This window comes from Kushneria phyllosphaerae, assembly GCF_900312995.1.
In the GTDB taxonomy this organism is placed as follows: Bacteria; Pseudomonadota; Gammaproteobacteria; order Pseudomonadales; family Halomonadaceae; genus Kushneria; species Kushneria phyllosphaerae.
Map to the genome: position 1 here is coordinate 114,550 of NZ_ONZI01000004.1, position 112,793 is coordinate 227,342.

The 112,793-nt window shown below is 57.1% G+C and carries 115 protein-coding genes and 1 tRNA gene (2 of these 116 only partly in view); 51 read left to right on the forward strand and 65 right to left on the reverse strand.

Features of this window, described 5'->3' with window-relative positions:
* Window positions 1-1,746, reverse strand: partial view of an extracellular solute-binding protein gene (locus KSP9073_RS13625; protein ID WP_108843527.1) — the 5' portion only. Its footprint begins 102 nt before the window's first position; the window shows 1,746 of its 1,848 coding nt (coding positions 1-1,746); the start codon lies at window positions 1,744-1,746; its stop codon lies beyond the left edge, outside the window.
* A 15-nt stretch (window positions 1,747-1,761) separates the two neighbouring features.
* Window positions 1,762-2,529 (reverse strand): hydroxyacylglutathione hydrolase, encoded by a 768-nt coding sequence (gloB, locus tag KSP9073_RS13630; protein WP_108843528.1) that lies wholly within the window; start codon window positions 2,527-2,529, stop codon window positions 1,762-1,764.
* Window positions 2,530-2,659: 130 nt separating this feature from the next.
* Here gloB and KSP9073_RS13635 point away from each other — a divergent pair, with 130 nt between their 5' ends.
* From KSP9073_RS13635 to nudC, 4 genes are all read left to right on the forward strand, one after another.
* Window positions 2,660-3,526, forward strand: a complete 867-nt coding sequence (locus tag KSP9073_RS13635) for a methyltransferase domain-containing protein (RefSeq protein WP_108843529.1) — start codon at window positions 2,660-2,662, stop codon at window positions 3,524-3,526.
* Between the two features lie 61 nt (window positions 3,527-3,587).
* On the forward strand, window positions 3,588-4,043 hold the full coding sequence (gene rnhA, locus KSP9073_RS13640) for a ribonuclease HI (RefSeq protein WP_108843964.1): 456 nt from the start codon (window positions 3,588-3,590) through the stop codon (window positions 4,041-4,043).
* On the forward strand, window positions 4,040-4,774 hold the full coding sequence (dnaQ, locus tag KSP9073_RS13645; protein ID WP_108843530.1) for a DNA polymerase III subunit epsilon: 735 nt from the start codon (window positions 4,040-4,042) through the stop codon (window positions 4,772-4,774). The genes rnhA and dnaQ overlap by 4 nt, the downstream gene beginning before the upstream one ends.
* Window position 4,775: 1 nt before the next feature.
* Window positions 4,776-5,552, forward strand: coding sequence for an NAD(+) diphosphatase (gene nudC / locus KSP9073_RS13650; protein WP_108843531.1), 777 nt, complete (start codon window positions 4,776-4,778; stop codon window positions 5,550-5,552).
* A 25-nt stretch (window positions 5,553-5,577) separates the two neighbouring features.
* Here the strand turns inward: nudC and KSP9073_RS13655 are convergent, their stop codons facing one another.
* A complete protein-coding gene (locus tag KSP9073_RS13655) occupies window positions 5,578-5,904 on the reverse strand; it encodes an SCP2 sterol-binding domain-containing protein (RefSeq protein ID WP_108843965.1) in 327 nt (108 codons plus the stop codon).
* Window positions 5,905-6,038: 134 nt separating this feature from the next.
* On the opposite strand from KSP9073_RS13655, the gene sohB reads away from it, so the two are divergent.
* Window positions 6,039-7,088 (forward strand): protease SohB, encoded by a 1,050-nt coding sequence (sohB, locus tag KSP9073_RS13660; protein WP_108843966.1) that lies wholly within the window; start codon window positions 6,039-6,041, stop codon window positions 7,086-7,088.
* A gap of 87 nt (window positions 7,089-7,175) precedes the next feature.
* Here sohB and KSP9073_RS13665 read toward each other — a convergent pair whose 3' ends face one another.
* A complete protein-coding gene (locus tag KSP9073_RS13665; protein WP_227876013.1) occupies window positions 7,176-7,448 on the reverse strand; it encodes an ArsR/SmtB family transcription factor in 273 nt (90 codons plus the stop codon).
* 260 nt (window positions 7,449-7,708) lie between these two features.
* On the opposite strand from KSP9073_RS13665, the gene KSP9073_RS13670 reads away from it, so the two are divergent.
* Together KSP9073_RS13670 and KSP9073_RS13675 are read left to right on the forward strand one after the other, a co-directional pair.
* Entirely contained in the window at window positions 7,709-8,389 is a 681-nt protein-coding gene (locus tag KSP9073_RS13670) for a 7-cyano-7-deazaguanine/7-aminomethyl-7-deazaguanine transporter (protein WP_108843532.1), read from the forward strand.
* 61 nt (window positions 8,390-8,450) lie between these two features.
* Entirely contained in the window at window positions 8,451-9,248 is a 798-nt protein-coding gene (locus tag KSP9073_RS13675) for an alpha/beta fold hydrolase (protein ID WP_108843533.1), read from the forward strand.
* Between the two features lie 29 nt (window positions 9,249-9,277).
* Here the strand turns inward: KSP9073_RS13675 and KSP9073_RS13680 are convergent, their stop codons facing one another.
* From KSP9073_RS13680 to KSP9073_RS13700, 5 genes are all read right to left on the reverse strand, one after another.
* Window positions 9,278-10,696: a 3'-5' exonuclease family protein gene (locus KSP9073_RS13680; RefSeq protein WP_108843534.1), complete on the reverse strand. Its 1,419-nt coding sequence runs from the start codon at window positions 10,694-10,696 to the stop codon at window positions 9,278-9,280.
* 139 nt (window positions 10,697-10,835) lie between these two features.
* A complete protein-coding gene (gene mntR / locus KSP9073_RS13685) occupies window positions 10,836-11,288 on the reverse strand; it encodes a manganese-binding transcriptional regulator MntR (protein WP_108843535.1) in 453 nt (150 codons plus the stop codon).
* Between the two features lie 266 nt (window positions 11,289-11,554).
* On the reverse strand, window positions 11,555-12,568 hold the full coding sequence (locus KSP9073_RS13690; RefSeq protein ID WP_108843536.1) for an ABC transporter substrate-binding protein: 1,014 nt from the start codon (window positions 12,566-12,568) through the stop codon (window positions 11,555-11,557).
* Entirely contained in the window at window positions 12,565-13,356 is a 792-nt protein-coding gene (locus KSP9073_RS13695; RefSeq protein WP_108843537.1) for an ABC transporter permease, read from the reverse strand. The genes KSP9073_RS13690 and KSP9073_RS13695 overlap by 4 nt, the downstream gene beginning before the upstream one ends.
* The gene (locus tag KSP9073_RS13700) at window positions 13,353-14,117 is read right to left on the reverse strand and encodes an ABC transporter ATP-binding protein (RefSeq protein ID WP_108843538.1); all 765 of its coding nucleotides are present in this window, start codon (window positions 14,115-14,117) and stop codon (window positions 13,353-13,355) included. Before KSP9073_RS13700 ends, KSP9073_RS13695 begins: the two co-directional genes overlap by 4 nt.
* A 321-nt stretch (window positions 14,118-14,438) precedes the next feature.
* Here KSP9073_RS13700 and KSP9073_RS13705 point away from each other — a divergent pair, with 321 nt between their 5' ends.
* Both KSP9073_RS13705 and KSP9073_RS13710 read left to right on the forward strand, forming a co-directional pair.
* Window positions 14,439-15,287 (forward strand): hypothetical protein, encoded by an 849-nt coding sequence (locus tag KSP9073_RS13705; RefSeq protein ID WP_108843539.1) that lies wholly within the window; start codon window positions 14,439-14,441, stop codon window positions 15,285-15,287.
* A gap of 126 nt (window positions 15,288-15,413) precedes the next feature.
* A complete protein-coding gene (locus KSP9073_RS13710) occupies window positions 15,414-17,123 on the forward strand; it encodes a potassium/proton antiporter (RefSeq protein WP_108843540.1) in 1,710 nt (569 codons plus the stop codon).
* Window positions 17,124-17,196: 73 nt separating this feature from the next.
* Here the strand turns inward: KSP9073_RS13710 and KSP9073_RS13715 are convergent, their stop codons facing one another.
* The 3 genes from KSP9073_RS13715 to KSP9073_RS13725 form a co-directional block, all read right to left on the reverse strand.
* On the reverse strand, window positions 17,197-17,436 hold the full coding sequence (locus KSP9073_RS13715; protein ID WP_108843541.1) for a hypothetical protein: 240 nt from the start codon (window positions 17,434-17,436) through the stop codon (window positions 17,197-17,199).
* Window positions 17,437-17,554: 118 nt separating this feature from the next.
* The gene (locus KSP9073_RS13720; RefSeq protein WP_133241031.1) at window positions 17,555-17,824 is read right to left on the reverse strand and encodes a hypothetical protein; all 270 of its coding nucleotides are present in this window, start codon (window positions 17,822-17,824) and stop codon (window positions 17,555-17,557) included.
* 197 nt (window positions 17,825-18,021) lie between these two features.
* A tRNA-Ser gene (locus tag KSP9073_RS13725) sits at window positions 18,022-18,111 on the reverse strand.
* A gap of 147 nt (window positions 18,112-18,258) precedes the next feature.
* On the opposite strand from KSP9073_RS13725, the gene KSP9073_RS13730 reads away from it, so the two are divergent.
* The 6 genes from KSP9073_RS13730 (at window position 18,259) to KSP9073_RS13755 (ending at window position 21,118) form a co-directional block, all read left to right on the forward strand.
* Window positions 18,259-18,924: a Bax inhibitor-1/YccA family protein gene (locus tag KSP9073_RS13730; protein ID WP_108843543.1), complete on the forward strand. Its 666-nt coding sequence runs from the start codon at window positions 18,259-18,261 to the stop codon at window positions 18,922-18,924.
* Between the two features lie 104 nt (window positions 18,925-19,028).
* Window positions 19,029-19,421 carry a sulfurtransferase complex subunit TusD gene (tusD, locus tag KSP9073_RS13735; protein ID WP_108843544.1) on the forward strand — a complete coding sequence of 131 codons (393 nt, stop codon included), beginning with the start codon at window positions 19,029-19,031 and terminating at the stop codon, window positions 19,419-19,421.
* A gap of 30 nt (window positions 19,422-19,451) precedes the next feature.
* Window positions 19,452-19,805 carry a sulfurtransferase complex subunit TusC gene (gene tusC, locus KSP9073_RS13740; RefSeq protein ID WP_108843545.1) on the forward strand — a complete coding sequence of 118 codons (354 nt, stop codon included), beginning with the start codon at window positions 19,452-19,454 and terminating at the stop codon, window positions 19,803-19,805.
* Between the two features lie 31 nt (window positions 19,806-19,836).
* Window positions 19,837-20,121 carry a sulfurtransferase complex subunit TusB gene (tusB, locus tag KSP9073_RS13745; protein ID WP_108843546.1) on the forward strand — a complete coding sequence of 95 codons (285 nt, stop codon included), beginning with the start codon at window positions 19,837-19,839 and terminating at the stop codon, window positions 20,119-20,121.
* A gap of 64 nt (window positions 20,122-20,185) precedes the next feature.
* Window positions 20,186-20,536: a TusE/DsrC/DsvC family sulfur relay protein gene (locus KSP9073_RS13750; RefSeq protein ID WP_108843547.1), complete on the forward strand. Its 351-nt coding sequence runs from the start codon at window positions 20,186-20,188 to the stop codon at window positions 20,534-20,536.
* A gap of 9 nt (window positions 20,537-20,545) precedes the next feature.
* On the forward strand, window positions 20,546-21,118 hold the full coding sequence (locus KSP9073_RS13755) for an acyl carrier protein phosphodiesterase (protein WP_108843548.1): 573 nt from the start codon (window positions 20,546-20,548) through the stop codon (window positions 21,116-21,118).
* Here KSP9073_RS13755 and KSP9073_RS13760 read toward each other — a convergent pair.
* The 7 genes from KSP9073_RS13760 to wrbA form a co-directional block, all read right to left on the reverse strand.
* Window positions 21,104-22,303: a molybdopterin molybdotransferase MoeA gene (locus KSP9073_RS13760; RefSeq protein WP_108843549.1), complete on the reverse strand. Its 1,200-nt coding sequence runs from the start codon at window positions 22,301-22,303 to the stop codon at window positions 21,104-21,106. The genes KSP9073_RS13755 and KSP9073_RS13760 overlap by 15 nt on opposite strands.
* Window positions 22,296-22,817, reverse strand: a complete 522-nt coding sequence (moaB, locus tag KSP9073_RS13765; protein ID WP_108843550.1) for a molybdenum cofactor biosynthesis protein B — start codon at window positions 22,815-22,817, stop codon at window positions 22,296-22,298. Before moaB ends, KSP9073_RS13760 begins: the two co-directional genes overlap by 8 nt.
* Complete coding sequence (locus KSP9073_RS13770; protein ID WP_108843551.1) at window positions 22,814-23,134, reverse strand: DUF1244 domain-containing protein; 321 nt, start codon at window positions 23,132-23,134, stop codon at window positions 22,814-22,816. Before KSP9073_RS13770 ends, moaB begins: the two co-directional genes overlap by 4 nt.
* Before the next feature lie 108 nt (window positions 23,135-23,242).
* Window positions 23,243-23,878: a helix-turn-helix domain-containing protein gene (locus KSP9073_RS13775; protein ID WP_207771479.1), complete on the reverse strand. Its 636-nt coding sequence runs from the start codon at window positions 23,876-23,878 to the stop codon at window positions 23,243-23,245.
* 40 nt (window positions 23,879-23,918) lie between these two features.
* Entirely contained in the window at window positions 23,919-24,563 is a 645-nt protein-coding gene (gene pdxH, locus KSP9073_RS13780) for a pyridoxamine 5'-phosphate oxidase (protein WP_108843552.1), read from the reverse strand.
* A gap of 86 nt (window positions 24,564-24,649) precedes the next feature.
* The gene (locus KSP9073_RS13785) at window positions 24,650-25,060 is read right to left on the reverse strand and encodes a DUF2069 domain-containing protein (RefSeq protein ID WP_108843553.1); all 411 of its coding nucleotides are present in this window, start codon (window positions 25,058-25,060) and stop codon (window positions 24,650-24,652) included.
* A gap of 2 nt (window positions 25,061-25,062) precedes the next feature.
* Window positions 25,063-25,674, reverse strand: coding sequence for an NAD(P)H:quinone oxidoreductase (gene wrbA, locus KSP9073_RS13790; protein WP_108843554.1), 612 nt, complete (start codon window positions 25,672-25,674; stop codon window positions 25,063-25,065).
* Between the two features lie 172 nt (window positions 25,675-25,846).
* Here wrbA and KSP9073_RS13795 point away from each other — a divergent pair, with 172 nt between their 5' ends.
* Both KSP9073_RS13795 and smrA read left to right on the forward strand, forming a co-directional pair.
* A complete protein-coding gene (locus tag KSP9073_RS13795; RefSeq protein WP_133241032.1) occupies window positions 25,847-27,091 on the forward strand; it encodes a YihY family inner membrane protein in 1,245 nt (414 codons plus the stop codon).
* Between the two features lie 139 nt (window positions 27,092-27,230).
* On the forward strand, window positions 27,231-27,830 hold the full coding sequence (gene smrA / locus KSP9073_RS13800) for a DNA endonuclease SmrA (protein ID WP_108843556.1): 600 nt from the start codon (window positions 27,231-27,233) through the stop codon (window positions 27,828-27,830).
* A gap of 106 nt (window positions 27,831-27,936) precedes the next feature.
* Here smrA and metH read toward each other — a convergent pair whose 3' ends face one another.
* A complete protein-coding gene (gene metH / locus KSP9073_RS13805; protein ID WP_108843557.1) occupies window positions 27,937-31,644 on the reverse strand; it encodes a methionine synthase in 3,708 nt (1,235 codons plus the stop codon).
* A 263-nt stretch (window positions 31,645-31,907) separates the two neighbouring features.
* Between metH and nfuA the strand changes: the two genes are divergently transcribed.
* Window positions 31,908-32,495: a Fe-S biogenesis protein NfuA gene (gene nfuA, locus KSP9073_RS13810; RefSeq protein ID WP_108843558.1), complete on the forward strand. Its 588-nt coding sequence runs from the start codon at window positions 31,908-31,910 to the stop codon at window positions 32,493-32,495.
* Between the two features lie 115 nt (window positions 32,496-32,610).
* Here the strand turns inward: nfuA and KSP9073_RS13815 are convergent, their stop codons facing one another.
* A complete protein-coding gene (locus KSP9073_RS13815; RefSeq protein WP_108843559.1) occupies window positions 32,611-33,576 on the reverse strand; it encodes a DNA-binding protein in 966 nt (321 codons plus the stop codon).
* A 239-nt stretch (window positions 33,577-33,815) separates the two neighbouring features.
* Between KSP9073_RS13815 and KSP9073_RS13820 the strand changes: the two genes are divergently transcribed.
* Genes KSP9073_RS13820 through KSP9073_RS13830 form a run of 3 tightly spaced genes read left to right on the forward strand, consistent with a single transcriptional unit; the run spans window position 33,816 to window position 35,886 of the window.
* A complete protein-coding gene (locus KSP9073_RS13820) occupies window positions 33,816-34,991 on the forward strand; it encodes a tyrosine-type recombinase/integrase (protein ID WP_108843560.1) in 1,176 nt (391 codons plus the stop codon).
* A 37-nt stretch (window positions 34,992-35,028) separates the two neighbouring features.
* On the forward strand, window positions 35,029-35,439 hold the full coding sequence (locus KSP9073_RS13825; protein ID WP_108843561.1) for a SufE family protein: 411 nt from the start codon (window positions 35,029-35,031) through the stop codon (window positions 35,437-35,439).
* 48 nt (window positions 35,440-35,487) lie between these two features.
* On the forward strand, window positions 35,488-35,886 hold the full coding sequence (locus KSP9073_RS13830; protein WP_108843562.1) for a DUF2628 domain-containing protein: 399 nt from the start codon (window positions 35,488-35,490) through the stop codon (window positions 35,884-35,886).
* Here KSP9073_RS13830 and yidD read toward each other — a convergent pair.
* The 4 genes from yidD to KSP9073_RS13850 all read right to left on the reverse strand — a co-directional run bounded on the left by yidD (window position 35,877) and on the right by KSP9073_RS13850 (window position 38,574).
* On the reverse strand, window positions 35,877-36,239 hold the full coding sequence (gene yidD / locus KSP9073_RS13835) for a membrane protein insertion efficiency factor YidD (RefSeq protein ID WP_108843563.1): 363 nt from the start codon (window positions 36,237-36,239) through the stop codon (window positions 35,877-35,879). The genes KSP9073_RS13830 and yidD overlap by 10 nt on opposite strands.
* The gene (hisI, locus tag KSP9073_RS13840) at window positions 36,226-36,675 is read right to left on the reverse strand and encodes a phosphoribosyl-AMP cyclohydrolase (RefSeq protein WP_108843564.1); all 450 of its coding nucleotides are present in this window, start codon (window positions 36,673-36,675) and stop codon (window positions 36,226-36,228) included. The genes yidD and hisI overlap by 14 nt, the downstream gene beginning before the upstream one ends.
* A gap of 53 nt (window positions 36,676-36,728) precedes the next feature.
* Entirely contained in the window at window positions 36,729-38,063 is a 1,335-nt protein-coding gene (locus KSP9073_RS13845) for a dihydroorotase (protein ID WP_108843565.1), read from the reverse strand.
* Between the two features lie 67 nt (window positions 38,064-38,130).
* A complete protein-coding gene (locus KSP9073_RS13850; RefSeq protein ID WP_108843566.1) occupies window positions 38,131-38,574 on the reverse strand; it encodes a Fur family transcriptional regulator in 444 nt (147 codons plus the stop codon).
* A 266-nt stretch (window positions 38,575-38,840) separates the two neighbouring features.
* On the opposite strand from KSP9073_RS13850, the gene KSP9073_RS13855 reads away from it, so the two are divergent.
* The gene (locus KSP9073_RS13855; RefSeq protein WP_165814263.1) at window positions 38,841-39,329 is read left to right on the forward strand and encodes a DUF1161 domain-containing protein; all 489 of its coding nucleotides are present in this window, start codon (window positions 38,841-38,843) and stop codon (window positions 39,327-39,329) included.
* 113 nt (window positions 39,330-39,442) lie between these two features.
* Here the strand turns inward: KSP9073_RS13855 and KSP9073_RS13860 are convergent, their stop codons facing one another.
* From KSP9073_RS13860 to gorA, 4 genes are all read right to left on the reverse strand, one after another.
* Window positions 39,443-39,838 carry an ectoine synthase gene (locus KSP9073_RS13860; protein WP_108843568.1) on the reverse strand — a complete coding sequence of 132 codons (396 nt, stop codon included), beginning with the start codon at window positions 39,836-39,838 and terminating at the stop codon, window positions 39,443-39,445.
* A gap of 87 nt (window positions 39,839-39,925) precedes the next feature.
* Window positions 39,926-41,188 carry a diaminobutyrate--2-oxoglutarate transaminase gene (gene ectB / locus KSP9073_RS13865; protein ID WP_108843569.1) on the reverse strand — a complete coding sequence of 421 codons (1,263 nt, stop codon included), beginning with the start codon at window positions 41,186-41,188 and terminating at the stop codon, window positions 39,926-39,928.
* A gap of 54 nt (window positions 41,189-41,242) precedes the next feature.
* Entirely contained in the window at window positions 41,243-41,755 is a 513-nt protein-coding gene (gene ectA / locus KSP9073_RS13870; RefSeq protein ID WP_439330965.1) for a diaminobutyrate acetyltransferase, read from the reverse strand.
* Window positions 41,756-42,052: 297 nt separating this feature from the next.
* Window positions 42,053-43,414 carry a glutathione-disulfide reductase gene (gene gorA, locus KSP9073_RS13875; protein WP_108843571.1) on the reverse strand — a complete coding sequence of 454 codons (1,362 nt, stop codon included), beginning with the start codon at window positions 43,412-43,414 and terminating at the stop codon, window positions 42,053-42,055.
* Window positions 43,415-43,575: 161 nt separating this feature from the next.
* On the opposite strand from gorA, the gene can reads away from it, so the two are divergent.
* The gene (gene can / locus KSP9073_RS13880; protein WP_108843572.1) at window positions 43,576-44,220 is read left to right on the forward strand and encodes a carbonate dehydratase; all 645 of its coding nucleotides are present in this window, start codon (window positions 43,576-43,578) and stop codon (window positions 44,218-44,220) included.
* 123 nt (window positions 44,221-44,343) lie between these two features.
* A complete protein-coding gene (locus tag KSP9073_RS13885) occupies window positions 44,344-45,381 on the forward strand; it encodes a hydrolase (protein WP_108843573.1) in 1,038 nt (345 codons plus the stop codon).
* A gap of 28 nt (window positions 45,382-45,409) precedes the next feature.
* Here the strand turns inward: KSP9073_RS13885 and msrA are convergent, their stop codons facing one another.
* The 4 genes from msrA to KSP9073_RS13905 all read right to left on the reverse strand — a co-directional run bounded on the left by msrA (window position 45,410) and on the right by KSP9073_RS13905 (window position 52,807).
* The gene (gene msrA, locus KSP9073_RS13890) at window positions 45,410-46,042 is read right to left on the reverse strand and encodes a peptide-methionine (S)-S-oxide reductase MsrA (RefSeq protein WP_108843574.1); all 633 of its coding nucleotides are present in this window, start codon (window positions 46,040-46,042) and stop codon (window positions 45,410-45,412) included.
* A gap of 126 nt (window positions 46,043-46,168) precedes the next feature.
* Complete coding sequence (gene tamB, locus KSP9073_RS13895; RefSeq protein WP_108843575.1) at window positions 46,169-50,263, reverse strand: autotransporter assembly complex protein TamB; 4,095 nt, start codon at window positions 50,261-50,263, stop codon at window positions 46,169-46,171.
* A complete protein-coding gene (gene tamA, locus KSP9073_RS13900) occupies window positions 50,263-52,137 on the reverse strand; it encodes an autotransporter assembly complex protein TamA (protein ID WP_243409265.1) in 1,875 nt (624 codons plus the stop codon). The genes tamB and tamA overlap by 1 nt, the downstream gene beginning before the upstream one ends.
* 64 nt (window positions 52,138-52,201) lie before the next feature.
* Window positions 52,202-52,807: a hypothetical protein gene (locus KSP9073_RS13905; protein WP_108843576.1), complete on the reverse strand. Its 606-nt coding sequence runs from the start codon at window positions 52,805-52,807 to the stop codon at window positions 52,202-52,204.
* Between the two features lie 300 nt (window positions 52,808-53,107).
* Between KSP9073_RS13905 and KSP9073_RS13910 the strand changes: the two genes are divergently transcribed.
* On the forward strand, window positions 53,108-53,728 hold the full coding sequence (locus KSP9073_RS13910) for a superoxide dismutase (RefSeq protein WP_108843577.1): 621 nt from the start codon (window positions 53,108-53,110) through the stop codon (window positions 53,726-53,728).
* A gap of 82 nt (window positions 53,729-53,810) precedes the next feature.
* On the opposite strand, the gene KSP9073_RS13915 is transcribed toward KSP9073_RS13910, so the two are convergent.
* Together KSP9073_RS13915 and galU are read right to left on the reverse strand one after the other, a co-directional pair.
* Window positions 53,811-55,121 carry a nucleotide sugar dehydrogenase gene (locus KSP9073_RS13915; protein ID WP_108843578.1) on the reverse strand — a complete coding sequence of 437 codons (1,311 nt, stop codon included), beginning with the start codon at window positions 55,119-55,121 and terminating at the stop codon, window positions 53,811-53,813.
* Window positions 55,122-55,123: 2 nt separating this feature from the next.
* Complete coding sequence (galU, locus tag KSP9073_RS13920; protein ID WP_108843579.1) at window positions 55,124-56,014, reverse strand: UTP--glucose-1-phosphate uridylyltransferase GalU; 891 nt, start codon at window positions 56,012-56,014, stop codon at window positions 55,124-55,126.
* Between the two features lie 668 nt (window positions 56,015-56,682).
* Here galU and ubiG point away from each other — a divergent pair.
* Window positions 56,683-57,402, forward strand: coding sequence for a bifunctional 2-polyprenyl-6-hydroxyphenol methylase/3-demethylubiquinol 3-O-methyltransferase UbiG (gene ubiG / locus KSP9073_RS13925; RefSeq protein ID WP_108843580.1), 720 nt, complete (start codon window positions 56,683-56,685; stop codon window positions 57,400-57,402).
* On the forward strand, window positions 57,399-58,091 hold the full coding sequence (locus tag KSP9073_RS13930) for an HAD family hydrolase (RefSeq protein ID WP_108843581.1): 693 nt from the start codon (window positions 57,399-57,401) through the stop codon (window positions 58,089-58,091). Before ubiG ends, KSP9073_RS13930 begins: the two co-directional genes overlap by 4 nt.
* 74 nt (window positions 58,092-58,165) lie before the next feature.
* Here KSP9073_RS13930 and ybgF read toward each other — a convergent pair whose 3' ends face one another.
* The 13 genes from ybgF to KSP9073_RS13995 all read right to left on the reverse strand — a co-directional run bounded on the left by ybgF (window position 58,166) and on the right by KSP9073_RS13995 (window position 69,070).
* Window positions 58,166-58,936, reverse strand: a complete 771-nt coding sequence (gene ybgF, locus KSP9073_RS13935; protein WP_108843582.1) for a tol-pal system protein YbgF — start codon at window positions 58,934-58,936, stop codon at window positions 58,166-58,168.
* A gap of 14 nt (window positions 58,937-58,950) precedes the next feature.
* A complete protein-coding gene (gene pal, locus KSP9073_RS13940; RefSeq protein ID WP_108843969.1) occupies window positions 58,951-59,469 on the reverse strand; it encodes a peptidoglycan-associated lipoprotein Pal in 519 nt (172 codons plus the stop codon).
* Window positions 59,470-59,517: 48 nt separating this feature from the next.
* Window positions 59,518-60,813 carry a Tol-Pal system beta propeller repeat protein TolB gene (tolB, locus tag KSP9073_RS13945; protein WP_108843583.1) on the reverse strand — a complete coding sequence of 432 codons (1,296 nt, stop codon included), beginning with the start codon at window positions 60,811-60,813 and terminating at the stop codon, window positions 59,518-59,520.
* A 106-nt stretch (window positions 60,814-60,919) separates the two neighbouring features.
* On the reverse strand, window positions 60,920-62,164 hold the full coding sequence (tolA, locus tag KSP9073_RS13950) for a cell envelope integrity protein TolA (RefSeq protein WP_108843584.1): 1,245 nt from the start codon (window positions 62,162-62,164) through the stop codon (window positions 60,920-60,922).
* A gap of 9 nt (window positions 62,165-62,173) precedes the next feature.
* Entirely contained in the window at window positions 62,174-62,611 is a 438-nt protein-coding gene (gene tolR / locus KSP9073_RS13955) for a protein TolR (RefSeq protein WP_108843585.1), read from the reverse strand.
* A 10-nt stretch (window positions 62,612-62,621) separates the two neighbouring features.
* On the reverse strand, window positions 62,622-63,308 hold the full coding sequence (gene tolQ, locus KSP9073_RS13960) for a protein TolQ (RefSeq protein ID WP_108843586.1): 687 nt from the start codon (window positions 63,306-63,308) through the stop codon (window positions 62,622-62,624).
* An 11-nt stretch (window positions 63,309-63,319) separates the two neighbouring features.
* Entirely contained in the window at window positions 63,320-63,724 is a 405-nt protein-coding gene (gene ybgC, locus KSP9073_RS13965; RefSeq protein ID WP_108843587.1) for a tol-pal system-associated acyl-CoA thioesterase, read from the reverse strand.
* A 5-nt stretch (window positions 63,725-63,729) separates the two neighbouring features.
* Window positions 63,730-64,776, reverse strand: coding sequence for a Holliday junction branch migration DNA helicase RuvB (ruvB, locus tag KSP9073_RS13970; RefSeq protein WP_108843588.1), 1,047 nt, complete (start codon window positions 64,774-64,776; stop codon window positions 63,730-63,732).
* A complete protein-coding gene (ruvA, locus tag KSP9073_RS13975; RefSeq protein ID WP_108843589.1) occupies window positions 64,773-65,411 on the reverse strand; it encodes a Holliday junction branch migration protein RuvA in 639 nt (212 codons plus the stop codon). Before ruvA ends, ruvB begins: the two co-directional genes overlap by 4 nt.
* Before the next feature lie 77 nt (window positions 65,412-65,488).
* The gene (gene ruvC / locus KSP9073_RS13980) at window positions 65,489-66,025 is read right to left on the reverse strand and encodes a crossover junction endodeoxyribonuclease RuvC (protein ID WP_108843590.1); all 537 of its coding nucleotides are present in this window, start codon (window positions 66,023-66,025) and stop codon (window positions 65,489-65,491) included.
* Window positions 66,026-66,053: 28 nt separating this feature from the next.
* Entirely contained in the window at window positions 66,054-66,812 is a 759-nt protein-coding gene (locus KSP9073_RS13985; protein WP_108843591.1) for a YebC/PmpR family DNA-binding transcriptional regulator, read from the reverse strand.
* Window positions 66,813-66,950: 138 nt separating this feature from the next.
* Window positions 66,951-68,729, reverse strand: a complete 1,779-nt coding sequence (gene aspS / locus KSP9073_RS13990; protein WP_108843592.1) for an aspartate--tRNA ligase — start codon at window positions 68,727-68,729, stop codon at window positions 66,951-66,953.
* A 98-nt stretch (window positions 68,730-68,827) separates the two neighbouring features.
* Window positions 68,828-69,070, reverse strand: coding sequence for an FmdB family zinc ribbon protein (locus KSP9073_RS13995; protein WP_108843593.1), 243 nt, complete (start codon window positions 69,068-69,070; stop codon window positions 68,828-68,830).
* Between the two features lie 200 nt (window positions 69,071-69,270).
* On the opposite strand from KSP9073_RS13995, the gene KSP9073_RS14000 reads away from it, so the two are divergent.
* The 5 genes from KSP9073_RS14000 (at window position 69,271) to KSP9073_RS14020 (ending at window position 74,371) form a co-directional block, all read left to right on the forward strand.
* Window positions 69,271-70,209 carry a D-2-hydroxyacid dehydrogenase gene (locus tag KSP9073_RS14000; RefSeq protein WP_108843594.1) on the forward strand — a complete coding sequence of 313 codons (939 nt, stop codon included), beginning with the start codon at window positions 69,271-69,273 and terminating at the stop codon, window positions 70,207-70,209.
* A 185-nt stretch (window positions 70,210-70,394) separates the two neighbouring features.
* The gene (locus KSP9073_RS14005; protein WP_108843595.1) at window positions 70,395-70,994 is read left to right on the forward strand and encodes a phosphatase PAP2 family protein; all 600 of its coding nucleotides are present in this window, start codon (window positions 70,395-70,397) and stop codon (window positions 70,992-70,994) included.
* Window positions 70,995-71,187: 193 nt separating this feature from the next.
* Window positions 71,188-72,144: a nucleoside hydrolase gene (locus KSP9073_RS14010; RefSeq protein WP_108843596.1), complete on the forward strand. Its 957-nt coding sequence runs from the start codon at window positions 71,188-71,190 to the stop codon at window positions 72,142-72,144.
* 27 nt (window positions 72,145-72,171) lie between these two features.
* Window positions 72,172-72,939 carry a trehalose-phosphatase gene (otsB, locus tag KSP9073_RS14015; protein WP_133241033.1) on the forward strand — a complete coding sequence of 256 codons (768 nt, stop codon included), beginning with the start codon at window positions 72,172-72,174 and terminating at the stop codon, window positions 72,937-72,939.
* Window positions 72,940-72,967: 28 nt separating this feature from the next.
* Window positions 72,968-74,371 (forward strand): alpha,alpha-trehalose-phosphate synthase (UDP-forming), encoded by a 1,404-nt coding sequence (locus tag KSP9073_RS14020; RefSeq protein WP_108843598.1) that lies wholly within the window; start codon window positions 72,968-72,970, stop codon window positions 74,369-74,371.
* Window positions 74,372-74,467: 96 nt separating this feature from the next.
* Here the strand turns inward: KSP9073_RS14020 and yccX are convergent, their stop codons facing one another.
* Both yccX and KSP9073_RS14030 read right to left on the reverse strand, forming a co-directional pair.
* Window positions 74,468-74,734 carry an acylphosphatase gene (gene yccX / locus KSP9073_RS14025; RefSeq protein ID WP_108843599.1) on the reverse strand — a complete coding sequence of 89 codons (267 nt, stop codon included), beginning with the start codon at window positions 74,732-74,734 and terminating at the stop codon, window positions 74,468-74,470.
* A gap of 65 nt (window positions 74,735-74,799) precedes the next feature.
* Window positions 74,800-75,717: a LysR substrate-binding domain-containing protein gene (locus KSP9073_RS14030; RefSeq protein ID WP_108843600.1), complete on the reverse strand. Its 918-nt coding sequence runs from the start codon at window positions 75,715-75,717 to the stop codon at window positions 74,800-74,802.
* Window positions 75,718-75,853: 136 nt separating this feature from the next.
* On the opposite strand from KSP9073_RS14030, the gene KSP9073_RS14035 reads away from it, so the two are divergent.
* Window positions 75,854-77,104, forward strand: coding sequence for a dicarboxylate/amino acid:cation symporter (locus KSP9073_RS14035; RefSeq protein WP_207771480.1), 1,251 nt, complete (start codon window positions 75,854-75,856; stop codon window positions 77,102-77,104).
* A 44-nt stretch (window positions 77,105-77,148) separates the two neighbouring features.
* On the opposite strand, the gene cls is transcribed toward KSP9073_RS14035, so the two are convergent.
* The 5 genes from cls to KSP9073_RS14060 all read right to left on the reverse strand — a co-directional run bounded on the left by cls (window position 77,149) and on the right by KSP9073_RS14060 (window position 82,545).
* Entirely contained in the window at window positions 77,149-78,570 is a 1,422-nt protein-coding gene (gene cls, locus KSP9073_RS14040) for a cardiolipin synthase (RefSeq protein WP_108843602.1), read from the reverse strand.
* Window positions 78,571-78,671: 101 nt separating this feature from the next.
* Window positions 78,672-79,493: an endonuclease VIII gene (gene nei / locus KSP9073_RS14045; protein ID WP_108843970.1), complete on the reverse strand. Its 822-nt coding sequence runs from the start codon at window positions 79,491-79,493 to the stop codon at window positions 78,672-78,674.
* Window positions 79,494-79,578: 85 nt separating this feature from the next.
* Complete coding sequence (gene uvrB, locus KSP9073_RS14050) at window positions 79,579-81,609, reverse strand: excinuclease ABC subunit UvrB (protein ID WP_108843603.1); 2,031 nt, start codon at window positions 81,607-81,609, stop codon at window positions 79,579-79,581.
* 264 nt (window positions 81,610-81,873) lie between these two features.
* Window positions 81,874-82,287 (reverse strand): OsmC family protein, encoded by a 414-nt coding sequence (locus tag KSP9073_RS14055; protein ID WP_108843604.1) that lies wholly within the window; start codon window positions 82,285-82,287, stop codon window positions 81,874-81,876.
* A 66-nt stretch (window positions 82,288-82,353) separates the two neighbouring features.
* A complete protein-coding gene (locus tag KSP9073_RS14060) occupies window positions 82,354-82,545 on the reverse strand; it encodes a heavy-metal-associated domain-containing protein (protein WP_108843605.1) in 192 nt (63 codons plus the stop codon).
* A 151-nt stretch (window positions 82,546-82,696) separates the two neighbouring features.
* Here KSP9073_RS14060 and ygfZ point away from each other — a divergent pair, with 151 nt between their 5' ends.
* Window positions 82,697-83,743 (forward strand): CAF17-like 4Fe-4S cluster assembly/insertion protein YgfZ, encoded by a 1,047-nt coding sequence (gene ygfZ / locus KSP9073_RS14065; protein WP_165814264.1) that lies wholly within the window; start codon window positions 82,697-82,699, stop codon window positions 83,741-83,743.
* Window positions 83,744-83,851: 108 nt separating this feature from the next.
* Here ygfZ and mscL read toward each other — a convergent pair whose 3' ends face one another.
* From mscL to KSP9073_RS14080, 3 genes are all read right to left on the reverse strand, one after another.
* Window positions 83,852-84,364: a large conductance mechanosensitive channel protein MscL gene (mscL, locus tag KSP9073_RS14070; protein ID WP_108843607.1), complete on the reverse strand. Its 513-nt coding sequence runs from the start codon at window positions 84,362-84,364 to the stop codon at window positions 83,852-83,854.
* A gap of 121 nt (window positions 84,365-84,485) precedes the next feature.
* Window positions 84,486-86,072: a peptide chain release factor 3 gene (locus KSP9073_RS14075; protein ID WP_108843608.1), complete on the reverse strand. Its 1,587-nt coding sequence runs from the start codon at window positions 86,070-86,072 to the stop codon at window positions 84,486-84,488.
* Between the two features lie 214 nt (window positions 86,073-86,286).
* Window positions 86,287-86,517, reverse strand: a complete 231-nt coding sequence (locus KSP9073_RS14080; RefSeq protein WP_133241034.1) for a hypothetical protein — start codon at window positions 86,515-86,517, stop codon at window positions 86,287-86,289.
* A gap of 198 nt (window positions 86,518-86,715) precedes the next feature.
* On the opposite strand from KSP9073_RS14080, the gene KSP9073_RS14085 reads away from it, so the two are divergent.
* The 13 genes from KSP9073_RS14085 (at window position 86,716) to KSP9073_RS14145 (ending at window position 100,579) form a co-directional block, all read left to right on the forward strand.
* A complete protein-coding gene (locus KSP9073_RS14085) occupies window positions 86,716-88,014 on the forward strand; it encodes an ATP-binding protein (RefSeq protein ID WP_108843610.1) in 1,299 nt (432 codons plus the stop codon).
* A gap of 6 nt (window positions 88,015-88,020) precedes the next feature.
* Window positions 88,021-88,557, forward strand: coding sequence for a response regulator transcription factor (locus tag KSP9073_RS14090; RefSeq protein ID WP_086898919.1), 537 nt, complete (start codon window positions 88,021-88,023; stop codon window positions 88,555-88,557).
* 53 nt (window positions 88,558-88,610) lie between these two features.
* Window positions 88,611-89,426 (forward strand): inositol monophosphatase family protein, encoded by an 816-nt coding sequence (locus KSP9073_RS14095; RefSeq protein WP_108843611.1) that lies wholly within the window; start codon window positions 88,611-88,613, stop codon window positions 89,424-89,426.
* A gap of 95 nt (window positions 89,427-89,521) precedes the next feature.
* Window positions 89,522-91,336: a monovalent cation:proton antiporter-2 (CPA2) family protein gene (locus KSP9073_RS14100; RefSeq protein ID WP_108843612.1), complete on the forward strand. Its 1,815-nt coding sequence runs from the start codon at window positions 89,522-89,524 to the stop codon at window positions 91,334-91,336.
* Between the two features lie 78 nt (window positions 91,337-91,414).
* Window positions 91,415-92,257, forward strand: coding sequence for a fructosamine kinase family protein (locus KSP9073_RS14105; protein ID WP_108843613.1), 843 nt, complete (start codon window positions 91,415-91,417; stop codon window positions 92,255-92,257).
* 381 nt (window positions 92,258-92,638) lie between these two features.
* Window positions 92,639-93,517, forward strand: a complete 879-nt coding sequence (yihG, locus tag KSP9073_RS14110; protein ID WP_108843614.1) for a 1-acylglycerol-3-phosphate O-acyltransferase, YihG family — start codon at window positions 92,639-92,641, stop codon at window positions 93,515-93,517.
* A complete protein-coding gene (locus tag KSP9073_RS14115; protein ID WP_243409256.1) occupies window positions 93,499-94,347 on the forward strand; it encodes a LysM peptidoglycan-binding domain-containing protein in 849 nt (282 codons plus the stop codon). Before yihG ends, KSP9073_RS14115 begins: the two co-directional genes overlap by 19 nt.
* A gap of 119 nt (window positions 94,348-94,466) precedes the next feature.
* Window positions 94,467-95,591, forward strand: a complete 1,125-nt coding sequence (locus KSP9073_RS14120; protein WP_341476565.1) for a glycosyltransferase family 4 protein — start codon at window positions 94,467-94,469, stop codon at window positions 95,589-95,591.
* On the forward strand, window positions 95,581-96,150 hold the full coding sequence (locus KSP9073_RS14125; RefSeq protein WP_108843617.1) for a phosphatase PAP2 family protein: 570 nt from the start codon (window positions 95,581-95,583) through the stop codon (window positions 96,148-96,150). Before KSP9073_RS14120 ends, KSP9073_RS14125 begins: the two co-directional genes overlap by 11 nt.
* A gap of 277 nt (window positions 96,151-96,427) precedes the next feature.
* Window positions 96,428-97,447, forward strand: coding sequence for a TRAP transporter substrate-binding protein (locus KSP9073_RS14130; RefSeq protein ID WP_108843618.1), 1,020 nt, complete (start codon window positions 96,428-96,430; stop codon window positions 97,445-97,447).
* A 55-nt stretch (window positions 97,448-97,502) separates the two neighbouring features.
* Entirely contained in the window at window positions 97,503-98,561 is a 1,059-nt protein-coding gene (locus tag KSP9073_RS14135; protein ID WP_108843619.1) for a TRAP transporter substrate-binding protein, read from the forward strand.
* Window positions 98,562-98,648: 87 nt separating this feature from the next.
* A complete protein-coding gene (locus KSP9073_RS14140; protein ID WP_108843620.1) occupies window positions 98,649-99,281 on the forward strand; it encodes a TRAP transporter small permease subunit in 633 nt (210 codons plus the stop codon).
* A complete protein-coding gene (locus KSP9073_RS14145; RefSeq protein WP_108843621.1) occupies window positions 99,278-100,579 on the forward strand; it encodes a TRAP transporter large permease in 1,302 nt (433 codons plus the stop codon). Before KSP9073_RS14140 ends, KSP9073_RS14145 begins: the two co-directional genes overlap by 4 nt.
* Window positions 100,580-100,700: 121 nt before the next feature.
* Here the strand turns inward: KSP9073_RS14145 and gcvT are convergent, their stop codons facing one another.
* Together gcvT and KSP9073_RS14155 are read right to left on the reverse strand one after the other, a co-directional pair.
* Window positions 100,701-101,816, reverse strand: a complete 1,116-nt coding sequence (gene gcvT / locus KSP9073_RS14150; protein WP_108843622.1) for a glycine cleavage system aminomethyltransferase GcvT — start codon at window positions 101,814-101,816, stop codon at window positions 100,701-100,703.
* A gap of 81 nt (window positions 101,817-101,897) precedes the next feature.
* Complete coding sequence (locus KSP9073_RS14155) at window positions 101,898-103,268, reverse strand: alanine/glycine:cation symporter family protein (protein ID WP_108843623.1); 1,371 nt, start codon at window positions 103,266-103,268, stop codon at window positions 101,898-101,900.
* Window positions 103,269-103,601: 333 nt separating this feature from the next.
* Here KSP9073_RS14155 and gcvH point away from each other — a divergent pair, with 333 nt between their 5' ends.
* Together gcvH and gcvP are read left to right on the forward strand one after the other, a co-directional pair.
* The gene (gene gcvH, locus KSP9073_RS14160) at window positions 103,602-104,000 is read left to right on the forward strand and encodes a glycine cleavage system protein GcvH (protein WP_108843624.1); all 399 of its coding nucleotides are present in this window, start codon (window positions 103,602-103,604) and stop codon (window positions 103,998-104,000) included.
* Window positions 104,001-104,129: 129 nt separating this feature from the next.
* Window positions 104,130-107,021 carry an aminomethyl-transferring glycine dehydrogenase gene (gene gcvP / locus KSP9073_RS14165; RefSeq protein ID WP_108843625.1) on the forward strand — a complete coding sequence of 964 codons (2,892 nt, stop codon included), beginning with the start codon at window positions 104,130-104,132 and terminating at the stop codon, window positions 107,019-107,021.
* Between the two features lie 101 nt (window positions 107,022-107,122).
* Here gcvP and KSP9073_RS14170 read toward each other — a convergent pair whose 3' ends face one another.
* Entirely contained in the window at window positions 107,123-108,070 is a 948-nt protein-coding gene (locus KSP9073_RS14170; RefSeq protein ID WP_108843626.1) for a LysR family transcriptional regulator, read from the reverse strand.
* A gap of 196 nt (window positions 108,071-108,266) precedes the next feature.
* Between KSP9073_RS14170 and KSP9073_RS14175 the strand changes: the two genes are divergently transcribed.
* A complete protein-coding gene (locus KSP9073_RS14175; RefSeq protein ID WP_133241035.1) occupies window positions 108,267-108,551 on the forward strand; it encodes a YfcL family protein in 285 nt (94 codons plus the stop codon).
* A 61-nt stretch (window positions 108,552-108,612) separates the two neighbouring features.
* On the forward strand, window positions 108,613-109,986 hold the full coding sequence (ppnN, locus tag KSP9073_RS14180; protein ID WP_108843628.1) for a nucleotide 5'-monophosphate nucleosidase PpnN: 1,374 nt from the start codon (window positions 108,613-108,615) through the stop codon (window positions 109,984-109,986).
* A 24-nt stretch (window positions 109,987-110,010) separates the two neighbouring features.
* Here ppnN and KSP9073_RS14185 read toward each other — a convergent pair whose 3' ends face one another.
* From KSP9073_RS14185 to pheT, 4 genes are all read right to left on the reverse strand, one after another.
* Window positions 110,011-110,388 carry a hypothetical protein gene (locus KSP9073_RS14185; RefSeq protein WP_108843629.1) on the reverse strand — a complete coding sequence of 126 codons (378 nt, stop codon included), beginning with the start codon at window positions 110,386-110,388 and terminating at the stop codon, window positions 110,011-110,013.
* Complete coding sequence (locus tag KSP9073_RS14190; protein WP_108843630.1) at window positions 110,385-110,837, reverse strand: flavodoxin domain-containing protein; 453 nt, start codon at window positions 110,835-110,837, stop codon at window positions 110,385-110,387. The genes KSP9073_RS14185 and KSP9073_RS14190 overlap by 4 nt, the downstream gene beginning before the upstream one ends.
* A gap of 149 nt (window positions 110,838-110,986) precedes the next feature.
* A complete protein-coding gene (locus KSP9073_RS14195) occupies window positions 110,987-111,283 on the reverse strand; it encodes an integration host factor subunit alpha (RefSeq protein WP_086622906.1) in 297 nt (98 codons plus the stop codon).
* A 54-nt stretch (window positions 111,284-111,337) separates the two neighbouring features.
* On the reverse strand, window positions 111,338-112,793 hold the 3' portion of the coding sequence (gene pheT, locus KSP9073_RS14200; protein WP_108843631.1) for a phenylalanine--tRNA ligase subunit beta. It continues 929 nt past the right edge of the window; the window shows 1,456 of its 2,385 coding nt (coding positions 930-2,385); the start codon falls outside the window, past its right edge; its stop codon occupies window positions 111,338-111,340.

A 112,793-nucleotide genomic window follows, 5' to 3' on the forward strand; every position in this document is an offset into this window, starting at 1 on the left:
TTTCCAGTAGGCCAGGCGTGTGACCGGCGAATGGTACTGGGGGATGACGTAAAATTCCCAGCGCAGGACACGATCCAGAGCCGCTGCAGCAGCCTCCAGATCCCTGCGTGAATCGGCTCGAATGATGTGATTGACCAGATCATCGATGACCGGGCTTTTCAAACCAATCAGATTGCGACTCTGGGGCTGGTCGGCATACTCACTTCCCCAGTACTCGCGCTGCTCGTTGCCGGGGTTGTTGCTCTGGGCAATGACAGCCGTCGTCATGTCAAAATCGAATTGACGCATTCGTACCAGATACTGACTTGAATCCACGGTGCGAAGGTTGACCTCCACGCCCAGGCGCGCAAGGTTACGCACCATCGGCAGCGCCATGCGCTCGAGCCTGGCGTCACTCAGTAGCAGCTCAAAGCGCAATGGCCGTCCGGTATCCCGATTGATCATCCGGTTGTCCTTTACCTCATATCCGGCTTCATTGAGAAGCGCCAGTGCCTTTTTGAGTCTGGGGCGCAGTGTTTCTGGCGACTCAATGGGCAGGGGAGAATCAAACACCTCGCCGGGCAGCTGGTCGCGCCAGGGCGACAGAAGAGCACGCTCGGCAGCGCCCGGCACTCCCGTGGCCTCCATCGATGAGTGATCGAAAAATCCACGGGTACGGGCATAAAGACCGTAAAACAGATTGCGATTGAGCCAGTCGAAATCAAACGCCAGCCCCAGTGCCTGGCGAACACGCCGATCCTTGAAGATCTCCCGACGCTGGTTCATCACAAAGCCCTGCATGGGTGCGGGATTGTGGTCCTCGATTTCGACACGCTTGATCAGACCCTGGCGCGCAGCCGGGAAGCCATAGCCGGTGACCCAGTGACGTGCGGTGGTCTCGATACGAAAATCAACCCGGCCGGCTCGAAAAGCGGTCAGGGCAACGCCGGGGTCACGGTAGTAATCAAAGATCAGACGATCAATGTTATATCGCCCCTTGTTGACCGGCAGGTCCTTGCCCCAATAGTGATCGTCACGCTGGTAGACAATGCGCTGACCGGGTTGAGTGGAGGCAATGCGATAAGGGCCGGAGCCCATCAGGGGATCAAGCGTGGGCCGTGTAATATCGCGACTCTGAAGGTCTTTTGCCGACAGTACTGGCATCTGCCCAACAATCAGCGGCAGCTCACGCGAATTATGTTCGCCAAATTCAAAGCGCACGGTACGCGGGGAAAGTCTTTTGACCCCGATGACATCGGCATAGTAGGCCCGATACATGGGCGAGCCCATGGTCTTCAGGGTCTCGAAGGTAGTGACAACATCGTCGGCCGTCACCGGGCTGCCATCATGAAAGTGGGCCCGGGTGTCCAGATCGATTTCCATCCAGCGCCGGTCCGGGTCCAGCCGAATTCCCGCTGCCAGCAGCCCGTAAAGGGAAAAGGGCTCTCCGGGGCTTTCCACCATCAGGGTATCAAAGGGCAGTCCTCCCATCGAAGTGAGCCCGTCGGCAGGGTTGCCACGCACGATAAAGGGATTGAGTGAGTCAAAGCTTCCCGGTGCCGAACGCACCATGTCACCGCCTTTGGGGGCATGTGCATTGACCCAGGGAAAGTGGTCAAAGCCGTCAGGAAGTGCCGGAGTGTCATAGAGCGAGAGGCCATGCACGGTGGGCACATCGCTGACCGGGGCTGCCTGAACCCCGCCAGCGGGCAGCGCCATCATGAGCACTACCCACAGCACGACATACTCTCGAATCATGCGTGCCATGTCATAAAGGCGCCTTCAAAACCGATCTTTCCAGGCACGCAGGGTGGCGAAGGTGGCCAGCGCATCATGGCTCTCTCCCTGCTCGGATACCCCACGCTGTACACTTTCAAGATGCGCCCGCATAAAGGGGTTGATGAGGCGCTCACGGCCGATGGTACTGGGCAGGGTGGGGCGGTCCAGCGCTCGCGCCTTTTGACACTCGTCGAGCAGGGCATCGCGAGCGCTATTGTCCGGCTCGGCGGCCTGAGCAAATTTCAGGTTGGACAGCGTATATTCATGTGCACCAAAGACCAGCGTGTCATCATCAAGCTCGGCAAAGCGGGTCAGTGCCTGATGCATCTGCTCGGGGGTGCCTTCGAAAAGACGGCCGCAGCCACCACAAAACAGGGTATCGGCACAAAAGAGCAGCGACGGTGTACCGCTGGAAAGAAACGCGATGTGATCCAGTGTGTGGCCGGGCGTGGCCATGACCTCAAAGTGGCGTCCCATCAGTCGAAAGCGATCACCTTCTCCGACAGTGTCATCGATGCCGCCAATATCGGGGTTGTCCGGGCCGATGACGTGCGGGGCGTAGCGCTTTTTAAGCTCGGCAAGCCCGCCGGTATGGTCCTTGTGATGATGGGTGATCAGGATGGCGTCAAGGCGTGCGCCCGTGCGCTCCAGATAGTCGACGACCGGCTGTGCTTCGCCCGGATCGACAACGACAACGCTGCCCGAGTTGTCCTGTTCCATCACCCAGATGTAATTATCCTGGAACGCCGGCAGTGGTTTGACGGTCAACATGACAATCCTTGATGAAGTAGGTTGAAAAAAGGGTATAAGGTGCCCGATATGGCGAGCGTGTCGGGTAACCGTCAGCCTCGATAACCGGGGTGGTCATTTAATGCGATAACCATGCGATCAGGGGCTTTGCATGTCAAATCACCACGCAGATCAGGCAACGTTCAGTGAACAGTTTCTTGCCGGACAGCGTTACTGGCAGACCTCCCATGGCAGGCGACAGTGGCAGGCCGAAAAACAGTGCCTGCATCAACTGCTGGCACGATCCGGCGTGCAGCATGCGCTCGAGCTGGGTGTGGCGCCGCCTCTGCTGGCCCACGACAGTATTCGCCACCGCATTGGGTGGGCACCACAGCGCGATCTGGCCGAACACCCATCGACACTCATCTGCCGCCCGGAAGCCCTGCCGCTGGCCGATGAGTCACTGGAGCTGGTGCTTGTTCATCATCTGCTGGAAGTGGCCCCTCAGCCTACCCATGTGCTGCGTGAAGCTGCACGGGTTACCAGCGACAGCGGTCGCCTGATTTTAATCGGCTGGCATCCGCTGGGTATCGCAGGACCTGCACGACTCAAGCGATGCAACGAGCGCTTTTATCAGCGTAGCCGTTGGCTGAAGCCGGGACGACTGCGCGACTGGTTGAGGTTTATCGATTTCAATATCGAGCGTATCGATTACTGCGGCTTTGTGCCCTTTGAAAATACGCCGGACTGGCTGCTGATGGAGCGCTGGGGACGGCGCCATAATCTCCCTCTTGGCCGGGCATGGGTCATCAGTGCCAAACGCCAGATGTGTCGCATGATCCCACTTAAAAAGCGCTTTGACCCCGCTGCCATGCTCGGCAGCAAGGTGTCTGCGCTGGCCTGCAGGCGCTCTGAGTCACCAGAGCCGCTTTATACTGTCTTGCCGTCTGTAACGCCTGAAAAACCACTCCCCAATCCCGCCGGTCATGTTCACCACGAAAAATGCAGCTCGGCAGCCTCCCCGGGTGTCATGGCATAATAGCGTCCTGATACCGGATACCATGAGGCGCGCAGTGAGTGATGACGCAGTGAGTGATGACATGTGTCCCCATGTCATTATCCATACTGATGGTGGGTGCCGGGGCAATCCCGGCCTGGGCGGATGGGGTGCGGTGCTGCGCAGCGGCCCTCACGAAAAATGCCTGAAGGGCAGCGAGGCGCATACGACCAACAATCGCATGGAACTGATGGCTGCCATCTCCGCCCTGCGGGCATTGACCCGCCCCTGTCGCATTGAGCTCTGGACCGATTCGCAATACGTGCGTCAGGGCATTACCCAGTGGATCTATAACTGGATCAAAAAGGACTGGAAGACAGCTTCAAAAGCACCGGTCAAGAATGCCGAACTCTGGAAGATGCTGTTGGAAGAGTCTCGTCGACATGATATCCAATGGCACTGGCTCAAGGGCCATGCCGGCCATGAAGGCAACGAACTGGCCGACCAGCTGGCGAATGCTGCCATGGATGAACTTAAAACCCGCGAGAAAACGTCATGAGACAGATCGTTCTTGATACGGAAACCACGGGCATCGAGGTCAGGGACGGGCATCGCCTGATTGAAATCGGGGGCGTCGAGGTCATTAACCGCCGCCTGACCGGGCGACACTATCATCAGTACGTCAATCCCGAACGTCCCATCGACCCGGAAGCCATTGAAGTACATGGCATTACCGATGCTCGTGTGGCCAATGAGCCTTTATTTGCAGACATTGCCCACGAGTTCTGGGCGTTTGTTCAGGGCGCTGAACTGGTGATCCATAACGCCCCCTTTGACGTTGGCTTCATCGATCACGAATTTGCCATGGTCAACCGGGCGCGCGGCAATGATGCGCTGGGCCCGCTGGCGTCAAAATGCAGCATCCTCGACACCCTGAAGATGGCCCGTGACCGTCATCCGGGGCAGCGCAATAGTCTGGATGCCCTGTGCAAGCGCTACGATATCGATAATGGTCATCGTGAGCTGCACGGCGCCCTGTTGGACTCCGAAATACTGGCCGACGTCTATCTGGCCATGACCGGGGGGCAGACCGCACTGACGCTGGGTGCCGAACGTGACACCGACAGTAATAACAGCGGCCACACGGGATTTTCCATTCGCCGGCTGGCAGCCGACCGTGCGCCGTTGCGAGTGATTACCGCCAGTGACGAGGAAGTGCAGGCACACCAGCAAAAGCTGGCCAAACTGCGTGAAAAGGGTATCTGTCTCTGGGACAAACTGGGGGGTTGAGGTGCTGACACGCGATATTCGAACGCTTGGCAACTGCCACGAAGGCTATCTGATTCGTATCGGAGAGCATGGCATTGCCGACAATGGACAGGGCGGAGTCCTGCAGCCTCGCGCTCGCTGGCCTGACGGCGCCATTGCCATCGGGTACTGGCACGAGGTGCCGGTGGCCGTATTGTCGGAGCCCGGTGATGAGCATTGGCTGCCGGCACGTCACTGGCTGGGCGCGCTGCCCGAACAGTCCTTTGGGCTTCTATCCACAGCGCTCCAGATTGTGCGCTGGTCACAGGATCATCGATTCTGCGGACGCTGCGGTACCCGCATGCGGCGTCGCTCCGGCGAGTTCATGATGGCGTGTCCCACCTGCAGCTTTCGAAGCTACCCCAGAATATCGCCGTGCATTATTACACTGGTAACCTGGCGTGATCAGCTGCTGCTGGCACGCAGCCCACGTTTCCCCACGGGACGCTTTAGCACGCTGGCCGGATTTATCGAGCCGGGAGAATCAGCAGAAGAGGCCGTACGCCGCGAGGTTTTTGAAGAGGTCGGTGTCAGAGTAGGGCGGGTCAGCTACTTCAAAAGCCAGTCATGGCCGATGCCGCACTCTTTCATGATGGGGTTTTACGCCGAAGCCGCCAGCCGTGAACTCCATATCGACGGGATCGAGATCGAGGCAGCTGACTGGTTTACCGCCGATCAGTTACCGGGATTGCCACCATCCTATTCCATCTCGAGTGCCCTGATCGAAAACTTCCTTAGAGGGAGTGCGGTCCGGGAGTAGACCATCAGGGCATGGGAGTACTGGCTCAAGCGTCGTTGCGACGTCGAAAAAGGCGCGTCAGGCGAGAGGCCAGCATGATGTCGCCACGTGCGCGTACCTTGCCGGACATGACGGCCTGCATGCCGCTGAGCTCCTTGTTGATCAGTCGCTCAAAGGTACGAGTGTCTGTCATCAGCGTGACGGAAGGGGCGTCATGATTCCCTTCCTGAACATTTAACGTTCCGTCATTGATGACAACAAAGTAGCGGGGCCCTTCATCCAGCTCGAGCTGCAGGGTCTCGTGAACACCCGCTGCTGCTTCTGCGTCAAAGCGTTCGTGAAGTTTTGCAATAAGTGGTGCGGTATCGACCATCTTCATATCCGGTTGATGATTAAAAAATACATGATAGCCATTTCATGGCTCGCGATGTCTGGTCTTCAGCACATTCAGACGTCATGTGCGATGATGGCGCGCATTCTATCCGTTATACCCGGGAGGTGAAAAACGTGGGCGAATGGTTATCCAGCTACGCGCTGTTTCTGGCACAGAGTGTCACGGTCGTCGCGGCCATTGCCGTGATACTGATGCTTGTGGTTCGAGCGCGTGGCCAGCGCCAGGAACGCGGCGCCAGACTTCATGTGCGTAACCGCGGAGAATATTTTCGGCGCCATCGCGAAACACTTGAGGATGCCACCCTTAAAGAAGGTGCGCGCGAGCGTAACATCAAGGCTCGATTGAAGGCGCGCAAGGCAGAACAAAAAACAGCCAAAAAACATGAACAGGCTGATGAGCGTCGCAATAACCTCTGGGTACTGGATTTTGACGGAGACCTTCGCGCCTCGCGTGTACCGGCCTTTACAGAAGAAATTACCAGTATCCTCATGACGGCAAGCTCTGGAGACGAAGTGCTGGTGCGCCTGCAGTCCGGCGGGGGACTGGTTCATGCCTATGGTCTGGCCAGCGCTCAGCTGGACCGCCTGCGCGAGGCCGGCCTCAAACTCACGGTCAGCGTTGACAAGGTGGCCGCCAGCGGCGGTTACATGATGGCCTGCTGCGCCGATCATTTAATTGCCGCGCCCTTTGCCGTGATCGGATCGATTGGCGTCGTCGCTCAGATTCCCAATCTGCATCGCCTGCTCAAGAAAAACGATGTCGACGTCGAAATTCTGACTGCCGGACGTCACAAGCGTACGCTCACGATGCTGGGCGAAAATACCGAAGAAGGACGTCAGAAGTTTCTGGACGATCTGGAAAAGACCCATGATCTATTCAAGTCGTGGGTGGCAAGCCGGCGCAAGGCACTGGATATCGAGCAGGTCAGCGAAGGAGATATCTGGTACGGCCAGCAGGCCATTGATCTGGGATTGATCGATGAGGTCAATACCAGCGAGGCATGGCTGCAGGCACGCAGCGATCAGTGGCAGATTCTGGAAGTCGGTCTCAAGCCGCAGCGCTCGATGCTGGAGCGGCTTGGAAAGGGCGCCGAAGGGGCAATTGAGCGTGGCGTCGACCGAGCCATCGATCGCGTGGTGCGGTTGCGCTGGGAAAAACAGTAGCGCCTTTTGAAAGATTAGCGTCTTTTGAAAGACAAGCGGCCTGCCCATGTCAGGGGGCAGGCCGCTTACTCAAACCACGTACCAGAATCAGGACCGATCAAGTCCTGCCAGCGTATCGATGACTGCCTCGGCGTGCTTGCCACGCAGGGAGTAATAGATCGTCTGGGAAGCACGGCGTGTGTTAACGAGCTCCTCACGGCGCAGGACAGCCAGATGCTGTGACAGGGCCGACTGGCTCAGGTCCAGTTTGCTGTTCAGTTCCGAAACGGACATTTCACCTTCCCTGAGAAGACAGAGAATGCGCAGTCGGTTTTCGTTGGCCATGGCCTTGAGCAGCGGTGCAGAATCGAGAATGACCATTTCGCACCCCGCTGTCGCGATCGGTGCAGTGGCACATACACTCATTTTTAACTCCTTGTGAAAAAAAACGCTCTGCATGTTGGTGCGCTATTGTCCAAATATTGTGTCTGGCAACCTTCGGCGTCCCAACAGTGCAGTACCGTGTGCCATGGCATCGATGAATCGATTAACTCGCTCATCAAACAGCCTCTGGATTAGCGCTCACGGTTAGATGATTTTATACCTTTCTGGTTCACATAAATCGATTAAAAAACCCGACAATGCTCATATTTGACTATGCCAAAATGCGTATTGCGCTTTTTGTGCTCTGCATTTTTCATATTCTGGTGATTGCAGCCAGTAACTATCTTGTTCAACTGCCCATCACGCTTGCGGGCTTTCATACGACCTGGGGCGCTTTCAGCTTCCCCTTTTTGTTTCTCGCCACTGATCTTACCGTTCGTCTCATGGGTCGGCGTGCGGCAAGACGTCTCATCTCCCGAGTCATGCTGCCGGCACTGGTGGTTTCCTATCTGATTTCCGTACTGTTTCAACAGGGGCAGTGGCGAGGTCTGGAGTCCCTCTGGTCCTTTAATATTTTTGTCGGCCGTATCGCGCTGGCAAGCTTTATGGCCTATGTCCTGGGCCAGGCACTGGATATCCTGGTGTTTGATCAGCTGCGACGAATGTCGCCCTGGTGGCTGGCCCCGGTAGGTTCCACTATTCTCGGCAATCTGCTGGATACCTTTATCTTCTTTTTCGTGGCGTTCTGGCATAGCCCTGACCCCTTCATGGCCGAGCACTGGATTGAAATAGCACTGGTCGACTATGGTGTGAAACTCACCATCAGCCTGCTGTTGTTTCTTCCCCTCTACGCCATGCTGTTGATCTGGCTACAGCGTTGCCTGCTTCGACTTTCCGGCGTGGAAACGCAGTCATCTGATGGCAGGGAACACCGGTGATGCAGGTTCAAAAGCGATCAGAGCATCATGGCATTGACAGGAACAGGGTGACGGAGACTTCATGAGTATCGAGCTTCACTACGCGGATTCGGGTGTACCGGAACAGGCAGGGACCTTGCCACTCGTGGTTTTGCACGGCCTTTTCGGCAGCGCCGACAACTGGCGCTCTCATATCAGGCACTGGCGTCAAACGCGACGTGTCGTGGCCGTGGACCTTCGCAACCATGGCCGCTCGGGCCATACGTCCGGCATGCGCTATGAGGACATGGCAGCCGATGTGCTCAGCGTCATGGATCAGCTGGATATCCAGCAGTGTGACCTGCTGGGACACTCCATGGGGGGCAAGGTGGCCATGACCATGGCCAGATGTCACCCGCAGCGCGTTGCCCGCCTGATCGTGGCCGACATTGCCCCCATCGCCTATGAGCACGGCCATGACGATATCTTTCGTGCCCATCGCCTGGTCGAGGATGCCCTGCCGGAATCGCGCAAGGAGGCGGATGAGGCCATGGCAGAGGCCATCGACAACCGCACCACAAGGCAGTTTCTGGCCACCAATCTGATGCGCGACGACCAGGGGATTCTGGGCTGGCGTGTCGGACTCGATTTTATCGAAGAAGGGTACGGCGACATCGTGGCGCCACCGGGAGGAGAGGCTCCCTATACAGGACCGGCGCTGGTGCTGCGCGGTGAACATTCCGACTACGTCACGGACGATGCGCTGCCCGTGATTGCCGATATCATGCCGGCCTCCAAAGTCGATACCATCAAGGGCGCCGGCCACTGGCTCCATGCCGAACAGCCCGAGGCCTTTATTCGGGCCATTGATGCCTTTTTGAATACTGACCGGAGCAGGTAACACGGCTCGCTCATTATCCCGCCTGGTCCTTACTTTTCGAGCGGGATAATGCTTATGCCCTCATGTTCGTTGACAAGAAAGCGCGTCAGGATCTTGTAGGTATCGGCATCAAAGGCAATGTCCTGCGCAGCCGGCGCCGCATTCAGATCTTCCACACTGCCGAGATAGCACCAGTGGTCCACCAGGTGGTAAACCACCTCCTGATCACTGGCCATTTCTCTGAAGGCCACGCGGCCCTCCCAGGGCCAGTGTCTGATACGCAGGCTTTCAAGCGCCTCGCGAGCGCGCAGGGTATGCGATTCCAGACTTTCCTGATCGCAGCAGGCGCCGGCACAGCGTCCGATCTGATAGGCAAAGCAGCGCCCCTTGCCTCGCTCCAGCCCCATGACGCGCGGGCATAGACGCTGCTGTTCCACGATGCTTGTCAGCGCCTGAGTGGCCTCTCTTCGCGACCGAAACATGCCGTAGCGTGTGCCTGACACATCCTCGTGCAGCGTTTTTTGTCCGGCCAGTTGCGGCGCCTGCGCGTCCGTTGGCCAGTACCAGGTATGAAGCCCGGCGCTGCGGCGTAGCCGGCGGTTATAAATGGGGGAGAGCTGTTTGATCAGACGTGCCTCAAGCAGCTGCGCTCCAAGATCGCCCGCGGTTTCATGCCATTCAAGATGACGCGTCTGCTGACAGATTTTCATCTCACGATCGTTACGGTGATCGTTATTGAAATGGCTCAGCACTCTGGAGCGCAGATTGATGCTCTTGCCCACATAAAGGGGCAGCTGATTATGCCCATAAAAAAGATAGACGCCGGGCCGGGAGGGGATCTCATCAAGAAGCCCGGGGTCAAGCTGCGCGGGAAGACTGCGCCGACGCTCCTGATCAAGTACCCGAGTCTCGATCTGCTCGGTACAGTGATGCCTGGACCAATACTGCCAGATGGAAAACAGTGTCATGGTATCCCCCATCGCCCTATGGCGTGGCAAATGCGGCTCAAGCTGATAGCGCGTCAAAAGAGCGTCCAGACCGTGATGGTGCGAGCTCTTGTCCAGCGCTCGCGACAGCTTGAGCGTACAGACGACGCGTCGTCGGAACTCGCGCCCCATCCGCCGAAACTCGTTACGCAAAAAGCTGTAATCAAAGCGAGCGTTATGGGCAACGAGCCAGCCGTCTCCCAGCCACTGTTCGAATCTGTCGGCGATATCCTCAAATACCGGCGCGCCCGCCACCAGCGCATTGTCGATACCGGTCAGCGTGGCAATGCGCTCGGGGATATCAATGTCCGGATCCACCAGCGACTCGAAGCGATCAACAATCCGACCATCCAATACACGAAGGGCTGCAATTTCGGTAATACGGTCCCTGGTAGCGCGCGTGCCGGTGGTTTCAAGATCAATAAAGATCAGCGGCGTATCCGCCAGTGGCGGGTGCGTCTGCCCGCCTGGATGAGACGACATGACCGGAGTCTCCCGACGCCTGTAGCGTCGTGCTGGAACACAAAAAAATGAACACGCCTGCAGACAAGCCATGACGGCCGCAGGCGAAGCACTTCATTCAGGATAGGTAGTGAAACGTCAGGATGGGAAACGAGAGGTGTTAACGGCTGGTCACGCGAGAAATCGAATCAGGCACCAGGTGTGGATTATCGGCCAGAAAGCGATGCATGGCGGCGACGGTTTCATCGCTGCAGTGATGCTCAATACCTTCGGAATCGGCACGTGCAATGCTTTCGGGCACTCCAAGTGCCAAAAGCGCCTGCAACACGACACTGTGGCGTGCCGCCACCTTATGGGCCAGCTCTTCTCCCTGCTCGGTCAAAAAGATACCCCGGTAGGGACGCGCATTGACCAGCCCGTCACGCTTGAGCCGCGTGACGACCTTGGAGACGGCCGCCGGGCTGACACCGAAACGGTCAGCAAGATCACTGGCACGCGCTTCCCCCAGATGACGATGCAGATGCGCGATTTCCTCCACATAGTCCTCTACCAGTTCACGCTGGTGATCCTGGCGCACGCGCTCAAAATGTTCGTGGTGGGACGTTGATGGCATGACTCTCTCTTGATCGATCGCCGAAACGGAAATAAAAGTAACACATAAAAGTTGACTATTATAATAAGGATTGTAAACAACGCCGTATTCAACAACCTCTGTCCAAAGCTGCCCCTGGACCTTTATTTCAAAGGCCCGTGACCCTTTTTATGTACTCGAGTTTTACCCTGCTTTTCGCTCAGACTTTTGCCGTCATGTCTGTGCTCTTCCGACACTTTCATGAGTGCCTTCAAGAGTAATTTCATAAGGAAATGAAAACACTTCCCTCACTCGCCGGCTGCATTGACGTCTTCGGCCAGACGGTCGACAGGTACCCGCTTTTTAATCACGCCGCGATCCAGCAGAAAGCTTTCAAAATCCCGATAGCGGGCCGTATCAAGCGCTGCCGGGCGCAGTGAAAAGCGGGCAATGCTGGCCTCCCATGCCTTGTGATTGACCTCATTGTCCAGCGATGAATCGTAGGCCTTGAACAGTGTCCAGCTCTGCTCGGGATGGTTTACGATCCACATCGTGGCCTGCTCAATGGCTTTCATGAAGCGCGAGACCAGCGGGCGTTTTTCATCAAGTGTTTCGGTATTGGCCAAAAAGATCAGCTCATCATAGATGGGCACGCCCTGCTCCTCGATAAAGAAGGCGCGGCCTTCGACGCCTTCCTGCGCCAGCTGGGCCGGTTCAAAATTGCGAAAGGCGCCTGTTACCGCATCGACCTGGCGGCTCAAAAGGGCAGGGGTGAGGGCAAAGTTGACGTTGACGGGCTCGATATCACTCATGGCAAGGCCTGAATGATTCAGCATCGCTTCCAGCAGCACCTCTTCAACGCCACCCACCGAGTAGCCCACTCGCTTGCCCTTGAGATCACTGAATCGATGAATATCGCTGTCGGCGCGCACCATCACGACGCTCAGCGGTGTACCAATCAACGTGCCAACCCGTTTTACCGGCAGCCCCTCATCCACCTGGAGATGAAGCTGGGGTTGATAGCTCAGGGCTAGATCCTCCCGACCGGCGGCCACCAGCTTGGGCGGCGCCGTTGGGTCGGCGGGTGTATCGATGGTGACCTTTAGACCGAGATCGCGAAAAAACCCCTTTTGCTGGGCAATGATGATCGGCCCGTGGCTTGGATTGACATACCAGTCCAGCATCAGGCGCAAGGATGCCTCGGGGGGCGAGGACAGAGGCGCGGGCGCATTTTTGTCAGCACGCTCGTCGGCCCGGACAGTCCCGCTCAGCAAAACGGCGACAAGGGCTGTCCAACACAGTCGATCCAGCATTTTTTTCATGTTATTTCTCCATTGATAAGCGCGTGCCTGCCGGTACGGTCCGGCTGCCAGGGCATGGCCAGACGGCACAAACGGTCGACCGTAAAATAAAGTGTGATAGTGATTGCCAGCAGCACGATCAGGGCAGCAAACATGAGATCGGTCTGCATGCGGCCGTTGGCCTGCAGCATGAGATATCCAAGACCGGCGCTGGAGCCAACCCATTCGCCGATAATGGCGCCGATGGGGGCAGCCGTGGCGGCCATGCGAAGTCCCGAGGCCAGCGACGGCAAGGCCGCCGGCAGTCGGACATAAAAAAGCTGACGATGAGCACTGCCGCCCATGGTGGTCGCCAGATCAAGCCAGCCGGGCTGTGTCTGGCGCAGGCCGTCGTAACAGGTCGAGGCAATCGGGAAATAGATGATCAAGGTCGCCATGACGACTTTTGATCCCGGGCCGTAGCCGAACCAGAGGACCAGCAGCGGGGCAATGGCAAATACCGGAATCGCCTGAGTCAAAAGCAGCAACGGCAGCACGGTCGAGCGCAGAAAGGCCCAGCGCGACAGCGTCAGTGCCGTGACAGTGCCCAGAAGGGTTCCGCACAGAAAGCCGGCCACGATTTCACCAAGTGTGATCAGCGCGTGATGCCATAAAAGCCCGGACTGTGCGACCAGGGTTTGCATGACGCTCAAGGGCGCCGGCAGCATATAGCGCGGCACACCGCACAGGATGACCAGCTGCCAGAGCCCTGTCAGCACGGCAGAGGCCAGAATCAGGCGCAGCAGGGCCGGACAGGGAAATCGTGTCATGACGTCTGTTCCGTCAGGGCGTTTAAAAGCTCGCCGTGATGGTGACTCATGGCAGGCGTCGCAGGATTACGCGGCGGGTTGCCCTCGGGCGGCAGAACACGCTCGACACGCGCTGGGCTACCTCGCATGACCAGCAGTTGATCCCCCAGCCGCAGCGCTTCGAGGGGATCATGCGTCACCATCAACACAATACGATCCGACAGCAGCTCACAGGCCTGAGCGTGAATATCCAGACGAGTTATCGCATCCAGCGCGGCGAAAGGCTCATCCATTAACACCAGCGTTGCCTGTTCGAAAAGTGTCCGTGCCAGCGCCACGCGTGCACGCTCTCCGCCGGAAAGCGTTTGCGGATAGCGCCGTGCAGCACGACCCAGCCCGACCCGTTCGAGAAGCGCCATGGCACGATCAACATCCTGCGGCTCACCGCGCATGACCGCCCCCAGCTGAACGTTATCAATCACACGTCGCCAGGGAAGCAGAAGATCCTGCTGCCCCATCCAGGCAATACGCTGCTTGAAAGGGCGGTCGGAGTTATCGACCAGGGTCAGGTGTGCATTACTTGAGACGTCAAGCCCTGCCATCATGCGCAGCAGAGAACTCTTGCCACAGCCGCTTTTCCCCAGCAAACAGCTCCAGCTGGATGCGGGAAGTGACAGGGATATATCGTCGAAAAGCACTCGAGCATCGAAGGCCAAGCGTGCGTTGAGCACCCGAAGCCCATCAGGCACGAGAGAATCGGAAGGTGGAGCTGATGGTCGCATGAAAGCCCTGTTGAAAGGGCGAAGGGCACGGCTTGCGTGATTCGAAATCCCTCCGCCGGCATGAACCGGATCAGGTAATGGGCGCTTTTTGAACGCCTTGCGGGTTGTGGCTGGCCACTCTCAGCATCGATGTGTCTCGATACACCCCGTTCGAACACCGCCGAGTCTAGCGCCCCATGTCCGTGGCTACCATGATTTCGTACCTGACAACGCCATTATTTCTGCAATCCACATAAAGGACTTTTTTATAAGGGCGTTATTTGCATACTAAAGGGAAGCATGCCGTTTCCGGTGCATTTCATTAAAAAGGACCGCCTCTGCATGACACCACCGAGTGAACTAACCGAGCGACTCTCCTTTTTTCTGGGGCGCCAGCTTATTGCCCAGCCGCTGGACTGGGAGGATGCCTCCAACTGGCGCTGGAAGAGCGAGGCGCTGTCGCCGGAGATGATTCGCATGGCGCGCACCAGCATCAACGACCCGTTCTGGCATGGTCTGTGGGCGCTGTTCGGATTCGATCGCTGGCAACATGCCGAACACCTGACACGCCTGGCCGGTAATCTGCCCGCGCATTTGCCCATGTTGCCGCTGCCCATGACATGGCTGGGCGAGCTCCAGGGCGCCCCGGTCTGGAGTCTGCCCAGGCGCGCCGGGCGTACTACCACCATGGATACCTCGTTCACCTCAAGGCTTGGGGAACAGATTGGACGTCTTCATGGGGTGCCGGTATCGGGCTGGGGGCACCCGCTGGCAACCGTATGGCCCCTGTCTGCCTGGCCACAAAAGACAAAACGCTATCTTGATCAGTATGTGCCGCCAGAGGTACTTCGCGATCTACCCGCTCGGATTCCTGTCCCGGATGCCGCGGTATGGTGTCTGCCGGATTTGCGCGATGACCAGTTCATCCAGGGGGCTACCGACTGGTGCTGGAGCGACTGGGAAGCACTGGTGTGGGCGCCTCGCGAGTTTGACTGGGCACTGATCGAGCTTTTGATTACCGACCCTGATCAGCAGCGTCATTTTCTGGATCGCTACTGGCAGTTCTGCGAAGTCATCGACCTCAGGGCGCATCGATTGGTCTGCCGGGCCATTCTATGGCGATTCAACTGCTTTGGGCCCTGTCCATGGGCACGGATACGCGATGCTTCCCGCTGGCTGGACTATCAGTAAAGCCACCCTCAGTGAATCCACCCTTGATATGGAATGTTTGATCATGGCCATTCAGGGGCGTGGATGATAAAGGGCAGCGTTCATGGCACACTACGGCTTATTACAAGAGGTTATTAAAGAAACGCCGTGATCGACTTTAACAGCATATTCCTGATTGGCGGATTACTGGTGGCCATGAGCATTCTGGCCAGCCGGGTATCCGCACGTATTGGCCTGCCGCTGCTTCCCCTGTTTCTTGGCATCGGTATGCTGGCCGGCGTTGACGGCCTGGGGCTGATCAATTTCAGCGACTACAACCTGGCCTACCTGATTGGCCAGCTGGCACTGGCCATGATCCTTCTGGACGGCGGCCTTCGAACCCGCATGAAAACATTCAGGGTGGGCCTGCGACCGGCCCTGTCGCTGGCCACCCTGGGCGTTTTTCTGACCAGCGGCCTGACCGGGCTGTTTGCCATGTGGGTATTCGATCTCAGCGTGTTTCAGGGGCTGTTGGTCGGCGCCATCGTCGGCTCCACGGATGCTGCGGCCGTATTTTCAATGCTCAGCGGGCAGGGGATTCGTCTTAACGAACGCGTCGGGGCAACGCTTGAGATCGAGTCGGGAACCAATGACCCGATGGCCATCTTTCTGACCCTGATTCTGTCGCAGACGCTGGCAGGCTCCATCGACAGTATCTCCGGTACGCTTTTGATGTTCGTCGAACAGTTCGGCATTGGCACTGTGGCCGGCATTGCCAGCGGCTGGCTGCTGGGTCGCCTGCTGCGCTGGCTGGATCTGGCGCCGGGGCTTTATTCGCTTCTGGCAGCGGCCATGGGCTTTAGCGTTTTTGCGTTGACCAACATGCTGGGCGGCAGCGGTTTTCTGGCCATCTATCTGGCCGGGGTCATGATTGGCAATATCCGCGGCAAGCATCTCGAGTTCATCCTGCCGGTGCATGATGGTCTGGCGTGGCTGAGTCAGATCGGGCTTTTTCTGACGCTGGGACTGCTGGTGACACCCAGTGAAATGGTCGACTATGCCTGGTCCAGCGTCATGGTGGCCGTGGTGCTGATCTTTGTGGCACGCCCCTTGTCGGTACTGCTGAGCCTCAAGCCCTTTTTCGGCTTTCGCTGGCGAGAGCTGGCCTTTATCTCCTGGGTAGGTCTGCGCGGGGGCGTGCCGATCGTTCTGGCCATTTTTCCGGTCATCGCTGGTGTTGAAAATGCCTCGCTCTACTTCAACGTGGCCTTCTTCGTGGTGCTGATCTCGCTCGTACTACAGGGCACTACAATCGGCCATATGGCCCGCTGGCTCAAGGTCGAAATTCCTGCCGAAACCGCGCCGGCTCGACGCCGATTGCTGGGCGTGCTACCTGAAGATGACTATGAAATGTTCGTCTACAAGGTGGACAGCAAGCGCGTTGAAAATACCCCGCTGAGGATGCTGCGCTTTCCTTCCGGTGCTGTGGTGGCTGCCGTTTTTCGTGAGCACGTCATGATTCATCCTACCGGCAGCACGCGATTGCAGTCCGGAGATGTGGCCTGTGTGATTGCCCGAACTCACGACCTCAATGCCATCAATCATCTGTTCAATGGCGATGCAGAGCTCAAGCGCGAGCGCGATTTCTTCGGCGCCTTTGCCCTGTCAGGGGAGGCCTCAATGGGCGATGTGGCCGATGCCTATGGACTGACCCTGTCACGCTGGGAGCGTGAAGAAACGCTGGGCGCCTTTATTGCGCGTCGCGTAGGGGGCTACCCGGTTGTGGGCGATGATATCGACTGGCATGGCATTCACTGGGTCGTGCAGGATGTGGAAGGTAACAATGTGACCCGAGTGGGCCTGAGGCTACATGGCTAGTTCAGTGCCCGGTCAGTGTGCGAACACCAAAGCGCCCGCTATTCAGCGGGCGCTTTGGTATCGAAATGGCCAATCAGTTCATGACGCGCCACTTGTTGTTCTTTTGCGAGGTCGGCGGCAACGGCTCATCATCATGATCGAGCTGAATGCGCGTCGACTCATCCAGTAAATCGCCCTGAGGCGTACATTCCTGAAACTCACCTGCATGGCCCGGACGATCACCGACATCAAAGATACCGGGCGGGTTATCGCCCTGATGTTCGCCTTCCCGATCCATGTTGCCCTTGGTAAAACCGCGTCCGCTGTTGGCCATTGGAGCTTCTCCCTGTCATTTGATGTCACTGGAATGAGACTAGGCAAGGCAGCATTACTGTGCAACCAACAGCGCAACGTCACAGAGTCTCAAGGATGGAAGAGCAAATAACGAAACATCAGCGCCTGCCAGCCTCTCTGGTACTGTTTAACTGTCGAAACGCGTGCACCGCACTGTCACTGATGCCCTGCTGGCGATAACAGGCTTCAATGTTGATAAAGACTTCCAGCATGTCCTGATCAAGGTAGAGTTCGTCCACCTTGTCGCCGCCCTGCCAAAGTTCCAGACAGGTGGCACCCGAGTCACAGGGCTGCTGAACGACTTCGCTCGGAAAATGCTCACGGGCAGTATCAAAAGCTCTTTGCAAACGCACAGGTGTCAAAGCCATGGCCTCGGTATGCAGGGGGATGGTTTGACAGTAAGGGCAGATGGCTGGATTGTAAATTTCCAATTCATGAAAATTAATGCCTGAAGCTTGCAGGACCTGGTACCGAAGCGTCAGATGACAGGTATTCGCCGGCCCATAGACAACCCTCTGAAACGGAAAAAGCCTGCCAATCGATGATTGGCAGGCTTTTCAAATAATGGCGGAGGGACAGGGATTCGAACCCTGGAAGGGCATTAACCCTTGCCGGTTTTCAAGACCGGTGCATTCAACCGCTCTGCCATCCCTCCGGCTTACGGCGATGCATCTTAACAGCCTGTCAGCAAAGGTCAAGGAGCTTAATTCAATCAAAAGGATCATGACTTGCACAGACGGCATTTGAAGCTCATTCTTGGTTAAAATTGCACCATAATCAGACACAAGGCAGGGAGTGATCCATGGTCGATAGAACCTATGGGGTCTCGCAGACCGGGACCAGAAGCGTTGAGTCACACAAGGTATTGCGCAATACCTATATGCTGCTTGCCATGACACTGCTGTTCTCGGCCGTCACCGCCGGGATCGCAATGTCGATGGGCATCCAGCGCATGAATATTTTTGTCTTTTTCATTGGTGCCTATGGACTGATGTTTCTGGTTCACAAGACCGCCAATTCGGCAGCGGGGCTGCTGGCGACCTTCGCGTTTACAGGCTTTATGGGCTTTACCCTTGGGCCGATTCTCAGCGCCTACCTGACGATGTCCAACGGCCCACAGCTGATCATGACGGCGCTGGGCATGACGGCAGTGACCTTTGCAGGACTGTCGGCCGTAGCGCTGATCACCCGCAAGGACTTCAGCTTTTTGAGCAACTTCATTATGGCCGGCGCCATCGTGCTCGTTCTGGCCATGGTCGTGGCGATGATTTTCAACATCTCCGGTCTGGCACTGGCGGTTTCGGCAGGCTTTGTGCTTTTCGCCTCGGCCGTGATTCTGTTTGAAACCAGTCAGGTAATCCATGGCGGGCAGGACAACTACATCCTGGCCACCATCAGCCTCTATGTCGCCATCTACAACCTGTTCATCAGCCTGCTGTCGATTCTGGGTTTGACCTCCAGCGACTGAACCAGCGCAACACCATGATCTGTTAACATGGAACCCTGCCTTCGGGCGGGGTTTTTTGGTTCCACAAGGCTTGTTTCAGGAGATTTGTCTTGGTCTCTCAAGGATTGACCTATGCCCTGATGGTGCAGGGATCGCCCTACAGCCAACAGGCATCTCACAGTGCTCTGCGGTTTGCCGAGGCGCTACCGGCGCAGGGGCATCGTGTGGCAGCGGTCTTTTTCTATCACGATGGCGTTTATAATGCCGCCAGCATGATGACCCCGCCGCGGGATGAGCCTCATCTTCTCGAGCGCTGGCGAGCACTTTATCAGACCCAGCAGTGCGAGCTTCTGGTCTGCGTGGCATCAGCCGTGCGCCGTGGCCTGCTGGATGAAGGCGAAGCGCGCCGTCATGGGCATTCACACCCAACGCTTGAGGCGCCCTTTGAAATGACGGGACTGGGGCAGCTCATGCAGGCGGCACTCCATCACGACCGTTTGATTACCTTTGCGCCTTGAGACAGACATTACGGACAGGGCAGTAACATCATGGATTCAAAAAGCATACTGGTGATCGTGCGCCATCCACCGCATGGCTCAAGCTGGGTACGCGAAGGGCTTGAAACGGCCCTGGTTGGCGCCGCACTGGGGCAGCCGCCAACCCTTCTTTTCAGCGGAGATGGTGTTCTGGCGCTGCTGGCCCATCAGCAGCGAGGCGCACTGGGTCAAAAGGGCAGTGCCGCCATGCTTGAAGGACTGTCGCTTTATGACATCGAGCCACTCTGGTATGACCAGCGCTCGCTTGAAGACCGCGGTCTGGCCGTCGACCAGTTGATGTCAGGATGTCAGCAGGCCTGTATTGCTGACATGATTGCCAAACACGACGTGGTCATGAGTTTTTAATACGCCATTTTCTTTATTGACGAGTGTCCCCATGAGCACGCTTCATCTGATCAACCGCTCTCCCTTTAGCACCAACATCCTGCAGGAGCTTGCTGCCGGTGTATCGCAGGACGATCATGTGCTGCTGGTCGAGGATGGCGTCTACGCAGCATCGGGTACGCTACTGCACGCCCTGCCCGAAGGCATTGAGCTCTGGGCACTCGAGGAAGACTGTGTGTCGCGCGGGGTCACATCCTCCGACACCTCAAAAATGGTCGACATGGCGGGCTTTGTCGCCTTGACCGCCACTACGCATCGCACCGTCAGCTGGTTTTGACCCTCGGGTCAGCTTCGCTTTTTTATCGCCATCATCTCTTTCATTTTCCAAAGCGCCAGAACCCATGACCCCGGATACGGACACCCTGACACTTGCTGATGGCACGATCATCGCGCTTGATAGCGACGGCCATCTGCAGGATCTTGAATGCTGGTCTCCTGAAGTGGCCGAAAAAATGGCCGAGCACGAAGGCCGCATACTAACGCCCGAACATTGGGAAGTTATCGAGCTGCTGCGTGATTTTTACGCCCGCTTTGAGATGGCCCCGGCCATGCGCGCCCTGGTCAAGGCCACTCGCCAGCAGCTGGGTGAGCAGAAGGGCAGCTCGATTTATCTGATGTCGCTTTTCCCAGAAAGCCCGGCACGCGTGGCAGCACGCCTGGCCGGGCTGCCACGTCCTACCAACTGCCTTTAGGTCGATCGATTGAATTTTCTTGCCCACGCCGAACTGGCGCGACACGGCAGCGACGTTTTCATGCTGGGTAATCTGGTGGCCGATGGCATCAAGGGGACGGCGACAGCAGATACCGAACTGGCCAGAGGCGTACGGTTTCACCGTAAAATGGATGCTCTGATCGACCAGCACGAGACGACCCTGGCGCTCAAACAGCAATCCCCCAGCGCGCAGCGACGTGTCTGCGGCATTGCCCTTGATATCGTCTGGGATCACTTTCTGGCCAGGCTGTATCACGATGAGCATTTGAACCAGCGTGTTTATAGCGTCCTGACCCGGCATGCGTCCATGATTCCCGAGCGACAGACGCGGATTTTTGAGCATCTTTGCCGTGAAAACTGGCTAAAGGGCTATGGGGATTTTGGTTTTACCTGTCGCGCCATCGCCGGGGTAGGGACACGTCTCTCGGGCCCCAATCGGCTTGCCGAACTGACGCCTTGGCTGGAAAGGGAATATTCGCTGCTGGAAGACGGTTTTCACGAGATCTGGCCATGGATGCAGCGTGCGGCATGCGAACATGCCGCAACATTAGCTGACCAGTAAAAGACACCTGACGCGCTCACCCGGCATGATTTTCGAGTGGGCCTTGATCACGGCCAGTGCATTGGCGGTCACGCAGGAGCGCAGGATGGAGGAATCCTGATCCTCAAACGCGTACGCGCGGTAGCTGTCCCCGTCCCACTGCAGGGTGACGCGCATGTAATGATCGCGCCCGGCAGTTTCGGTCTCGAAATCCGCTTGAGCGGTGACCTCCGGCAGGACATGCATCTCTTTACAGCCCTGCAGGCCGCCCAGAAGTGGGCGCAAAAAAAGCCACGCGCCGACAAAGCTTGATACCGGATTGCCCGCCAGCCCCACAAAGCGACACTGATCGATATGTCCCAGCGCCAGCGGCTTGCCGGGTCGAATCGACAGACGCCAGAGATCCAGCTCTCCCAGTGATTCCAGTGCACGACGGACATAGTCGGCGTCCCCGACCGAGACCCCCCCGGTAGTGACAATGACATCGACCTGACGGGAGGCACGATCAAGTGCCTGTGTCATGGCGTCAAGCGTATCCGGCACCTGCTCCACCAGCGAGAGCTCGGCCCCAAAGCGCACCAGAAGATCCATCAGCATGAACCGGTTGCCGTTATAGATCTGTCCGGGGGCCAGCGACTCTCCCGGCAGCTTCAGCTCATCACCGGTAAAGAGCAGCCCCACACGCGGCTTGCGATAGACCGGCACCTGGTCAAATCCCTGACCTGCCAGAAATCCCAGCGCGGCACTATTGAGCCGTGTGCCCTGAGCGATCAGCTCTGTACCGGTAGTGATTTCTCGACCCTTCAGGCGGACACTGTTGCCCGCCGCAAGACCGGCAGGAATAAAAGCGCCATCATCACGGACATCCACTTCCTCCTGCATGATGACGCTGTCGGCGCCTTCGGGCAGGGGCGCTCCGGTGAAGATGCGTGCACAGGTGCCGGCTTCAAGCGGCAGCGCCTGCTGGCCGGCCATAATGCGCTGACTGACGGGCAGCACTTTGCCACTGTCTGCGGCACGCAGGGCATAGCCATCCATCGCGCTGTTATCAAAGGGCGGCGTATCGTGACGGGCATGAAGCGTTTGCGCCAGTACGCGATCACCGGCCACTTCAAGCGCTACCCATTCGCACGCCAGCGGTGCGAGCCCCCTTGAAAGCGAGTCGAGTGCCTCCTGCGGGGTATGCAGACGACCGCCATCAGCCATGCTGCCTCCGTCCAGGAATTACCAGATTGGCAAAATTGCAGGGCTTGTGCCTGCTATCGAGCTGTTCGGCAAGAATGCCGTCCCAGCCGGTACGACAGGCGCCGGTAGAGCCTGGCAGGCAAAACACGGCCGTATGGTTGGCAAAACCTGCCAGTGCGCGGCTTTGTATGGTCGAGCTGCCGACATCATCCTGCGAGAGGCGACGAAACATCTCGCCAAAGCCTTCGATATGGCTATCGAATAAAACGCTGACGGCCTCGGGCGTGGAGTCCCGTCCGGTGAAACCGGTCCCCCCGGTGGTGATCACGATCTGCACCTGTGGGTCGGCAATCAGGCGCGCCACTTCTGCACGAATCTGATAGAGCTCATCACGAATGATCTGTCGGAAAACGCAGTGATGACCCGCGCGCTCAAGAGACTCGATCAGCAGGGCGCCGGAGCGGTCGCTGCTTTCATCGCGAGTGTCGGAAATCGTTAAAACGGCAATCTTGAGCGGGATGAAGTCGTCACTCACGAGGAAGGTTTCTCCTTTGCGTTCTGGCGTGCTTCAAGTGCCTTGAGCTGTTCATCGGTGGCCGGCGGCTGATGATGCGCCTTCCATTCGCTGTAGGGCATGCCATAGACATGTTCACGAGCGCTTTCCAGATCCAGCTCGACATGGCGCTCCTCGGCCGCCGTCACCAGCCACTTGGACAGGCAGTTGCGACAGAAGTCGGCCAGAATCATCAGGTCAATGTTTTGTACGTCACGATTGTCATCAAGATGCTTGAGCAGGCGACGAAAGGCGGCCGCCTCAAGCTCGGTTTGCGTCTGCTTGTCCAGTTGTTCCATGTTCAGCTCCTGTAAGCGCCCTGAAGGCTGAAAGCCAACGATAAAAGGAGGGCAAAACCATTGTAGGCCGTCATCACGGCCTGGTGTAGTGACGACAGGACCAGGATATCAGGCGCGCTCGCCCGGCGCGCATACTGACAGTACCAGGGCATCGGTATCGCTGATGGATACCTTGGCGTGCCCCATGTCGCTGTCGAAGTAGAGACTGTCACCGGCGTCGAGCTGAAGAGGCTCATAAAATTCGCTATAGAGCAGAATTGCACCCTCCAGTACCAATAAAAACTCTTCACCGCCATGACGGACCCAGTCCGGAAATGCCTCGATGCTGCGGGCGCGAACGATCGTCTTGAAAGGCGTCATCAGCTTCTGTGCCAGCTGTGCCGATAAAAGCTCATGCTCGTAGGTGGGCGTTGGGTGCTGTTCTCCCTGACCGCTGCGCGTCAGCTCACGCCGGCCGGCATTGCAGGGCGCACTGCGCGGGCTCTTCAAAAGCTGGGGCATATCCAGCTCAAGCCCGATCATCAGCTTTTGCACGACCACAAAACTGGGGGATACCAGATCGTTTTCAATCTTGGAAAGCGTTGAGCGTGCCACCCCGGTGCGCCGGCTGACCTCTTCAAGCGTCAGCTGCTGGGCACGGCGAATTTCACGCAGACGCTCCCCCAGCCGCAGGGGCTCGACAAAGGGTTTTTGCCCGCGGGCGACCGTCATGCCGGCCCCTGCTTTTGCCTCACGATCTGTCATTCTGGACGGATATCCTTGTCGACGCCGAGCGTGTGTACCGTCAAGGCGCCAGCCGGCTTTTCAGCCAGTGACCATCGGATGTCCGCAAGCGGTAGCGAATTCGATCATGAAGACGGCTGGGCTGGCCCTGCCAGAATTCGACCATGACCGGCACCACTCGATAGCCCCCCCAGTGCGGCGGCCGTTCGACCTCATTGTCCTGATAGGCATGTTCAAAGCGATGGGTACGCTCGTCGAGCCATTGGCGGTTCGGAATTTCAACGCTTTGCTGAGAGATCCAGGCGCCCAGCTGACTCGCTCTCGGGCGCGAGTGAAAATAGGCATCCGAGGCTTTTTCAGAGACCTGCTCCACGTGCCCTTCAATACGGACCTGACGCTGCAGGGTCGGCCACCAGAACACCAGCGCTGCGTGAGGGCAGCTGCCCAGCTCGCTTCCCTTGTGGCTTTGATAGCTGGTGTAAAACACCATGCCGTTTTCATCGAAATCCTTGAGCAGCACGATACGCGCATGTGGCACACCTTCATTGTCTGCCGTGGCCAGCGTCATGACGTTGGCGTCATCTCGCTCGCTTTCGACTGCAGCGTTAAGCCACTCGGAAAAAAGAGGCCATGGCGTTTCAGGCGTATTGTCACGGTCAAGCGTCTCACCGACATAATCTCGACGCAGATCAGAAATGGTGCTCATAAGCGGTTTCCTTGAAGCTTCGGGAGGCATCATCCGATCTGCCTCGCAATGTTGTTTCGGGCCTGATCCAGCATCCTGCCCGGGGATCACCCGGTGCCCGGGGGATTATCATTGCGTTGCCAGCGATGAATGTACAACGCATAGCTGCCGGCACTGAGCAGCAGGGTAAGGGCAGAAAGCGCCTCGACCAGACCCAGCCACCACAACCCCGGCAGTTGCAGCATGACCGCACCCTGAATGATATAAAGCACGCTGACAAACGCCAGCCAGCCGTAGCCGCGTCGACGCTCAGTGCGCAGTACAATACCCAAAAGCGCCAGCGGGGCGAGGCGCACCAGTACGGGAAGCAGTGTCTCGGTGCCGCCTCGTTGTGACAGGATTATGCCCGTGAGCAGAGTCACGGCCATGAGCGTGATCCAGCTGACCATCACGACCCGCCGCGCCCTGTGTCTGGCGCCGCCGGCGCCATAGCGCTGCTCGAAGGTACGAAACAGCACGGTTACTGCCCTCGCGCCGCTTCAAGTGCCAGTGCCAGACGTGCCAGACGCTTGCCCTGAGCCATGGCCAGCGCGCGCTCGTGCTCGTCGATGCTGCGGTCGTTGTCCGGCCCGGCAAAATGACTGGCGCCATAGGGCGTGCCACCGGTACGCGTGGAGAACATTTCATCCACGCTATAGGGAATACCTGCGATGACCATGCCATGGTGCAAAAGGGGATTCATCATTGTCAGCAGGGTGCTTTCCTGACCACCATGAATGCTGGAAGTCGAGGTAAAGACCGTGGCTGGCTTGTCGACCAGTGCACCGTTGAGCCAGAGCGTACTGGTGCCATCCAGAAAGTGCTTGAGCGCCGCTGCCATGTTGCCAAAGCGCGTAGGGCTCCCCATGGCAAGCCCGGCGCAGTCACGAAGATCATCATGACTGGCATAAACAGGCCCTTCATCAGGGATATCGCTGGCCACCGCTTCACATTCGGCCGAAACCGCGGGCACCGTGCGAAGGCGCGCCTCGATACCGCCTACTGATTCAACACCTGCGGCAATATGGCGGGCAATATCACGTGTCGCGCCCTGCCGGGAATAATAAAGCACCAGTACGTAGGGTCGGGTCATGACATATCCTTGTGGGAACGATAGAGACCAATTCTGGCAGGAATGCCACCATTGTGCCCATTGAGGCCCGGGTTGTCAGGCCACACCGTCTTCAGATTCGATTGGCCTGACCATCAGGTGGTCGCTATGTTTCAGGGAGACATCAAGTGTTTATCGTCAGGAGCGGGACAAGGTGAGACGTTTTTCCATACCCCAACCCTTGTGGCTGTTGCTGATGCCGTTCAGGGCCATGATAAAGCTCGTCAAACGTTTTAATGCTCATGACGGCCTGCAGACGGCAGCCTCGCTGACGTATACCACGCTGTTTGCGGTGGTGCCGCTGACCACCGTGGTGTATGCCCTGTTTGCAGCGATCCCTGAGTTTCAGGATGCAGGGGATCGCATTCAGCAGTTCGTGTTCCAGCAGTTTGTCCCTGAAACGGGGCAGACCATTCTGGATACGCTGCGCGGGTTTACCCAGCAGGCACGAGGGCTGACCATGGTCGGCGGCGTCTTTTTGCTGATCACCTCGATTTTGATGATGATGACCGTGGAAAGCGCGCTCAATCGAATCTGGGGGGTGCGTCACAATCGGCATGGGCTGATGGGGTTTCTGGTGTACTGGGCCGTTTTGACGCTGGGCCCCATTTTGATTGGCAGCGGCTTTTTGCTGTCTTCCTATCTTGCCTCCATCAGCATATTGAATTCGGCAGCGTCCTGGCTGGGCGGTAGTGATTTCATTTTGCACTTTCTGCCGCCGATCCTTAGCTTTCTGGCGTTCTGGTTTATCTACATCACCGTGCCCAATGCGCGCGTGCGCTTCAAACATGCTGCGGCCGGCGCACTACTGGTGTCGATCTCGCTGGAGCTGGCCAAGTGGGGCTTCTCCATTTATGTCACCAACTTCCCTTCCTACCAGATCCTTTATGGCGCCTTCGCCGCCGTGCCATTGTTTCTGCTCTGGATATTTTTGAGCTGGTTCATCATCTTGATGGGGGCAGAGCTGTCTGCCTGGCTGGGAGAAACCCAGCATGCCGACTGGCGTCGCTGGCCGCCGTTCTGGCAGGCCATGGGCATGCTGACCCTGCTGCATGAGAGGCAAATTCGCGGCGAAGGAGCATTGCGAGCCTCAAATGTGCGAAGACGGCTGGGAGGGCACTATCACAAGCTGTTGAACGTGTTGTCCGAGCGTGGCTGGATTGTGATCAGTGAAGAAGATGAGTGGGTACTGGCCAAATCGCTTGATACCCTGACGCTTAGTGAAGTCGTGGCCGGCCTGCCCTGGAACATGCCCGAGCACTATCGGCCACCGGAAGGCTATAATGCGCTGGCTGACATCATGCGTACCGCGCAGCAGCGCTATCATGAGGCGCTGGATGTTTCGATGATATCAGCCCTGACCAACCAGGCCGGTGATAAAACGCCTGCCACCCCATGACGGCATTTGCCGGGAGGCTCGGCACTTCATATTCTGTTCCCGATGCGACGCTCTGACATTGATGCTGCGTAACCCACAGCAAACCCTGTTCGAACGACAAGCCTGTTGGTGACGCTGCCAATCGGCGAGGAGTAGCCCGATGAATGCCAATCAACGCGATGAGCAGCTTTTTTTCAGCGAAATGGCCGATGTCATTCCGCTCAACAAGGGGCGCAACCGCGCTGATGCTGGAAGCACCGGCGCGCGAACGCCCAGCGATGCCCAGCTGGCTCGACGGGCCAGCGCTCAGGATGGCGAGCAGGAGAGCAACTTCCTGTCCGATGAATTTGTAGACCTGCTGCCGGCCAACGACCCGATCGAGTTTCGACGCGACGGTATTCAGACCGGCGTTATCGAGAAATTGCGCCATGGCGGCTATCAGGTCGACTCCCAGCTTAACCTGATCAAGCGACCGGTTATCGAGTGCCGTCGAGAGCTTTTTAACTTCATCCGTCAGGCGCATCACCATGAGCTGCGCTGTGTGATGATCATCCACGGCCGTGGCAAAAGCGATGAGAGCCATGCCAACGTGGTGCGCTCCTATGTCGGTAAATGGCTTGAGCAGTTTGATGAAGTGCAGGCCTATGTTACGGCCCAGCCGCGTCACGGCGGCATCGGCGCCACCTATGTCATGTTGAGAAAGGCGCCCCGTGCACGTCAGCGTAATCGTGAGTTGCATCAACGCCGCCGCGCGCCCTGAGCACAAGCTTTACGACTATCAATTAAAACGACCGCCAACAAAAAGGGTCTCTCATCAAGAGGCCCTTTTTCGTTGCCAGACTCATGCTGCTGACGGGGCGTTACGGCTATTCGTCGGGGTTGTAGGAGAGAATCGGCGACAGCCAGCGCTCCATGGTGTCGCGCGACATGTCCTTGCGCGCGGCAAGAGCATCGATCTGGTCGCGACTGATCCGCCCGGTCGAGAAATATCTTGATTGCGGGTGCGAGAAGTACCACCCGGACACTGCAGCCGCCGGCCACATGGCAAAACTTTCAGTCAGTGTCAGCCCTGCGTTTTTCGGGGCATCCAGCATCTCGAACAGCGCCGCCTTTTCCGTATGGTCCGGGCAGGCCGGGTAACCGGGAGCCGGGCGAACGCCCTGATATTTTTCACTGATCAGGTCGTCGTTATCCAGCGTTTCCTCCGGGACATACCCCCAGTGCTCGCGACGCACGCGCTCATGCATGTGTTCTGCCAGCGCCTCGGCCAGACGATCCGCCAGCGCCTTGACCATGATGGCGTTGTAGTCATCGCCGTTTTGTTCATAGTGTCTTGCCAGCTCATCCGCGCCGTGGCCTGACGTTACGGCAAATCCGCCGATCCAGTCCGCGCGACCGCTCTCTTTCGGTGCCACGAAGTCGGCCAGGCTATAGCAAAGGCCATCACGGTTTTTGGTGGTCTGCTGGCGAATATGATGAAGCTGATGAATCACTTCGGTGCGAGACTCATCGGCGTAGACCTCGATGACATCGTGATCGACCGTGTTGGCCGGCCAGAAGCCGATCACGCCACGCGCCTGCAGATGGCGCTCGTCGATCAGCTTGTCGAGCATGGCGGTCGCATCCTGATAGAGATTGCGTGCAGCCTCACCGACCACATGGTCTTCGAGAATTTTGGGATACTTGCCCGCCAGCTGCCAGCTCATGAAAAAGGGCGTCCAGTCGATGTATCTGACCAGCATGCGCAGATCGATGTCATCAAACACGCGCAATCCGGTGAAGGCCGGTCTGGGCGGTTCATAGTCGCTCCAGCCCCCATCAAAGCGCCGTTCACAGGCCTGGGCGTAGTTAAGATCGGCTGATTTGGGGCGTCGCTTGCTGTTACGTTCACGCACCTTTTCATACTCGGCGCGAATCTCGCCGACGTAGGCTTCCTTGAGTCCGGGCGAGAGCAGCCTGCTTGCCACGCCGACGGCGCGCGAGGCGTCAGTAACATAAACCACGGGATGGCTGTAGGCCGGCTCGATCTTGACTGCCGTATGGGCCTTGGAGGTGGTGGCGCCCCCGATCAGCAGCGGAATATCAAAGCCCTGACGCTCCATTTCTTTCGCCACGTGCACCATCTCATCCAGCGACGGCGTAATCAGGCCTGAAAGGCCGATGATCTGAGCGTTATGTTCGCGCGCGGCCGCAAAGATTTTCTCGGCGGGCACCATGACGCCCAGGTCGATGACTTCATAGTTGTTGCACTGCAGCACCACGCCCACGATGTTCTTGCCGATATCGTGTACATCCCCCTTGACCGTGGCCATGATGATGCGGCCCTTGCTGTGATCCTCATCACTCTTTTCGGCCTCGATGTGCGGGATCAGGTACGCCACGGCCTGTTTCATGACGCGTGCGGATTTCACCACCTGCGGCAGAAACATCTTGCCGGCACCGAACAGATCACCCACCACGTTCATGCCGTCCATGAGCGGGCCTTCGATCACCTCGATAGGGCGGTCAGCACGCTGACGCGCCAGTTCGGTGTCTTCTTCGATATAGCTGGTAATGCCCTTGACCAGTGCATGCTCGATGCGCTTTTCGACTTCCCAGCTGCGCCACTCGAGATCCTCCTTTTTCTGGACGCCGCTACCGTCATCCTTGTAGCGCTCGGCAATGTCCAGCAGCCGCTCGGTGGCATCCTCGCGGCGGTTGAGCACCACGTCTTCCACCGCATCGCGCAGTTCCTGGGGCAGATCGTCGTATACCGCCAGCTGACCGGCGTTGACGATGCCCATGGAAAGTCCGGCATGAATGGCGTGATAGAGAAAGACCGAATGAATGGCCTCACGAACCGTATTGTTGCCTCGAAAGGAGAAGGAGACGTTGGACACACCGCCGGAAATCATGGCATGAGGCAGGTGCTGCTTGATCCAGCGCGTGGCCTCGATAAAGTCGACCGCGTAGTTGTTGTGCTCCTCGATACCGGTGGCGATGGCAAAGATATTGGGATCGAAGATGATGTCTTCTGCGGGGAAATCGATCTCGTCAACCAGAATGCGATAGGCGCGTTCGCAGATTTCGGTCTTGCGCGCCATGGTGTCGGCCTGCCCCTGCTCATCAAAGGCCATGACCACAATGGCGGCGCCAAATCGGCGGCACTGTTGTGCCTGGTAACGGAAGCTGTCTTCGCCTTCCTTCATCGAGATCGAGTTGACGACGGCCTTGCCCTGAACGCACTTGAGGCCGGCCTCGATGATCTCCCACTTGGAGGAGTCGATCATGATGGGCACGCGCGAGATATCCGGTTCGGAGGCCACGAGCTTGAGAAAGTGCTCCATTGCCCCCTTCGAGTCGAGCATCCCCTCATCCATATTGATATCGATGACCTGAGCCCCGCTTTCGACCTGCTCAAGGGCCACTTCAAGCGCGGTATTGAAATCCTCTTCCTTGATCAGCCGCTTGAAGCGGGCAGAACCGGTCACGTTGGTGCGCTCGCCGACGTTCACGAACAGCGATTTTGCATTGATATTGAACGGCTCAAGTCCCGAAAGACGACAGGCCGGCGCAATATCGGGCACCTTGCGCGGGGGAAGGTCGGTCATCACCCGCTTGATCGCGGCAATATGCTCAGGCGTCGTGCCGCAGCAGCCGCCCATGATGTTGACCAGCTGCTGCTCGCCAAAGGTGCGCACGATCTCGGCCATTTCATCGGCTTCCTGATCGTACTCACCAAATTCATTGGGCAGACCGGCATTGGGATGGACCGACACATGGGTGTTGGCGCGTCGTGAAAGCTCTTCCAGGTAGGGCCGCAGGTCCTCTGCGCCAAGTGCGCAGTTGAGCCCTACGCTGATCGGACGGGCATGACGTACGGAATTCCAGAACGCCTCGGTGGTCTGTCCCGACAGCGTCCGCCCGGAGGCATCGGTGATGGTACCCGAGATCATGATGGGTACGCGGTAGCCGAGCTCTTCGAACAGCACATCGAGGGCGTAAATGGCCGCCTTGGCATTGAGCGTATCGAAAATGGTCTCGATCAGAATCAGGTCGCTGCCACCCTCGATCAATGCGCGCGCGGCTTCGACATAGTTGTCGACCAGCGCCTCGAAGGTAACGTTACGCTTGGACGGATCGTTGACGTCCGGCGAGATGGAAGCCGTGCGGCTGGTTGGCCCCAGCACACCGGCGACAAAGCGCGGCAGCCCCGTTTCCAGTGCCACTTCATCGCACACGGCGCGTGCAAGACGGGCAGCTTCGTAATTCAGCTCAACCACCAGCTCCTCGGCGTGATAATCCGCCTGGGAGAGCCGGGTGCTGTTGAAGGTATTGGTTTCGATAATGTCGGCACCGGCTTCCAGATAGTCGCGGTGCAGACGCGTAATCACCTCGGGCTGGCTGAGTACCAGCAGGTCGTTATTGCCCTTGAGATCACTTTCCCAGTGCGCAAAGCGGTCGCCGCGAAAGTCCTGCTCGGTCAATCGCTCGTTCTGGATCATGGTGCCCATACCGCCATCAAGGATCAGTATGCGATCCGACATCAGGCGAGTCAGCGTCTCCAGAACCGGCGAATCGGCAGCTTGAGGCATGGAAGGAGATCTCCGGGTAAATGATAAGGCGTCTATGGAAGAGGGCGTATTCTAGCAAACCCCTGTCAGGCGGACAGGCTTGTGGCCTGAAAGACATTCACGACCGGCATGAACCTTGATCATTCATACCTTATCGGGCAAGGCACCAGATTGTGATCCGACATCTTTATTTACCCGAGTATTGCACTCGGATTTGTCGCGAGCGGCTGGCTGGCATAAAATATCGACAGATTTCTTTATTGCGATTGCGCACGAGGCCGTCAATGAGTCAGAGCATCGAAATTACCGAAAGCGCGCAGGAGTATCTCGCCGACCTGCTTTCGCGTCAGGACGTCGAAGGCATCGGTGTGCGTGTCTTCATTACTCAGCCGGGCACGCCCTACGCTGAAACCTGCCTGGCCTACTGCAGGCCGGGAGAGGAAGAAGAGAGTGATGAGCGCATTCCGCTTGAAAGATTTGACCTCTTTCTTGAAAAGCACAGCGTGGCCTTTCTTGAGGATGCCGTCGTTGATTTCAATGCCGATCGCATGGGCGGGCAGCTCACCATCAAGGCGCCCAATGCCAAGATGCCCCAGGTCAGCGACGACAGTCCGCTCGAAGATCGGGTCAACTACATCCTGTACAGCGAGATCAATCCCGGGCTTGCCGCACACGGTGGCGAGATTCGCCTGATTCAGCTGACAGAAGACAATGTGGCCGTGCTGCAGTTCGGCGGCGGTTGTCAGGGGTGCGCAGCCGTTGATGTCACGCTCAAGCAGGGCGTTGAAAAGACGCTGACCGAGCGCATTCCGGAGCTTACGGCGATTCGCGATGTGACAGACCACACCGATACGACCAACGCCTACTATTGATCGACCGATCAGGGCTATCGTCAGCCAGCCCAGGACGTTGAACGTAAAAACCCCGGTATGTCGGGGTTTTTTTATGGGCGCTTTCGGGTGAAACGTCTTTTTAAGTCAAGGCGCCCTAGTAAACGAAAGGCGGCATGGGCGCCTTGGACAGGCGCTCCTGCAGCACTCTGAGCTCGGTGCGAAGTCGTGCCAGTTCCTGGTCACGCTCGGCAAGCAGACCCGAGAGATGATCCTCCCGCCCGCGGCTTTCCTGAAGCTGCTGCTCATTGTGGCGAGCATGCTGGCTTACATCGCGCATCTTGCGCTCTTCTTCCTGCAGGGTACGCCGCTGCTGCTCCATCTGGGTCGTGAGCTTCTCGATACGCTCTTCAAGCTGCTCGTGGCGACGGCGCGCCTGCTTCTCGAGCTCCTGCTTTTCATGACGAGCGCTATCGAGCAGCTGCATCAGACGATTTTCAGCGCTTTCATGGCGTGACTCTTCCTGCGCCAGGCGCCGCTTGTGCGTTTGATCAAGCTGCTCAAGGCTTTCGTGATGCTCACGTTCAAGACGGTCGCGCTCTTCGCTGAGCGTATTGATCTGTCGGTCCCGCATGGCCAGCCGCTGATCCCGTTCTTCAAGCTGTCCGCGCAGATGCGCCGCTTCGCTTTCCAGGCGGGCGAGATTGGTCGCCTTTTCCTCAAGCCGGGCGGCCGTACTGTCCAGTCGCTCGCTCAGGGCGGACAGTCGCTGCTGGGTGTCTTCAACCCGGCGCTGGGCCTGTCGGGTTTCCTCCTGCGCCTGCTCTACCTGCTCATCGGACTGCTGGCGATAGAAGGCGAGAGCTTCACCGGCTTCTTCCTGAGCCTGCTGCCACAGGCCTGCCAGAGCATCGTGCAGGCGCTCCGGAATGGCCTGCGGCAGAGGCACATCGCGATTTTCCTCACGCCTTGCCCGCCACTCCCGCAGGTGATCACTGATCGTGGTGAAACTACCGGTACCCAGCACTTCACGGATGCGCTGAACACTCGGCACATCACCGCGCTGTATCAGGGTTTCTATCGCCCTTTGTACATCTTCGAATTGCACGCCACTTCGTGCCATGACGGCCTCCTGAGTTCCCTGTAATCGCCCGGTAGTTGCTTGTTATTGAAGATGGGCTGCGTATGGCCATCACTATAGCGGGTTATTGTGTCAAAAGCATTATTACGTAAATACGTATTACGTAATTATATTTATCACAAAATGGATAAATTCATGATTACGCGTCTTATCATGATTTTATCCATCATAATGAGTATCCTGTGCCACAAGGGCAACCAGAGGCCCTGAACGGGGAAGCCATGAAAAAAGCGTTAAATATCGAGCCTGATACCGAGGGGGCGCATAACGGCGTACTGGTAGACCGCGACCGTCATGTGTTACCCGGTCAATTGGTCGAAGCCGGCAATGATCGAGAGATTGTGGCGGCGTGGCTCAAGGAATATCGCGCCAGTCCCCAGACCTTTCGCCAGTACCGCAAGGAGGCCGAGCGGCTGCTGTTATGGCTTGAGGGGCAGGGCAGGCGCCTTGTGGATATTGATCGACGGACGCTGGACGAGTTTGAACACTTTCTTGCTGACCCAAGGCCTGCCAGTGACTGGATCGGGCCACCCAGACCCCGGTACAGCGAAGAGTGGCGTCCATTTCGAAAGGGGCTTTCTGCCGCCAGCCGGCGCCAGAGCCTGGTCATCCTGCAGACGCTTTTTGGCTGGCTGATAGAAGCGGGGTGGCTAAGCCGGAATCCGTTTCGATTGATGCGTGACAAGCGCCGGCGGCTGGATAATACGCAGTCAGGGGTCGAGCGCTATCTGGAGCGCCCGCTTTGGCAGTGGTGCTGGCAGCGACTCAACACGCCGGCTCCGATCGATGCCACACCCAGAAGACGATACGAGATTGAGCGGCGGCGCTTCATCTTTGCCTTTGCCTATTTGCTGGCTCCCAGGGTGGGTGAAATGAGCCATGCGCGCATGAACGACTTCCAAAAGCGCGAAGGGCATTGGTGGTGGCAGGTCACGGGCAAGGGCAGCAAGCAGGCCAGCATTCCCGTACCGGATGCCGTGATGACGGCCCTGGCGCAGTGGCGCGCCGTGCTGGCGCTGCCGGCCACGCCATCACCGGAGGAAGACACGCCTGTGATCAGGGCGCTGGATGGCAAACGAGGTGTCGGTGACAACCAGCTCTATCGCATGATCAAGACGGCCTTCGAATCTCTGGCAGCAGAAAAAGAGCAGGGCGTTGAAGGGGAAAGGCATGAAGCGCAGCGCCTTCGTCAGGCGACCCCGCACTGGCTTCGTCACACCGCCATTACCCATCAGGCCCAGCAGGGCGTAGAGCTGCGTTATCTGGCGCGCACGGCGCGTCACTCAAGGCTTGAGACAACGGCCCGCTATCTTCACGCTGAAGCACAGGAGTGGCACGGACAGATCAATCGCCACACGCTCGATCTGCCAGACGAAAGCGGGGATGACACGCTATAATGCCCACCTTTCCCCTATACCAGCACATGGAGCCGGCATGAGTCCGCAAGAGGCGCAGCAGGAATTGATCGAAGAGTTCGACATGTTTGATAACTGGATGGACCGTTATCAATACATCATCGATCTGGGCAAGCTGTTGCCCGCCTTTCCTGACGAATGGAAAAACGACGACACGCGCCTTGACGGTTGCCAGTCCAATGTCTGGGTTCAGGGCGAAAAGCAGGGCGAGAATCTGCACTTTCATGCCATGTCAGATGCCGCCATCGTGTCGGGCCTGATCGCCATATTGCTGCGCATTTACAATGACCGAACGCCGCAGGAAATCCTCAACACACCGCCCGATTTTCTGGCGGCGCTGGATCTGGACAAGCATTTGTCACCGACTCGCAGCAATGGGCTGCACGCCATGCTCGAGCGCATCAAGACGACGGCACATGCTCATGTCTGATACGAATGCGATCAAACCTGCCATTCTCTGGCACGCGGCAGAGCAGGCATGAAGCAGTTCGAGATTTATCAGCACCCTGATGGTCGGCTTGAGGCGGTCAAACTGGGCTGGAACTGGCCGGCCTTCTTTTTTGGTGCGCTCTGGGCACTGTACTGCCGGCTCTGGAAGATTGCCGTACTGACCTTCGTGGGCGTTTTTATAGTGTCGATGGCAGGCGCGCTCGATGAGAGCGGCCTGCTTGATGTGATGGTCAACATTGTATGTCTGGGGCTTTATGTCGCTTTTGGCCTCAATGGCAATCGCTGGAAACAGCGCCATCTGGTGGCCAGCAGCTTCCAGTCTGCCGGCACCCTGGAAGCCAAAAGTATCAAACAGGCCATCGCCGGACACATTGAGAAACAACAGACTCAAGGCGCCGATAGGGCGTTTCATACCTTTCAGGCCTGATCCCGATGCTCCTGATCAAGCTGTTCATCCGGCCCGGCGTCACTACCGGAACCTGAATCAGGATGTCTGCAGTGGCGGCATGACGCCCCTGCAGGGGGCACCAGGTCGACGCCACCGGCACAAAACGGATGGCAACGCAGGATTCGCCTGAGCGCAAGCCATCCGCCGCGCATGGGGCCATGAATCTGAATGGCCTCGATTGCGTAGTTGGAACAGGTTGGCCAGAAGCGGCATCGCGGCCCGATGAGTGGGCTGATGCCATATTGATAGACACGCACCAGCCCGATCAAAACGCCACGAAGTCCCGTTAACAGCCCACGCTTTAGCTGACGCAGCGCATCAGCTGTTGCCATACAGGGCCTCGGCTGACATCAGGGGTGCCGTATCCACCTGCGCGACCTTGTCATCAAGGGCCAGATAAAAGCAGGTGCGCCGTCCGGTGTGGCAGGCAGGGCCCGTCTGATCCACCTTGAGCAATAGGGTATCGCCGTCGCAATCCAGCCACGCCTGATGCAGCATCTGTACCTGCCCCGAAGATTCGCCCTTGCGCCACGGCTTTTGTCTGGAACGTGACCAGTAGCAGACACGCCCGGTCTGCAGCGTCTCTTCAAGCGTCTGGCGCGTCATCCACGCCATCATCAGCACTTCACCGCTGTCGAACTGCTGGGCAATGGCCGGTATCAGGCCATCGTCATTCCAGCCGGCCACTTCCAGCAGCGTCTCGATATCTGCCTGATGACCAATGCCCGCCTGCTCGAGCGCCTTGTAGGTTGGTGAGGATGCACTCATGTCTTTACGCACTCCATGGTGATTGGCGACGAATGATTGTTGACGATAGATAATTATCGGCGACGATAGGTCACGCGCTCGCCAGCCGGGGCTTCGGCAAGCCTTTTACCATCCCAGGCAACGACGCCATTAACGATGGTGGTGTCGATGCTGCCACGCAGTGCCTTGTTCTCAAAAGGGCTCCAGCCGCACTTGTAGAGCAGTTCATCGCGGATAACGGTGAAGCGCTTTTCAAGATCCACCAAAACGAGATCCGCCATATAGCCTTCTCGAACAAAGCCACGGTCTTCCAGCTCAAAACGTCGGGCCACGTTATGACTGGTTTTCTCAACGATGGTGGTCAGCTCAAAGTGGCCGGCGCTGACCTGATCGAGCAGGGAGGAGAGGGCGTGCTGCACCAGCGGCATGCCGGAAGGCGCACTGAAATAGGGATTGTTCTTTTCTTCCAGCGTATGCGGCGCGTGATCGGTGGCCACGATGTCGATTCGCCCGTCGTTGACCGCTTCACGAATGGCCTGACGATCGGCCGCGGTCTTGATGGCCGGATTGCACTTGATCCATGACCCCAGCCGCTCGTAGTCCTCATCGCAGAACCACAGGTGGTGCACACAGGCTTCCGCCGTGATCAGCTTGCCCTCCACGGGGCCGGGCTCGAACAGCGCCATTTCTTCTGCCGTGGTCAGGTGAAGCACATGCAGGCGTGTGCCATGCTTGCGCGCCAGATCGATCGCCATGCTGGAGCTTTTATAACAGGCCTCGCGCGAGCGGATTTCACCGTGCAGCGAGAAGGGCACCTGTTCTCCGAAACGCTCGCGCGCCTGACGCTCGCTTTCCTGAATCATCGGTGTGTCTTCGCAGTGCGTGATCACCGGAATTTTTGCACTGGCAAAGATGTCTTCCAGCGTTTGCGGTGCGTCGACCAGCATGTTGCCGGTAGAAGCCCCCATGAAAATCTTGATGCCACAGGTCGCCGACGGATCCAGTGCCTTTATGGCTTCCAGATTGTCGTTGCTGGCCCCGTGGTAAAAGGCATAGTTGGCATGTGATCGACCGCGCGCCAGTGCATATTTGTTTTCCAGTGCCTGACTGTCCAGGGTCGGGGGTTTGACATTGGGCATTTCCATGTAGGTTGTGATTCCGCCGGCGACCGCCGCGGCCGATTCTGTGGCCATATCTCCCTTGCTCGTCAGGCCCGGCTCACGAAAATGCACCTGATCATCGATCATGCCGGGGAGCAGATAGCGACCCCGCGCATCGATGACCTTTTTGGCATCACGTGACAGAGAGGGAGCGATGGCATCAATGCGCCCATCAAGGATGCCGACATCCAGTTCGCGAATGGTGCCTTCATTGACGACGCGGGCATTGACGATCAGCAGATCAAACATGGCATGGGACCTGTGTGATGAAATAAAACGAAAGTCACGATAAAAATAAAAACCGGGCCACCTTCGATCAGGGTGACTGTCGGCATTTCTGACAAACGCCGGAAAGCTCGATGGTCTGGCGCTCAATGACAAACCCGTGGCCGGCCGCCGTCTCTTCCAGACGCGCCATGGTGTCATGATCATGCATCTCTTCGACAAGACCGCAGCGACGACAGATCATGAGCTGAAAGCCACGGGCATGATCCGGGCACGGGCAGGCGACATAGGCATTGAGCGATTCAATGCGATGCACCAGCCCCTGTTCGAGCAGAAAATCCAGAGCGCGATACACCGTGGGCGGTCGCGCCGAGGCATGTTCGGTGGAGAGCAGGTCAAGAAGCTCATAAGCCTTCAGACCGCTGGAGTGTGCACTGATGATTTCAAAGATTCGGCGACGGATGGGCGTAAAGCGCACGTTATTGTCATGACAACGCGCTTCGGCCATGCGCAGCAGGCTGGATACATCAGGCATTGAATGTTCTCATCGTTGAAAGCGCAGGACAGCATATGAAATATGCGCTTATGGTAACGTCATCGGGCAGGGCTCGCACCTTGAGGAACCTATGAGATGTCACTGAACAGCGAATGGTAAAATCCTGTTCACACCTTATTTAACATAATATATATTATGCGAAGTCACTGTGCATGGTCAGTGCAGCCTCATATGGTCGGCGCCATAATGGTTTATATTCACCACATCGAATAATGTTGTTGTGTTGTTTCTCAGGAGATCGCCCCATGAAGTATTCACGTCCGTTGACAGGCTGCTCGACGCTTGCATTAACACTGACAGCGCTCTGTCTGCCCACGCTGGCCTTTGGTGCCTGTCAGGATGTTCGTGACCGGATTGCCCAGAACATCGAATCCAATGGCGTTGAACCCATGGGCTACTCCCTTCAGGTCATTCCAACGGCCGATGCCGATCAGGCGGATGGTCAGATCGTTGGCCACTGTGAAAGCAATCAGTACCAGATTGTCTATCAGCGTCACTACCGCACCAACAGCGCTGAAACAATGGAAGACACGTCTTCCGACGAAGATGAAATTGATGGCGCCTCTTCGCCAGTAACAGAAAATGTGTCACCCAAGGCATCGGATACCTCGCCGGCATCCGTGGAGGCTCCCGAGACATCCTCACCCAACCAGACCGACAGTGATCCTTCATCAGATAGACGCCGGATCGAGACGTCCGATATGCCGGTCAATCCTGAAAGCTCTGCCCGTTAAGGGTCGACCACCTTCAAGTGTCGCATCTTCCTTCTAAACAATGAAAAAGCCTGCTCACATGAGCAGGCTTTTTTAGGCCATTAACGGATGCCAGGATCTATCAACGCCGTATTTCAGTCATCTGCCGGCGCGTAGGAGCCATCTTCGCGGTGCACTTCCCGGCCGGTCAGCGGCGGATTGAACACACAGGCAACGGTCATGCCCTTTTCCTTGCCACGCAGCCAGTGTTCATCGTGCTGGTCCAGCAGATACATATCACCGGCCTTGATAGTATGCTTTTTACCGTCGGCAATGGTTTCTACCTCGCCTTCGCCTTCATAGCAAAAGACGGCTTCGATATGATTCTTGTAATGAATGTGGGTTTCCGTGCCCGGGCGAATTCGGGTGATGTTAAAGGAAAAACCACAATTGTCTTCGGCCAGCATCAAACGCGTACTGTCCCAGTTGCCGTTTTCGGCTTCAACAAAGCGGTCGGTCTTGCGGCACTCTTCAAGGTTACGAACGATCATCGGTCTATCTGCCTTTTCTGATCACAATCTACAGGGATCACTGTCGCGGCGGACGATAGACGCCCGCCAAAGCCACTCTAATGACAGTTATTCAATGAGACTACGAATGCTTCTTTCAAGAATGGTCAGGCCCTGCTCAAGCTCATCATCGGTAATGGTCAGCGGACAGAGACACTTGACGACCTCGCCTGCCTGGCCACTGGTTTCAATAATAAGACCGCGCTGAAAGGCGCCGTGCGTAATCTCGTCAGCCAGCTCACCACTTCCGACATCTATGCCGCGCATCATGCCACGCCCACGCTCTTTCGCGGGGTGGCCGACATCGCTGAGCAATCCGGCCAGCATTTCAAAGCGCTCGCGAATCACCTCGCCCTTGCGCTGGACATCCTGTTCAAAGGTATCGTCCTTCCAGTAATGACGCAGCGCCTCGGCGGCCGTCACCATGGCCAGCGTGTGGCCCCGGAACGTGCCGTTATACTGACCCGGCGTCCATTTATCGAGATCACGACGCATCATCAGCATGGCAAACGGCAGACCATAGCCGGACAGCGACTTGGAATTGGTTACCATGTCGGGCTTGATACCGGCATGCTCGAAGCTAAAGAACTTACCGGTACGACCACAGCCGGCCTGAATGTCATCCACAATCAGCAGGATATCGCGCTGCTTGCAGATCTCGGCCAGCCGTTTGATCCATTCAATGGACGCTGCGTTAATACCGCCCTCGCCCTGCACCAGCTCAACGATGGCTGCCGCCGGACGGTCCAGGCCGCTGGATTTGTCATCCAGTGCCTTCTCGACATAATCGAGCGTATCCACCCCTTCACCCAGATAGCCGTCATAAGGCATGAACTGGGCACCAATGGCCGGCACACCAAGCGCATCGCGGAATTTTGCATTGCCGGTGGTCGCCAGCGCCCCCATGGTGACGCCATGAAAGCCGTTGGTGAACGTCAAAATATTGGAGCGCCCCGTGATACGACGCGCCAGGCGAATGGCAGCTTCAACCGCGTTGGTACCGGTGGGCCCGGGAAGCTGAATCTTGTAGTCCAGACCGCGTGGCTTGAGGATCAGCTCTTCAAGCGTCTGATAAAAATCCTGTTTGCCATGGGTCCAGAAATCGAGGCCATGGACGATGCCATCGCGCTCGATATAGTCCATCAGTGCCTTTTTCAGCACCGGGTTATTATGGCCATAGTTCAGAGTGCCGGCACCGGCGAGAAAATCGATGTACTGCGTGCCGTCGGTAGTCCAGAGATGAGCGCCACAGGCGCGGTCAAAAACAATGGGAAAAGAGCGAGAATAAGTGCGAACTTCAGATTCCATCCGTTCAAAATACTGCGTGTCCATTAACAACACTCCTCCGTATCAATAGGGTTGGGTCAGAAACTCAAACTGTCATGGTCAGATCTGCTGCGGATCAAAGGGCCCTATCCGTACCAGATTTTCCGGATCGTGCTCTCCACCAAGCTGTTCTTCAGAAAAATATTCGCGACTATTAAGCGGTGCCTGCCAGCGCTGTGCCAGGCGCCTGAAAAGCCCCCAAGACGCTTCGTTATCAGGCGTAATGGTGGTTTCAAGATGACGTACGCCCGCCTGATGTTCACGTCTGAGGACGGTCTCTACCAGTTTACGGGCAAGCCCTGTGCCTCGGGCTTTTTCGCCGACTGCAACCTGCCATAAAAAGAAGGTATCCGAGGCATTGGTTTTAACATAACCCGAGACAAAACCAACGATTTCACCATCACCCAAAGTAGCCACGGCGCAACGGTCACGAAACTGCGTGGCCAGCAGCAGATAGGCGTAAGCGGAATTGACATCCAGCGGCGGGCAGGCCTTGATCAGTTCATAGATACCCCAGCCATCATCCGTCCCGGGTGGGCGAATAAAAATGGGGGACTCCCCTTCAATGATCATCTCGGCCAGATCGGGATGGGAGATATCGCTTGCCGCCGTCGTTGTTTGATTGGTTGGTATCATCGATATTTCGCAGTTGGCGAATTAGGCACGCATAATAACAATAACTTATAGAACCATCAAATTCTGTTGTTATGATTTGCCGATAGATCCATAATTCATCTTTATGGGAAAGAAACAATTTTTTCTGGAACCAGAGCCTCTAAAATCAGAGCCCATGACTGGCCAGCCCAATTAACTATAGACAAGAAAAAGCCGCCTGCAGGCGGCTTTGGAACTCATGATGTCTGTCAGGCATTACGTTCTTGTGACACTGCGCAAAGTGACAAACTCTTCGGCGCTGGTGGGATGCACCCCAATGGTGGCATCAAAGTCACGCTTGGTCAGTCGGGCGCGTACGGCAATGGCCAGCCCCTGAATCAACTCACCGGCCTCTTCACCCACCATATGGGCACCCAGCACACGATCGGTATTGTCATCGACCACCAGTTTCATCAGGCAGCGCTCATCACTGCCCGAAAGCGTGTGGCGCATGGGCTTGAAGTTCGTGGTGTAGACGCGAATGCTGTCGTGACGCTCTCTGGCCTGCTCTTCTGTAAGGCCTACCGTGCCCATATTGGGATGACAGAACACGGCGGTCGCCACGCTGTCGTAATCAATGGGGTCTGCACTGCCGCTGCCATAGTGGAGCTCAACCAGACGCATGGCTTCCTCAAGCGCTACAGGCGTGAGTTCAGGGCCTTCGATAATATCGCCCAAGGCCAGAATCGACGAAACGGACGTCTGATAGCGATCATCGATTTTCAGCTTGCCATCAAACTCACGCTCGACATCGACATTTTCAAGGCCCAGACCCTCAAAGCGCGGACGGCGTCCTGTGGCGCCCAGAATGGCATCCACTTCCAGCGTTTCACCGTTGCTGAGCTCCACGTCGTAGACCTCATCGCGCTTTTCAACACGGGTGATCGTGGACTCGAAATGCAGGTTTACGCCCTTTTTCATCATCTCGTCACGGATGAAGTCACGCAGTTCGTTATCGAACCCGCGCAGAAAAAGCGGACCTCGATAGGCCAGATGAGTTTGTGCACCCAATCCATTGAAAATGCTGGCAAACTCGACAGCGATATAACCACCGCCCATCACGAGGAATCGCCTGGGAAACGCGGGCAGATCGAAAATCTGATCTGAAGACAGCACATGTTCACGCCCTTCAAATTCCGGCATCCAGGGCGTGCCCCCGGTCGCGATCAGAATTTTTTCGGTGCTGACATGACGGCCGTTAATGGCCACCGTATGCTCATCAACGATTTCGGCACGTCCCTGAATCAGTTCAACGCCTGAATTGGTCAGCAGCTTTTCGTAGATACCGTTAAGCCGCGAGATTTCAGCCTTTTTGTTGTCCCGAAGTCTTGACCATTCAAAACGCGGGGCACTATCGAAGTGCCAGCCAAATCCCTGACTGTCTTCAAAGGCATCCTGGAAATGAGCGGCATAGGAATAAAGCTTTTTGGGAACGCAGCCTACGTTGACGCAGGTGCCGCCCAGGTATCGATCCTCGGCGATGGCTACCCGGACGCCCTTGCCGGCTGCGGTGCGAGCAGCCCTGACGCCACCTGATCCTGCACCGATGACAAAAAGATCGACATCATATTGCGACACGTTTGTTGCTCCAGCTGAAAAATATTTGAAACGAAGGCGCTTCCGTTGGAATCCTGCCCTGGGAATAATGGGTCATGATGCTATCACATGAGCGTGCGCCATAGCCGTTCCGGCGTGTTTACCATTCTCTATGCTGTTCATTGAAAAGGCCGTAAAAAACGATGTGTGACCACAAGAATTGTCAGGATATCTCGCAGCTTCTCGAGCAGAATCGACTCTGGGCCGATCAGATGGTCGAGAACGATCCTGACTTTTTCAAGCGTCTGTCCGACCAGCAAAATCCCGATTTTTTGTGGATAGGCTGCTCTGATAGCCGCGTGCCTGCCAATCAGATCATCAATCTCCCGCCGGGTGAGGTTTTCGTTCATCGTAATGTCGCCAACGTGCTGCATCACAACGACATGAACGCCCTTTCCGTTATTCAATTTGCTGTTGATGTCCTCAAGGTCAAGCACATCATGATCGTGGGTCACTATGGCTGTGGCGGTATCAAGGCTGCGGTTACCGGCGGGGACAACGGTATCGTTGATTATTGGCTCAACACCGTTCGCAACCTGTATCACCAGCACCAGAAAAGCCTGGCGCATCTATCACAGGATGAGCAGATCGATCGCATGTGCGAAATCAATGTCAGAGCGCAGGTGTCCAACCTCTGTCAGACCAAGATTTTGCAGCGGGCCTGGGAGCGCGAGCAGAACGTCTCGGTACACGGCTGGTGTTACAGTCTGGAAAATGGTCTGGTCAAGGATCTTGATTGCACGGTGACCACCTTTGATGAGGCCGAAGCCTTCCGGCTGTCCTGCTGACGGGATAACCGATCCATCGAATTGGCCCGACAGACGTCACATCAATAAACACGACAACGCTTGACCTGCCCTTGGCTCTCGGTGATAACGGAACCTCACCGTTTGCGGGTAAAAAGAGTCAACATGTCGGGCATGATCTACAAGGCCGGCTTTCGCGCGCCGCGCGGGCTGGCCAATCCTCATATTCAGACTCTGCTGCCCCTGCTTCTGCCTCGCAGCAAACTCGGCCTTGAGACAGAGCTTTTAACACTGCCCGATAACGATATCGTGGAGCTCAGCTGGGCTCAGCCCTCTCCCGCTGATGCACGAGCGCCCATCATGGTGTTGTTTCACGGACTGGAAGGCTCGGTCAATTCCCCTTATGCCCGCATGCTCATGCGAACGGCGGCTGATATGGGCTGGCGTGCGGTATTGATGCATTTTCGCGGCTGCGGGCGCGTGCCCAACCGTCATGTGCGAAGCTACCACGCGGGTGAAACAGCTGACGCCTATTGGATGCTTTCTCAGCTTACCCGACGTTATCCCAACGCATTGAAGGTTGCCGTGGGCGTGTCACTGGGGGCCAATGTACTGCTCAAGCTGGCCGCAGAACAGGGCGGCGACGGTCTGGATCTGGCCGGCGCCATCGCGATCAGCCCACCGCTGGATCTGGCCGCTTCAGCGGACGCCATTAATATGGGTTTCGCCCGCTGCTATCAACGCCACATTCTGAAATCCATGAAGCGCAAGATGATGCGTCATGTCGACGATGGCCGTCTCGGTCGCCTTGACCGTCAGCAGCTCAAGCAACTCGATACCTTCTGGGCTTTCGACAATGAAATCACGGCGCCCCTGCACGGTTTCGGGTCCGCCACGGATTATTATCAACGAGCTTCCTCCGGGCTCATGCTGCATCGTATAGAACTTCCAACCCTGATATTGCATGCAGCAGATGATCCCCTCATGCCCAGGAGTCTGCTGGATCGGCTGCCGGTACCGTCAAGAAGTGTACGTATCGAGATGGCCGAACATGGCGGACATGTTGGCTTTATAGAATATCGTCAGGGGCTGCTGCGACCGTGGCTTGCCAGACGTGTGGCGCAGCAGCTTGAGAGCTGGCGTTTTGTACCCGGTCGACAACTGCAGACCCGGCCGCTGGGGCGCAATCAGCCACAGGATTGAAGCGCCCCGAACACCGGATAAACCAGCCTCAGATCGGGCAGCTGACACCGGTCCCCTTGAGGCCGCAGTACCCCATGGGGTTTTTGCTTAGATACTGCTGGTGATACTCCTCGGCATAGTAAAAGGCTTCGAGAGACTCGATTTGAGTGGTGATGTCTCCCTTGCCGCCCTCTTTTAGTGCCTGCTGATACTCTTCAAGGCTTTTGCGCGCCTCTTCACGCTGATGTTCATTGCGTACCAGAATGACGGAGCGGTATTCATTGCCAATATCGTTGCCCTGCCGCATGCCCTGGGTCGGGTCATGGGCTTCCCAAAATACCTTGAGCAGTTCAGCCAGGCTGATGTCTGACGGATTGAACACGACTCGAACAACCTCGGCATGCCCGGTCTTGCCGGTGCAGACCTCGTCATAGGTCGGATTGGGCGTGTAACCGCCGGCATAGCCGACTGCCGTCGCCCATACTCCTGGCAGTTGCCAGAACAATCGCTCTGCCCCCCAGAAACAGCCCAACCCCAGAATGATGTCTTCAAAACCCTCGGGCGGTGGCGCTGAAATGTCACGGTCATTGACGTGATGGACGCCGCTGATGGTCATGGGCGTATCACGGCCAGCCAATGCTTCTTCTGCACTGGGCATACGCGTTCTGTCGTATCCGAACATGGTGCCTCCTCAACGGGTTTTGAAACAGACGAGTTTCAAAACAGGATAAACGTTAACAGGCTACAGGTTATCGGGGCTGACGAGGCAAAACACAAGCCCCATCACCCCCTGAACGGTTTTTCCTTGTCAATACGCTCTCTCGGGCGTACGCCCCAGACTGAAGGTATAGATAAGATCCACGGCCTGATTGGCCCCCGAGACAGCCTGAAGATACAGGTTCTGAATCAATCGGTAGCGCAGGGTCAATTCAGCAATCGAGGAGAAAAGCCCTACGCCATAGCTGACCTGGAAATCATCAAAGAGATAGCCGCTGACCACCACCTGACTTTCATCACCGCTGCCGGACGTATCCAGTGACAGGTCATCAATACCGAAGCTTTCGCCCAGCTGCCCAATGGCCTTGCCACTTCTGGACAGCGACAGCCCGATCAGAGCCGAGGTCAGCATGCCATCGCTGTCGCCATCAGCATCCGGGGCACGACCGCGCAGCAGATAGGAGAGTGCTCGCGATTCGTTCATGGCGGGCTCGGAGAACACATTAAGCTCCGGCTGATCGGCAGGACCGGTCACCTGCAGCCCGGCGGTTACATTGTCGGCCGTGCTATCAGGGTTACGGATGGCATCAATATTGAGATACGGCTGTCCCGGTGGGCCGCTGAACAACACCTGACCGCGGCGAATGATCAGATCCTGACCGAAGGCCTGAAAGCGACCATCCTTGAGCGCAACATCTCCAAACAGCTGGAGCTGATTGGCGCTCTGGCGAACATTGAGACGCCCCTGCACATTGGCATTCAGGCCATAGGCTTCCAGCTGAACATCGTTGCCCACAATGATGTTGACGCCAACATTGACTTCCATTCCGGCCGCTTCGAGATCCTGAGTGTTGGCCCAGGCCAGCTGACGCTCGATGTCGTTGCTCGCCTCTATTTTTGCCTGCCGCTGCTGGCGGTCCTCATACTCTTTTTGGGTCACAATGACTTCATCGGAAGATGGCTTGACGGCCGAGGCTGGAATCTGGCCAACCTCCAGGCGCGCCCAGGGAATGCGAACATCCCCACTGATATCCAGACGCTTTGGATTGGCTGCCACCCGGATGTCGGGTGCCACCCGCAGACGACCGAATTCCGGCATGCGGATTTCCAGCGGTGAATTGCCGCCGCTGAGTGCCATGTTAGCCTGCCAGTTTTCGGTGGTCGGCCAATTGGCATTGCCGTCAAGACCCCAGCGAGCGTCACCCACCTGTAGATAGCCCTCCAGCGTCCCGCGATCGCCCTGAAAGGCCATGGCCATGCGAGCATCGTCCAGGCTGACAGGTAGTTGAGGGCCACGCGCGCGCACATCGCTGAGCATCATGTTGCCATTCAGGCGTGGTTCGACCAGCGTCCCTGACAGGGAAACATCGCCATTGAGCTGGCCGGCCAGTTCATTCAGGGCGGCGACCAGAGGCGTATAGGGGGATAGCGTGACGCCATTGACCGCCAGTCTGCCTGAAAGCGTTCGACGACCGAGCGGGTCACCCACATCAGCATTGAGACGGAGGCTGCCGGCATCACGCAGATTCAGGTTCAGTTGGGCCTGTGCCCGGTCAGGCGTGGCCTCGGCATTCATGCGAACGCCCAGATGCGGCAATGAGAAAGGCTGGCCCTGGGCATTCTGGCCGCGGACATCAACCTCGCCTTGCAGATCGGTGCCGACATTCCATCGGCGTCCCGCCTGTGACCACTGGGCGTTGATGTCGCCTTCAAGCCCGCCGCCCAGACGCCACTGAGGGGGAAGGTAATCGTTGGCCAGCGCCAGATCGATATCCGATAGGCGCAGAGCTGCGCGACCGCTGTCAGCACTGGCCTGAAGTGTATCGACCGAACACAACCGACCGCCCTGACGTCTGGAAAGACAAAAGGGTGAGGCCGTCACACTGGACTGCTTCAACAGTGCCGTAAACTTCAGCGGCCCCTCAAGGGCAATATCCCCACCCTGAGGTGCGCTGACTTCCAGCGGCGTGATCGTTCCTGTGTAGCGCTGCGCCGGCTGATCAAAGCTGCCCTCAAGCACCATGCGTGCTTGACTAACGGGCAGGCCGTCGCCGCCGCCCATATCCAGCGTCAATCGATGCTGTTTCAGTGTCCCTTTCAGAGTGGTGGCCACCTGACGAATCTGCTGACCGGCAGCACTGATGCTGCTGGCATCAAGATCCACATCAAAGCTTGGGTTATCAAGCCCCTGTGCTTTGGCTGTCAGGCGAAGCGCACCGATGCGGTTCTCCTGATAACGAAGTCCCTGCCCTTTCAGGTCAACATTGCCATTGGGATTGTCCAGCGTCCCTCTGAGCCTGATCTGACCGCTGGCGCTACCGTCCAGATCCGGCAGGATCGTGCCCAGAGCCGGTGCCGAAATGTCAGCATCCAGTGACAGCTGCCTGTCGATATCCCCTTTGGCCGAGACGCGATTGTTGCCCTGTCGCAAATCCAGCTGATCGATGTGCCACTGCATGTCGCTGTTGCCATTCAAACGGCCTTTCAGGGACAGCGCGCGTTTTTGCAGGGTGCCATCGATGGCAAGCTCGGGAACATCGACACGCCATTGATCGCCCTGCTGCTGGAACCCGGCACGCAGTGTGCCATTGAGGCGTCCGGTCACGGCACTGGTCAGGTTCTCCAGGGGCAGATTGCTCATGTTCAGCGATGACGCGACATCCAGTGAAGGCGACCATGTCGCCGTACCTCTGGCTTCCAGTTTTCCGTCCCCGGTGGTCACGGTCAGGGGCGTCCAGCTGAAATGCGAGATATCACCGTCGCCCTTGAGGCGAATATCCAGCGGCGCGATATTCGGTCCTTCCACATGGCTGCCCAGTGCCAGCTGGTAGCCTTCGAGCGAGCCTTCGGCGTCAAGGTTGATATCCCGGGCACGCCAGGGCGCTACCCCGGGGGTGTCTTCAAGTGGCCAGCGCACCTGTGGACTGGAAAGATTGAGTCTGAATGGCAGTTCGGGAGCCAGCACATCGGCATGGGCATTCAGCGCAGCAACAATGGGCCCGGCAGCCTTGACATCAAGATTTAGATCGGAGAGTTCACCATGAGCATCAACGTCAATATGCTCCCCCTGAACAGGCGCCTGTAGCGCCTCGGCACGCATCGACAGCGTCAGCGGATAGTCGCCGCTGAGTGTGGCCTGAGCACTCATGGCGAGACGTGCAATCGAAGAATCAAGCGTCAGCTGGCGTAGTTCAACGTCCGAGTCTTTTGTATGTACCGATAGCGCCAACTGATGAACAATCAGTGGCGTTTCTCCATCAAGCCTTAGCCGATTGATGGCGACATCTTCGGCATCGATATCCAGTGGCAGAGTGATCTCGGGCATGACGATGCGCCCCTGAGCGTCCGTCTGTCCGATAATCTCTGCCAAAGGGTTGGCCAGCGGTTTCTGACCGAGATCGGCCAGCATTTCAAGCACAGTGGGCGGCTCGGGATTGGCGACCTTTAGGGCAACGTCAACGGCGTCGGAAGACAGGGCAAAGGTGGCATCATTGTCCAGCAATACAGGCGGTGCCGACGCGGCGATTGACTCGGCAGCCGCAATGGCCGGCGCGATCACCATATCCGGGCGTACCACACGTCGGGCAGTGCGCACGTCGACGCTTGAATCAAGAAGATCCGGCTGATCAAGCCCCGGCGAGGACGGAAGCATCACTCGGGTATCTTCCAGCCTCGTTTCGCCCAGCGTCAGGTGGCTGCCTTCAAGCATGGCGCTACTGTGAAAGTGGCCCAGTTCGACATGGGTGCCATTGGCCAGACTCAGATGAATATCATCCAGACGCAGATCACGCAGCTCTACAGGTAGCGGCGTGCTGATCCGCGTCATGGTCGACTCATCGTCCGTGGTCTCGGGCGTGGCGGCGTCGCCACCGCGCAATACGACATCAACGCCGCTGACCTGCAGCTGATCCAGGCACAGTCGACCACGCAGCAGGCAGTCACTGCTCCAGTGCAGTGCAAATTGATCAACATTCAGTCGAATTGCCGGCAGGTCCAGATGCAATCCCTGAATAGTGAAGTCATCCAGCAGCGCCCCTTCCGCGTGGTCATAGGTGATGAAACCGCGTGACTGCGCCTGCTCAAGCAGTTTGGCGGTGCCCCATGGTGACAGGGCTATCCCTGCCACCATGAGCACGAGCGCAATCAGCGTCACCACTATCCAGAGGACAGCGCGAGGCAATAACATCAAAATTCCGGGCCGATGCCGAAGTGCAGACGCCAAGAGTCCTCCTCACTATCAAAGGGATGGGCGATATCCAGACGAACCGGCCCAACGGGTGAAATCCATCGCACGCCTACGCCTGCGCTTGTCTTGAGCTCATCCGGCCACCATTCACTGAAGGCGTTGCCGGCATCCACGAAGGTGGCACCCCACCAGTTTTTGGCCACCTGGCGCTGATACTCCAGAGACCCGACCAGCAGGTGCTTGCCGCCCAGAAGATCACCATCGCTGTTTTCAGGTGCAATGGTTTCGTACTCATAGCCGCGAACGCTGCTGTCGCCACCGGTGAAAAAGCGTAGTGAAGGCGGCACCTGGCTGAAGTTATCCGTACTGGTGGCCCCGACCGTGGCGCGACCGACAAAACGGTTATTCTCTCCAAGACTTCGGATCCACTGACTATCCAGACGGGTACGCAGGAAGTTGGCGTCAGAGCCCCACGCATTGTTTGACCCTTCTACCAGAATATCCTGTCGGTCTCCCCACATGGGAAAGCGGGTATTGTCCGTACGCGTGCGAGACCAGCTCATGCCGGGAATGAACAGCAACACCTTGTCTTCTTCATCCCCCTGGGTGAAGTCCTCGTACGTGGTACGCAGATAGGCATTTTGTATCCAGTCGTTCTCGAAACGCCATTCCCGACCAAACGCCACCGAGCTCTCAAAACTGCGGGTATCGCTTTCGGTGCGGTCAGTATTTTTGAAGCCGTAGCGCATGTAGTAGTTATCACGCGCCGGGTTGGCCAGCGGTACATTGTATTCGCCGGTGAGCGTCTGTTCGGGGCCTGACAGGACCAGATCATTATTGAGGCTGTCTCCCCGATCATTGAGCCATGGCATGTTCCAGCCAAAGTTGATTCGTGGCCCTACGTCCGTGGAGTAGCCGATACCGGTTTCAAACTTGTGGCGGTCTTCCGGGGTGACGTTGATATCGATAGGGACGGTGGCCTGCTGCGGCCTTTCCTGAGCGTCGATATCGTCCTGGAAATTTTGACGCTTGCCGTCAGGGCCTTCCACGCTCACATCCGGTGATGAGGTCACCATTGGCGAAGCGCTTTTGCGCGCGCGCTCATCCAGCCGGGGCCGAACGCTGATGCTTCTAAACCAGCCTGAATCGCCAAGACGCTGGCTGTAACGGGCAACATCGGTGGCCAGATATCGATCATTGGGATCAAAGGGCGCCATTTTGCGCAGCCGCTCTTCACGAATCTGGCTGCCGGTGACAAAGATGTCGCCAAAGCGATAACGCTCTCCGCTTTCAAATATCAGCGATATATAAGCGGCATGTTCCCATGGATGAACTTCGATACGGCTCTGTCGATAGCGGGCATCAAAATAGCCCCGCTCAAGTGCCAGCGCCGTCAATCGAGACTTGAGCGTATCGTAAGGGGTATGCAGAAGGCGTTCACCTTCCATGCCTGTCAGCGGGCTGGCCTGAAGTGCCTGCTGAAAGGGTTCGTCATCTTCCGCCGCACCCTCGACGCGAACCACGACGGAGCGCACGCGCACAGGCGTGCCGTGATCAACATCGACAGTCACCTGTTCACGATTTTGAAAGCTGACCGCAATGTCAGGCTCATAGTAACCGAAGGGTTTCAGGGCATCCTGCACCCGTTGTGTCACCTCGGCGCTATAGCTTTGCGTGTCGGCATTTTCAGGAATGTTCAGGGACTGGAGGTAGTTGCGAATATTGGTCGCAAGCTCTCCTCGCACTCCCTTGACGTCTGCATCAATGGCCAATACAGCAGAGGACTGACAAACGCTGGCCATCACAAGCGTCAGCAGCAGCACTCTGCGGGTCGGCGTGCCGGCGTTCATGCGGTGACGACAAAAGAATCGCATAACGTTCAAGATCTTCCTTGATGATATGAATCACACCGTATGCCTACGGCGCTGGCGGCACCCTTCAAGGATTCAAAAGATCCTGAAGCGACTCCTGGGCGGCATGCAGACTTGTCTGACTCTGTTGAAGCCGTTCACCCTGAGCAGCCAGTTCATCGACGCGCGACTTGATCGAGGCCAGGGTCTTTTCCTGATCATCCACACTGGCGGCAAGCGTCTGCAATTGTTGACGACTGTCCTGCATGGCCTGCAACCGCTCCGACTGCTCGGCGTTAGTATTATCTACATCCTTGAAACGTGCATCATAAGTGCTTTTAAGACCTTCGATAACAGCATCAAGCGAATCCATGGATTGCTGTAACGACACCAGCGTTTGCTGACGCAATGCGTCGGACTTTTCCAGCTGACTCAGCCGCGCCTTTTGGTCATCATCGCCGGCCTGTTGCTCAACACGTTGCTGCAGCGTTTCAAGCTGCAGGCGCTGATTTTGCTGTTCCCCTCGAATGCCATCAAGAATGTGATCAAGGTTTGTCGACATTTCCTGACGACTAACAGCAACGCTCTGCGTTTTTTGCGTCAGCTCTGACATCCTTTCAGACCAGTGCTGGCGGTCCTTATAATACTGCACCCCCATGGCCACCACCGCGGCGGCAAGCAACAGCAAAAGCACATAGACAGGCCATGGAGAGGACCTGCGTGAGCCACGCCCAACATGAGGAGTCCGTGGTTCCGTACGGGTTGAATACGCAGCGTTGCGATCAGCGCCTATGACGGGCTCTTCATGATCTTTTGGCGGCATGAAAATCTCGAGAAATGTAGCAGTCGGAAATATAACCTGACCCTTTCGGCCAGGTCATGAAACTGCATGCATGCTACGATGCATGGCCTGTGAAAAGCCAGTACAGGCTATCCGGCAGACAGGTACAAACGGCAATACCAGGGGCTCCCTGGCCAGAATGGAACGTTGATCATGCCCCTTGAACTTCCCTCTTTGCCCTATGCAACGGATGCATTGGCACCCGTGATTTCCGAACATAACCTGCGCATGCACCACGAAGGTGTTCATGCAGGCTATTTGAAGCGCCTGAATACGCTGCTTGAAGGCGATGACCAGCCCAAACGCTCGCTTGAAAACATTATGGGCACCGGCCGGGGTGAGGCTCAGGCCTGCGCCTGCCAGGCATGGAACCATACCTTTTTCTGGCAGTGCCTGACGCCCTGGTACCATCCTCCCAGTCAAGCCATTGAGAAGGCGCTTTCGGCACAATGGGAAAGCCTTTATGGCTTTCAGGAAGCCTTTATGGCCAGTGCCATGGCCCACTTCATGGGCGGCTGGACATGGCTGGTGTATACCCCTCAGGGGCGGCTGGATATTCATAATGCAGTGGATGCGAGTTCCCCACTGCTCAAAGGCGTTACGCCCCTGCTGGCCATCGACATGTGGGAACATGCCTGGTACGTCGATTTTGGAAGCGATCGACGCAAATATCTTCAAAAACTCTGGGATATTATTAACTGGCCATTCGTTGAGCAGTGCTTCGAAGACGCCATTGCCACCGCACAAGGCAGGCGCAATCGGCTACACGCCTGAGTTTTACCGGAATTTTGGCAACAAAAAAACGGGCTGGCCCGATATGAATGAAAACACATCGAACCAGCCCGCTTTTAGAGCATCAGCGGTCGTCGTCTGCTGCTCTTTCCTGCGGATTGGCACTGCGTCCGATACCGCGGTAACAGAACCCGTGTTGCGCCACGAAGGCCGGATCGTAAATGTTACGGCCGTCCAGAATCAGCGGTGTTGTCATGAGGGTCGACAAACGACGCCAATCCGGATTCCAGTACTCTTTCCACTCGGTCACCAGCAATAGCGCGTCAACATTTTCACAGGCTGACTGTGCCGTGCCTGCCAGTGTTAGAAGCGGATGCTGACCGTAATAGTTCTCGATAGCGGGCAGTGCGGCCGGATCGTGAAGTCTGACATGCACGCCCTGCGCCCATAGAGCGTCCAACAGACGAAGTACCGGTGCATGTGCGATACGTGCGGTGCCCGGCTTGAAGGCGGCCCCCCAGATCGCCACCGTACGCCCCTTCAGGTCGCCATCGTAATACTGCCAGAGCTTTCGGAAGAGCTCTTCCTGCTTCTGCTCATTGACCTGTACGACCTGCTCAAGCAGACCATTATGCTGCCCCTCACGGGCACGAATGCTCGACAGGCGATAAAGGTTACGAGCAAAGCTCGGGCCACCAAAGCCACAACCCGGATAAAGATATTCGCGACCGATACGGCGATCAGACCCCATTGCCTGACGCACCAGCTCGATATCCACATCCAGACTGTCTGCAAGGCTCGCCAGCTCATTCATGTAGCTGACACGAGTCGCCAGCATGCCAATGACGGCAAGCTTGGTCAGCTCGGCTGCACGCCGTGGCATCAGACGAACGTTATTCTCACGGCGGTTGAAGGCACGCAAGAGCTCACCGATCTGGCGAGTGGCCCAATCATCCTCACTGCCCATAATCCAGCTGTCGGGACGCGTAAAGGTGGCCATGGCGCGGCCCTCTTCAAGCATGTCCGGCAATGCAACGGCAACCTGACGCTCCTTGCGAAGCAGGGTTTCAAGTATTTCCGTATGGCCGATCGGAAACGTACTGTTGTTGACCAGTACAAAATCGTGCGGCTCGCGTCCCAGCGTCTGCTCAACCCACTGGTCAGCGTCATTGCGCTGATCTGCCGAAACAGCCAGCCAGTAGACGCTGGCACTGGGCAGGGACTTGGAGCTTTCACACAGCGTCAAGGAGCCATTGTCGATGCTCTGTGACAGCTGGTGATAAAGCCCTGGCTCATTTCTGATCCAGTCCGTCTCGGCCAGAACATTCCATGGCTGAGCAGGATGCGGCCACCAGTATACCTGGTGGCCCACCATTGAAAGTGCAGCGGCTGCTGTTGCTGCACTCAGTTCGCTTCCATGCACTACCACCTGCATGATTATGCCTCGCTTTGATAGCGCTTCAGCAGCTCACGGAACCCTTCACCGTACTTGGGATGACGGCGTGCAAACGACAGTGTCGCTTCCAGATAACCAAGCTGATGACCGCAGTCGAAAGTTTCGCCTTCCATACGATAGGCAGCAACATCCTGCTTACTGCGCAAGGTATCGATGGCGTCGGTCAGCTGAATTTCATTACCTGCACCAGGACGCGTTTCGGCCAGCACCGGGAAGATGCTTCCGGGCAGCAGATAACGACCAATAACAGCCAGTGTAGAAGGCTCTGTGCCCGTTTCAGGCTTTTCTACCATGCCCGTGATCTTTTCGCTCTTGCCGGCTTCAGGCGTCTCGCCTTCAAGGGCTACGATACCGTACTTATAGGCGACTTCAGCCGGAACATTCTGAACCATGATCTGAGCGGCACCTGTTTGATCATGAGCATCAATCATGCCACCCAGATCATTGCGCGTCATGCCTTCATCATCGACCAGAACGTCCGGAAGCATCACGGCAAACGGCTCATCATCACCAATGATCGGGCGAGCACAGAGAATGGCATGACCAAGACCCAGCGCTTCCGGCTGACGTACGCTGATGATGGAAACATCGTCAGGGATAATATTGCGAAGTTCTTCAAGAAGCTCTTTCTTGCCTTTCGCTTCAAGCTGGTGCTCAAGTTCGAAATGCTTGTCGAAATGGTTTTCGATAGCTGATTTCGAGGAATGAGTTACCAGTACGATTTCCTTGATGCCGGCCTTGACGGCTTCCTGAACGACATACTGGATGACCGGCTTGTCGACAATGGTGATCATTTCCTTGGGGATTGCCTTGGAGGCAGGAAGACAACGCGTACCAAAACCGGCAACAGGCAATACAGCTTTACGAATCATTCATTTTCCCTTTCTATCTAATAACAGAAATATATGGGCTTATGGCACAGTGATGCCTGCCATGACAGTATCGTGATCGATAAGCGGTTCAAAATCTTGCCCGAACAGGCGAATCTCGCCACGATACTCGGTAATCGGCTTATAACCCCATAAAATACCGAACCTTTGCTTCTATATCCTTGGCAAAATGTTTCTTTTTGTACAAGTCGTATTTGCGATCTATTCTTTTGACGAAAAGATAACGGTATAAAATATATTCAAATGTACATCAATTCAGGTTGATGCAGATAGACAAGCTTTCTGAACTGACTTCATCATCCACGTCATCAATCAATTCTACTACAAGGGATACAGATCATGATGCATAAGCTCATGAGACTGGTTGAGCTGAAGCGGTCATGACACTTTTACGACACCGGTGATTAACAAGAGGTCTGGCTGTCTCCTCTTACAAGCGATTCACTTCATGGACGACATGATCATCGTGTCGTGACCTCTCAATGCAAAACGCTTGTTCAAGGACAAAATTGTCCCTCTTGAATCCTGCAACGGCACGTATATGGGAATCATGCGGAAACCGTATTGGTTCATGATCTCCGCAGACCCTATACAATACAGACCAATATAAAAGATGGCACAGGCTGCCCTACTCCTACAGGAGCTCACTGATGAGCGAGAAACAGTATTCCAATGTTGATCCGGGTGAAATTGCCAAGTTTGATGATCTTGCCAGTCGCTGGTGGGATCGTGAGGGTGAGTGCAAGCCGCTTCATGACATCAATCCACTACGCCTTGATTATATTGATCAACGTGCAGGCCTGACCGGCCATCGTGTCATTGATGTTGGCTGTGGCGGCGGCATTCTGAGCGAAGCCATGGCGCATCGTGGCGCCGAAGTCACCGGGATCGATCTGGGCGAAGCCCCCCTCGCCGTTGCACGCCTCCATCAACAGGAAAGCGGTGTTGAGGTGGATTATCAGTGCATCAGCGCCGAAGACATGGCAGCCAGCCAGCCGGGCAGTTTCGATGTCGTGGTCTGCTTTGAAATGCTTGAGCATGTCCCGGATCCAGGTAGCGTCATTAAAGCCTGTGCTCGTATGGCCAAACCCGGTGGCCATGTCTTTTTTTCCACCATCAACCGCAACCCTAAGTCATGGGCAATGGCCATTGTTGGTGCCGAATATATCCTGAATCTTCTGCCTCGGGGCACACACAGCTTTCAGCGCTTTATCCGCCCTTCCGAGCTGGCACGCTGGGCACGTCAGGCAGACCTTGAGGTGCGCGACATTACAGGCATGATCTATAACCCCTTTACTCGCCACTACCGGCTCTCCAACAAGGATCTGGACGTCAACTACTTCATGCATACCCGTGTGCCACATTCATGAATGGTTTGTCCGATATTCCGCAGGCCGTTTTGTTCGATCTGGATGGCACTCTGGTCGATACGGCGCCGGATCTGGCTCGTGCCACCAATGCGCTTAGAAAGGTGCACGGGCTATCGCCTCTGCCCTATGCAGATATTCGACGGGAAGTTTCACACGGTGGAAGCGCACTGGTCACACTGGCGCTGGGCCTGGAAAAGAAGACCGATGGGCATGATGAGGCACGAACGCTTTTACTTGAGAGCTACGGTGAAAACGTGGCTGAAGAAAGCTGCCTTTTTGAAGGCTTTCCAGAGCTTCTTGAGCATTATCTCCGCACAGGCCGTACGTGGGGAATCATTACCAACAAGCCCAGAGAATACGCCGTACCATTGCTCAAGGCGCTGAATGTAATGCCGGATGTGCTGTTGTGTGCTGATGACCTTCCGGTTAAAAAACCGGATCCTGCCCCGCTTCTTGAAGCAGCAAGACGTCTTGGCATCGATCCGCACAGGTGCTGGTATATCGGTGATCATCTACGTGACATTCAGGCGGCCAACAACGCCGGCATGACGGCCATTGCGGTGACATATGGCTACCTTCGCGAGGAAGACAACCCCAACGACTGGCCTGCAAGTCAGTTTTTTGAAACACCAGAAGCACTTTGCAGGGTACTGCTACAGCAGGACCCAAGTGAGACAATGAGCCTGTAGGCCACGATATTGGCCAATGACAAGCAGCGGGCATTTCGCCTTTAGCGAATGCCCGCGAATTCAGACCGGTAATATCAGCCGCTGGTTTTTTGCATGAACTCGCGTGCAAGGCCTGCTGCATCACTATCGGAATGCTCGCTGATCACTTTTTTCAACATGCTCTGACTTTCAGCACCCTTCCCCTGACGCGCATAAACAAGACCCAGCTTATACATTGCATCAGGCACCTTGTTGCTTTGAGGGTAGTCATTAATGACCTTGCCAAAGGCCGTTGATGACTTGTCCAGCTGTGACTTGGCAGAATAAAGCTCACCCAGCCAATACCAGGCATTTCCGTTTAAACCGGATTGCGGATAGTCGCGATTAAAGGTTTCAAAGGCAGAAATGGCCTGATCAAACTCGCGCTTTTGCACATGCGAAAAGGCAGCCTGATAAGCGCTTTGGGCATCGCTGGAAGACGACGCCGTGCCTGATGACGAAGGAGACTGACTCCCCCCCGAAGCGGCCTGGGTTATCGGGTCACTGTCGGTAGCCGAACCGGTATCATCACCGCTTGAACCACTGGTGCTTCCCTGTGAATTGCTTAAGCGCTCATCGAGATCCAGATAGCGTTGCTGAGAAAGCTTTGTCTGTTGCTCGAGCTGATGGCGAAGCTCTTCAATCTGACCGCGTAGCTGATTGATATCCTGCTCCTGGCTCTGCAAACGATTGAATATTTGCAGATTGCCGGAACCGGAATCCGTGGACGCCTGATTATAAAAAGAGCCGGTTTGTGCGGATGCCCAAACGGACAGCGGGAGCACAAGGGCTCCCGCGCCGCACAGTCGAATAAGACTGTGTTTCATTGCTTACTCCGGGATCAGTAGTCGATTACGACGCGACGATCCTGAGAATAGGCTTGGTCAGAGTTGCCGGAAGCAGCACGACGCTCTTCACCGTAGCTGACAACTTCAATCTGCGAAGCAGGCACGCCCTGGATGGTCAGGTACTGACGTACGGCATTGGCACGACGCTCGCCAAGACCCAGGTTGTACTCACGAGTACCGCGCGGATCAGTGTGGCCTTCCAGTACGATATTGGTGCTGGAATTACGCTGCAGGTACTGAGCATGCTGGTTCAGCATGGATTCGTACTGCGGGCGAATGCTGTCACTGTCGAAATCGAAGTAGACGCGATTTTCACTCGGCATTTGTGCCTGCTGGCCGCTGTTTTGGCCGGTAGCACCAGAGCTGCTGTTCATGCCCTGAGTGGAAGAACCGCTGTTCATGCCACCATTCTGCTGGTCGCCATCCTGTGTACCGCCGCCGCTGGAACAACCAGCAACAACAGCCAGAGAGAGTGCGGCCGCCAGAGTTTTGGCGTAGGAAGAAAACTGCATGATGATCTCCTTGCTTTTATAAAGAATGACAAAATTCATTCTAGTCGTTTAATTCAAAAACGGCGACCAGGAAGGTTCACGAACCTCACCATTAGGTGAAGGTATTACGAAAGACGCCCTGCCATCTGCCGAAACAGCACCAAGCACACCACGTGCTCCCTGCTGAGTGGCATATATCACCATTGTGCCATTGGGCGCAACTGCCGGCGCTTCATCCTGATAAGTATTGGTTAATATTGTCACACGTCCTGACGATAAATCCTGCTTCGCAACCTGAAAACCACGATCGGTTCGAGAGGTCATGAAGATGAATTTATTGTCGGGTCCATACAGACCACCTGCATTGTAATTGCCGGTAAAGGTCATGCGCTTTGCGTTGCTGCCGGAAGCATCCATCTGATAAAGCTGAGGCTGACCACTGCGATCGGAAGTAAACAAAATCGAGCGACCATCAGCACTCCAGTCTGGCTCAGTATTAATGGAGCTTGAATTGGTCAGTTGCTTGAGCGAACGAGAAGCAACGTCCATGACATAAATTTCGGGATTGCCATCCTTTGAAAGTGACATGGCAAGCTTGCGACCGTCCGGTGACCAGGCCGGTGCCCCATTGATGCCTTTAAAGGAAGTCAGCTGGACGCGACGACCACTGGAAAGCTGCTGGACATAAATGGCAGGTCGACCCGATTCAAAAGAGACATAGGCAAGCTTTTGACCATCCGGTGACCAGGCCGGAGAAAGAATGGGCTGATCGGAAGACAGAATCTGCTGTGGACGATGCCCGTCCTGATCGGCAACATACAGGGCGTAGCTGATGTTGGGATCAACACCCTTGGCCGTGACATAGGCAATGCGTGTCTGGAAAGCCCCGCGAATCCCGGTGATTTTTTCAAAGATTTGATCGGCAATGTAATGCGAACGAGACCTCAGCTGATCTTCACTTGAGGTAACGACTTCTCCCAGTTCGCGACGCTGACCTGACACGTCATGAAGCTCATAGCTGATCTTGTAGCCATTACCGGAAGCTTCAACGCGCCCCACCACCAGGTAATTGGCCCTGACACGGCGCCAGTCCCCATAATTGATATTATCACCGCTGGCAGGACGTGAGATCAGGTCCTGGGGCGCCAGTGGTGCAAACTGACCGCTGTGCTCAAGATCGTCGGCAATGATTTTACCGATATCCTCGGAAGGGCTGACGCCGTCACCCCGAAAAGGCACCACTGCAATCGGTATGGCATTGTCATTGCCACGTGTGATCTCGATGGTGAGATCACCAGCTGCCTGCGCCATCAGACTGGCCATCATGAGCATCATGAAACCAGCCAGTGCCATTAGTTTTTTCATCAGCACACACCCTCGGGTTTTAACGATCCTTGATCCCTGCTACCTGCCAATAAAACAGGCGCACTATCGACCACGTCCTTACACCACATAGCAAACCTTCCTGGTCCTAGCGCACATCCTCGGGATTAAAGCGCAGGTTGAAGCTCCTGAATTTCTGCCTTGCCTCGGCCGGCAACTGACTCATTTCAGTAAACGGCGCGGCTCTTTCCACAGCCTGTACGGCAGAGCGGTCAAATCCTGGATCACCACTACTGCTGGAGACAGAGGCAGACAGAAGCTCACCGGTGGGCAAAAGCTGCACTCTGACCACGGTGACAAGCCCGGAAGCTGCATTGGGCGGACGTGACCAGCTCTGCTCGACCGCGCGACGCACCAGGTTCATGAAGCCATTGGACGCTTCCTGAGCCTGCCGCGCATTGGCAATCGATTCTGCCTCATTGGTAATCTCATCGCCAAAAGCGTTCTGGCTTGCAGCAGCAGCGGCTTCTGCAGCCCGTTTGCGATCAGCTTCCGCTTTTTTCTTCGCGGCAGCCTCTGCAGCGGCTTTCTTCTTCGCAGCAGCTTCGGCTTCTGCCTTCTTTTTGGCATCAGCGTCTGCCTTCTTCTTGGCTTCGGCGTCTGCCTTCTTCTTGGCCTCGGCATCTGCCTTCTTCTTGGCTTCGGCGTCTGCTTTCTGTTTGGCTTCAGCGACTGCCTTCTGCTTGGCCTCGGCGTCTGCTTTTTGTTTGGCTTCAGCGTCTGCTTTCTGTTTGGCTTCAGCGACTGCCTTCTGCTTGGCCTCGGCGTCTGCTTTTTGTTTGGCTTCAGCGACTGCCTTCTGCTTGGCCTCGGCGTCTGCTTTTTGTTTGGCTTCAGCGGCTGCCTTCTGCTTGGCCTCAGCGTCTGCTTTTTGTTTGGCTTCAGCGGCTGCCTTCTGCTTGGCCGCTGCTTCTGCTTTCTGCTCGGCTTCGGCTTTTTCGCGTGCCTGCTGCTCCTGTTGCTGTTGAGCAGCTACTTCACTGGCCTGTTCGGCACGCCGCTGCGCAGCTTGCTGTGCGGCCTGGGCAGCCTGCTCGGCGGCTTCAGCCTGCTGGCGCGCCGTCTCTTCAGCAGCGTCATCCTGAGTAGCTTCCGGTTCGGGCTGCTCACGTTCCGGCCCCTGCTGAGCCCGCGGCTGTGCTTCGGTGGCCTGCTGCGCCTGATCGGTCGCTGTCTCCATTGAAATCAACTCGGCCTGCACGACGGCATTGGAGGTTTCAACAGGATCACTTTGTGGCCAACGAAAAACGGTCAGTCCAATAACGCCCACGTGCAGCAAAACCGCAAGCACGGTGGGCAACGTATAGCCTACACGGCGATCGTGTCTGGCCATTGTTTCTCCCTACTGCTGGTCGCCAGGCGGTGGATCAGAGATCAGTCCAACATTGGGCACACCTGCGTTTTGCAGGGCTCCCATAAGCGTTACGACCTGACCATAGGAAACATTGCGATCACCGCGCACCATGACAGGGGTGCCCGGATTACGGTTGAGCACTGCCATGACCTGTTCGCGGATGTCATCGATTGATTTGCTCTGCTGCTCATCGCCCAGGCTGATGTAATAGTCCCCATCACGATTGACCGTGACGACCAGTGGTTCATTGTCGCTTTGCACCGGTTCGGAGCTGATCTGCGGCAGATCAACATCAATGCCCTGATTGATAGTAGGCGCTGCAATAATAAAGATGACCAGCAGCACCAGCATGACATCGATGAAGGGAACAACATTCATCTCGCTGGAAAGCTTTTTGCGCCGGTTACGTCGATACGGTCCCTGCATGGAGCGCTCCTCAGGTGTTCTCGCCAGTACTGCGGTTTTGCAGATTGCGATGCAGGAAGGCATGAAACTCTTCGGCAAAGTTCTCCATACGTACCATCAGCTTGTCCGCCTTGTGGGTCAGACGGTTGTAACCAATGTTGGCGGGGATGGCTGCAAAAAGGCCCATGGCAGTGGCTACCAGCGCTTCAGCAATCGCCGGTGCGATGGTACCCAGTGACACCTGCTGGGCGCCACCAAGCGCCTGAAAGGTACCCAGAATCCCCCAGACCGTCCCAAAAAGGCCCACATAGACGGCAGAGGAACTGATAATGGCAAGTATCGCCAGATGCGTGGTCAGCCGCTCCTCTTCACGCGATACGGACACGCGCATGGAGCGCTCAACGCCTTCGAGCACGGCATTGTGACTGCGCGATTTGGGCAGCAGTCGATTGAACTCGCGAAACCCCGAGCGAAAGATATGCGCAGCGCCCTGCGGGTTATCGGTAGGCACTTCCCGATAAAGCTCGTTGAGATCAACCCCCGACCAGAAGTGTGACTCGAACTCATCCAGATCCCGTGCGTCACGCTTCAGGGCAAAGGCTCGCTGAAAGATCAGCACCCACGAAAGAACAGATGCAGCCAGCAATATCAGCATGATCAGCTGAACGATCAGGCCAGCATGAAAAAACAGCGAAATGATCGACATTGAATCGTTCACGAAAAACCTCTTCAGGCGTTCTGGGAATCAAGCGTCATGGCCGAAAGCAGATCTTCAGGCCAACGAGCTGGTTTGTAACGTGTTGCATCGATACAGGCAATATCGACCATGCCGCGGAAAAGAAGTTTTCCATCTCGCATGACCTGTTGCTCAAATGCCACGGTGCAGTGGCGTGGTATTCCCGCCACGGTCTCAACGGTCAGAAGATCGTCCAGTTGCGCCGGCAGGCGATACTGGCATTCCAGACGACGAACGACCAGCGCAACATTGCGCGCCAGCAGTGAGTTTTGATCGAAACCTTTCGCGCGCAGCCATTCAGTGCGACCACGCTCGAGATAATTGAGATAGTTGGCGTGGTAGACGATACCGCCGGCATCGGTATCCTCGATATAAACGCGTAGATCAATAGAGGTCATGCCGTTCAGGGCTCCACCGTTGCCGCACCCTCACCGACATCCGGAATATCATCCGTCGGTGAAAGGTCAAAATGTAAATAGGCCAGGCGCGTCACCATACGACCACGTGCCGTGCGCAGCATGAACCCCTGCTGAATCAGATAGGGCTCAAGGACATCCTCGATGGTGTCACGTTCTTCACTGATCGCTGCGGCCAGGCTTTCCACCCCTACCGGACCACCGTCAAACTTCTCGATCATGGTCAGAAGCAGCCGTCGGTCCATGTGATCAAGCCCGTGACGATCCACATGCAGCATATTAAGCGCCTTGTCTGCCACATCAGCAGTCAGCCGACCATCACCCCGCACCTGAGCAAAGTCACGCACACGGCGCAGCAGCCGATTGGCAATACGTGGCGTGCCCCGCGCACGGCGCGCGACTTCAATGGCGCCGCCCTCATCAGCCTCGAAATTCATGAGACGAGCACTGCGGTTCACGATATGGGTCAGCTCGTCGATATTGTAAAACTCAAGACGCTGCACGATCCCGAAGCGGTCTCTCAAAGGTGCTGTTAAAAGCCCCGCTCGAGTCGTTGCCCCGACCAGAGTAAATTGCGGCAGATCCAGTTTGATGGACCGTGCCGCCGGCCCCTCGCCGATCATGATATCGAGCTGAAAATCCTCCATCGCCGGATACAGCACTTCCTCCACGGCCGAAGACAATCGGTGAATCTCATCGATAAAGAGCACATCGCCCGGCTGGAGATTGGTCAGCATGGCAGCAAGGTCACCGGCCTTTTCAAGCACCGGCCCCGAGGTCGACTTGATATCCACCCCCATCTCGCTGGCAATGATATGGGCCAGCGTGGTCTTGCCAAGTCCGGGGGGGCCAAAGATCAGCGTATGATCGAGACTATCCTCACGCTGGCGCGCGGCCGTAATGAAAATATCGAGCTGTTCGCGCACCGGCGCCTGCCCGATATAGTCATCGAGCATGTGCGGGCGAATGGCATGATCCACTCGTTCCTCATCGGGACGCTCGGCCCCGGCAATGAGCCGGTCGCTTTCAATCATGATGTCCTGCCTTTCCCGCTGCGTGTCTCACTACCGGCAAGCCGGTCGGAAAGCGCCATCTTGATTAACGCCTCGGTAGACTGCTGGGTATCAAGCCCTGACAGCATTCTGGCGGCTTCAGCCGGCTTGTAACCCAGTGCAATCAGCGCTGCTTCGGCATCAGCATGGTTATCGCTTTCCAGCGGCAGCTCGGCTTCTTCAACGCCCTGCGCCATCTGTTCGAACTCGGGCCAGTGCTTGAAGCGGTCGCGCATTTCGATGATCAATCGCTCGGCCGTTTTCTTGCCCACGCCCGGCAAGCGCGTCAGCGTTTTGGTGTCATCTTCCATGACACTTTTCATGAACTGCTGTCGCTCCATCCCGGAAAGTATGGCCAGTGCCAGCCGAGGGCCGATCCCCGAGATTCTGATCAATTCGCGAAAAAGGCGACGCTCAGGCTCGTCAATAAACCCGTATAAAAGATGAGCGTCCTCGCGGACACTCAAGTGGGTATAAAGGCGTACGGCTTCGCCAGGTGCCGGCAGTGCCAGCAGCGTGTTCATGGAAGCTTCAAGCTCATACCCGACCCCATGAACATCGACCACGATCAGGGGCGGTTTCTTTTCAAGCAGTTGACCGTGCAGGCGACCTATCATGCGTTGTATATCCAGACAAAAAAGATAAACGAAAAAAAGGCATGGTGTTTAAATGCCATCAATATTGAAACACCCCATCAGGGTCGATAATGACGCCAGCTGGAGGAGCGCGACCTTGTTGAACGTGCCGGCGCCGGCATGGCCAATGCACCGCGATGGGTAAAAAAGTGCGTCAGCGCAATGGCCAGGGCGTCAGCAGCATCTTCCTGGGGAAGGCCTGAAAGCTTGAGCGTCGACTGTACCATATGCTGCACCTGCGTCTTGTCAGCTGCCCCGCTACCCGTCACCACCTGTTTGATGCGTCGAGCGGCGTATTCATGGACCTCAAGCCCATGATTGGCCGCACAGACAATGGCCGTACCGCGCGCCTGGCCCAGCTTCAGGGCGGAGTCGACGTTTTTGGACAAAAACACCTGCTCAATGGCCACCTCACCGGGGACATACTGCGCGATGACCTCCGCCACGCCGGCATATACCTGCGCCAGCTTCTGGGCAAGCGTTGTGGCTTCAATTCTGATACAGCCACTGGCGACATAGCGCGGCGCCGCCCCCGAAACATCGATAACGCCAAATCCGGTACGACGCGATCCAGGGTCAATACCCAGAAGAATCATGAGACTCTCCGCAACAGGTCGGCGACGCTCATGACGCCTCCTCGAGTGCCTCAAGCACATGGGGCTCGAAATCGGCATTGGCATACACGTTTTGAACATCGTCCAGGTCTTCAAGCCGGTCAAACAGCGCCACGATCTGACGCGCAGTCTCGACATTATCGATGCCTGAATAGCTGTCCGGGAACATCCCTACTTCACTGTGCATCACCTCAAGATTCGCCTGATCAAGGGCATCCCTGACCATGCCAAATTCATTGGGGCTGGTGACGACTTCCAGAGTGCCATCGTCTTGAGACTGCACATCTTCGGCCCCCGCCTCCAGAGTCGCCTCGATCACTTTTTCTTCCGGGGTACCGGCAGGCAGCACAATACGGCCCTGCTTATGAAAGAGAAAAGCGACCGAACCACTCGTCCCCAGGTTACCGCCGTACTTGTTGAAGGCGGAGCGTACTTCCGAGACGGTCCGGTTGCGATTGTCACTCATGCACTCGACCAGAATCGCCACGCCACCCGGCCCGTAGCCTTCGTAGACCAGCTCTTCCATGGCATCGCTATCGCCATTGCCGGCACCACGTGTGATGGCACGCTCGATGGTGTCGCGCGTCATGTTGTTGGAAAGCGCCTTGTCGACGGCCGCCCGAAGCCGCGGATTGTCTTCGACAACACTGCCGCCCTGGCGCGCCGCCACGGTCAGCTCACGAATCAGGCGCGTAAAGACCTTGCCCTTTTTGGCATCCTGAGCCGCCTTGCGATGTCTGATGTTGGCCCATTTACTGTGTCCGGCCATGAAATGACTCCTTCACCACCCGCCACCGCTGATGCAATGGCGTCATACAAAAATACGGGTGTGCAAGGCACACCCGTATTAACCCTAACACTCCCGGGAACCAGCAACAGAAACGTTTCGTTTCCGATTGCCCGTTGATCAGGAGGTTGTGTTATCAGACGCTTTCGGGCGCAGGCGAATGTGCAGGTCCTTGAGCTGCTCACTGCTGACCGTGCCGGGCGCCTCGGTCATCAAACAGGCCGCACTCTGTGTTTTGGGGAAAGCGATCACATCACGAATGGTGCGTCCACCGGTCATGAGCATCACCAGTCGGTCAAGACCGAAGGCAAGACCGCCATGGGGCGGCGCACCATGTGCCAGACCGTCCAGCAGAAAGCCGAATTTCTCGCGCGCTTCCTCATCGCTGATTCCCAGAGCTTCAAATACCTGACGCTGCATGCCCTGATCGTGAATACGAATCGAACCGCCACCCAGCTCGGTGCCGTTGAGCACCATGTCATAGGCGCGAGAAAGCGCATTTTCGGGATCACGCTTGAGCGTTTCCGGATCACAGGACGGGGCCGTGAACGGATGGTGCAGCGCCGCAAGGCGGCCACTGTCATCACGCTCGAACATCGGGAAATCAACGACCCACAGCGGTGCCCAAGCTTTCGTGTAGAGATCAAGATCCCCACCCAGCCTGACACGCAGGGCACCCAGCGCTTCGTTGACGACCTTGGCACGATCGGCGCCGAAGAAGAGGATATCGCCGTCTTCTGCACCGGCACGATCCAACAGCGTTTCGATCACGCCTTCCATGAACTTGACGATGGGTGACTGGAGACCTTCGATGCCTTTCGAGCGATCGTTGACCTTGATCCAGGCCAGTCCACGAGCGCCATAGATACTGACAAATTTGGTGTACTCGTCGATCTCCTTGCGGGAGAGTTTCGCACCACCGGGCACCCTGAGAACAGCAACACGGCCATCTTCAGCATTGGCCGGGCCCGAAAAGACCTTGAAGTCGACATCCTTCATCAGATCGTCAACGTCGACAAATTCCAGCGGAATGCGCAGGTCAGGCTTGTCGGAGCCATAAAGGCGCATGGCGTCATGCCAGGTCATGCGCGGGAACTGCGGCAGGGATACATCAAGCACTTCGGTGAAAAGACGACGAATCATCTCTTCGGTAATGCCCATGACATCGTCTTCCTCGACAAAGGAAGCTTCGATATCGATCTGGGTGAACTCCGGCTGTCGGTCGGCGCGAAGATCTTCATCACGAAAGCACTTGGCGATCTGATAATAGCGGTCAAATCCGGCCACCATCAGAAGCTGCTTGAACAGCTGCGGCGACTGCGGCAGCGCAAAGAACTCACCGGCATGTGTACGGCTGGGCACCAGATAGTCACGTGCGCCTTCAGGTGTGGCCCGGGTAAGAATAGGCGTTTCGATATCCAGAAAGCCGTTGTCTTCAAGGTAGGCTCGAACGCTGTGCGTAATGCGCGAGCGCAGGCGCAGGCGATCGATCATTTCCGGACGACGCAGATCGATATAACGATACTTGAGGCGAACGTCTTCACCCACCTTGCCATGCTCATCGAGCTGGAAAGGCGGCGTTACGGCCGTATTAAGCACTTCGACACTGGTCGCAAGGACTTCGATCAAACCCGTCGGCATATTGGCGTTCTGGGTACCTTCCGGACGCATGCGAATACGACCGGTAATACGCAGTACATACTCGCTGCGGGCTCGATCTGCATTGGCAAAGGCATCCGGCGTATCCGGATCGACCACAACCTGTGCAACGCCATCACGATCACGCATGTCGAGGAAAATCACCCCACCATGATCGCGGCGGCGGTGGACCCAACCGCAGAGTGTGACTTCCTGATCGACAAGGCTTTCGTTTAGCTGGCCGCAATAATGACTGCGCATCTTTAATCCTGTGTTGTAACGCTTGATGTAATACCTGAGCTGTCTTGATGCCGAATGCATTCTGGTGCATTCGGCATGGGGCAATCCCGAAGACAACGTCAGCTGTCGGACGTACCGCCCTTGTCGGATTTTCTGTCACCGGCAAGGTTGCGACGACCGGAGCTTTTAAAGTCGGTCTCGTACCATCCACCCCCCGAGAGCCTGAAACCCGCCGCTGAAATCAGGCGCTGAAGTGCACCTTCGTGACAGGACGGACATTCCACCAGAGGAGCAGCATCAATCTTTTGAATCTTTTCAAGACGCGTACCGCAGGCGCGGCACTCATATTCGTAAATCGGCATGGTCTTTCATACCCGATATTTGATGTTACTGCAGGCGCGCTCAAGCGACCTGCCCCTGCCGGGAAACAATAGCCATCGGATGGCAGACATTATTCCCGATGTTTTATTGACGCATCATTGATGTGACACGACGATACAACGTTATACAAGGCAAGCATTATAGCGCGGCTGATATCATGATGGGCAAGGAGTGGGCACCCATGAAAGCAGTAATTCTCGACAGCGACACACTGGGAAGCAACATTGATCTTTCTCCCCTTTCCAGCCTGACCGAGCAGTTTGACTGCTGGGGTACCACATCTTCTGAAGATGTCGTGACACACCTTGAAGGTGCCACCATTGCCATTACCAACAAGGTCGTCATTGATGAGGCCACGATGGCCTCATTACCCGAGCTCAGGATGATTGCCGTAACGGCTACGGGCACCAACAACATTGACATGCAAGGCGCCCGCAAGCGGGGCATTACCGTAGCCAACGTTACTGGTTACGGCACACAAAGCGTGGCTCAGCATACGCTCATGATCATGCTGGCGCTGGCCACACAACTGCCCCGTTACCAGCACGATGTGGCAGCCCACCGCTGGGAACAGGCACCGTCCTTTTGCCTGCAGGATCATCCCACCATGCAGCTGGCCGGCAAGCATCTGGTGCTGGTGGGCAGCGGCGAACTCGGTCAGGCCGTGGCGCAACTGGCCCGGGCCTTTGGCATGAGGGTCAGCTTTAGCGCACGCCCCAACGCCGAGCAGGATGACCGGCCATCGCTGGAAACGCTGCTGCCAGAGGCGGACGTGGTATCACTGCACTGCCCGCTCACATCAGAGACGCATCACCTTATCAGTCAGGCGCGTTTGCAGCTGATGAAACCGCATGCCCTGCTGATCAATTGCGGGCGCGGTGGCCTGATTGATGAAGAGGCTGCCCTTGAGGCCTTGAGAAACCGGCAACTGGGTGGTTTGGGCGTCGATGTGCTGCCGGTGGAGCCGCCTCGGGAGGGACATGCCTTGATAGAGGCACTGACACAGGACCCGCTCAACCTGATCGTTACCCCCCACAATGCGTGGATTGCCCCGGAAGCCCGACAAAATATAGTGTCGCTGACAGCAGAGAATATTCGTCGCTTCCTTACTGAACTGTAGGTATGCCGGCAAATTTACTTTCGGATAAACTTAAGATAACGGTATAAAAATTACAGGGTGATTACTCGATCACCCTGAAAATAAATTTTTGAGCACTGCAATCATTGTCATAATCCTTTGGTCCAAGAGTGTGTGCTGTTACAGGCACCCATCCACGAACCCTTTTTCAGGTATATGACAGCAGTATGGAAGCACTCAATCAGCATCTTTTTCTTGCCCTTAACGCTCAGCCAGAAAGCCAGCCACTGGTCATCTGGTTTGCCATTATCATGGCCAAATATGCCATTTTTTGTATTCCCCTGATCATGATCAAGGGCTGGCTTGGCAAGAGCGAAGCGCATCACAAGATGATCCTGACCGCGCTTCTGGCCACCGCTGGAGCCCTGTTGATCAATCATCTGATTGGCTCGCTGATCTGGTATCACCCTCGTCCCTTTGTGATGCCATTGGGGCATACGCTGATTTCACATGCGCCCACGCCCTCCTTCCCCAGCAATCACATGACCATCGTTTCAACGGTGGCCTTCAGCTTTATCCTTCGCCCGGCGCTGCGCAAAATGGGCATTGCACTGGCGGCACTGGCATTGCCCATTGCCTGGTCACGTATCTATCTGGGCGTACATTTCCCGCTGGACATGCTGGGCGCGGTCATTGTTGCCGGACTGGCATCCCTTATGATGCTCTGGCTGCAGCCGCTGTATCTTGAAAGGTTTTACGGCCTGACGCGCGGGTTGTATCGCCTTGTTTTTGCGCCGTTGATTGCTCGCGGCCTGCTGCATCGATAGCACGATCGTGTCTTTCAAAAGCCCGCTTCCAGGCGGGCTTTTTTCATGTCATCAATCTTCTTCCCGGGGATCGGCTACGCACAAACACGGAACTTATGTCAGACTTGCATTACAGTATTTTCAGCAACTTAAAGAAACGCTGCTGCCTTGAGCACGGTGGTTTCCTTATCTGATACAAACGTGGAGGTCCTGCATGACACACACCATTATCTTTGATACTGATCCAGGCGTTGACGATGCGCAGGCCATTGCCCTGATCATGGCGCATCCGGACATCGAAGTGCTGGGTATGACCACCACCTTCGGCAATGTCAGAGTCGAAACGGCTACCCGCAACGCTCTGCTGCTCACCGAACTGGCCGGCCAGAATATTCCGGTGGCTCAGGGTGCGGATTACCCGTTGGTCAAAACGCCTTATCCGGTACCGGCCCATATTCATGGCGCCGACGGTCTGGGCAATCAGACGCTGGATACTCCTTCGGGACAGGCCGAAAAAATCAGTGCCGCGCAGTTCATCGTGGACAAGACGCGTGAGCAACCGGGTGAAATCACGCTGATGGCGGTAGGCCCGCTGGGCAATCTGGCCATGGCCATCGCTCTTGATCCGGACGTCGTCAATCGCGTCAAGCAGGTGGTGATCATGGGGGGCTCAGCAGCGCGCGGTGGCAACGTCACGCCGCTGGCAGAAGCCAACATCTTTTCCGACCCTCACGCCGCCAAGCGCGTGCTGACCGCTGACTGGCCGCTGGTCATGGTCGGCCTTGATGTCACCCTGGATACGGTCATCACGCCCGATCGCATGGCGCGGATCGCAGAGGGCCAGGGTGCTCTGGGCAAGGTGCTGTCTCACAGCTATGACTTCTATGCAGACTTTTATCGCAGTGCCATTGGCCTTGATGGCTGCTGTCCACATGACAGCTGCGCCGTGGCATGGCTGGTCCATCCGGAATTTTTCGAAACCGTGACCGGACATCTGGATGTGGTGACAGAAGGTCCAGCAGAAGGCCAGACCATTTTTGCACCGGCAGAGCGCCAGTACGTCAGCGACCGATGGTCCCGGACACCGGCCGTTCAGGTATGCATGAAGGTAGACGGTGAAGCCGTCTCGAATTGGATCGAGCAGACCCTGACCTCATCATCCGGCGCATAACCGTCATGCCATGACAGGGAGTCAACGGTGAGCACAACAAACAACAAGGACATGCCCGAGTTGCCGGCAAGCGACCGGGCATGGGCGCTTTTTCTGGACCTTGATGGCACGCTGGTCGACCTGGTGGATCATCCTGACAGTATTGTCGTCGATGATGCTCTCAGAGCACGCCTTGAAACCCTCACCGCCCTGCTGGATGGGGCGGTGGCGGTGATCAGTGGTCGAGCCATTGATGATCTGGAAAAACACCTGCATTTGCCCACGCTTGCCATGTCGGGCCAGCATGGCGCTGAATGGCGTAATAGCCAGGGTGACCGCCAGATTGCCGGCGACCATCAAAAAGCACTTGAAGCCGTGCGTCAGCAGGTCAAGGAACAGGTAGAACGTGATGATGCGCTCTATCTGGAAGATAAAGGCGCCAGCATTGCCCTGCATTATCGCCATCGGCCCGAGGCAGGCGATATGCTCAAGCACAACCTGAGCTCAATGATCGGTGAATATTCCGATCTTCTCGAACTTCATCAGGGCAAGTTCGTATTCGAGATCAAGGGGCAGGGCTACGACAAGGGCGTGGCCCTTGAACGCTTTCTGGCCATACCGCCCTTTGCAGACCGATGCCCGGTATTTATCGGTGATGATCGAACCGATGAAGACGGCTTTCGCGTCGTCAATGCGCATCAGGGGGTCGCCATCAAGGTCGGTACGGGCGACAGCCTTGCCAACGAGCGATTAACGGATCCCGGGGCCGTACATGCCTGGCTTGATCAATGGATCATGCAACTTCAACGCCCATGAATGCATCACAGATTTCACGGAGGAAACCTTGAAGCAACTGATCGTAGTGTCCAATCGTGTCCCCTCGCCCGACAAGGACAGCGGTAGTCAGGGCGGGCTGGCGGTAGGTGTCATGAACGCCCTGAGCCGTACTCAGGGATTATGGATGGGCTGGAACGGCCAGCTGATAGACGATGCAGAGCAGCACACACCTCAAAGCTATGAAAACGAGGGTGTGCAGTTCGCCACCTTCCCGCTCACCGAGCAGGAGCACGAGCTTTTCTACGTTGGTTACTCCAACGAAGTGCTCTGGCCCCTTTTCCACTATCGCTCGGATATGGTCGAGTATTCGCGCGAAAAGGATGCCGGTTACCAGCACGTCAATGAGCGGTTTGCTCGTCAGGTAGCCGGCCAGATACCGGAAAACGGCGATGTCTCCATTTGGGTGCACGATTACCAGCTGCTCTCCACGGGCCATTATCTGCGCCAGATGGGTATTGAATGCCCGATCGGCTTCTTTCTTCATATCCCGGTGCCGCCCTGGGAGGTATTTCGCATTCTCCCGCATCATGAGCGCATGATTGAGCATCTGTGCGCCCATGACACCATTGGCTTCCAGACTGCCACCGACCTCAGGCATTTCCTGGACAACGTTGAGCGCAGTGGCGTGGCCTCCGTCGAAGGCAATACCGTGATTTATGATCATCGGCGCATCAATACCGGGGTCTTCCCCATCTCCATCGATGTGGATACCGCGCGTGAGATGGCCGAGAAAGGTGAACAGTCTTCGCGCAGCAAACGCCTGAAGGATTCCCTGCAGGGGGGTCCTCTGATTATTGGCGTGGATCGCCTTGATTACAGCAAGGGCCTTTACAAGCGTTTTCAGGCCTTTGAGCAATTGCTGGAAAACACCCATACCCGCTATGGCAATGTGACCTATCTGCAGATTGCTCCGCTTTCCAGAACCGGCGTGGAGCGTTATGCCAGCCTGCGACGCGAGCTTGAGCGCATTGCCGGACACGTCAACGGCCGCTTCTCGACCTATGACTGGATGCCCCTGCGCTATCTCAATACGGGCTATGACCGTGAAACCCTGATGGGCTTCATGCGCCAGAGCCGTGTTGGGCTGGTCACACCGCTGCGTGATGGCATGAACCTTGTGGCCAAGGAGTATGTCGCGGCTCAGGACCCGGAAGACCCGGGGGTGCTACTGCTGTCAAATCTGGCCGGCGCTGCTGAAGAGCTGGACGGTGCCATGCTGTGCAATCCCTTCGATGTCGAAGAGATGGCCGATATGCTCGATGCAGCGCTTTCCATGTCGCTGGAAGAGCGCAAGGAACGCTGGCAGCGTCTTCACAAGGTCATCAGCACCAACGATATCCACCGCTGGGGCGAAAGCTTCATTACTGCGCTGGATCAGTCTGCGGCTGCCCGACATGCTGACAAGCAATAGTCACCGCATGCCGTAGCGGTCATTAAACGCAGCACTACCAAAACGCCATGTCGAAGTGACATGGCGTTTTTTAATATAAGGAAGGCGTATTGCGCATCAACCGGTGCGAAAATCAGACCATGCTTGCGGTTTGATCTCCTCGCTTGTCACCCGATCCACCCGAGCAGAATCAGGCCCCGTCTCCAGCCACTCTATTAAAGCCGTCACGGCGTCATGGCTGCCAGACATACCGACTTCAACGCTGCCATCATCGCAGTTACTGGCATAACCGACCACACCAAGTTCACGGGCACGATGCGCCGTCGCCTGACGAAATCCTACCCCCTGAACATGACCGGTCACTCGAGCCTGCAGGTAGCGCATGACGCTCTCCCTCGATAAATAATGATGCTCCAGAGCCTGGCACAGTCGCACCCTGCCACTGCAAGCTACATCTTGAGAAAGTCGCGTGGGAGCTTTTGCAGCTGATGCCATAGTCGCTCGACATCGGGCTTGTGCACCAGAGAGCAGCGATAAAGCCGAATATCCAATGGAATATTCCATTTTTCATCGCCGGCACGCACCAGCTTTTTGGACGCCAGCTCCTCGTGGATACAGAAATCCGGAATCCACGCCATGCCCACGCCCTGCAGGGCCATGCCCTTGAGCCCCTCGGCCATGGCCGTTTCGTAGATGGTTCGAAGCCGCAGTCGCAGCGGATCATTTTTCAAAAGCATGTGAACGCTACGCCCCAGAAAGGCGCCCTGGGTATAGGCCAGATGCGGAATGCTGTCACTGCTTTCGAGATTGAACAGGGGCTTGCCCTGAGCATCCGGCACACATACCGGCAGCATGCAGACCTGCCCGATGGAGAAAGAGGGAAATATTTCGCTATCGAGCTGCATGGTGGCATAGGGGTCATGATAGGCCAGCATCAGGTCGCAGTTGCCATCCCGCAGAACATGAATGGCGTCTCCGACATTCATGGCCATCAATCGTGTCGGCAGCTCCCCCACCCCCTTTTGCAGCCGGGAAATCCAGCGCGGAAAGAAGGCCAGCGCCAGAGAATGCGCTGCTGCGATATCCAGTGCTTCATTGGCAATGTTGAGCCCGCGCAGATGGCTGATGCTTTCATTGAGCTGCTCGACCAGACTGCGAGCAGTCACCAGAAAAAGCTGGCCTTCGGGGGTAAGACTGACGGGCGTGGTAGAGCGGTCTACCAGCATGACGCCGGTCGCCTGCTCAAGCGCCCGAATGCGACGGCTAAAGGCAGGCTGAGTGACGTGTCGGCGGCGAGCGGCGGCGGAGAAGCTGCGCGTGGCATTGAGAGCCACAAAGTCTTCCAGCCATTTGGTTTCCAGATTCAACGCGTATTACCTGCTTTTTTGTCAGCCTGACCCCGTAGGGGACGAGGCGGCGATTCTAACCGGCCAGAGCTGGTAAGTGATAGGCTGGCGGCCCCAGACATGGCACATTTCACAACCGCAAAAAAGAGACAGCCTCATGTCCCAACGTATGCATTTCCTCACCGCCATTCCCCTATGGCAAAAGATCATGGCAGGTCTATTACTGGGCATTATTGCCGGCTGGCTGCTGGGTGATCACGCTCAGTGGCTTTCCCCCATTGGTACGCTATTTATCAATGCCATCAAGATGTTGATCGTGCCGCTGGTATTTACCTCCCTCATCAGTGGCATTGTCTCCATGGGCGACCCGGCCAAGATGGGCCGAATCGGTGGCAAGGCCGTCGCGCTCTATCTGATCACCACGGCCTTTGCCATTGCGCTGGGCATGCTGGCGGCCTCGATCCTGCAGCCGGGCATTGGGGTTGAAATGCAGATGAACAACAGCGTATCGCCCGGTGCCGCGCCAACATTAACCGAGATTCTGGTAGGCCTGGTACCGACCAACCCGATCAGTGCCATGGTGGATGGCAATATCCTGCAGATCATCGTCTTTGCCATTGCGCTTGGCATTTCGCTGGTGTTGATCGGTGAACGCGGCCAGCCCGCCATTCGGGTTATCGACTCCGTGGCCGAGGCCCTCTACAAGCTGACGTCCCTGATCATGGCCTGCGCTCCGGTCGGCGTTTTTGCGCTGATTGCCGTCGTTGCGGGTCAATATGGTCTGGCGGTGCTGATACCTCTGCTCAAGGTGATCGGCGTGGTGTATCTCGCCTGCATTCTTCACGTGCTGGTGGTTTACAGCGGCATGCTTGCCCTGTTGGCACGGCTTAACCCGAAGCGCTATCTGGGCGGTAGCCTTGATGCCATTGTGGTGGCATTTTCGTCGGCATCCAGTGCAGGCACCCTGCCCGTTTCCATTCGGTGCGCGCGTGAAAAGCTGGGGATTTCACAAGGCGTGTCGGGGTTTGTACTGCCGGTAGGTGCCACAATCAATATGGATGGTACAGCGCTTTACATGGGCGTGGTTGCCCTGTTTGTGGCGCAGCTGACCGGTACGGATCTGACCACGACCGACTATGTCATGATCGTTTTGACCGGCACCCTGGCCTCGATCGGTACGGCAGGCGTTCCAGGCGCCGGGCTGATCATGCTGTCAATTGTGTTTGCTCAGACCAACCTGCCGCTGGAAGCGCTGGGTCTGATTGCCGGCATTGATCGTATTCTGGACATGGCAAGAACCGCCGTGAACGTCTCGGGCGATCTAATGGTGACCACGCTGGTGGGCAAGAGCGAGCGCGAAATCGATCTGGACATCTACAACGACAAGGCCGCTGGACAGACCTTCTGAGTCTTGTCGGCAGCATTTCACTACGTATCACTCAGCCTCACCGATCACTGGATCGGTGAGGCCAGATACGCTGCCCGGGCTGCCAGCTTGTGCCACAACGGCCGCTTGTTAATCTCTTCGAGCGTCACCTGTCGGCAGTTGGCAAAGTCTTCTTCAAGCATTTGCGCCACCTGTGCCGCAAATTCACGATCTGCCACATAGGCGGTCACTTCAAAGTTCAGTCGAAATGAACGGTTGTCCAGGTTAACCGTTCCCACCGCACTGGCGTGACCATCAATTAAAAACGTTTTCTGATGCAAAAACCCAGGTTGATAACGGTATATTTTTACACCCGCACGAATCATGTCACCCAGAAACGAGAACGCCGATAGAAATACCAGCAGGTGATCAGGACGCTCCGGAATCATCACCCGTACATCGACCCCTCTCAGGGCCGCCAGCTTGAGAGAATCCTGCACGCCCTGATCTGGCACAAAGTAGGGACTGGTCACCCAGAAGCGTTCGTTGGCCTGATTGATAGCGTGCTGGATCAAAAGACTGGCGGTCTCCAGCGGATCGGAGGGCCCCGACGGCACAATCACCACATGCTGTCGCGCCGCGCCCGGCGCACGGCGCGGGTGCCAGGCCAGCGACAGGATATCGCCGGTGGCCCAGTGCCAGTCCTCCCAGAAGGACTCCTGCAGGCCCAGCACGGCAGGCCCGACCAGCTTTAGATGGGTATCTCGCCAGTGACCGTGCTTTTTGCTTTCGCCCCGATATTCCACGCCGACATTCAGGCCACCCACCCAACCCTGACGACCATCTGTCACCATGATCTTGCGATGATTGCGAAAGTTGACCTGAAAGCGATGCCGCCAGCCCTTCGAGGAACCAAAGGGATGCACAGCAATGCCCGCCGCGCGCAGCTCGTCAAAGTAGCGATCCGGCATGCCATGTGAGCCGATCTCGTCATACAGGAAAAACACCTGCACGCCACGTTCGGCGCATTCGATCAATCGCCTCTTGAGTGCCTGACCCAGCGCATCGTTGCGCACGATGAAAAACTGGATAAGCACGTAGTCTTCCGCCTGCTCGATGCCCTGAAACAGACTGTCGAAGGTGTCATGGCCATTGATAAGCAGCTGACAGTGGTTGTCACGGGTCATCGGCAGCATGGCCAGTCTTTCTACCGCGCGAAGCCGGGCATCTTCCGGGCGCGCAAAGGCAGGTTCTACCAGCGTTCGAAATTGATCCAGCACGCGACGCAGGGACGTATCCCGCTGTTCACGCGCTGACACATAGCCATAAAAGCGCGGCCGCCCCAGAAACCAGTAGGCCGGAATGGCCAGATAGGGAAAGGTGATCAGACAAATGATCCAGGCAATGGCCCCCTGAGACGTGCGACTCGACATCAACGCCATGAGCCCCGAAAGCGCTCCCAGAAGATGCAGACAAATAATGAGCAGACCGCCCAGCAAGGCTGTCATGTCGGGGTACCACCCTTGTCATTGAAGCAGTAAGTGGGCGGAGCATAACCCACTATGATACATGGGTCATTTCCGCCGGAGTGCGCACGCTGTTGAGGGGGTCACGTCCCCTGACAGCGAGGGCAGAAATATAACCTTCGCGAGGACACCATGACTCTTTCAATGGGCGTCCCACAAGCGTGACAGGGTAGCGTGGCGCGATTGAAAACCGCATGCCGCCAGCGCCCTCTTGGCTCGCCAGCTTCAATCATGGGCTCCCGCCATACTCTGAGGTTGGTCACACCGGCATGGCGCCAAGCCCTTGTCGTTACCTCCAGAATCTTCTCGGCCAGAAGCTGGCATTGGGCATCATCAAGGTCCATGGGCCGGTAGCGCTCATGAAGCGCTGCAAGGAAAAGGATCTCCGAGCGCAGATAATTGCCGATACCCGCATAGAAATGCTGATCCAGCAGCAGCGCCCCCAGTCGCCGGCGCATGAAACGCGGGCTTTGCAGCCGAGCTCCGATATCGTCAGGCGTAACGTTGTGCGTCAGCAGATCAGGACCGAGTTTCGATAAAAACGGATGCTGATCAAGCTCCTCGCGTCGCCAGAGCGAAATATCGGACGCGCTCATTAGCCACGCTGAATGCGTTGCCGTGCTCAACCGCAGTCGCGGGGAACGATTACCGACAGGTTCACTATCGCGGCGCATGATGCGCCAGACTCCATAGAGCTGATTGTGAGAGTAGATGACATGGTCATCCTCAAAGCCGGTCAACAGCGCCTTGCCCCAGCTATCGACCCGGGTCACCTTCTGGCCTCTGAGGCGGGCTTCAAAAGGCTTGAGCCGATCAAAGGCAAACCAGATATCTTCAATGGTTCGCCCCGCCAGCACCTTGCCCATCCGGTCGGCGATACGGCGTATTTCGGGTCCTTCCGGCATGTGATGACATTCCTTGTCAAAACGAATGAAGGATGACAGCACCTGTCTCCTGACACGAGACAGGCAAGCATTGTTTCAGCGAGTGTTATTTCAACTCGAGCAAGCGGGCGTTGAGTGTCTGCATCTGATCGCGCAGCGAGGCGGCCGTTTCAAACTCGAGATTCTGTGCGGCTTCATGCATGCGGTCCTCGAGCTTTTTGATCTCGCGATTCACATCCTCAAGGCTCATCTGGCCAATGGCCTCGGGCGTATACTGCCCCTCGGTCTCGGCCACTTGGCGATCGCCCTTGCGCTTGCTGCGGCGTGTGCCGGGCGCCTGAGCGGCTTCCATGATGTCTGCCACATTCTTGGTGATCGTGCGCGGTGTAATGCCGTGTTCTTCGTTAAAGGCGACCTGCTTTTCACGTCGACGCGCCGTTTCATCCATGGCGCGTTGCATCGACCCCGTAATGCGATCGCCATACAGAATCGCCTTGCCATGCGCGTTACGGGCGGCACGACCAATGGTCTGGATCAATGAACGCTCGGCACGCAGGAAGCCTTCCTTGTCGGCATCCAGAATCGCCACCAGCGAGACCTCGGGAATGTCCAGGCCCTCGCGCAGCAGGTTGATGCCGACCAGCACATCAAACTTGCCCAGACGCAGGTCGCGAATGATTTCAACACGCTCGACGGTATCGATGTCCGAGTGCAGATAGCGCACGCGAATATCGTGTTCACCCAGATAGTCGGTCAGATCCTCGGCCATGCGCTTGGTCAGGGTCGTGACCAGTACACGCTCGCCGACACCAACCCGCAGTCGTATTTCAGACAGCAGATCATCGACCTGAGTGCTGGCCGGACGCACTTCGATTTCCGGGTCGACAAGCCCTGTCGGGCGCACGACCTGCTCGACCACCTGACCGGCATGCTCTTCTTCGTACGGCCCGGGCGTTGCCGAGACAAAAATGGTCTGCGGCAGGATGAGTTCCCACTCCTCGAACTTCATCGGGCGGTTGTCCAGCGCCGAGGGCAATCGGAAGCCGTATTCGACGAGCGTTTCCTTGCGCGAACGGTCGCCCTTGTACATACCGCCCACCTGCGGAACGCTGACGTGGGACTCGTCGATAAATACCAGCGCGTCATCAGGCAGATAGTCAAAAAAGGTCGGCGGTGCCTGCCCCGGATCGCGTCCTGACAGATAGCGGGAGTAGTTTTCGATCCCGTTGCAGTACCCCAGCTCCAGCATCATTTCGATGTCGTAGAGCGTGCGCTGCTCAAGACGCTGGGCCTCGACCAGACGATCATGATCACGCAGGTACTTGAGCCGTTCGGCAAGCTCTTCCTTGATCGAATCGATTGCACCAAGAATTGTGTCACGCGGGGTAACGTAGTGCGTTTTGGGGTAGATCGTCATGCGGGGCACCTTGCCGCGCACTTCCCCGGTCAGCGGGTCGAACAGACTGATGGTGTCGATCTCATCGTCAAAGAGTTCGATGCGCACCGCTTCATCCTCGGCATCGGCCGGAAAGACGTCGATCACATCCCCCCGCACCCGATACGTACCGCGTCGAAAATCGGTGTCGTTACGCGTGTACTGAAGCTCCGCCAGCCGGCGTAGAAAGTCTCGCTGATTGATCAGCTCCCCGCGAGTGAAGTGAAGGCGCATTTTCAGATACTGATCCGGATCGCCCAGACCATAGATGGCCGACACCGACACCACGATCAGGGCATCACGACGCTCCAGCAGCGCCTTGGTCGCCGACAGGCGCATCTGCTCGATGTGATCGTTGATCGAGGCGTCCTTCTCGATGAAGGTGTCAGACGAGGGCACATAGGCCTCGGGCTGATAATAGTCGTAGTAGGAGACGAAATACTCGACGGCGTTATCGGGGAAAAATGACTTGAACTCACCGTAGAGCTGCGCCGCCAGCGTCTTGTTGGGCGCCATGACAATGGTCGGCCGCTGCAGACGCTCGACCACATTGGCCATGGTGAAGGTCTTGCCCGAGCCGGTCACACCCAGCAGGGTCTGGTGCGCCAGGCCGGATTCCAGACCCTTGATCAGCCCATCGATGGCCGCCGGCTGATCACCTGCCGGCTTGTAGTCGGAGGCAATGCGAAACTCACGATTCATGCGCACTCCGTGCAGGTAGCGAAGAGATTGGAAAATACCGGGGCCATTGCATACGCGCTGGCCGATGGACGGCGTTATCGCCGAAAGCGTAGTCGATAGACCTTCATTGCGGGGCAACAAAACGCGTCAGAACTGATGCACCTGGATCATATGATGGCAGGTGGGAAGGATTGCAAGGCACACCGCCCTGAAACGGTGGTATGCCCTGTGATTGCGAAAGGAGATAGGGAAAACGTTTTGCGCGTTGCGTGTCGAAAGAGGCCTTCAGGCACCGCCCAGATGTGCTCGTGTCTCTATTTCGACCTGCCCGGAGGTCATGAGCCTGTGGATCGGGCACTGATCGGCCACTTCGAGCAGGCGGTCACGCGCCTGAGCACCGAGATCGCCGATCAGGCCGATGTCCACCTGCAATCGATACTGCCCATCGCGCTCATCACTGCTGTCGCGCGTGATCCGGATACTGACCCCGTCAAGGGGCATCTCCTGTTTGCGGGCATACATCATCAGCGTCAGTGCCTTGCAGGTGGCCAGCGAGATATCGAAATAGTCATGCGGGTCGGGGGCGCTCTCATCGCCTCCGACACTGGCAGGGGCATCGGCGTAAAGCGCGTCATGATCGTTGAAAACGATGCGCTGTCGCAGCATCCCCTCACGCTCTGTCTCGATAAGAATGCTCATCGTGGCTTGCCCCCGGGTCGTAATGCACGGCAGATCATGTTTATCTACCGTTGAGATTCAAACGCTTCAACGCCTTGACGAAAATCCCAGCTTCTCGATGACTTCAACCACTTGTCCCGGCTGAACACGCCCTTCCACTTCCAGCCATTCGCGGGCCACCTGAACGGTATCCACGCCATCCAGCTCCATCAGAGCCGTGGTCAGTCGATTCACATCATCGGAATCCTTCAGGCCACTGAGGGTAAATGTTAACGCCATGACGTTCCTGTCTCCTGGTAGTAATGCAATGATTGCGTCTGCTTGTAAAGTCGTGCCGTCGCCCAGATATGCTCTCTCATGGAGAAACGGGGGTCAGGCAGATCAACCCTGCGTTATTGGCACCGTTTGCGCAAATTTTTCTGGAGTTATCATGAGCCACCCGCACTGGCAGACATTGCTGCAACATCCGTCGGCCGAATCTTCACTGCAGGCAGGTCGCCATTTTGACGGACAACACGAGACGGCCATTGTCCCTCTGGAAGATCGTGTCATTCTGGAGGTTCGCGGTCCGGACAGTGAAAAATTCCTGCAGGGTCAGGCAAGCGCCTCCACGGCCCATGCCACCGACACCATTGCACCGCCGGCCGTCTTCTGCACGCCCAAGGGGCGCTCCATTGCCAACGCACAGCTCATCAGGGCTGCACCGGAATGCTACTGGCTCCTGCTGGAACACAGCATTGCCGATGCCCTGCATCAGCATCTGGCCAAATATGCGGCGTTCTACAAGGCCGAGCTGACCCTGCGTGACGATCTGGCCATCGCCGGTCTGGCTGGTCATCGCCTTGACGATGTTTTTGGCGACACGTTGGCGCTGCCACACTCGGACTGGGGCGTACGTATCAGCACAGATGGTGACGATACCAACGAGACAATGGCCATCACCCGCCATCCACATGCCATGATGCGTCTGGTACTGATTGCGCCGAGTGAAAGACTTGCCGAACTGTGCCGGACGAAGGCTCCTGATCTGACGCTGGGATCGAACGATTTCTGGAAGCTTCTGGACATCGAAGCCGGCCTCCTGTGGCTTGACGAACCGCAGCGTGAGAAATGGCTGCCGCAGATGTTCAACTGGGAAGCACTGGCGGGCATCAGCTTCAAGAAGGGCTGCTATACCGGCCAGGAAGTCGTGGCCAGAGCCCACTACCGCGGTCAGGTCAAAAAACGCCTGATGCGGCTCTCCGTTCCGACAACCGAGCTTATTGAGACGGGAACGGACATCAAGGATGCAACAAGCGACAAGACACTGGGGGAAGTGGTCCGCAGCGCTGTGACAGCCGAAGACCATGTTGAACTGCTCGCGATCATGACCACCAAAGATGACATGCCGTCGCTGACCATCAACAATCAGCCGGCGCACATCAAGCCGCTGCCCTATGCGCTGGAGCGTCGGGACCCGGAAACCCTGTCGGACTGATGCCTGACCTGCGCCGGTTGCTTCATGCCTCTCGCCTTGTGAAGGCCTTGCAGCAGAGACAGAGTCGCCGGTGCAGCACCGTTCTGGATTATGTAACCTTCAAGCAGGCTATGTCGTGGGTACGGCGTCCTGTGGTGCCTCAATGACAGAGGTACAGCTGGGGCAGCGCGTGGCCTCGATCGAAATGGGTGTAATGCAGTAGGGGCAGTTGCGCACGGTCGGTGCTGCCGGCGCCGCTGATGCTTCTTCCTTTTCCTTGCTGGTTCCCAGTTCGCGCAGGCGATGAATATTGCGAATCAGGACAAAGCAGACCATCGCCACCAGCGTGAACGAGATCATGGCATTGAGAAAGATGCCATAGTTGATGGTCACTGCACCCGCCGCCTGAGCATCCGCCAGCGTATTGTAGGGCCCTGCTGTCTGCGCACCTTCCTTGAGAACAAAAAACAGATTGGTGAAGTTTATCCCACCGGTGATTAGTCCCAGCACCGGCGTAAAGACATCCTTGACCAGACTGTTGACGATGGCGGTAAAGGCCGAGCCGATAATGATCCCGACGGCCAGATCCACGACATTTCCCTTGACGGCAAAATCGCGAAACTCCGTTAAAAACCTTGGCATACCACTCTCTCCCCGAGCTCGAACCTCATGGCCGGTGGTCGGGTATCGACCACCGCGCCGCTGTTACAAGCCTTACTATAGCGAATGAACCACAAGATGCGTCGCACGATGCTTGCGCACCTTAATGCTCACGAGTCGCATCAAAGGAAAGATCGGGCCAGCGCTCTTCCATCAACTGCAAATTGACCCGTGTGGGTGCCAGATAGGTCAGATGACCGCCGCCATCAATGGCCAGGTTGGTGCTGACCTTGTTGCGCAGCTCATCGATCTTGCGCTCGTCACCATGAATCCAGCGGGCCGTCTGGACGTTAACCGGCTCATAGATACAGTCGACCTTGTATTCATCCTTGAGACGGTGCGCGACCACGTCAAACTGAAGCATACCGACCGCGCCCACGATCATGTCGTTATTGTCCAGCGGCATGAACACCTGAGTGGCGCCCTCTTCAGAAAGCTGCTGAAGCCCCTTCTGAAGCTGCTTGGTCTTGAGCGGGTCTCTCAGGCGCACGCGACGAAACAGTTCGGGTGCAAAGTGCGGAATACCGGTAAAGCGCATCTGCTCGCCGCTGGAGAAGGTATCACCGATCTGAATGGTGCCGTGGTTGTGTAACCCGATGATATCCCCTGGCCAGGCTTCCTCGACATGCGCTCGGTCGGCGGCCATGAAGGTCAGGGCATCGGCAATCTTGACGTCCTTTTTGATACGAACATGGTGGATCTTCATGTTGCGCTCGTATTTCCCCGAGCAGACACGCAAAAAGGCGATACGGTCACGGTGACGCGGGTCCATGTTGGCCTGGATCTTGAAAACGAAGCCGGTAAAGCTGCCATCCTCGGCGGCCACTTCACGCGTATCGGTGTCGCGAGGCTGAGGAGACGGCGCGTATTCCACAAAACCATCAAGCATTTCACGCACGCCGAAATTGCCCATGGCCGTGCCGAAAAATACCGGCGTCAGCTCACCACGGCGGTAGGCCTCAAGATCGAACTCATGAGAAGCACCGCGCACCAGCTCGATCTCTTCACGCAGTTCGGCCGCCTGGGCAGCGCCGAGCAGTTCATCGACTTCGGGATTATCGATGCCCTTGATCTGCACATCCTCCGGAATGCGATTACCCTGCCCCTGCTTGTAGACATGAATAATGTCATTGACCAGGTGATAGACCCCGCGAAAGTGTCGCCCCATGCCCACGGGCCAGGTCACCGGCGCACAGGCGATATTGAGCACGGTTTCGATTTCATCCATGACTTCAACAGGATCCCGCGTATCGCGGTCCATCTTGTTGATGAAGGTCAGAATCGGCGTGGTACGCAGTCGACAGACCTCCATCAGCTTGATGGTTCGATCCTCGACGCCCTTGGAGCCATCCACCACCATCAGGGCCGAGTCGACGGCCGTCAGCGTACGATAGGTATCCTCGGAGAAATCCTCGTGCCCTGGTGTATCGAGCAGATTGACCATGCGCCCCTTGTAGGGGAACTGCATGACAGAGGTGGTGACGGAGATACCACGCTCCTGCTCCATCTTCATCCAGTCAGAGGTAGTGGTACGCTCCTGACGCTTGCTCTTGACCGCACCGGCGACCTGAATGGCATTACCAAACAGCAGCAGCTTTTCGGTAATGGTGGTCTTGCCCGCGTCGGGGTGGGAAATGATCGCAAAGGTTCTGCGAAGGCTGGCTTCCTGGGCGATCCGGGTATCAGTCATGGATGCTTCAATAGTCATTATGTACACAGTCTGTACGTGAACGGGTTTGGCCGCATTCTACAGGCAGTGCCAGGTGCGGGGATAGAAGGCCCGAGTATTGGCCGACATCGTCACCCTTTAATAATCTTCCAAAACGCCATTAAAAAAGCCGACGCTTTTCAGAGCCGGCTTTCCGGTGACGCTTATCTTCAACCACTCAACCACTCATCAGGCATCAGGGCTGATAAGGCGGCGTCTGCTCCGGAGGCACCTCGGGCGGTGGCTGCGATGGCGGCGGATCCTGCAGGGGCGGATCTTCCATCGGTGGCTTTTCAAACGGAGGTTCCTGCGGCTGCGGTGGCTGCTCGGGTGGAGAGTGTGGCTCCGGGTCCGGTGGCTGAACCGGTGGCTCGCTCATGGCCTGCCAGGGCGGCTGGGCGGCATCAATACGGGATTGCATCATCATGATCATCTCCTCCTTCGAGGCACAAGGCGGGGCGGGTGTCTTGGAAAAAGTCCATTACCTGCCCTGCTCTCATCACGTTAGGCACAAAGCCACCATCGTGCCAGCGCTGTGGCGCACAACGTCATTCTTTACTCCACGATCGTATGACGATTGCGATATCATGGAGACACAACGCTACATTCGCTGCTCTGGACACTCATGACGCAGACGCTACTGCTGACGACCCCGGCTCGCAATCTGGTAAGACTGACCATTGCCCGTGGCATCACATGGACCTGCTTTCTGGTCGTGATCCTCTTTGGTATCGAGGTCATGAACTTCAAGCTCAGGGTAGTGCCGATTATCGCCATTATCTTTGCGATGGGGCTGTTCAATGTAGCGACCTGGTGGCGGCTGGGTCAGACGCGTCAGGTCACCGCCATCGAATACCTGATTCATCTGCTCATTGATGTGGCCGGTCTGACCCTGATCTTTTATTACACCGGCGGCGCCACCAATCCGGCCATTACCTACTACCTGATCCCGGTGGCGATGGCAGCGGCCACTCAGCCCTGGCGGCATGCCTGCATTACAGCAGCCTCGGCCTTTGTGGCCTACTCGATGCTCATGATCTTCTTCGAGCCGGTGCCGGAGCTTCGCCATACGATCGGCGATAGCCTTCTGACCCTCAATGTACTGGGCATGTGGCTCAACTTTGTCCTGTGTGCTGCGCTCATCACCTTTGTCATCTTTCGCATGGCCGACACCCTGCGCCAGCGCGACCGATCGCTTTCCCGCACCCGCGAATCAGCGCTGCGCAATGAGCAGATTCTGGCCGTGGCCAGTCAGGCCGCAGGCACGGCGCACGAGCTGGGTACGCCGCTGTCCACCATGATCATGTTGATCGATGAAATGAAGTCCGACCCGGTCACCGACACGCAGCGCGCCGACCTTGATTTGCTTCGCAGCCAGGTCGATACCTGCAAACGCCATCTGCGTGAGCTGGTGGCCAGCGCCGAACGTCGCCAGAATGATCCGCCGGCGCGGGTCAATGCTGCCGAATGGCTTGAAGCCCTGATCCAGCGCTGGCTGGTCATGCGCCCCGATGTCACCTATCAGCTCAATGTCGATCATCGCGCCATAACGCTAATGGCCGATCCCACGCTGGATCAGGCCATCATGAATCTTCTCAACAATGCCGCCGATGCCAATCCCCGGGATATCGCCATTACACTGAGTGAAAACTCGCTCAAGGAAAATCGGCGCCAGGTCGTCATCTCGATAATCGATCACGGCCCGGGCATCTCGATGGAAATTGCCAGCCACATGGGAGAGAGCTTTATCTCCGGGCGCTCCAGAGGGCTGGGCATCGGCCTTTTTCTGACCCATTCGACGCTCGACCGCTTCGGTGGCAGCGTAAGTCTCTACAATCAGACCGAAGGGGGCACGCTGACCGAAGTCAGGCTGCCACACCCGGACAGCGACCCGTCCTCGCCCTCTTCACGCTCACAGGAATGACACGCCATGCATGAAAAGGCTTCCTTTCTGGTCGTTGATGACGACCCCGTATTTCGCCAGATCATGGAGCGCGCCCTGACGCGCCATGAGTTTGATGTCATGGTGGCCGCCACCATCGAAGAGGCCCGCCAGCTGGCCCAGCGACGCCCACCGGAATACGCAACGCTTGATCTGAAACTCGAAGAAAGCTCGGGGCTGCAGTTTTTGCCCACGCTGCTATCGATCAGTCCTGCCTGTCGGGTCGTGATCCTGACCGGCTATTCGAGCATTACCACTGCCGTTGAAGCGATCAAGCTGGGAGCCGTGAACTATCTCTGCAAGCCGGTCGAGGTCAGCGAGGTGCTGCAGGCTCTGGATGCCCAGGAAGGCAATCCGGATGCCGAGATCGCTGAAAACCCGCCGTCTGTCAACCGATTGACCTGGGAACACATCCAGCGCGTTCTACAGGATAACGATGGCAACATTTCGGCCACTGCCCGCAGCCTGGGCATGCACCGGCGTACCCTGCAGCGCAAGTTGCAAAAGCGACCGGTCAAGCGCTGAATGCCGGTCCGCCAGCGCCCCATTCTTTACGACGATCACTGACAGGAGTGCGCATGACGCTCGAAGAACGCCTTGAACAGGCTACCCGCATCGCCCATGAAGCCGGACGCCGTATCAGGGCAGCACGCGAGGGCGGCAGCCTTCAACGCAACATCAAACATGGCAACGAGCTGGTCACCGATATCGACGTTGCCGTGGATCGCTATATCAGCGAGCAGCTGGAATCGCTGTTCCCGGGTGAGGCCCGTTTGACCGAAGAGCTCTCGCCGGATCGTCGTGATCTTAGTGATGAAAAACCGCTGTGGGTGGTGGATCCCATCGATGGCACCGTCAACTTTGCCCATGGTCATCATCATGTGGCGGTCTCCATTGCCTGGGTCGACAAGGGCCGTGTTCAGGTGGGTGTCGTGCACGCCCCGTTTCTGGAAGAAACCTTTACCGGCATTCGCGGCAGCGGCGCCTGGTGCAACGACGAGCCGATCTCGGTCAGCGGCACGCGCGAGCTTGATGCCTCACTGATTGGCACCGGGTTTCCCTATGACCGCGATGCCCGCTTCCCGCTGCTCAGACGACTGCATGCCGTACTGGAAAACTGCCGCGACATTCGCCGCAATGGCGCCGCTGCGCTGGATCTGTGCGCCGTGGCCTGCGGTCGACTCGATGGCTACTATGAAAGCTGCTCTCCCTGGGATTTTGCAGCAGGGCTCTTGATTGCCCGGGAAGCCGGCGCCCGCACCGGCCATGTCTATGACTGTCCGGAAGGCATTGCCACCGAGCTTTACGGCGAAAACCTGTTGGTCTGTACGCCGGAGATTTATTCTCCTCTGAAGTCATTGATCAAAAAGGGCGATAGCGGCCAATACCGCTGATTCGGTCTCACCAGGGCCTCTGATGATCCGGGCAGTGATCATGACGTCACTGCCCCACCCGCGGCATCCGCCTGTACGGCTCGGGACACACTGCCATGCATTTTTTGTTGGAAGCCACCGTCATGCTCGGCGCTGCCGTCGTGGCAGTTCCGCTGTTTGCACGATTCGGGCTGGGCTCGATACTGGGGTATCTATGTGCCGGCCTGATTCTGGGTCCCTCGATCAGTGGCTTCATTGCCGACCCCGAATCCGTGCTTCATGTTTCCGAAATCGGCGTGGTCATGCTGCTGTTCGTGATCGGTCTGGAACTTGAACCCGCCCGGCTCTGGCGCCTGCGGGGTCGGCTTTTTGGTCTTGGCAGCCTGCAGCTTTTTCTGACCGGCCTTTTACTGACACCACTGGGATTCATGCTGGGGCTGGGGCAGGCCGCCTCGATCCTGCTTGGGCTCACGCTGGCGCTGTCGTCGACCGCCTTTGCCCTGCAGCTTCTGACCGAACATCAGCAGCTTGCCAGCCCTCATGGCCAGGCGGCCTTCGCCATTCTGCTGTTTCAGGATCTGGCCGTCATTCCCCTGCTGGCGGTGATTCCCATCCTTGCCGGTAACGCCGGCGCTGAAGATGCCAATCTGTGGCTGACCATTGCCAGAACCACCGCCATCGTGGTGGCCACACTGCTGGTGGGGCGTTTCATTTTTCCGCGCGTGTTGCGCATTGTGGCCCGCAGCGAAGTCCATGAAGTCTTTACCGCCGCTGCGCTATTGATGGTGCTGGGAACCGCCTGGGTAATGGAAGAAGCCGGGCTTTCCATGGCACTGGGCGCCTTTCTGGCCGGGGTACTGCTGGCGGATACGCCCTATCGTCACGAACTCGAAGCTAATATCGAACCCTTCAAGGGCATCCTGCTCGGCCTGTTCTTTCTCTCGGTCGGCATGTCGGTTGACCTGTTGCTGGTTATGCATAACCTGCTGACCGTGCTGGCCATTACCCTGGCCATTCTGTTGGTCAAGATACTGGTGCTGTGCGTCGTGGGTCTGGTGGCACGTCTACCACGTCAAAACATTCCACGACTGGCCGCCGTGATCGCGCAGGGCGGCGAGTTTGATTTCGTGCTATTGACCACGGCTGTGGCTGCCGGCGTGTTCGAGCAACGCATTGCAAGCCTTTGTATCGCGGCCGTGACGATTTCGATGGCCTGTACGCCCTTTCTCTATACGCTGGGAAGCCGGCTGGGCAATCGCCTCAAACCCTCCCAAAGCTGGGACAATCAGTTTCCCGATGACGATCCGCCGGTCATTATTGCCGGGCTGGGTCGCTTTGGGCAGATGGTGGCGCGCGTACTCAAGATGCAAAACGTGCCCTTTACCGCACTGGACCCCAATATCCGTCAGGTGGAATTCATCCGCCAGTTTGGCTCCCGGATCTATTACGCCGATGCCACTCGGCTGGAACTGCTGCGTTCGGCAGGCCTTGATCGCGCTCGCATGCTGATCATCTGCGTTGATGACGAGCAGGCGGCCTTGACCATTGCGCGGCGGGCGCGGGAAAACTACCCCGATCTCGTCATTCATGCTCGAGCCCGTAATCGCCACCATGCCTGGCGCCTGCAGGAACTGGGTGTAAATGTTGTCGTGCGCGAAATCTTTTCAGCCAGCCTTGAACTGTCCCAGGAAGTCCTGGTCGGGCTGGGCTACCCCAGTGCCAGTGCGAGCCAGGCGGTCAGAACCTTTCGCGACTTCGATGTACGCCTGTTTGAGGAGTCCTACCAGTATCGCAACGACAATGACCAGCTGCTTGAAAGCGATCGCGCCGCCATCGAAGAGTTCTACAAGCTCTTTCAAAGCGAGGACAGGCCTCACCGGGATACGCCCAAAACCGGGGAGCATGACGACGACCACCAAAAGCCGCACTGACCTCTCCTGACGTCATGGATATTCACGGCGCTGCTACGCTGAAAAGACATTTTCCATGTCAACACGGAGCAGCACGTCATGACGTCATCCACACCACAGGAAACGCTTGAGGCTCTCGGCATCCGCATTACGGGATCTCCTGAACCTCTCGGTGGCGGAGACATAGGACAGGTCTGGCGAGTGGCCACCTCAGAGGGTGATTTACTGGTCAAGCATGCCGGCCTGGCAGGTCTTGCGGCAGAAGCCGACGGCCTGAAAGCCCTGCAGAAAGCCAATACCGGGCTGATCATTCCGGAGATTGTGGGGGAGTTGCCCGGCGCGTTGGTCATGACCTGGCTGCCACCGAGCAGACCCGATCGGCAGGCGCAGGCAGATTTCGGCCGTGGGCTTCGCGTGCTGCATGCCCATACAAGCCCCGAACATGGCTGGCATCGCGATAATTTTGCCGGCACAACACCTCAAATCAATACCTGCCATGAAGATGGCCGTGTCTTTCAGCGCGAGTGCCGTCTGCTGCCGCTGGCGGCACTGTGCCTGCAAAAAAAGCGCATGGATCATGACCTGCATGATCAACTGGTTCAGGTGGCCAATGCACTGGAAAGCTGGCTGCCCGATGCCCCCGCCAGCTTGGTTCACGGCGATCTATGGTCCGGCAACGTGCATTTCAGTATGCAGGGGCCGGCGCTGATTGATCCCGCCATCCACCGTCACTACCCGGAGGTAGACATTGCGCTACTGGAGCTTTTCGGCAGCCCTTCTGACGCCTTCCATGAGGCCTACTGGGACGGCAACGCCCCGGACGACTGGCCACGCCGGCGCACCCTGTTTCAGCTCTATCCACTGTTGAACCACCTGTACATGTTTGGCGGCAGTTACCATCAGGGTGTGCGCGCGACTATTGCACAGCTTCCCGGAAGCTGAAGGACAGCGCCCGTGGCGCGCCAGCGGTGATGGCCGTCCAGAGCAAATTCGAGCTCGATGCCGTTTCATGACTGGACCGCACAGGCTCATGAACATGATAGATAACGGTATAACGAGGCGTTCAAACAGAATACCGATCACGTCGAACATCACCCTCGAAGCTGGAGCAGCCATTGAACAGTTATTGGTCCAGCAAAAAAAGATTTCAAAGACAAACCTTACCGGTAATGTCGATGGCAGATTTCGCCCGAGATCCTGAAATGTTCCCGTGTCTGGACGACGGGCGTTGTGGTGGTCCCGGCGGCACTGCGTCATTCCCGGGCTGGGCCCGACGCGGGCGATCCATTAGGATACGGGCACTGCAACAAGGATCCGGACACCATGGCATGGCTCAAGGGCATCATCAGTATCGTGCTGCTGACCGGCAATACGCTGTTCTGGGGAATACCGCTGGTGACATTAAGTCTTTTGAAACTGGCCCTTCCCTTTCGGCGCGTCCAGAGGTGGCTGCTCAAGAGGCTGAACCGGGTTGCCAGCTGCTGGATCACGACCAATAACCTGTGGATACGCCACTGGCTCAAGCCGGACTGGCATATCTCCCTGCCCAACACGCTGTCCAGAGAGCGCCACTGGCTGGTCATTGCCAATCATCGAAGCTGGACGGACGTTATTGTCATGCTGTACGCCCTGCATGATCGTTTGCCGATGCCGCGTTTTTTCATCAAGCGAGAGCTGATCTGGGTCCCCATTTTAGGGCTGGCCTGGTGGGCGCTCGAATTTCCCATGATGCGGCGCTACTCCGCCAGCCAGCTCAAGCGTCGTCCTCATCTGGCAAGGCATGACCTGCAAGCGACCCAAAAACTGCTGACCCATATCGACCGTACGCCTGTTACCATCTACAACTTTGCCGAAGGCACCCGCTTTACCCGAGCCAAACATGAACAGCAGCAAAGTCCTTATCAACATCTTCTCAAGCCTCGTGCCGGCGGCTGTGCTCAGGTCATGACGATGATGGGGCATAAACTCTCCGGTATCATTGACGTCACTCTTGACTACCGTCATGGCCGATCAAGCTTTTGGGACCTGCTCTGCGGGCGAAGCGCAACCATTACCCTGACGGCGAGACGACTGGACATTCCGGAGTGGATGCCCGACGGGGACTATCTCAATGACACGCATTACAGGGAACGCTTTCAGGCATGGATCAATGCACTATGGCAGGAAAAGGATCAGCACCTCTCATGCACTACCGCTTCCTGACCCTTTTAGTGCTCCTGTTGCTGACAGGCTGTGCCGGGCGCGGGATGAGCGGTGGCGGCGAAGCTGGGTATATCACTGTCCAGCGGGGCGACACCATGAGCGCCATCGCCCGGCAGGCCGGGGTACCACTGCTGCGGCTTCAACGATTCAATCCGGGCGTCAGGGCCAATGATATGCGCATCGGGCAGCAGTTGATGCTGCCGGGCCGCAATGAACGTGCCCCCGGCAGCGGGCAATACCGCTACTCGGTGAGAAGCGGCGATACGCTGGGGAGAATTGCAGGCCACTTCGGTACGTCCAGCAGCCGTATCACTGCTGCCAACAATGGTATTGATCCCAACCGCTTGCGGGTCGGGCAAATGCTGACAGTCCCGATGGGCAGCGCTTCTGCCTCAACGGCTTCACGCGCCACCGGCGCTCAGACCACGGCAGTCCCCGCCAGCGCATTGCCCAGTGGCGCAGGCCCATGGGCGTGGCCGCTGCGTGGGGCTCAGGTACAGCGGGAGTTCGGCAGGGACGGCCGCAATGCCCTGCAGCCCATGCTGATGTCCGCCGGGAGTGATCACACGGCTCGGGCCGTGGCCTCCGGTACCGTGCGTTTTGCGGGTACCATGCGACAGCTCGGCGGCGTCGTCATCGTGCATCATGACAAGAACCTGCAAAGCGTCTATGCCCAGTGCGACCGAATCAACGTCAGCAATGGCCAGCGCGTCAGTGCCGGCACGCCCGTTTGCGAGGTGCGCCGCGATTCAGGCACCGGTCGCCATGATCTGCTTTTTGACACACGCAATGCGGGCCGTCCCTTCAACCCCAGGCAGATTGTGCGATGACACACGACACAACAACGTCACATGATCGCCCCGCGACCGTCATGAACGACAACCATACTGATCAACATACCGATGATCTCCGGATAGCAGTTTCCCGGACACCAATGAAGGTCGCTTTTGTGAGCGAAACCTGGGCCCCCGAAATCAATGGCGTTACGCACACCCTTGGCCATCTGGCGCGCCATCTCAAGGCGCGCGGGATATCATTGCAGCTGATTCGCCCCCGACCCCGGACCGATCATCATGATGAGCTCATGAGTGAAGAGCTGCAGGTCGGTGCCATTCCCATTCCGGATTATGACGGGGTCAGCATGGGGTTTCCGGCGCCTCGCAAGATTGGCAGGCTATGGCGGGATCATCGCCCGGATGTGGTCTATATCGCGACAGAAGGCCCGCTCGGGCTTTCTGCGCTCAATCAGGCGCGCCGAATGGGGATTCCGGTGATCAGCGGTTTCCATACCAACTTTGACCAGTACAGCCGTCACTACATCATGCTGAAAGTGCTCAGCCCTTTGGTAAGGCCCTTTCTACGACGTTTTCACAATCGCTCAACCTTGACCCTGGTCCCCACCAGAGCCCAGGCGGACAATCTCGCCCACTATGGTTATGACAATGTTAAGGTGATGAGTAGAGGGCTGGATTGCGAACGTTTTTCACCCGAGCAGCGGGACACGTCGCTGCGCGAGCAGTGGGGCGCTGATGAAGACACTCCCGTTGCCCTTCACGTCGGACGCCTGGCGGCCGAGAAAAACGTTTTGCTGCTGATCGACACCCTTGAGGCCATGCGCGCGCGTCAGCCTGACCTCAAGGCTGTACTGGTCGGTGACGGACCGCAGCGTGCCCTGCTGGAAAAGCGTCTTCCCTGGGCGCACTTTGCAGGGTTCCAGCGTGATCGGGCGCTGGCCAGACACTACGCCAGTGCCGACATCTTTTTGTTTCCGTCGCTGTCGGAAACCTTTGGCAATGTTGTCATTGAGGCGATGGCCAGCGGACTGGCGGTCGCTGCCTTTGATTATGCCGCCGCAGGCGAGCTGATTTGCGAGGATATACAGGGTAAGCTTGCCGGCCCTGACAGACCGGCACAGTTTATCGAAGCCGCCGTGGCGCTCTGTGATGACATGGCATCGGCCCGGGAAATGGGTCGCGCTGCCTGTGAGCGGGTACATACACTGGGCTGGCCAAAGATTGGCGACGCCTTTATTGAATATCTGCGTCAGGCACAGGAGGTGAACGATGGCAGGTGAACGACTGATTCCGGTATTTAAAAGACTTGATACGCTCGAGTGGAAAGCCTGCAACAAGCTGGCGCGTCTTGGCGCCTATCGTCCGCTTCTTTTTGTTCTGCGCTGGGCAAGCCGTCTGGGTGATGCGCCGGCATGGATCGTCATGTGCCTGAGCATTCCGCTGCTGACACAGTGGTGGTACGGCTGGTTTCTGGGGGTCTGCTTTGGCCTTTCAGCAGCGGTAGGCGGTATCCTGTATCGCCTGCTTAAAAACCGCCTGTGCCGCGAACGCCCCTATATCTCCTTTGAAATCCCCTGCACCATGCCGCCACTGGATCGCTACAGCTTTCCCAGCGGCCACACCCTTCATGCCGTGATGTTCACCACGCTGGCAGCCTTGTTCGTGCCCCAGCTGCTGATTGTAGTGGCCCCTTTTGCCGTGCTGGTCATGCTCTCTCGCGTCATACTGGGGCTTCACTATATTACCGATGTCGCGGCAGGTGCCCTGATCGGCTTTGTACTGGCGCATGGCATGGCACTGATCATTGTCGCTCTGCGCGGCATGCTGTTTGGCATGTAACCAGTAACTCCGCACTGAAATGATCTGCAAGCCGGCGCCTGTCATGGCGCCGGCTTTTTTATAAGTAGAAATTCTCCCGCCAGCCCTGCCTTCTTTAACTTTGGTAACGCCCCGGACTAACGTCTTACAGCCAGATACGTCGTATTACTGAATGCTGTGTCAGACATAATCATAAAAACAGGTCGGGAACGATGGCGCACCACACTGCCCCGCATGCAACCCATGCAAGGCTGAAATGCCCGTTGCCTTCTCCTGCCTGATTCAACGGAGCATGCACATGAAGATCACCCTGCCGCTGAAAGCTGGCGCCTTTCTTGTTCTTGGGGCGTTTGCACTTAACGCCTATAGCGCCGAATACGAATGGAAATTTCAGGCCTCGGAAACTTCTGGAGAACCCAGTTTCAAGATCAAGCAGGAATGGGCTGACAGGATCAAAACGATGACCGATGGCCGCGTGGCCATTGAGGTGATGCCGATCAATGCCGTGGTGGGGCCTACCGAAACCCTGCAGGCGGTCAGCGCCGGGATACTGCAGGGTCATATGACAGACCCCAGCTATTTCTCGGGCCAGAACCCCGCCTTTGGCATGCTGGGCAACCTGGTGGGCGCCTGGCAAAACCCCTACGACTTCCTGGAATACATGAAGTATGCCGGCGGCGAAGACCTCTACAACGAGCTGGTCGAACCCTATGGTGTACACCTGATCTCGGCGGCCACCTTCCCGCTGGAATCCGTCCCCTCCACGGTGGAAATCAAGACCATAGAGGACTTCAAGGGCCTCAAGATTCGCGCCCCGCAGGGCATGGTGTACAACATTTTCGAGCGTATTGGCGCCACGCCGGTCAACCTGCCGGGCTCGGAAGTCTATACCGGCCTTGAAAAGGGCGTGATTGATGCCGCCGACTCCACGGTCCTTTCCAACAACGATGCCCAGGGGCTTCACCAGTTCGCGCCCTATCCACTCTATCCCGGCTTCCACTCCATGCCCATGATCGCAGTATCGATCAACAAGCAGATATGGGATGGCCTGCCGCAGGATCTACAGGTCACGCTCAAGACCTCCTTTGATCGTATGGCCTACGACCTGATCGCGCGCCTCAAGGCCCTGGATCTCGAGACGCTGGCCAAGCTCGAAAAGGATCCCGATGTGCACCCTTATGATTTGCCACCGGAAGAGCGCAAAAAGTTTCGCCAGGCGGCCGAGAAGGAGTGGCAGGAATGGGCCGGCCGCAATGACATGACCCAAAAGATTTATGATTCGGCCACCGGGTTTCTGCGCTCACGTGACCTGCTTTGATCGCAGCACACGACCACTCGGACCATACCGATAACAACGACAAGGGAAATTCATCATGTCTATCCGCTTTCCGCTAAAAGCCTGTCTTCTCATCACACTGGGCAGTACAGCGTTTACTGCTCAGGCCGCCGAATATGAATGGACGTTTCAAACGTCGGAAACCTCCGGTGAGCCGCAGTTTGAAATGAAAAAGGCATGGGCCGACAACGTGGAGAAAATGTCGAACGGTCGTATTGCCATCGAAATTCTCCCCGTCGGGGCCGTGGTACAGGCCAATCAAACCCTGCAGGCCGTGCGCTCCGGCATCCTGCAGGGGCACCTGACCGACCCCAGCTACTTCACCGGACAGGATCCGGCCTTTGGCATGATGGGAAACCTGGTCGGTGCCTGGAGCGACCCCTACGACTTTCTTGATTACATGAACAATGCCGGCGGTGAAGCGCTCTATAACAAGCTGGTCGAACCCTACGGACTTCATCTGATCGGCGCGGCCGCCACAGGCCTTGAGTCCCTGCCCTCAAGCAAGCCGATCCACTCCATCGCAGACATGAAAGGGCTCAAACTGCGGGCGCCGGAAGGCATGGTCTACAACATCTTCGAAAAAGCAGGCGCCACGCCGGTCAACCTGCCGGGCTCGGAGGTCTATACGGGGCTTGAAAAGGGGGTTATCGATGCCGCCGATTACACGGTCTTTGCCACCAACCAGGCGCAGGGGCTGCATGATTTTGCGCCCTATCCGCTTTACCCCGGCTTCCACTCCCTGCCCATGGTCGCCGTCTCGATCAATAACGACATCTGGAAGAGTCTGCCGACTGACCTGCAGGCCATGCTGACCACCTCGGTGGATGCGCTGGCCTACGAAATGGTCGCCGAACTGAAAACACGCGATCTGGAGGCGGTACGTCAGGCCCGCCAGAACCCGGACATCGAGATTATCGATCTCTCTCAGGAAGAGCGTGCGAAATTTCGTGATATCGCCCGCAAGGAGTGGGCCGAGTGGGCCAGGCGCAACGACATAACCCGTGAGTACTATGACTCGGTCGTGGCTTACCTTCAGGCGCACAACCTGCTGCCTGCAGAAGACAGCAATGAAGACTCAGACACGTCATCCTGATTGAACAGTCCTTGCGCAGGCACGGCCAGATGCACGATATGGCCGTGCCATCCTCCGATTGATCTTATCTGACACAGAGGATGTCCCATGTCCAAAGATCCTCACCGCCAGCATGGCGTTATCGAAGCAGACGAGGAAGAACTCGCGCGTTCGAACCCGGACCATATCGATCGTGCCCCGGACCCGGTACGCAGCTTTCTCGACCGCGGCGTGGTGTGGTGCGCTCGTGGCGCTGCCTGGCTGATCTTTGCTGCCATGGCCGTCAGCGTTTATGAAGTGCTCATGCGTTACGGCTTTAACTCTCCCACCTCGTGGGTGCACGAAAGCGTCGTGATGCTGGTGGCCGTCAGTTTTGCGCTCGGTGGGCCGGCAGCGCTGGCCAGTAATCGCCATATCCGTGTGCGCGTTCTCTATGACAGTGCCGGTCCGCGCCTGCGGCTCTGGCTGGACCGTTTCAATGATCTTGTGACCTTTGGCTTTTGTCTGGCCATGAGCTACGCCGCCTTCACCATGTTCTGGGACGCCTCGCACAACCCTCTGGGGGCATGGCAACTGGAACGCTCCGGCACCTCTTGGAACCCGCCGTTTCCAGCGCTGGTGAAAGGCATCATCATGGCGTCATTGATGATCATGTGCGTCCAGTCCCTGGTCCATTTCATTCAGTCCCTGCGAGGCAGGCCTGCCGAGACGCGGCACAATGACGGGGAGACAGCGTCATGACCATTGCCGACGGTACGATCCTGATGGTCGGGGCCATCTTTGCCCTGTTGATTACCGGCCTGCCGCTGGCCTTCATTACCGGCCTGGTCGCACTTGCCTTTACCTTCGGCTGGTTCGGGCCAATGGCCATGCCGCTGGTCACCAGCCGCATCTATGGTTTTGTCACCGAGTATTCACTGGTGGCGGTACCCATGTTCGTGTTGATGGCATCGCTGCTGGATCGCTCCGGTATCGCCAGGGACTTGTTCAACGCCATGCGCGTCTTTGCAGGCCGGCTGCCCGGCGGCGTGGCGGTGCAGACGGTGGTCGTGGCGTTTTTCCTGGCGGCGCTTTCGGGAATTATTGGAGGTGAAATCGTGCTGCTGGGCATTCTTGCCCTGCCGCAGATGCTGCGACTGGGTTATGACAAGCATCTGTCCATTGGCGTGGTCTGCGCCGGCGGCTCACTGGGGACCATGATGCCGCCCTCGATCGTACTGATCATCTATGGGTTGATTGCCAGTGTCTCCATTGCCGATCTGTTTACCGCCGCCATCACGCCAGCGGTGATCCTGATGCTGTCCTACATCGGATATGTGCTGGTGCGTTGCCTGAAAAATCCAAGCCTCGGACCACCCTTGAGTGAAGAGGACCGTCGCGAAACCTTTGCCACCAAAGGCAAGGCATTGCAGGCGATTATCGTGCCCGCGCTGATCGCGGTGCTTGTTCTGGGCTCGATCTATGGCGGTGTGGCCTCGGTCACGGAAGCAGCGGCCATGGGTGTCTTCGGCGTATTGCTGGCGATCATGCTGCGTGGCGAGTTCTCGTTTAAAACCATGCACGAAAGCCTTGGTCAGACGCTGATGACCTGCGGCATGATCATCTGGATCGGCATCGGCGCAGCAGCGCTGGTCGGGGTTTACAACCTGATGGGCGGCAACCGTTTTATCTCGGGCATGATCATGGGCCTCGATGTGGCCCCGATCGTGATTATCCTGGTGATGATGGGCATCCTGCTGGTGCTGGGCATGTTCCTCGACTGGATTGGCGTGGCAATGCTGACCCTGCCGATCTTTGTTCCGATCATTACACAGCTGGGCTACAGCCCGATATGGTTCGGGATTTTGTTTGCCGTCAATATGCAGGTGTCTTTCCTGTCACCGCCGTTCGGGCCGGCGGCCTTCTATCTCAAGGGGGTCGCCCCACCGGAAATCAGCCTCAAGGATATTTTTGTCTCACTGCTGCCCTTTATTGCCCTGCAGCTGCTGGTGCTGTTTGCCCTGCTGTTCTGGCCGAATCTGGCCATGTGGCTGGTGTAGACATTGGATGCCCTATAACGCCTGACCTGAAAAGGAACAGCCTGTCGGAAAAAGGCCCTGCCAACGCAGGGCCTTTACCGGTTCCATTCAGCCAAAAGAGAAATTCAGCTGCGATAGCAATTCAGCCACGATAGTAGTGCGTCGTGACAAAGGGCATCGGCGTGACCGTCATGTCCATCCGCCGGCCGCGTACTTCGGCCTGCAGCTTCTGACCCGGCGCACAAAACTCTCGCTTGAGGTACCCCATGGCAACAGGGATGCCGACCGAGGGGCCAAAGGTGCCTGAAGTGACCTCACCGATGGGGTCACCTTCCATATTGAAAAGTTTCGCCCCTTCACGCACTGGTGCCCTCCCGTCAGCTTTCAGCCCGACTCTCAGCCGTTCCGTGTCTTGATTGCCCTGCTGGGTCAGGATCACATCCGCCCCGGGAAATCCGCCTTCACGTTCACCGCCCTGGCGCCTTGCCTTGCCAATCGCCCAGCCCAGAGAAGCTTCAATGGGCGTGGTGTCTTCACCCATGTCGTGACCATAGAGACACAGCCCGGCCTCCAGTCGTAGTGAGTCACGCGCACCCAGCCCAATGGGCGCCACCTCTTCCTGAGCCAGCAGCCATTCGGCAATGTCTTTGGCACCGTCTGCCGCAATGGACAGCTCGAAACCATCTTCCCCGGTATACCCCGAACAGCTCACCCAGACCTCATGGCTCATGATTTCGAACCGGGCATGCTGCATGAAGGTAAGCTCTGCCGCCTGCGGACACAGCCTGCGCATCACCGCACGCGCCATGGGCCCCTGAAGCGCCAGCAGGGCACGATCCTCGACCACCTCAAGAACACCGCCCTCACCCAGCCCGCTTCTCAACAGGGCCGCATCTGCCGCGCGACAGGCGGCATTAACGACCAGGTAGAGATGATCACCGGCATTGACCGCCATGAAGTCATCATGGATACCGCCGACGTTGCTGGTAAACAGGCCGTAGCGCTGGCGCCCGGGGGCGATGCTCACGGCATCGATGGGCGATACCCGCTCCAGCGCCTGTGCCGGCTGACTACCGCGAATCAGCATCTGCCCCATGTGCGAGACGTCAAACAGTCCACACTGGCGACGGGTATGCTCATGCTCACGCTTGATCCCCATCTCGAACTGGACAGGCATTTCATAGCCGGCGAAGGGAACAAATCTGGCCCCGCGCTGTTGCCAGAGCGTATAAAGCGGCGTTCGATGCAGGGTTGACATAAATCCTCCGAATCCGGTTCATGAATGAATGCTTTTGATGTACATGACCCTCGTTTGCCGGGCCACGCACATGCCGCCGACCTATTTTTGCACTTGATTGGACGCCTGCCTTTCCGCAGCGAAATGCTCTCGAGTCAGCTTGAAAACGACTGGTGACAGCAGCGCCAGAGCGATCAGGTTGGGAATCGCCATCAAGGCGTTAAAGGTATCCGCCAGCAGCCAGATGAAATCAAGATGGGCCATCGCGCCTACTGGAATGGCCAGCACAAATGCGATGCGATAAAAACGCGATGCGCGGCTGCCAAAAAGATACTGAAAGCATCGTTCGCCGTAGTACGACCAGCCCAGAATGGTGGTAAAGGCAAAGATCGCCAGCGCAATGGCTACGATATAGTCGCCGGGCCCCGGTAACGCTGTCCTGAAGGCCAGAGAAGTCAGTGAAGCGCCCGAGTCCCCTTCAAGCCACTGCCCTGAGGTCAAAATGGCCAGCGCAGTGACAGAACAGACCACGATGGTATCAATGAAGGTGCCCAGCATGGCCACCATCCCCTGCCTGACTGGGCTGTTGGTCTGCGCTGCAGCATGGGCAATGGGGGCACTGCCAAGCCCGGCCTCATTGGAGAAGACCCCTCGAGCCACCCCGAAGCGGATGGCCGCAGCGACGGCGGCACCGGCAAACCCGCCGGCTGCTGAAATGGGGGTAAAGGCATGACGAACAATCAGCAAAAACGCTTCGGGGATGGCGGCATAGTTAATGGCCAGTACGACCAGGCCGGCCAGCAGATAGGCCACGGCCATGAACGGCACCAGACGTCCGGCGACGCTTGAAATACGCTGGATGCCTCCGAGGATGACGGCACCCGCCAGCACCATGATGACCAGGCCGGTTACCCAGGAAGGGATGCTGAAAGAGGTCGACAGGGCATCGGCGACCGAGTTGGCCTGCACCGTATTACCGATACCAAACGACGCCAGCGTTCCAAACAGGGCAAACAACACGCCCAGCCAGGCATAGCGTTTGCCAAGACCGTTTTTGATGTAATACATCGGCCCGCCCACGAAATTGCCCTGATCATCGCGCTCGCGAAAACGCACGGCACAGACCGCCTCGGCGTATTTGGTGGCCATGCCTACCAGAGCAGTCATCCACATCCAGAACACGGCGCCCGGCCCGCCAAGCGCGATGGCAGTGGCCACCCCGGCAATATTGCCGGTACCGATGGTGGCCGACAGCGAGGTCATGAGCGCGTTAAATGATGAAATCTCGCCGCTGTCCTTTTCACCCGGAGTACGTCCCTGCCAAAGCAGTCCAAAGGCTCGGCCGATGTTGCGTACCGGCATCCCCTTGAGCCCGATCTGCAGATAAAGGCCGACACCCAGTAACAGCAGCAGCATCAGTGGCCCCCAGACCACTCCATTAATTCCTTCCACCAGTCCCTGTAATGCTTCCATGACCGATTTCTCCCGATTTGTTATTGAAGTCATAGTGTGTCAAACGACATGGATGACGGCGCATCATGAAAATCTACAGGCTGACCCTGACAATGTCATGGCAAGCTTGCCAGAGACCGACGTTTTTCACGCCAGCCCCTTTTAGTCCTCGACCGGCAACGTTACGATAAGGAAAAAGTTTCCGATCGGAAACACACCGGCATAACAAAATCGCCGATCCGCAATCAGCAGTGGACGAGCAAGCCGCCTGAAGCCACCCTATAGGCAGGTCAGCCTCGTTATCCCCGGGATGTTTCGCCATCCGTCATCTTGGCATTGAACAGGACATATAATATGAGCCAGATCCCCACTAATCTTCGCTATTCGGACAGTCACGAATGGGTCCAGGACAATGGTGATGGTACGGTCACCATCGGCATTACTGACCATGCCCAGCAGGCCCTTGGCGACGTGGTCTTCGTGGAACTTCCCGAAGTGGGCAGTACCCTTGCAACAGGCGAAGAGTTCGGTGTGGTCGAGTCGGTCAAGGCCGCCTCGGACCTTTATGCCCCACTGAGTGGTGAAGTCCTAGGCGTCAACACCCTGCTTGAGGATGCCCCTGAAAGCCTCAATGAAAGCCCCTATGACGATGCCTGGCTGATCAAGATTCGTCTGGCAGAACCCGATGAACTCGAATCGCTGATGGACGCTGACAGCTATACCGAGCTTGTCGCCAACGAAGCCAACGACTGATCGCGTTTACCACCCACACCCGAGGCTGACCTCCTCGCTGTTGTCGGAAGGCCGCTCACTCGTTACCGGGTTCTGCACTGATAGCACCCTGCAGTGACGCCTTCCGACACCTCATCTTACGGATATCCCATGGCCGCTGACTCTCGCTCGCTGGATGAACTCTTCGCGCATGATGCGTTTATTGCCCGTCATATCGGCATCGATACCACGGCACGTCACCAAATGCTGGAGACGCTGGGCGCCGATACGATGGCTGACCTGCTCGCGCACGCCATTCCCCAGGACATTCGCATGGAAGGCGAACTGAATCTGGCCGAACCGGTGTCGGAGCTTGAGGCGCTGACGCGTCTACGTCGGGTCATGGGTACCAATCAGGTCATGAGAAATCATATCGGGGCCGGCTATTACGGCACCATCATGCCTGCCGTCATTGCGCGCAATGTACTTGAAAACCCGGGCTGGTATACCGCCTATACGCCGTATCAACCCGAGATTTCCCAGGGTCGGCTCGAAGGCCTGCTCAACTTTCAGCAGATGGTCATGGACATGACCGGCATGGCACTGGCCAATGCCTCATTGCTGGATGAAGCTACCGCCGCCGCCGAGGCCATGGCGCTGTGCAAGCGCGCCAACCGCAAAAACAAAAGCTCGGCATTTTTTGTGGCCGATCACGTGTTCCCCCAGACGCTGGACGTCGTGCGTACGCGTGCTCGCTGGCTGGGCCTTGAGGTCATCGTCGACCGCGCCGAAACACTGGATCAGTACGATGTCTTTGGTGCTCTGCTGCAGTATCCGGCTGAAGACGGCAGCGTGACGGATCTCAGAGCGCTTATCGAGCGCGCGCATGAGCGTCACACCATGGTCGCCGTGGCCACCGACCTTCTGGCACTGGCCCTTTTGAAGCCGCCGGGAGAGATGGGCGCCGATATCGCACTTGGCTCCGCTCAGCGCTTTGGCGTGCCCATGGGCTTTGGCGGCCCGCATGCTGCCTTTTTTGCCGTCAACGACGACCTCAAGCGTTCCATGCCCGGTCGTGTTATCGGGGTTTCCCGCGACCGCCACGGCAAACCCGCGCTACGCATGGCCATGCAGACACGGGAACAGCACATCCGTCGCGAGAAGGCGACCTCCAACATTTGTACCGCCCAGGCGCTGCTGGCCAACATTGCCGGTTTTTATGCGGTCTATCATGGCCCGGACGGTATTCGCACCATTGCCACTCGCGTTCATCGCCTGACCTGCATTCTGGCAAAAGGCCTGGCCGACAGCGCTGCAAGCGTCGACAACGAGGGCTTTTTCGATACGCTGACGCTGCGCGTTGATGATGTAGCAGCACTTCAGCAGCGCGCTGAAAAGGCCGGCCACAATCTGCGCTATCGTGACGATGGCCGGATAAGCATCAGTCTGGACGAGACCACCACCCCGGAAGATCTCGACGCCCTTTTCACCATTTTACTGGGTGGCCAGCACGATCAGAATGTGGCCGCCATAGACGCCAAGCTTCAAAATACCGGCACCCAATTACCGGCGCCCTGCCAGCGACAGTCAGACTTTTTGACGCATCCGACCTTCTCGCGCTATCACAGCGAAACCGAGATGCTGCGCTACCTGAAGCGGCTCGAAAATCGTGATCTGTCGCTCACGCATGCCATGATTCCGCTGGGCTCCTGCACCATGAAGCTCAATGCCACCACCGAGATGGTGCCGCTGTCCTGGACCGAGTGCGCCGACATTCATCCCTTTGCGCCCGAGTCGCAGGTGTCGGGCTACATGACGATGATTGGTGAGCTGGGGAACTATCTCATTGAAGTCACCGGTTATGATGCCATCTCCATGCAGCCCAACTCCGGGGCACAGGGAGAATATGCCGGGCTTCTGGCCATCCGGCGCTATCAGCAGTCGATCGATCAGGGCCATCGACACATCTGCCTGATTCCGTCATCGGCCCATGGCACCAACCCGGCATCGGCCGCCATGACCAGCATGAAGGTGGTGGTGGTGGAATGTGATGCCAACGGCAATATCGATCTGGCAGATCTGCAGGTGAAGGCTGAAAAACACAGCGATGAACTCTCGGCCATCATGCTGACCTATCCGTCGACGCATGGCGTTTTTGAAGAAGGTGTTCGCAAGGCCTGTGAGATCGTGCATCAGCACGGCGGCCAGGTGTATATCGATGGCGCCAACATGAACGCCCAGGTGGGCCTGTGTCGGCCAGGGGATTATGGCGGTGATGTTTCACATCTCAACCTGCACAAGACCTTCTGCATTCCCCACGGTGGTGGCGGCCCAGGCATGGGTCCGATTGGCGTCAAGGCGCACCTGGCCGATTATCTGCCGGGCCATGTCCATCGCACCGATCACACGAGCCTTGAGCCGGGCACTGCCGTCTCCTCGGCCGCCTTTGGCAGCGCCCTGATCCTGCCCATTTCATGGGCCTACATCGTCATGATGGGCGCACGCGGCCTGCGAGAGGCCAGTGAAGCGGCCATTTTGAATGCCAACTACATGGCCCATCGTCTGAGCGAGCACTACAGAGTCCTCTACCGTGGCCAAAAGGGCCATGTGGCGCACGAGTGCATCATCGATATTCGGCCCCTCAAGGCCGCCAGCGGTATCGACGAAGAGGACATTGCCAAGCGTCTGATGGATTACGGCTTCCATGCACCGACCATGTCCTTCCCGGTGGCCGGCACCCTCATGATCGAGCCGACCGAGTCCGAGTCACATCAGGAGCTGGACCGCTTCTGTGAGGCCATGATTGCCATTCGTGAAGAGATTCGCGCCGTGGAGCAGGGAGACGTGGCACGCGACAACAATGTGCTGGTCAATGCCCCGCACACTCAGCGTGACCTGTATCAGGAAGACTGGCCGTTCCCCTACTCCCGGGAACAGGCTGCCTTTCCAACACCGGCGACAAAAGCCGCCAAGTTCTGGCCCAGCGTCAACCGGGTCGACAACGTCTATGGCGACCGCAACCTGATCTGCAGCTGTCCGAGCATTGATGACTATCGCGACTGATTGACCCTCGCGATCGATCAGCCTTTCGGATACAAAAGGCCGACACAATGGATGACATTGTGTCGGCCTTTTTGGTCAACGCCTGACGCTGCTGGAGAGACTTACGCGTTACCGCCCTCGGCAGGCGTTTCGTAGCCATACATGTCGGCAGGCGCTTCGTAGCCATAAAGGGCATTGCGACGCTGCTCGCGAAATTCATCCAGCAACTGGCGGTATCGTCGAGGCAGCTCCACCCCTCTGCGCGTCAAAACATACAGGGATTCATACACCGGCACCGACAACGGTACTTCCTGAACCTGGCGCTGCCAAGGCGAGGTTTCAAGCACCGCGCGAGATACGACCGTAAAGCCCAGCCCGCGAGCGACCGCGTCCAGCACAACTGCCACATCGTTGGTATAGCCCTTTTGCGGAAAGTAACTGATCGAGCGGAACTCGTCAGGGTAGTTGTCACGCAGCACCTGGCTTGCGTTATTAACGCCATCGAAGTAGTTCAGAAACCCCAGAGACAGCAGTTCGTTGATGCTATTGCCACGAAAATCGGCAGGCACCACCAGGCATAGCGGCTCATGGTGCCAGAGCTCATACTCAAGGTCGGGATGACGCGTGATATCCGTGACGATCCCCAGGTCATGGCGACCAGCCAGAACATCCTGCACGATTTCGGCATTGAAGGCGAAATTGTAGTTGATGGTCAGCCCGGTATTGACCTGCTGATAGCCCAGTGCAAAGGGGTAAAACATCAAGCCGATGCTTGACGGGCTGGCGACACGACAGTCGCCACTGCTCAGGGACTCATCATCAAGGCCATGGCGAAACTGTTCATGTTCGGCAAACAGGCGAATGGCATAGTCGTAGGCCCGCCGTCCTGCTTCCGTGAGCGTAAAACGACGGCCGTGCCGACGCAGCAGGGTCTTGTCGAGATAGTGTTCAAGCTTGCGGATGTGCTGGCTGACCCCGGGCTGCGTCATTTCCAGCTTATGGGCCGTATGGGTAAAGCTGCCTGTTTCCACCAGCGTGATAAAGGTTTTGAAATACTGGGCATTAAACATGAGACGTTATCAGCTCACTGACAGCCCTGAACGACATGCGCCCGGGCAAACAAAAAATCTTCATTTCTGATCAGATAGATACGGCGTGACCGGCTACCTTATCAGAAAAGAGCACGGCCCGCATGAGCTCCTCGGGCTCTCGTGTTAGCATCCCGTGACAGGATTTTTGACACTGCTTGCCATTGGAATCTCCAACATGCCTGACCCCTTTTTAAGACGCGCAGAAGACATCAAAAAGACACTGCTTGCGATGGAATCCGAGGCGCGCGAGGAAGACCTTTTTGCACTGGGCTACATGATTCCGCAGATCGAGCTTGTGCAGGAGATGGCGCAATACGATCCAGAGGACGTAACCAGCGAGGACTTCGATGCCACCTACCGCCAGTGGCTTGAAAGCACCTTCATGGAAGATGCTATGGAAAGCGATGACCGTCAGCGGATCGAGGAACTCTGGCACAGCGCCATGAACCGCGCGGGCTGACCCATGTCGCCAGAGCTTGCCTCTGGCATTTGTTGACTGCAGGAAAAGGAGATCAAAGAGGATGAAGGAAGCTACACGGATTTCAGTCACCATTTCTCCGGAAGGCAGTCTGGAAGTGCTCTCTCAGCAGGAGGTCAATCGCCTGCGAGACACTTCCTCCAACGGCATGCACGATGTGCTTCGCCGCTGTGCACTGGCCATCCTGAACTACGGCACCATGGTTGATGACAGCTGCAGCGTGCTTGAGGCCTATCACGACTTTGATATCGAAGTCATCCAGCAGGATCGAGGCATCCGGCTAAAGCTTACCAATGCTCCGGCCCATGCCTTCGTGGACGGCAGCATGATTCGCGGCATCCGTGAACTGCTGTCTTCCGTGCTGCGTGATGTGGTTTACGTCTCCAACGAAATCGAAAAACATGGTCGCTTCGATCTCGAATCTGCCGAAGGCATTACCAACGCCGTGTTTCATATCCTGCGCAATGCCGGGGTCATGAAGCCTTCGCGTGATCCCAACCTGGTGGTCTGCTGGGGCGGTCACTCTATCTCACGCGAGGAGTACGACTACAGCAAGTCGGTCGGCTATCACCTTGGGCTGCGTGACATGGACATCTGCACCGGTTGCGGGCCGGGCGCCATGAAAGGACCGATGAAGGGTGCCAATGTGGCTCACGCCAAACAGCGTCGTCGCAACAGTCGCTACCTGGGCATTTCGGAGCCTGGCATCATTGCAGCCGAGTCTCCCAACCCAATCGTCAATGAACTGGTCATCATGCCGGACATTGAAAAGCGGCTTGAGGCCTTCATTCGCGTTGGGCACGGCATCATCATCTTTCCCGGTGGCGTGGGCACCGCCGAAGAGATCCTGTACCTGCTGGGTGTATTGCTGCATCCGGACAATGCCGACATCCCCTTCCCGATCATCTTTACCGGGCCGGCCGGCAGCGCCGACTATTTCCGTCGCATTGATGAATTTATTGCCTTCACGCTGGGCGCCGAGGCTCAAAAGTACTACCGCATCATGATTGACGACCCCGTCGGGGTGGCCCGTGCCATGAGAGACGGTATCGAGGAAGTTACTGCCTTCCGCCGCGAGCATCAGGATGCTTTCTACTTCAACTGGCGCCTGGAGATTCCAAGAGACTTTCAGCAGCCCTTCACCCCGAACCACGAGTCAATGGCCGGGCTGGCCCTTCATCGTCGCCAGAACGTGCATGATCTGGCCGCCAACCTGCGTCGCGCCTTCTCGGGGATAGTGGCCGGCAACGTCAAGGAGCAGGGCGTACGGGCCATCGAAAAACAGGGTCCTTTCCGCCTGAACGCTGAAAGCGAGCTCATGGCGCCTTTGGATGAGCTGCTGACCTCCTTTGTGGCGCAGGGACGCATGAAACTGCCCGGCAGTGAATACGTTCCCTGCTATACGCTGAACACGTAAAATGTGACCAGACTGCCGGTGGCGCTACTGCTCTGCAGGGCGCCACCAGCCATAAAGTGCATGCAGCAAGAGCCCGATGGTCATGGCTCTGGGCAACCACTGATACCAGTCCTGCGACTGTCCTGTCGCAAGTTGCCAGATCGCCGTTGCCGCCACACCCGCCACCAGCCACAACAAAAGCCGTTTAAGCGCTGTCAACGCTCCCTTCCTGACGCTGCTGGAGGCACGCTGCCATAACAGGGCAGACACGACGACCAGCGCCGCCACGCCCCCACAGACCAGTATCAGACGCTCATTGTCGCGAACAATGTAGTAGCCGGGCGCTGCCATCAGCATGGTCAGGGCAAGCCCCAGCAAAATGGAGATTCGCTCACCGCTGGCCAGCAGACCCTGACGACTCATGAATGCGCTTCCAGCCACTGCTCCGCCCAGGGCAGTGCGGCATCGTCGGCCATGGGCGTTTCCGAGGCGTCTACTTCCAGACGCTCGCTAACACGGCTGGCGCCAAGAGCGGTCAGAAGCTCGTCCAGCTTGCGCCCGGCACCACAGAAACTCTCCTCGTAGCTGCTGTCTCCCATGGCAATCAGAGCGTATTGCAGGCCCTGAAGTGACGGGCGCTGCTGCTCAAGGGCACTGCTGAGACCGGTGAAATTGCCCGGATAATCGCCCCGGCCCGTGGTCGAAATGCAAAAAAGTGCCAGGTCCGGCCGCGGGTCGACCAGCTTTTCCAGCGTGGGGGTTTCATGAATCTCGACACCGTAGCCTGCCGACTCAAACAAGGGGGCTATCTGCTCGGCGACATCCAGCGCGCCGCCATAAACAGTGGCAACATAAATTCCGACATCAGGCATGATTTTCGAACACCAGGATTAAATTTGGGAAATGGTAACATAGTGCTTCAGGCGCTTTCCCGGTGAGCAACCTGCAAAAAAGCCCCGCCATGGGCGGGGCTTTTCATGTCATGACAGACGATCGTCATGGCCGTGGATACAGCAATGGATCAGGCCTTGTCGCGCTCTTCCACCAGAGCCTTGAGCTTCTGGCCCGGACGAAAGGTCACCACGCGACGCGCCGAGATCGGGATCTCCTCTCCTGTCTTGGGATTACGACCAGGCCTTTCACGCTTGTCGCGCAAATCAAAGTTGCCAAAACCTGACAGCTTGACCTGTTCGTTTTCCCTGAGACACCCGCGGATTTCGTCAAAAAACTGCTCGACAAGCATTTTGGCTTCACGCTTTGAAAATCCAAGCGACGTGTGCAGATGCTCTGCCAGTTCAGCCTTGGTCAACGCACTCATTATCCGACATCCTGTAGGAGACAATCTTTAGGAGACAGTATCCCGCCGCCGCATTCAGTTACGCAGCAACGCGCCAAAACGTTCCGAGGAGACCGCTACAATATTGTCAATTGTCTGATTAATTTCAACATCTGTCAGCGTGCGCGAAGGATGCTGCCAGGTCAAGCCCAGCGCCAGGCTCTTGCGCCCCTCTTCCACACCGGCGCCCTGATAGACGTCAAAAAGACGCAGATCCGTTAAGGCTTCCCCGGCCTGTTCACGAATGACATCCAGAAGCGACTGTACCGGCAGGCTCTCGTCTACCAACAAGGCCAGGTCGCGCCTGACTTCCGGATGGCGAGACAGAGGGCTAAATGCTGCCAGCCTACCCTGCTGCAGGGCCACCAGCTCAAGCTCGAACACATAGACCTCGGGCTTGATGCCAAGCTGCTCTCTGACAGCAGGATGCAGCGCTCCGACCCAGCCGACAGGATGCTCACCTCGCAGGATACGGGCACACTGCCCGGGGTGAAGCGCTTCATGCTCACCCGGCTCGAAACGCCATTCGCCCTCGACACCCCCCAGGGACAGAAGACGCTCAACGTCTCCCTTGATGTCAAAGAAATCGACGCCTTCCCTGCGGCTCGTCCACCCTTCCGGGTCTCGTGTGCCACAGATCATGCCACCCAGCATGGGCGTTTGCGTCAACGCATCGATCTCGCCGTTGAACACCAGTCCGGTTTCAAAAAGACGAATGCGTTGCTGCTGACGATTGAGGTTGTGCAACAGCGCACGGCTCAAGCCCGCCCACAGACTCGAGCGCATGACGGACATATCGCTGGAAATGGGGTTGGCAAGTGTCGGGGTCACGACATTCGGATTCAGGGCCTGCTGAAGATCGTCAGACACAAAACTGTAGGTAATGGCTTCCTGATAACCACCGGCCACCAGATGCTGACGAATGACATCGAGCGAAACCTTGGTGGCATCCTCACGACGTGGCGCCAGACTGGCCTGCGGGTAGCGAACGGGCAACCGGTTATAACCGTGCACGCGAGCCAGTTCCTCAACCAGGTCTTCCTCGAGACGCACATCAAAGCGCCATGCCGGGACACTGACGTCCCAACCACCTGATTCACAAGCCTTCAGAGTCATGCCAAGACGCGTCAGGATATCGCGGATCTCGTCGTCTTCAAGCGTCATGCCCAGAATCCGACTGACGCGCTCGGCGCTCAACGTTATCTGGCAGGTATCGGGCAGCGCCTGTTGATCCGTTTGCTCGATGACAGGGCCGGGACGGCCACCGGCCAGCTCGACAAGCAATCCTGTCGCCCGCTCGAGTGCGCGCACCTGCAACGTTGAATCCACACCGCGCTCAAAACGATGAGAAGCGTCCGTGTGCAGACCGTACTGACGCGCCCTTCCAGCAACGGCCAGCGGCGCAAAGAAGGCAGACTCCAGCAGCACATGACGCGTGTCAGAATTGACGCCTGAACGCTCTCCACCCATGACACCGGCGATGGCCAACGGG

What these genes read in the sequence shown, in the direction of transcription:
- KSP9073_RS14140 (WP_108843620.1), top strand. Translation starts at nt 98,649, where the DNA reads ATGTCCAAAGATCCTCACCGCCAGCATGGCGTTATCGAAGCAGACGAG.
- cls (WP_108843602.1), bottom strand. Translation starts at nt 78,570, where the DNA reads ATGACAGCCTTGCTGGGCGGTCTGCTCATTATTTGTCTGCATCTTCTG.
- KSP9073_RS14055 (WP_108843604.1), bottom strand. Translation starts at nt 82,287, where the DNA reads ATGAGCATTCTTATCGAGACAGAGCGTGAGGGGATGCTGCGACAGCGC.
- KSP9073_RS14145 (WP_108843621.1), top strand. Translation starts at nt 99,278, where the DNA reads ATGACCATTGCCGACGGTACGATCCTGATGGTCGGGGCCATCTTTGCC.
- KSP9073_RS14000 (WP_108843594.1), top strand. Translation starts at nt 69,271, where the DNA reads ATGAAAGCAGTAATTCTCGACAGCGACACACTGGGAAGCAACATTGAT.
- nei (WP_108843970.1), bottom strand. Translation starts at nt 79,493, where the DNA reads ATGCCGGAAGGACCCGAAATACGCCGTATCGCCGACCGGATGGGCAAG.
- smrA (WP_108843556.1), top strand. Translation starts at nt 27,231, where the DNA reads ATGAATGCCAATCAACGCGATGAGCAGCTTTTTTTCAGCGAAATGGCC.
- uvrB (WP_108843603.1), bottom strand. Translation starts at nt 81,609, where the DNA reads ATGAATCGTGAGTTTCGCATTGCCTCCGACTACAAGCCGGCAGGTGAT.
- yihG (WP_108843614.1), top strand. Translation starts at nt 92,639, where the DNA reads ATGGCATGGCTCAAGGGCATCATCAGTATCGTGCTGCTGACCGGCAAT.
- can (WP_108843572.1), top strand. Translation starts at nt 43,576, where the DNA reads ATGTGTGACCACAAGAATTGTCAGGATATCTCGCAGCTTCTCGAGCAG.
- yidD (WP_108843563.1), bottom strand. Translation starts at nt 36,239, where the DNA reads ATGGCAACAGCTGATGCGCTGCGTCAGCTAAAGCGTGGGCTGTTAACG.
- KSP9073_RS14080 (WP_133241034.1), bottom strand. Translation starts at nt 86,517, where the DNA reads ATGATGATGCAATCCCGTATTGATGCCGCCCAGCCGCCCTGGCAGGCC.
- metH (WP_108843557.1), bottom strand. Translation starts at nt 31,644, where the DNA reads ATGCCTCAAGCTGCCGATTCGCCGGTTCTGGAGACGCTGACTCGCCTG.
- KSP9073_RS13770 (WP_108843551.1), bottom strand. Translation starts at nt 23,134, where the DNA reads ATGGAACAACTGGACAAGCAGACGCAAACCGAGCTTGAGGCGGCCGCC.
- ybgC (WP_108843587.1), bottom strand. Translation starts at nt 63,724, where the DNA reads ATGACCTCTATTGATCTACGCGTTTATATCGAGGATACCGATGCCGGC.
- KSP9073_RS13850 (WP_108843566.1), bottom strand. Translation starts at nt 38,574, where the DNA reads ATGCCTGATGTATCCAGCCTGCTGCGCATGGCCGAAGCGCGTTGTCAT.
- KSP9073_RS13730 (WP_108843543.1), top strand. Translation starts at nt 18,259, where the DNA reads ATGGTCGATAGAACCTATGGGGTCTCGCAGACCGGGACCAGAAGCGTT.
- KSP9073_RS13855 (WP_165814263.1), top strand. Translation starts at nt 38,841, where the DNA reads ATGAAGTATTCACGTCCGTTGACAGGCTGCTCGACGCTTGCATTAACA.
- KSP9073_RS13995 (WP_108843593.1), bottom strand. Translation starts at nt 69,070, where the DNA reads ATGCCGATTTACGAATATGAGTGCCGCGCCTGCGGTACGCGTCTTGAA.
- KSP9073_RS13910 (WP_108843577.1), top strand. Translation starts at nt 53,108, where the DNA reads ATGCCCCTTGAACTTCCCTCTTTGCCCTATGCAACGGATGCATTGGCA.
- mntR (WP_108843535.1), bottom strand. Translation starts at nt 11,288, where the DNA reads ATGCCATCAACGTCCCACCACGAACATTTTGAGCGCGTGCGCCAGGAT.
- KSP9073_RS14115 (WP_243409256.1), top strand. Translation starts at nt 93,499, where the DNA reads ATGCACTACCGCTTCCTGACCCTTTTAGTGCTCCTGTTGCTGACAGGC.
- KSP9073_RS14095 (WP_108843611.1), top strand. Translation starts at nt 88,611, where the DNA reads ATGACGCTCGAAGAACGCCTTGAACAGGCTACCCGCATCGCCCATGAA.
- tamA (WP_243409265.1), bottom strand. Translation starts at nt 52,137, where the DNA reads ATGCGATTCTTTTGTCGTCACCGCATGAACGCCGGCACGCCGACCCGC.
- KSP9073_RS13690 (WP_108843536.1), bottom strand. Translation starts at nt 12,568, where the DNA reads ATGAAAAAAATGCTGGATCGACTGTGTTGGACAGCCCTTGTCGCCGTT.
- mscL (WP_108843607.1), bottom strand. Translation starts at nt 84,364, where the DNA reads ATGCCAAGGTTTTTAACGGAGTTTCGCGATTTTGCCGTCAAGGGAAAT.
- KSP9073_RS13820 (WP_108843560.1), top strand. Translation starts at nt 33,816, where the DNA reads ATGAAAAAAGCGTTAAATATCGAGCCTGATACCGAGGGGGCGCATAAC.
- KSP9073_RS13845 (WP_108843565.1), bottom strand. Translation starts at nt 38,063, where the DNA reads ATGTTTGATCTGCTGATCGTCAATGCCCGCGTCGTCAATGAAGGCACC.
- msrA (WP_108843574.1), bottom strand. Translation starts at nt 46,042, where the DNA reads ATGTTCGGATACGACAGAACGCGTATGCCCAGTGCAGAAGAAGCATTG.
- KSP9073_RS13680 (WP_108843534.1), bottom strand. Translation starts at nt 10,696, where the DNA reads ATGTCGTCTCATCCAGGCGGGCAGACGCACCCGCCACTGGCGGATACG.
- gcvP (WP_108843625.1), top strand. Translation starts at nt 104,130, where the DNA reads ATGGCCGCTGACTCTCGCTCGCTGGATGAACTCTTCGCGCATGATGCG.
- KSP9073_RS13885 (WP_108843573.1), top strand. Translation starts at nt 44,344, where the DNA reads ATGTCGGGCATGATCTACAAGGCCGGCTTTCGCGCGCCGCGCGGGCTG.
- KSP9073_RS14135 (WP_108843619.1), top strand. Translation starts at nt 97,503, where the DNA reads ATGTCTATCCGCTTTCCGCTAAAAGCCTGTCTTCTCATCACACTGGGC.
- KSP9073_RS13665 (WP_227876013.1), bottom strand. Translation starts at nt 7,448, where the DNA reads ATGGTCATTCTCGATTCTGCACCGCTGCTCAAGGCCATGGCCAACGAA.
- KSP9073_RS14185 (WP_108843629.1), bottom strand. Translation starts at nt 110,388, where the DNA reads ATGAGTCGTCAGGGTCTGCTGGCCAGCGGTGAGCGAATCTCCATTTTG.
- KSP9073_RS13655 (WP_108843965.1), bottom strand. Translation starts at nt 5,904, where the DNA reads ATGGTCGATACCGCACCACTTATTGCAAAACTTCACGAACGCTTTGAC.
- KSP9073_RS13760 (WP_108843549.1), bottom strand. Translation starts at nt 22,303, where the DNA reads ATGGCTGATGGCGGTCGTCTGCATACCCCGCAGGAGGCACTCGACTCG.
- KSP9073_RS13915 (WP_108843578.1), bottom strand. Translation starts at nt 55,121, where the DNA reads ATGCAGGTGGTAGTGCATGGAAGCGAACTGAGTGCAGCAACAGCAGCC.
- hisI (WP_108843564.1), bottom strand. Translation starts at nt 36,675, where the DNA reads ATGAGTGCATCCTCACCAACCTACAAGGCGCTCGAGCAGGCGGGCATT.
- gloB (WP_108843528.1), bottom strand. Translation starts at nt 2,529, where the DNA reads ATGTTGACCGTCAAACCACTGCCGGCGTTCCAGGATAATTACATCTGG.
- tusB (WP_108843546.1), top strand. Translation starts at nt 19,837, where the DNA reads ATGAGCACGCTTCATCTGATCAACCGCTCTCCCTTTAGCACCAACATC.
- ubiG (WP_108843580.1), top strand. Translation starts at nt 56,683, where the DNA reads ATGAGCGAGAAACAGTATTCCAATGTTGATCCGGGTGAAATTGCCAAG.
- KSP9073_RS14195 (WP_086622906.1), bottom strand. Translation starts at nt 111,283, where the DNA reads ATGAGTGCGTTGACCAAGGCTGAACTGGCAGAGCATCTGCACACGTCG.
- pal (WP_108843969.1), bottom strand. Translation starts at nt 59,469, where the DNA reads ATGCAGTTTTCTTCCTACGCCAAAACTCTGGCGGCCGCACTCTCTCTG.
- KSP9073_RS13860 (WP_108843568.1), bottom strand. Translation starts at nt 39,838, where the DNA reads ATGATCGTTCGTAACCTTGAAGAGTGCCGCAAGACCGACCGCTTTGTT.
- dnaQ (WP_108843530.1), top strand. Translation starts at nt 4,040, where the DNA reads ATGAGACAGATCGTTCTTGATACGGAAACCACGGGCATCGAGGTCAGG.
- KSP9073_RS14090 (WP_086898919.1), top strand. Translation starts at nt 88,021, where the DNA reads ATGCATGAAAAGGCTTCCTTTCTGGTCGTTGATGACGACCCCGTATTT.
- KSP9073_RS13985 (WP_108843591.1), bottom strand. Translation starts at nt 66,812, where the DNA reads ATGGCCGGACACAGTAAATGGGCCAACATCAGACATCGCAAGGCGGCT.
- KSP9073_RS13775 (WP_207771479.1), bottom strand. Translation starts at nt 23,878, where the DNA reads ATGACAGATCGTGAGGCAAAAGCAGGGGCCGGCATGACGGTCGCCCGC.
- ruvA (WP_108843589.1), bottom strand. Translation starts at nt 65,411, where the DNA reads ATGATAGGTCGCCTGCACGGTCAACTGCTTGAAAAGAAACCGCCCCTG.
- pdxH (WP_108843552.1), bottom strand. Translation starts at nt 24,563, where the DNA reads ATGAGCACCATTTCTGATCTGCGTCGAGATTATGTCGGTGAGACGCTT.
- tusC (WP_108843545.1), top strand. Translation starts at nt 19,452, where the DNA reads ATGGATTCAAAAAGCATACTGGTGATCGTGCGCCATCCACCGCATGGC.
- KSP9073_RS14085 (WP_108843610.1), top strand. Translation starts at nt 86,716, where the DNA reads ATGACGCAGACGCTACTGCTGACGACCCCGGCTCGCAATCTGGTAAGA.
- KSP9073_RS14125 (WP_108843617.1), top strand. Translation starts at nt 95,581, where the DNA reads ATGGCAGGTGAACGACTGATTCCGGTATTTAAAAGACTTGATACGCTC.
- KSP9073_RS14100 (WP_108843612.1), top strand. Translation starts at nt 89,522, where the DNA reads ATGCATTTTTTGTTGGAAGCCACCGTCATGCTCGGCGCTGCCGTCGTG.
- KSP9073_RS14170 (WP_108843626.1), bottom strand. Translation starts at nt 108,070, where the DNA reads ATGTTTAATGCCCAGTATTTCAAAACCTTTATCACGCTGGTGGAAACA.
- KSP9073_RS13675 (WP_108843533.1), top strand. Translation starts at nt 8,451, where the DNA reads ATGAGTATCGAGCTTCACTACGCGGATTCGGGTGTACCGGAACAGGCA.
- KSP9073_RS14105 (WP_108843613.1), top strand. Translation starts at nt 91,415, where the DNA reads ATGACGTCATCCACACCACAGGAAACGCTTGAGGCTCTCGGCATCCGC.
- KSP9073_RS13815 (WP_108843559.1), bottom strand. Translation starts at nt 33,576, where the DNA reads ATGGCACGAAGTGGCGTGCAATTCGAAGATGTACAAAGGGCGATAGAA.
- KSP9073_RS13720 (WP_133241031.1), bottom strand. Translation starts at nt 17,824, where the DNA reads ATGGCTTTGACACCTGTGCGTTTGCAAAGAGCTTTTGATACTGCCCGT.
- KSP9073_RS13715 (WP_108843541.1), bottom strand. Translation starts at nt 17,436, where the DNA reads ATGGCCAACAGCGGACGCGGTTTTACCAAGGGCAACATGGATCGGGAA.
- KSP9073_RS14010 (WP_108843596.1), top strand. Translation starts at nt 71,188, where the DNA reads ATGACACACACCATTATCTTTGATACTGATCCAGGCGTTGACGATGCG.
- KSP9073_RS14060 (WP_108843605.1), bottom strand. Translation starts at nt 82,545, where the DNA reads ATGGCGTTAACATTTACCCTCAGTGGCCTGAAGGATTCCGATGATGTG.
- KSP9073_RS13930 (WP_108843581.1), top strand. Translation starts at nt 57,399, where the DNA reads ATGAATGGTTTGTCCGATATTCCGCAGGCCGTTTTGTTCGATCTGGAT.
- KSP9073_RS13825 (WP_108843561.1), top strand. Translation starts at nt 35,029, where the DNA reads ATGAGTCCGCAAGAGGCGCAGCAGGAATTGATCGAAGAGTTCGACATG.
- rnhA (WP_108843964.1), top strand. Translation starts at nt 3,588, where the DNA reads ATGTGTCCCCATGTCATTATCCATACTGATGGTGGGTGCCGGGGCAAT.
- KSP9073_RS13705 (WP_108843539.1), top strand. Translation starts at nt 14,439, where the DNA reads ATGACACCACCGAGTGAACTAACCGAGCGACTCTCCTTTTTTCTGGGG.
- ruvC (WP_108843590.1), bottom strand. Translation starts at nt 66,025, where the DNA reads ATGATTCTTCTGGGTATTGACCCTGGATCGCGTCGTACCGGATTTGGC.
- KSP9073_RS13695 (WP_108843537.1), bottom strand. Translation starts at nt 13,356, where the DNA reads ATGACACGATTTCCCTGTCCGGCCCTGCTGCGCCTGATTCTGGCCTCT.
- KSP9073_RS13750 (WP_108843547.1), top strand. Translation starts at nt 20,186, where the DNA reads ATGACCCCGGATACGGACACCCTGACACTTGCTGATGGCACGATCATC.
- yccX (WP_108843599.1), bottom strand. Translation starts at nt 74,734, where the DNA reads ATGCGCTACCTGCAGGCTCGAGTGACCGGTCATGTTCAGGGGGTAGGA.
- tolR (WP_108843585.1), bottom strand. Translation starts at nt 62,611, where the DNA reads ATGCAGGGACCGTATCGACGTAACCGGCGCAAAAAGCTTTCCAGCGAG.
- ectB (WP_108843569.1), bottom strand. Translation starts at nt 41,188, where the DNA reads ATGGACACGCAGTATTTTGAACGGATGGAATCTGAAGTTCGCACTTAT.
- ectA (WP_439330965.1), bottom strand. Translation starts at nt 41,755, where the DNA reads ATGATCATTGAAGGGGAGTCCCCCATTTTTATTCGCCCACCCGGGACG.
- aspS (WP_108843592.1), bottom strand. Translation starts at nt 68,729, where the DNA reads ATGCGCAGTCATTATTGCGGCCAGCTAAACGAAAGCCTTGTCGATCAG.
- KSP9073_RS13700 (WP_108843538.1), bottom strand. Translation starts at nt 14,117, where the DNA reads ATGCGACCATCAGCTCCACCTTCCGATTCTCTCGTGCCTGATGGGCTT.
- KSP9073_RS14190 (WP_108843630.1), bottom strand. Translation starts at nt 110,837, where the DNA reads ATGCCTGATGTCGGAATTTATGTTGCCACTGTTTATGGCGGCGCGCTG.
- gcvH (WP_108843624.1), top strand. Translation starts at nt 103,602, where the DNA reads ATGAGCCAGATCCCCACTAATCTTCGCTATTCGGACAGTCACGAATGG.
- KSP9073_RS14005 (WP_108843595.1), top strand. Translation starts at nt 70,395, where the DNA reads ATGGAAGCACTCAATCAGCATCTTTTTCTTGCCCTTAACGCTCAGCCA.
- ygfZ (WP_165814264.1), top strand. Translation starts at nt 82,697, where the DNA reads ATGAGCCACCCGCACTGGCAGACATTGCTGCAACATCCGTCGGCCGAA.
- nfuA (WP_108843558.1), top strand. Translation starts at nt 31,908, where the DNA reads ATGAGTCAGAGCATCGAAATTACCGAAAGCGCGCAGGAGTATCTCGCC.
- KSP9073_RS14130 (WP_108843618.1), top strand. Translation starts at nt 96,428, where the DNA reads ATGAAGATCACCCTGCCGCTGAAAGCTGGCGCCTTTCTTGTTCTTGGG.
- KSP9073_RS13635 (WP_108843529.1), top strand. Translation starts at nt 2,660, where the DNA reads ATGTCAAATCACCACGCAGATCAGGCAACGTTCAGTGAACAGTTTCTT.
- tamB (WP_108843575.1), bottom strand. Translation starts at nt 50,263, where the DNA reads ATGTTATTGCCTCGCGCTGTCCTCTGGATAGTGGTGACGCTGATTGCG.
- ybgF (WP_108843582.1), bottom strand. Translation starts at nt 58,936, where the DNA reads ATGAAACACAGTCTTATTCGACTGTGCGGCGCGGGAGCCCTTGTGCTC.
- wrbA (WP_108843554.1), bottom strand. Translation starts at nt 25,674, where the DNA reads ATGACCCGACCCTACGTACTGGTGCTTTATTATTCCCGGCAGGGCGCG.
- KSP9073_RS14155 (WP_108843623.1), bottom strand. Translation starts at nt 103,268, where the DNA reads ATGGAAGCATTACAGGGACTGGTGGAAGGAATTAATGGAGTGGTCTGG.
- ruvB (WP_108843588.1), bottom strand. Translation starts at nt 64,776, where the DNA reads ATGATTGAAAGCGACCGGCTCATTGCCGGGGCCGAGCGTCCCGATGAG.
- gcvT (WP_108843622.1), bottom strand. Translation starts at nt 101,816, where the DNA reads ATGTCAACCCTGCATCGAACGCCGCTTTATACGCTCTGGCAACAGCGC.
- tolA (WP_108843584.1), bottom strand. Translation starts at nt 62,164, where the DNA reads ATGGCCAGACACGATCGCCGTGTAGGCTATACGTTGCCCACCGTGCTT.
- KSP9073_RS14075 (WP_108843608.1), bottom strand. Translation starts at nt 86,072, where the DNA reads ATGACTGATACCCGGATCGCCCAGGAAGCCAGCCTTCGCAGAACCTTT.
- KSP9073_RS14035 (WP_207771480.1), top strand. Translation starts at nt 75,854, where the DNA reads ATGTCCCAACGTATGCATTTCCTCACCGCCATTCCCCTATGGCAAAAG.
- tolB (WP_108843583.1), bottom strand. Translation starts at nt 60,813, where the DNA reads ATGAAAAAACTAATGGCACTGGCTGGTTTCATGATGCTCATGATGGCC.
- KSP9073_RS13670 (WP_108843532.1), top strand. Translation starts at nt 7,709, where the DNA reads ATGCTCATATTTGACTATGCCAAAATGCGTATTGCGCTTTTTGTGCTC.
- ppnN (WP_108843628.1), top strand. Translation starts at nt 108,613, where the DNA reads ATGAAGGAAGCTACACGGATTTCAGTCACCATTTCTCCGGAAGGCAGT.
- KSP9073_RS13830 (WP_108843562.1), top strand. Translation starts at nt 35,488, where the DNA reads ATGAAGCAGTTCGAGATTTATCAGCACCCTGATGGTCGGCTTGAGGCG.
- KSP9073_RS14175 (WP_133241035.1), top strand. Translation starts at nt 108,267, where the DNA reads ATGCCTGACCCCTTTTTAAGACGCGCAGAAGACATCAAAAAGACACTG.
- galU (WP_108843579.1), bottom strand. Translation starts at nt 56,014, where the DNA reads ATGATTCGTAAAGCTGTATTGCCTGTTGCCGGTTTTGGTACGCGTTGT.